Annotated in this window: 102 protein-coding genes, 2 tRNA genes and 1 pseudogene (1 of these 105 running past the window's edge); 55 read left to right on the plus strand and 50 right to left on the minus strand. The window is 56.2% G+C overall.

The genetic code is table 11. The annotated features are described in order from the left end of the window. Both HALA3H3_RS13130 and HALA3H3_RS13135 read right to left on the minus strand, forming a co-directional pair. A partial coding sequence (locus tag HALA3H3_RS13130) for an IS1380 family transposase (RefSeq protein WP_053856984.1) occupies positions 1–906 on the minus strand: 906 nt, incomplete at its 3' end. A 131-nt stretch (positions 907–1037) separates the two neighbouring features. Next, entirely contained in the window at positions 1038–2063 is a 1026-nt protein-coding gene (locus HALA3H3_RS13135; RefSeq protein ID WP_022522061.1) for a Fe(3+) ABC transporter substrate-binding protein, read from the minus strand. Positions 2064–2306: 243 nt separating this feature from the next. On the opposite strand from HALA3H3_RS13135, the gene HALA3H3_RS13140 reads away from it, so the two are divergent. Then, a complete protein-coding gene (locus HALA3H3_RS13140; RefSeq protein ID WP_022522062.1) occupies positions 2307–3425 on the plus strand; it encodes an ABC transporter ATP-binding protein in 1119 nt (372 codons plus the stop codon). A gap of 24 nt (positions 3426–3449) precedes the next feature. On the opposite strand, the gene HALA3H3_RS13145 is transcribed toward HALA3H3_RS13140, so the two are convergent. The 4 genes from HALA3H3_RS13145 to dctP all read right to left on the minus strand — a co-directional run bounded on the left by HALA3H3_RS13145 (position 3450) and on the right by dctP (position 8352). Then, positions 3450–5135 (minus strand): ABC transporter permease, encoded by a 1686-nt coding sequence (locus HALA3H3_RS13145; RefSeq protein ID WP_022522063.1) that lies wholly within the window; start codon positions 5133–5135, stop codon positions 3450–3452. Between the two features lie 210 nt (positions 5136–5345). Continuing rightward, positions 5346–6683, minus strand: coding sequence for a TRAP transporter large permease (locus HALA3H3_RS13150; protein ID WP_009288578.1), 1338 nt, complete (start codon positions 6681–6683; stop codon positions 5346–5348). Next, positions 6680–7183: a TRAP transporter small permease subunit gene (locus tag HALA3H3_RS13155; protein WP_022522064.1), complete on the minus strand. Its 504-nt coding sequence runs from the start codon at positions 7181–7183 to the stop codon at positions 6680–6682. Before HALA3H3_RS13155 ends, HALA3H3_RS13150 begins: the two co-directional genes overlap by 4 nt. Before the next feature lie 65 nt (positions 7184–7248). After that, on the minus strand, positions 7249–8352 hold the full coding sequence (gene dctP, locus HALA3H3_RS13160) for a TRAP transporter substrate-binding protein DctP (protein WP_009288576.1): 1104 nt from the start codon (positions 8350–8352) through the stop codon (positions 7249–7251). 436 nt (positions 8353–8788) lie between these two features. On the opposite strand from dctP, the gene HALA3H3_RS13165 reads away from it, so the two are divergent. Both HALA3H3_RS13165 and HALA3H3_RS13170 read left to right on the plus strand, forming a co-directional pair. Next, positions 8789–10876: a tRNA(Met) cytidine acetyltransferase TmcA gene (locus HALA3H3_RS13165; protein ID WP_053857191.1), complete on the plus strand. Its 2088-nt coding sequence runs from the start codon at positions 8789–8791 to the stop codon at positions 10874–10876. A 27-nt stretch (positions 10877–10903) separates the two neighbouring features. Then, positions 10904–12370, plus strand: coding sequence for an aminoacyl-histidine dipeptidase (locus HALA3H3_RS13170; RefSeq protein ID WP_022522066.1), 1467 nt, complete (start codon positions 10904–10906; stop codon positions 12368–12370). Positions 12371–12439: 69 nt separating this feature from the next. Here HALA3H3_RS13170 and HALA3H3_RS13175 read toward each other — a convergent pair whose 3' ends face one another. Next, the gene (locus tag HALA3H3_RS13175; protein WP_022522067.1) at positions 12440–12916 is read right to left on the minus strand and encodes a Dps family protein; all 477 of its coding nucleotides are present in this window, start codon (positions 12914–12916) and stop codon (positions 12440–12442) included. A gap of 233 nt (positions 12917–13149) precedes the next feature. Then, the gene (locus tag HALA3H3_RS13180) at positions 13150–14283 is read right to left on the minus strand and encodes a glycerate kinase (protein WP_022522068.1); all 1134 of its coding nucleotides are present in this window, start codon (positions 14281–14283) and stop codon (positions 13150–13152) included. A gap of 140 nt (positions 14284–14423) precedes the next feature. Here HALA3H3_RS13180 and HALA3H3_RS13185 point away from each other — a divergent pair, with 140 nt between their 5' ends. The 4 genes from HALA3H3_RS13185 to HALA3H3_RS13200 all read left to right on the plus strand — a co-directional run bounded on the left by HALA3H3_RS13185 (position 14424) and on the right by HALA3H3_RS13200 (position 17125). Beyond that, on the plus strand, positions 14424–14984 hold the full coding sequence (locus HALA3H3_RS13185) for a hypothetical protein (protein ID WP_022522069.1): 561 nt from the start codon (positions 14424–14426) through the stop codon (positions 14982–14984). Beyond that, the gene (locus HALA3H3_RS13190; protein WP_022522070.1) at positions 14981–15340 is read left to right on the plus strand and encodes a hypothetical protein; all 360 of its coding nucleotides are present in this window, start codon (positions 14981–14983) and stop codon (positions 15338–15340) included. Before HALA3H3_RS13185 ends, HALA3H3_RS13190 begins: the two co-directional genes overlap by 4 nt. After that, a complete protein-coding gene (locus tag HALA3H3_RS13195; RefSeq protein WP_022522071.1) occupies positions 15337–15996 on the plus strand; it encodes a DUF1007 family protein in 660 nt (219 codons plus the stop codon). Before HALA3H3_RS13190 ends, HALA3H3_RS13195 begins: the two co-directional genes overlap by 4 nt. Positions 15997–16075: 79 nt before the next feature. Beyond that, complete coding sequence (locus HALA3H3_RS13200) at positions 16076–17125, plus strand: nickel/cobalt transporter (protein ID WP_022522072.1); 1050 nt, start codon at positions 16076–16078, stop codon at positions 17123–17125. A gap of 7 nt (positions 17126–17132) precedes the next feature. On the opposite strand, the gene HALA3H3_RS13205 is transcribed toward HALA3H3_RS13200, so the two are convergent. Continuing rightward, positions 17133–17552, minus strand: coding sequence for an HIT domain-containing protein (locus HALA3H3_RS13205; protein WP_022522073.1), 420 nt, complete (start codon positions 17550–17552; stop codon positions 17133–17135). 174 nt (positions 17553–17726) lie between these two features. On the opposite strand from HALA3H3_RS13205, the gene HALA3H3_RS13210 reads away from it, so the two are divergent. Together HALA3H3_RS13210 and HALA3H3_RS13215 are read left to right on the plus strand one after the other, a co-directional pair. After that, a complete protein-coding gene (locus tag HALA3H3_RS13210) occupies positions 17727–17858 on the plus strand; it encodes an entericidin A/B family lipoprotein (protein WP_053856985.1) in 132 nt (43 codons plus the stop codon). A gap of 99 nt (positions 17859–17957) precedes the next feature. Next, positions 17958–18329 (plus strand): I78 family peptidase inhibitor, encoded by a 372-nt coding sequence (locus tag HALA3H3_RS13215; RefSeq protein ID WP_022522074.1) that lies wholly within the window; start codon positions 17958–17960, stop codon positions 18327–18329. Positions 18330–18336: 7 nt separating this feature from the next. Here HALA3H3_RS13215 and HALA3H3_RS13220 read toward each other — a convergent pair whose 3' ends face one another. Beyond that, positions 18337–18942, minus strand: coding sequence for a LysE family translocator (locus HALA3H3_RS13220; protein ID WP_022522075.1), 606 nt, complete (start codon positions 18940–18942; stop codon positions 18337–18339). A gap of 97 nt (positions 18943–19039) precedes the next feature. Here HALA3H3_RS13220 and HALA3H3_RS13225 point away from each other — a divergent pair, with 97 nt between their 5' ends. Continuing rightward, positions 19040–20434, plus strand: coding sequence for an aminotransferase-like domain-containing protein (locus tag HALA3H3_RS13225; protein ID WP_009287462.1), 1395 nt, complete (start codon positions 19040–19042; stop codon positions 20432–20434). Position 20435: 1 nt separating this feature from the next. Here HALA3H3_RS13225 and HALA3H3_RS13230 read toward each other — a convergent pair whose 3' ends face one another. The 7 genes from HALA3H3_RS13230 to HALA3H3_RS13260 all read right to left on the minus strand — a co-directional run bounded on the left by HALA3H3_RS13230 (position 20436) and on the right by HALA3H3_RS13260 (position 27701). Beyond that, the gene (locus tag HALA3H3_RS13230; RefSeq protein ID WP_009287461.1) at positions 20436–21440 is read right to left on the minus strand and encodes a hypothetical protein; all 1005 of its coding nucleotides are present in this window, start codon (positions 21438–21440) and stop codon (positions 20436–20438) included. A 23-nt stretch (positions 21441–21463) separates the two neighbouring features. Beyond that, the gene (locus HALA3H3_RS13235) at positions 21464–21991 is read right to left on the minus strand and encodes an acyl-CoA thioesterase (RefSeq protein ID WP_009287460.1); all 528 of its coding nucleotides are present in this window, start codon (positions 21989–21991) and stop codon (positions 21464–21466) included. A gap of 91 nt (positions 21992–22082) precedes the next feature. Then, positions 22083–23393 carry a short-chain fatty acid transporter gene (locus HALA3H3_RS13240; protein ID WP_022522076.1) on the minus strand — a complete coding sequence of 437 codons (1311 nt, stop codon included), beginning with the start codon at positions 23391–23393 and terminating at the stop codon, positions 22083–22085. A 158-nt stretch (positions 23394–23551) separates the two neighbouring features. Further along, entirely contained in the window at positions 23552–24850 is a 1299-nt protein-coding gene (locus HALA3H3_RS13245; RefSeq protein ID WP_022522077.1) for an MATE family efflux transporter, read from the minus strand. Positions 24851–24855: 5 nt separating this feature from the next. Then, positions 24856–25104, minus strand: a complete 249-nt coding sequence (locus tag HALA3H3_RS13250; RefSeq protein ID WP_008957577.1) for a YfhL family 4Fe-4S dicluster ferredoxin — start codon at positions 25102–25104, stop codon at positions 24856–24858. A 222-nt stretch (positions 25105–25326) separates the two neighbouring features. Further along, a complete protein-coding gene (gene coaD, locus HALA3H3_RS13255; RefSeq protein ID WP_022522078.1) occupies positions 25327–25821 on the minus strand; it encodes a pantetheine-phosphate adenylyltransferase in 495 nt (164 codons plus the stop codon). Next, a complete protein-coding gene (locus tag HALA3H3_RS13260) occupies positions 25818–27701 on the minus strand; it encodes a beta-ketoacyl synthase (RefSeq protein ID WP_053857192.1) in 1884 nt (627 codons plus the stop codon). Before HALA3H3_RS13260 ends, coaD begins: the two co-directional genes overlap by 4 nt. Positions 27702–27922: 221 nt before the next feature. On the opposite strand from HALA3H3_RS13260, the gene trmB reads away from it, so the two are divergent. Genes trmB through HALA3H3_RS13290 form a run of 6 tightly spaced genes read left to right on the plus strand, consistent with a single transcriptional unit; the run spans position 27923 to position 34777 of the window. Next, complete coding sequence (gene trmB / locus HALA3H3_RS13265; RefSeq protein ID WP_022522080.1) at positions 27923–28588, plus strand: tRNA (guanine(46)-N(7))-methyltransferase TrmB; 666 nt, start codon at positions 27923–27925, stop codon at positions 28586–28588. Beyond that, entirely contained in the window at positions 28585–28914 is a 330-nt protein-coding gene (locus HALA3H3_RS13270; RefSeq protein WP_022522081.1) for a DMT family transporter, read from the plus strand. Before trmB ends, HALA3H3_RS13270 begins: the two co-directional genes overlap by 4 nt. Before the next feature lie 9 nt (positions 28915–28923). Then, positions 28924–30399 carry a D-alanyl-D-alanine carboxypeptidase/D-alanyl-D-alanine endopeptidase gene (dacB, locus tag HALA3H3_RS13275; RefSeq protein ID WP_022522082.1) on the plus strand — a complete coding sequence of 492 codons (1476 nt, stop codon included), beginning with the start codon at positions 28924–28926 and terminating at the stop codon, positions 30397–30399. 34 nt (positions 30400–30433) lie between these two features. After that, positions 30434–30805 (plus strand): diacylglycerol kinase, encoded by a 372-nt coding sequence (locus tag HALA3H3_RS13280; protein WP_022522083.1) that lies wholly within the window; start codon positions 30434–30436, stop codon positions 30803–30805. 49 nt (positions 30806–30854) lie between these two features. After that, positions 30855–33827: a bifunctional [glutamate--ammonia ligase]-adenylyl-L-tyrosine phosphorylase/[glutamate--ammonia-ligase] adenylyltransferase gene (gene glnE, locus HALA3H3_RS13285; protein WP_009287455.1), complete on the plus strand. Its 2973-nt coding sequence runs from the start codon at positions 30855–30857 to the stop codon at positions 33825–33827. Positions 33828–33883: 56 nt separating this feature from the next. Beyond that, a complete protein-coding gene (locus tag HALA3H3_RS13290) occupies positions 33884–34777 on the plus strand; it encodes an AEC family transporter (RefSeq protein WP_022522084.1) in 894 nt (297 codons plus the stop codon). 47 nt (positions 34778–34824) lie between these two features. On the opposite strand, the gene HALA3H3_RS13295 is transcribed toward HALA3H3_RS13290, so the two are convergent. Beyond that, the gene (locus HALA3H3_RS13295; protein WP_022522085.1) at positions 34825–35208 is read right to left on the minus strand and encodes a hypothetical protein; all 384 of its coding nucleotides are present in this window, start codon (positions 35206–35208) and stop codon (positions 34825–34827) included. Between the two features lie 186 nt (positions 35209–35394). Here HALA3H3_RS13295 and HALA3H3_RS13300 point away from each other — a divergent pair, with 186 nt between their 5' ends. After that, on the plus strand, positions 35395–37020 hold the full coding sequence (locus HALA3H3_RS13300; RefSeq protein ID WP_009287453.1) for a BCCT family transporter: 1626 nt from the start codon (positions 35395–35397) through the stop codon (positions 37018–37020). Between the two features lie 278 nt (positions 37021–37298). On the opposite strand, the gene HALA3H3_RS13305 is transcribed toward HALA3H3_RS13300, so the two are convergent. Genes HALA3H3_RS13305 through HALA3H3_RS13315 form a run of 3 tightly spaced genes read right to left on the minus strand, consistent with a single transcriptional unit; the run spans position 37299 to position 40033 of the window. Continuing rightward, on the minus strand, positions 37299–38591 hold the full coding sequence (locus HALA3H3_RS13305) for a GGDEF domain-containing protein (RefSeq protein WP_022522087.1): 1293 nt from the start codon (positions 38589–38591) through the stop codon (positions 37299–37301). Beyond that, positions 38588–39301, minus strand: a complete 714-nt coding sequence (locus HALA3H3_RS13310) for a substrate-binding periplasmic protein (protein WP_022522088.1) — start codon at positions 39299–39301, stop codon at positions 38588–38590. The genes HALA3H3_RS13305 and HALA3H3_RS13310 overlap by 4 nt, the downstream gene beginning before the upstream one ends. 6 nt (positions 39302–39307) lie before the next feature. Continuing rightward, positions 39308–40033, minus strand: coding sequence for a substrate-binding periplasmic protein (locus tag HALA3H3_RS13315; protein ID WP_223828111.1), 726 nt, complete (start codon positions 40031–40033; stop codon positions 39308–39310). Between the two features lie 200 nt (positions 40034–40233). On the opposite strand from HALA3H3_RS13315, the gene HALA3H3_RS13320 reads away from it, so the two are divergent. The 3 genes from HALA3H3_RS13320 (at position 40234) to HALA3H3_RS13330 (ending at position 42413) form a co-directional block, all read left to right on the plus strand. Continuing rightward, a complete protein-coding gene (locus HALA3H3_RS13320) occupies positions 40234–41625 on the plus strand; it encodes an MFS transporter (protein WP_022522090.1) in 1392 nt (463 codons plus the stop codon). A gap of 8 nt (positions 41626–41633) precedes the next feature. After that, positions 41634–42161 carry a retropepsin-like aspartic protease family protein gene (locus HALA3H3_RS13325; RefSeq protein ID WP_022522091.1) on the plus strand — a complete coding sequence of 176 codons (528 nt, stop codon included), beginning with the start codon at positions 41634–41636 and terminating at the stop codon, positions 42159–42161. Between the two features lie 72 nt (positions 42162–42233). Further along, positions 42234–42413 (plus strand): PLDc N-terminal domain-containing protein, encoded by a 180-nt coding sequence (locus HALA3H3_RS13330; RefSeq protein ID WP_022522092.1) that lies wholly within the window; start codon positions 42234–42236, stop codon positions 42411–42413. A 162-nt stretch (positions 42414–42575) separates the two neighbouring features. Here HALA3H3_RS13330 and HALA3H3_RS27125 read toward each other — a convergent pair whose 3' ends face one another. Beyond that, the gene (locus tag HALA3H3_RS27125) at positions 42576–42716 is read right to left on the minus strand and encodes a hypothetical protein (RefSeq protein WP_162836279.1); all 141 of its coding nucleotides are present in this window, start codon (positions 42714–42716) and stop codon (positions 42576–42578) included. A 230-nt stretch (positions 42717–42946) separates the two neighbouring features. Here HALA3H3_RS27125 and HALA3H3_RS13335 point away from each other — a divergent pair, with 230 nt between their 5' ends. Then, positions 42947–43705: a response regulator gene (locus tag HALA3H3_RS13335; RefSeq protein ID WP_007113866.1), complete on the plus strand. Its 759-nt coding sequence runs from the start codon at positions 42947–42949 to the stop codon at positions 43703–43705. A 20-nt stretch (positions 43706–43725) separates the two neighbouring features. Beyond that, positions 43726–45321 carry an ATP-binding protein gene (locus tag HALA3H3_RS13340; RefSeq protein WP_022522093.1) on the plus strand — a complete coding sequence of 532 codons (1596 nt, stop codon included), beginning with the start codon at positions 43726–43728 and terminating at the stop codon, positions 45319–45321. Here the strand turns inward: HALA3H3_RS13340 and HALA3H3_RS13345 are convergent. After that, the gene (locus HALA3H3_RS13345; RefSeq protein WP_022522094.1) at positions 45284–46222 is read right to left on the minus strand and encodes a LysR family transcriptional regulator; all 939 of its coding nucleotides are present in this window, start codon (positions 46220–46222) and stop codon (positions 45284–45286) included. The two genes, HALA3H3_RS13340 and HALA3H3_RS13345, sit on opposite strands and share 38 nt — an antisense overlap. Positions 46223–46337: 115 nt before the next feature. On the opposite strand from HALA3H3_RS13345, the gene metE reads away from it, so the two are divergent. Next, positions 46338–48638 (plus strand): 5-methyltetrahydropteroyltriglutamate--homocysteine S-methyltransferase, encoded by a 2301-nt coding sequence (gene metE, locus HALA3H3_RS13350; protein WP_022522095.1) that lies wholly within the window; start codon positions 46338–46340, stop codon positions 48636–48638. A 64-nt stretch (positions 48639–48702) separates the two neighbouring features. Here the strand turns inward: metE and ppk1 are convergent, their stop codons facing one another. Together ppk1 and hemB are read right to left on the minus strand one after the other, a co-directional pair. Beyond that, positions 48703–50892 carry a polyphosphate kinase 1 gene (ppk1, locus tag HALA3H3_RS13355; RefSeq protein ID WP_022522096.1) on the minus strand — a complete coding sequence of 730 codons (2190 nt, stop codon included), beginning with the start codon at positions 50890–50892 and terminating at the stop codon, positions 48703–48705. Between the two features lie 107 nt (positions 50893–50999). Next, positions 51000–52010, minus strand: a complete 1011-nt coding sequence (hemB, locus tag HALA3H3_RS13360) for a porphobilinogen synthase (RefSeq protein ID WP_022522097.1) — start codon at positions 52008–52010, stop codon at positions 51000–51002. A gap of 200 nt (positions 52011–52210) precedes the next feature. Here hemB and elbB point away from each other — a divergent pair, with 200 nt between their 5' ends. Continuing rightward, on the plus strand, positions 52211–52870 hold the full coding sequence (gene elbB / locus HALA3H3_RS13365) for an isoprenoid biosynthesis glyoxalase ElbB (RefSeq protein WP_009287444.1): 660 nt from the start codon (positions 52211–52213) through the stop codon (positions 52868–52870). Between the two features lie 81 nt (positions 52871–52951). Here the strand turns inward: elbB and tatC are convergent, their stop codons facing one another. From tatC to HALA3H3_RS13430, 13 genes are all read right to left on the minus strand, one after another. Beyond that, the gene (gene tatC / locus HALA3H3_RS13370; protein WP_009287443.1) at positions 52952–53743 is read right to left on the minus strand and encodes a twin-arginine translocase subunit TatC; all 792 of its coding nucleotides are present in this window, start codon (positions 53741–53743) and stop codon (positions 52952–52954) included. Next, positions 53740–54234 (minus strand): Sec-independent protein translocase protein TatB, encoded by a 495-nt coding sequence (gene tatB / locus HALA3H3_RS13375; protein WP_022522098.1) that lies wholly within the window; start codon positions 54232–54234, stop codon positions 53740–53742. Before tatB ends, tatC begins: the two co-directional genes overlap by 4 nt. 3 nt (positions 54235–54237) lie before the next feature. Beyond that, on the minus strand, positions 54238–54516 hold the full coding sequence (gene tatA, locus HALA3H3_RS13380; RefSeq protein WP_022522099.1) for a Sec-independent protein translocase subunit TatA: 279 nt from the start codon (positions 54514–54516) through the stop codon (positions 54238–54240). Between the two features lie 173 nt (positions 54517–54689). Further along, a complete protein-coding gene (locus HALA3H3_RS13385) occupies positions 54690–55064 on the minus strand; it encodes a phosphoribosyl-ATP diphosphatase (RefSeq protein ID WP_022522100.1) in 375 nt (124 codons plus the stop codon). Between the two features lie 31 nt (positions 55065–55095). Continuing rightward, positions 55096–56718 (minus strand): ubiquinone biosynthesis regulatory protein kinase UbiB, encoded by a 1623-nt coding sequence (gene ubiB / locus HALA3H3_RS13390; RefSeq protein WP_022522101.1) that lies wholly within the window; start codon positions 56716–56718, stop codon positions 55096–55098. Then, positions 56715–57371, minus strand: a complete 657-nt coding sequence (locus tag HALA3H3_RS13395; RefSeq protein ID WP_022522102.1) for a ubiquinone biosynthesis accessory factor UbiJ — start codon at positions 57369–57371, stop codon at positions 56715–56717. The genes ubiB and HALA3H3_RS13395 overlap by 4 nt, the downstream gene beginning before the upstream one ends. A 94-nt stretch (positions 57372–57465) precedes the next feature. Then, positions 57466–58221 (minus strand): bifunctional demethylmenaquinone methyltransferase/2-methoxy-6-polyprenyl-1,4-benzoquinol methylase UbiE, encoded by a 756-nt coding sequence (ubiE, locus tag HALA3H3_RS13400; RefSeq protein ID WP_022522103.1) that lies wholly within the window; start codon positions 58219–58221, stop codon positions 57466–57468. Between the two features lie 149 nt (positions 58222–58370). After that, positions 58371–58754: a gamma-butyrobetaine hydroxylase family protein gene (locus HALA3H3_RS13405; protein ID WP_022522104.1), complete on the minus strand. Its 384-nt coding sequence runs from the start codon at positions 58752–58754 to the stop codon at positions 58371–58373. A gap of 112 nt (positions 58755–58866) precedes the next feature. Further along, positions 58867–60189, minus strand: coding sequence for an ATP-dependent protease ATPase subunit HslU (gene hslU, locus HALA3H3_RS13410; RefSeq protein ID WP_009287441.1), 1323 nt, complete (start codon positions 60187–60189; stop codon positions 58867–58869). A 51-nt stretch (positions 60190–60240) separates the two neighbouring features. Next, positions 60241–60774 carry an ATP-dependent protease subunit HslV gene (gene hslV / locus HALA3H3_RS13415; protein ID WP_007113850.1) on the minus strand — a complete coding sequence of 178 codons (534 nt, stop codon included), beginning with the start codon at positions 60772–60774 and terminating at the stop codon, positions 60241–60243. 138 nt (positions 60775–60912) lie between these two features. After that, positions 60913–61647 carry an SPOR domain-containing protein gene (locus tag HALA3H3_RS13420; protein WP_022522105.1) on the minus strand — a complete coding sequence of 245 codons (735 nt, stop codon included), beginning with the start codon at positions 61645–61647 and terminating at the stop codon, positions 60913–60915. Between the two features lie 3 nt (positions 61648–61650). Beyond that, complete coding sequence (gene argS, locus HALA3H3_RS13425) at positions 61651–63336, minus strand: arginine--tRNA ligase (protein WP_009287439.1); 1686 nt, start codon at positions 63334–63336, stop codon at positions 61651–61653. A gap of 134 nt (positions 63337–63470) precedes the next feature. After that, complete coding sequence (locus HALA3H3_RS13430; protein ID WP_053856988.1) at positions 63471–65669, minus strand: primosomal protein N'; 2199 nt, start codon at positions 65667–65669, stop codon at positions 63471–63473. 268 nt (positions 65670–65937) lie between these two features. On the opposite strand from HALA3H3_RS13430, the gene rpmE reads away from it, so the two are divergent. Together rpmE and HALA3H3_RS13440 are read left to right on the plus strand one after the other, a co-directional pair. Continuing rightward, complete coding sequence (gene rpmE, locus HALA3H3_RS26150) at positions 65938–66153, plus strand: 50S ribosomal protein L31 (protein ID WP_081742600.1); 216 nt, start codon at positions 65938–65940, stop codon at positions 66151–66153. Positions 66154–66509: 356 nt separating this feature from the next. Then, a complete protein-coding gene (locus HALA3H3_RS13440) occupies positions 66510–67781 on the plus strand; it encodes a malic enzyme-like NAD(P)-binding protein (RefSeq protein ID WP_022522107.1) in 1272 nt (423 codons plus the stop codon). A gap of 71 nt (positions 67782–67852) precedes the next feature. Here the strand turns inward: HALA3H3_RS13440 and HALA3H3_RS13445 are convergent, their stop codons facing one another. Continuing rightward, positions 67853–68671: an acyl-CoA thioesterase gene (locus tag HALA3H3_RS13445; protein ID WP_022522108.1), complete on the minus strand. Its 819-nt coding sequence runs from the start codon at positions 68669–68671 to the stop codon at positions 67853–67855. A 113-nt stretch (positions 68672–68784) separates the two neighbouring features. Between HALA3H3_RS13445 and tadA the strand changes: the two genes are divergently transcribed. Continuing rightward, the gene (gene tadA, locus HALA3H3_RS13450; RefSeq protein WP_022522109.1) at positions 68785–69255 is read left to right on the plus strand and encodes a tRNA adenosine(34) deaminase TadA; all 471 of its coding nucleotides are present in this window, start codon (positions 68785–68787) and stop codon (positions 69253–69255) included. A 10-nt stretch (positions 69256–69265) separates the two neighbouring features. On the opposite strand, the gene mltF is transcribed toward tadA, so the two are convergent. Continuing rightward, the gene (gene mltF / locus HALA3H3_RS13455; RefSeq protein ID WP_009287436.1) at positions 69266–70729 is read right to left on the minus strand and encodes a membrane-bound lytic murein transglycosylase MltF; all 1464 of its coding nucleotides are present in this window, start codon (positions 70727–70729) and stop codon (positions 69266–69268) included. A 208-nt stretch (positions 70730–70937) separates the two neighbouring features. Here mltF and purL point away from each other — a divergent pair, with 208 nt between their 5' ends. Beyond that, positions 70938–74888 (plus strand): phosphoribosylformylglycinamidine synthase, encoded by a 3951-nt coding sequence (gene purL / locus HALA3H3_RS13460; RefSeq protein ID WP_009287435.1) that lies wholly within the window; start codon positions 70938–70940, stop codon positions 74886–74888. Between the two features lie 98 nt (positions 74889–74986). Here the strand turns inward: purL and HALA3H3_RS13465 are convergent, their stop codons facing one another. After that, positions 74987–75226, minus strand: coding sequence for a hypothetical protein (locus HALA3H3_RS13465; RefSeq protein ID WP_022522110.1), 240 nt, complete (start codon positions 75224–75226; stop codon positions 74987–74989). A 115-nt stretch (positions 75227–75341) separates the two neighbouring features. Here HALA3H3_RS13465 and HALA3H3_RS13470 point away from each other — a divergent pair, with 115 nt between their 5' ends. From HALA3H3_RS13470 to nadA, 7 genes are all read left to right on the plus strand, one after another. After that, positions 75342–77132, plus strand: coding sequence for a DEAD/DEAH box helicase (locus tag HALA3H3_RS13470; RefSeq protein WP_022522111.1), 1791 nt, complete (start codon positions 75342–75344; stop codon positions 77130–77132). Between the two features lie 100 nt (positions 77133–77232). Beyond that, positions 77233–78183, plus strand: coding sequence for a segregation and condensation protein A (locus HALA3H3_RS13475; protein WP_009287433.1), 951 nt, complete (start codon positions 77233–77235; stop codon positions 78181–78183). After that, the gene (scpB, locus tag HALA3H3_RS13480; protein ID WP_009287432.1) at positions 78180–79031 is read left to right on the plus strand and encodes an SMC-Scp complex subunit ScpB; all 852 of its coding nucleotides are present in this window, start codon (positions 78180–78182) and stop codon (positions 79029–79031) included. Before HALA3H3_RS13475 ends, scpB begins: the two co-directional genes overlap by 4 nt. Further along, complete coding sequence (gene rluB / locus HALA3H3_RS13485) at positions 79018–79893, plus strand: 23S rRNA pseudouridine(2605) synthase RluB (RefSeq protein ID WP_009287431.1); 876 nt, start codon at positions 79018–79020, stop codon at positions 79891–79893. The genes scpB and rluB overlap by 14 nt, the downstream gene beginning before the upstream one ends. A gap of 182 nt (positions 79894–80075) precedes the next feature. Further along, positions 80076–80151 (plus strand) — tRNA-Lys (locus tag HALA3H3_RS13490). 100 nt (positions 80152–80251) lie between these two features. After that, positions 80252–80327: transfer RNA gene (locus HALA3H3_RS13495), tRNA-Lys, on the plus strand. A 267-nt stretch (positions 80328–80594) separates the two neighbouring features. After that, positions 80595–81623, plus strand: a complete 1029-nt coding sequence (nadA, locus tag HALA3H3_RS13500) for a quinolinate synthase NadA (protein ID WP_022522112.1) — start codon at positions 80595–80597, stop codon at positions 81621–81623. A gap of 110 nt (positions 81624–81733) precedes the next feature. Here the strand turns inward: nadA and HALA3H3_RS13505 are convergent, their stop codons facing one another. Beyond that, the gene (locus HALA3H3_RS13505; protein ID WP_022522113.1) at positions 81734–83197 is read right to left on the minus strand and encodes a M48 family metalloprotease; all 1464 of its coding nucleotides are present in this window, start codon (positions 83195–83197) and stop codon (positions 81734–81736) included. A 176-nt stretch (positions 83198–83373) separates the two neighbouring features. Between HALA3H3_RS13505 and HALA3H3_RS13510 the strand changes: the two genes are divergently transcribed. Both HALA3H3_RS13510 and HALA3H3_RS13515 read left to right on the plus strand, forming a co-directional pair. Then, positions 83374–83637 carry a sulfurtransferase TusA family protein gene (locus tag HALA3H3_RS13510; RefSeq protein ID WP_022522114.1) on the plus strand — a complete coding sequence of 88 codons (264 nt, stop codon included), beginning with the start codon at positions 83374–83376 and terminating at the stop codon, positions 83635–83637. Then, positions 83634–84743, plus strand: a complete 1110-nt coding sequence (locus HALA3H3_RS13515) for an AI-2E family transporter (protein WP_022522115.1) — start codon at positions 83634–83636, stop codon at positions 84741–84743. Before HALA3H3_RS13510 ends, HALA3H3_RS13515 begins: the two co-directional genes overlap by 4 nt. 87 nt (positions 84744–84830) lie before the next feature. Here HALA3H3_RS13515 and HALA3H3_RS13520 read toward each other — a convergent pair whose 3' ends face one another. Then, complete coding sequence (locus tag HALA3H3_RS13520; protein ID WP_022522116.1) at positions 84831–85307, minus strand: peroxiredoxin; 477 nt, start codon at positions 85305–85307, stop codon at positions 84831–84833. Between the two features lie 270 nt (positions 85308–85577). Here HALA3H3_RS13520 and dapA point away from each other — a divergent pair, with 270 nt between their 5' ends. From dapA to purC, 3 genes are all read left to right on the plus strand, one after another. Further along, the gene (gene dapA / locus HALA3H3_RS13525; protein ID WP_022522117.1) at positions 85578–86462 is read left to right on the plus strand and encodes a 4-hydroxy-tetrahydrodipicolinate synthase; all 885 of its coding nucleotides are present in this window, start codon (positions 85578–85580) and stop codon (positions 86460–86462) included. A gap of 77 nt (positions 86463–86539) precedes the next feature. After that, positions 86540–87523, plus strand: a complete 984-nt coding sequence (gene bamC, locus HALA3H3_RS13530; protein WP_022522118.1) for an outer membrane protein assembly factor BamC — start codon at positions 86540–86542, stop codon at positions 87521–87523. 32 nt (positions 87524–87555) lie between these two features. Further along, positions 87556–88272: a phosphoribosylaminoimidazolesuccinocarboxamide synthase gene (gene purC, locus HALA3H3_RS13535; RefSeq protein WP_022522119.1), complete on the plus strand. Its 717-nt coding sequence runs from the start codon at positions 87556–87558 to the stop codon at positions 88270–88272. A gap of 15 nt (positions 88273–88287) precedes the next feature. Here purC and tsaA read toward each other — a convergent pair whose 3' ends face one another. Next, positions 88288–89025, minus strand: coding sequence for a tRNA (N6-threonylcarbamoyladenosine(37)-N6)-methyltransferase TrmO (gene tsaA / locus HALA3H3_RS13540; RefSeq protein WP_022522120.1), 738 nt, complete (start codon positions 89023–89025; stop codon positions 88288–88290). A gap of 140 nt (positions 89026–89165) precedes the next feature. On the opposite strand from tsaA, the gene HALA3H3_RS13545 reads away from it, so the two are divergent. After that, the gene (locus HALA3H3_RS13545) at positions 89166–89690 is read left to right on the plus strand and encodes a GNAT family N-acetyltransferase (RefSeq protein WP_022522121.1); all 525 of its coding nucleotides are present in this window, start codon (positions 89166–89168) and stop codon (positions 89688–89690) included. 3 nt (positions 89691–89693) lie between these two features. Here HALA3H3_RS13545 and nadC read toward each other — a convergent pair whose 3' ends face one another. Further along, positions 89694–90548 (minus strand): carboxylating nicotinate-nucleotide diphosphorylase, encoded by an 855-nt coding sequence (gene nadC, locus HALA3H3_RS13550; RefSeq protein ID WP_022522122.1) that lies wholly within the window; start codon positions 90546–90548, stop codon positions 89694–89696. Between the two features lie 112 nt (positions 90549–90660). On the opposite strand from nadC, the gene ampD reads away from it, so the two are divergent. From ampD to HALA3H3_RS13585, 7 genes are all read left to right on the plus strand, one after another. After that, on the plus strand, positions 90661–91242 hold the full coding sequence (gene ampD, locus HALA3H3_RS13555) for a 1,6-anhydro-N-acetylmuramyl-L-alanine amidase AmpD (protein ID WP_022522123.1): 582 nt from the start codon (positions 90661–90663) through the stop codon (positions 91240–91242). A gap of 405 nt (positions 91243–91647) precedes the next feature. After that, positions 91648–94320, plus strand: a complete 2673-nt coding sequence (gene aceE, locus HALA3H3_RS13560; protein WP_022522124.1) for a pyruvate dehydrogenase (acetyl-transferring), homodimeric type — start codon at positions 91648–91650, stop codon at positions 94318–94320. 58 nt (positions 94321–94378) lie between these two features. Then, the gene (gene aceF, locus HALA3H3_RS13565; protein ID WP_022522125.1) at positions 94379–96412 is read left to right on the plus strand and encodes a pyruvate dehydrogenase complex dihydrolipoyllysine-residue acetyltransferase; all 2034 of its coding nucleotides are present in this window, start codon (positions 94379–94381) and stop codon (positions 96410–96412) included. Positions 96413–96858: 446 nt separating this feature from the next. Beyond that, a complete protein-coding gene (gene adk / locus HALA3H3_RS13570) occupies positions 96859–97512 on the plus strand; it encodes an adenylate kinase (RefSeq protein ID WP_022522126.1) in 654 nt (217 codons plus the stop codon). Between the two features lie 133 nt (positions 97513–97645). Then, complete coding sequence (tsaB, locus tag HALA3H3_RS13575; RefSeq protein ID WP_022522127.1) at positions 97646–98344, plus strand: tRNA (adenosine(37)-N6)-threonylcarbamoyltransferase complex dimerization subunit type 1 TsaB; 699 nt, start codon at positions 97646–97648, stop codon at positions 98342–98344. Beyond that, entirely contained in the window at positions 98341–99060 is a 720-nt protein-coding gene (locus tag HALA3H3_RS13580) for a class I SAM-dependent methyltransferase (RefSeq protein WP_022522128.1), read from the plus strand. The genes tsaB and HALA3H3_RS13580 overlap by 4 nt, the downstream gene beginning before the upstream one ends. Before the next feature lie 40 nt (positions 99061–99100). Continuing rightward, positions 99101–100222 (plus strand): phospholipase D-like domain-containing protein, encoded by a 1122-nt coding sequence (locus HALA3H3_RS13585; protein WP_022522129.1) that lies wholly within the window; start codon positions 99101–99103, stop codon positions 100220–100222. Between the two features lie 49 nt (positions 100223–100271). Here HALA3H3_RS13585 and HALA3H3_RS13590 read toward each other — a convergent pair whose 3' ends face one another. After that, positions 100272–100931: a YecA/YgfB family protein gene (locus HALA3H3_RS13590; RefSeq protein ID WP_022522130.1), complete on the minus strand. Its 660-nt coding sequence runs from the start codon at positions 100929–100931 to the stop codon at positions 100272–100274. Between the two features lie 63 nt (positions 100932–100994). On the opposite strand from HALA3H3_RS13590, the gene HALA3H3_RS13595 reads away from it, so the two are divergent. The 3 genes from HALA3H3_RS13595 to HALA3H3_RS13605 all read left to right on the plus strand — a co-directional run bounded on the left by HALA3H3_RS13595 (position 100995) and on the right by HALA3H3_RS13605 (position 104619). Continuing rightward, complete coding sequence (locus tag HALA3H3_RS13595; RefSeq protein ID WP_022522131.1) at positions 100995–101543, plus strand: SprT family zinc-dependent metalloprotease; 549 nt, start codon at positions 100995–100997, stop codon at positions 101541–101543. Between the two features lie 194 nt (positions 101544–101737). Continuing rightward, the gene (gene acs / locus HALA3H3_RS13600) at positions 101738–103687 is read left to right on the plus strand and encodes an acetate--CoA ligase (protein ID WP_022522132.1); all 1950 of its coding nucleotides are present in this window, start codon (positions 101738–101740) and stop codon (positions 103685–103687) included. A 269-nt stretch (positions 103688–103956) separates the two neighbouring features. Continuing rightward, entirely contained in the window at positions 103957–104619 is a 663-nt protein-coding gene (locus HALA3H3_RS13605; protein WP_007113812.1) for a response regulator, read from the plus strand. Positions 104620–104657: 38 nt separating this feature from the next. On the opposite strand, the gene HALA3H3_RS13610 is transcribed toward HALA3H3_RS13605, so the two are convergent. From HALA3H3_RS13610 to HALA3H3_RS13625, 4 genes are all read right to left on the minus strand, one after another. Beyond that, entirely contained in the window at positions 104658–108599 is a 3942-nt protein-coding gene (locus tag HALA3H3_RS13610; RefSeq protein ID WP_022522134.1) for a hybrid sensor histidine kinase/response regulator, read from the minus strand. Between the two features lie 106 nt (positions 108600–108705). Continuing rightward, positions 108706–109215: a hypothetical protein gene (locus tag HALA3H3_RS13615; protein WP_022522135.1), complete on the minus strand. Its 510-nt coding sequence runs from the start codon at positions 109213–109215 to the stop codon at positions 108706–108708. Between the two features lie 135 nt (positions 109216–109350). Beyond that, complete coding sequence (locus HALA3H3_RS13620) at positions 109351–111132, minus strand: sodium:solute symporter family protein (protein WP_009287414.1); 1782 nt, start codon at positions 111130–111132, stop codon at positions 109351–109353. Positions 111133–111138: 6 nt separating this feature from the next. Next, positions 111139–111399 carry a DUF4212 domain-containing protein gene (locus HALA3H3_RS13625; protein ID WP_007113808.1) on the minus strand — a complete coding sequence of 87 codons (261 nt, stop codon included), beginning with the start codon at positions 111397–111399 and terminating at the stop codon, positions 111139–111141. A gap of 709 nt (positions 111400–112108) precedes the next feature. Here HALA3H3_RS13625 and HALA3H3_RS13630 point away from each other — a divergent pair. The 4 genes and pseudogenes from HALA3H3_RS13630 to HALA3H3_RS13645 form a co-directional block, all read left to right on the plus strand. Continuing rightward, entirely contained in the window at positions 112109–113956 is a 1848-nt protein-coding gene (locus HALA3H3_RS13630) for a DUF294 nucleotidyltransferase-like domain-containing protein (RefSeq protein ID WP_022522136.1), read from the plus strand. A 5-nt stretch (positions 113957–113961) separates the two neighbouring features. Further along, complete coding sequence (locus HALA3H3_RS13635) at positions 113962–114615, plus strand: 3'-5' exonuclease family protein (protein WP_053857193.1); 654 nt, start codon at positions 113962–113964, stop codon at positions 114613–114615. A gap of 110 nt (positions 114616–114725) precedes the next feature. Continuing rightward, a pseudogene (locus HALA3H3_RS13640) lies at positions 114726–114944 on the plus strand (tRNA 2-thiocytidine(32) synthetase TtcA); the annotation flags it as partial. A 144-nt stretch (positions 114945–115088) separates the two neighbouring features. Then, on the plus strand, positions 115089–115343 hold the 5' end (the start) of the coding sequence (locus HALA3H3_RS13645) for a site-specific integrase (protein ID WP_022522139.1). 1014 nt of this gene lie beyond the right edge of the window; the window shows 255 of its 1269 coding nt (coding positions 1–255); the start codon lies at positions 115089–115091; its stop codon lies off the right edge, out of view.

The raw sequence follows: 115343 nt of genomic DNA on the forward strand, positions 1-115343 counted from the left end.
ACCTTCTTCTAGGCGGGCCACCACCCAGCGTGGGTATTTCCAGGAGCGGGCTTGATACTGGAAGCGGAACGTCCCCGCTACTTTCCCTCCCACCTGCCATTGGGTCTTGCGCACCAGCATCATGGGGACGTCCACTTCCTTGAGCAGCCGGCTGTTCTTTGCGATTCCCACGATGTAGTCGACGTGATGCCGATCGCACCAGTTCAGCATCCGGGGACGACAAAAGTGGCTATCACCTCGTAACACGATGCGCGTATCGGGCCAGTATTGACGGATAAAGCGTACCAGTAAGGCGAGGATCGCCCAGCTATGGCGGCTGTCGCTGCGGTCACTGGTGCGCAGATAGCTCACCAGTAAGTGGCGCCCACAGAAGACATACAGCGGGAAGTAACAGTGGTGATCGTAATAACGGTTAAAGAACTTGCCGGGTTGCTCGCCATGCACGGGGATGTCGGTGCCATCAAAGTCCAGCACGATCTCCTTGGGTGGTTCGTCATGCTGTTCAATGAAGTGATGCCACAGCAACTCATGGGCCTTCACTATTGCTTGCCGATCGGCGTTCTGCTCCACCCGGCACAGCGTTGACTTGCCTGCCAGCGTATCCTCTTCACCGAGCGCTGTCTGGAGGGCCTGATCATAGCGCAGGGCCTCATGGTCGTTGAAATCTTCGTAGCCAGCGGCGACACCGAACACCCGCTGACGAACCAGAGTGTCGAGCTTATGACGAAGCTGTTCCGGTGCGCGGGGATCATGAAGCACGGTGGCCAAGCGGCGTGTCAGGCGATGGTGTTTATCGACTTCACGAAGCAGGAGTAATCCGGCGTCCGACGTGATGTGGCCCCCGGAGAAGTCGGCTTCAATTTGGCGGCGTGAGAGTGGCGAGAAGGTCAGCTTTTCAGGTACCATTTTGGAAGCGGCTGTTGGTGCTTGATGGATTGGTTAGGTTCTTGAAATCATAGCACTTTCAGCCGCTTTCTTTTATACCCTGTGAGAAATCCAGGCTAGCGAGGTTCTTCCTTCAATGCGGGCAGGGGGGCTTAACGCCAGCCGACGCGATCAAAAATGCGGATCGCTTCAGGGTTGTTCTCACCCAGTACGCTGATGTTCACGTCATCCGTTTTGAAGTTGCCCCAGGATTCCAGCACCGGGTCTTTCTTGATGCCGTCAACTACCGGGAACTCATTGTTGCCGGAGGCGAAAATTTCCTGAGCAGTGTCGGAAGACAGGTATTCGAGGAAGCGAATGGCGTTTTCGCGGTTAGGCGCACCTTCCACCACACCGGCTCCGCCAACGTTCACGTGAGTGCCGCGGTCATCCTGGTTGGGGAAAATAATCCCCACTTTGCGAGCCGCTTCACGCTCGGCGTCGTCGTCGGATTTTAGCAGGCGAACATAGTAGTAGTGGTTAGCCACGGCGATGTCACACTCGCCGCTGGCCACGCCCAGAATCTGGTCGGTATCGCCACCTTCCGGATCCCGCGCCATGTTATTGACCACGCCCTGGGCCCACTCTTCAGCACCCTCTTCGCCGTGGTGCTCGATCATTGCGGCCAGCAGCGACTGGTTGTAAATGTTGTTGGAAGAACGAATGCACACCTTGCCTTCAAACTGCGGGTCGGCAAGGTCTTCGTAGCTAGTGATCTGGCTCGGATCGAAGTTTTCACGGTTATAGAAAATAACCCGTGCGCGCTGACTAAAGCCGAACCACAGGCCGTCAGGGTGGCGCATGGCTTCGGGCAGGCGCTCGTTGAGAACGTCCGACTCGACGCTTTGGAAGATGCCTTCATCTTCAGCGCGCCAGAGGCGGCCAGCATCGACGGTGAGCATGATGTCTGCAGGGCTGGCCACACCTTCGCGCTGAATGCGCTCGATCAGTTGATCGGAGTCGCCTTCAAGGATGTTGACTTCGATGCCTGTCTCTTCGGTGAACGCATCGTAGAGGCGCTCGTCAGAGTCGTAGTGGCGTGCGGAGTAAAGGTTGAGCTCGTCTGCCACGACCTGACCGGCAAACGTAGCGCCCACCATCATCGCTGCCATCGGAGCAACAAAGCGTACGGTTTTCATCAAGCACATCCTTATTTATTGAATGATAATAAGTTACATTATTAACATTTTTATTGAAGCGTTTCGTATGCCTTCAGTCAAGAGCAAATGCCTACCCAAAAGGTGGTACGTGCATATCGGGGCAATTAAAAATAGAATGCAAACAACTTTCAAATGTACTGAATCCGCGTTTAGTCTTTTAGAGGTGCGGTTTGCTCACCTGGAAAGTGCTATTCAGACAGTGCTAATTAATAGCGGTGATTTATGACGGCAACTCTAAAGGTAACTGAAAGAAGGGCTGCTGAGGCAGCGCCTGGCTCTTCGGCGTTAACCCTGCGTAATGTACGCCACGCTTATGATGGCCATACGGTTGTAAAAGGGGTGGATTTAAGCGTTGCTCCAGGCGAGGTGGTCTGCCTATTGGGGCCCTCTGGTTGTGGCAAAACAACGCTGCTGCGTATCGCTGCGGGCCTTGAAGTGCTGCAAGAGGGCAGCGTTTCCTTAGAGGATATTTATATTGCAGGCCCGGGCCAGCGTCACGTGCCGCCTGAGAAACGTAATGTCGGGCTGGCGTTTCAAGACTCGGCACTTTTCCCCCACTTAACCGTTTTGGAAAATGTCACCTTTGGACTTAAACATTTAGCTTCTCGCGAGCGTCGGGAGCGGGCGGCCAAACTGCTTGAGCAGTTGGGTATGGCTGCGTATATCGATGTTTACCCGCATATGCTTTCAGGGGGGCAGCAGCAGCGGGTGGCCCTGGCACGGGCGCTGGCGCCATCTCCGCGCTTAATGCTGTTGGATGAACCGTTTTCAAGCCTTGATGCGCGGCTGCGAGACCGAATCCGCGACGATACGCTGCACGTGCTTAAAAAAGTCGGCGCGGCGACGTTGCTGGTGACCCATGACCCCGAAGAGGCCATGTTTATGGCCGATCGCATCGCGCTAATGCGGGATGGCCGGATCGTGCAAACGGGAACGCCGCGAGAGCTTTACTGCTCACCTCAAGACCCTTTTGTCGTGACCTTTTTTGGCGACGTCAATGAACTACAGGGCAAGGTGCATAACGGCGCGGTTAACACGCCCGTGGGGCGGGTGCCGGCCGGTGGGCTAGCGGAAGGCAGCGACGCCCAGGTCATGATTCGCCCTGAGGCGCTGCGTATTGTTGAGCGTGAACTGCCTGCGGATGAGCACCGCCATAGCCATGTGGTAATGGCGAAGCTGCTGGGGCGCACCAGCCTGCTACACCTGTGTGCCCATGGTGGAAACGGCCTTGAGGCCCACCTGCACGCCCGCGTACCTGGGGTGTTTTTACCCGCGGAGGGGCAGCCGGTGGATATCCACCTCGACCTTTCACAGGTATTTGTTTTTCCCCTTGTGGCCTAGCAATTAGTGCTTGGCATTTAGCTTTTACGACTGAGCGCCGGGACGTGAGCGGCGCATGGCCATGCTAAGCAGAATGACCGGCAGGATGCCCACTACCACAATTGCCAATGACGAGGTCGATGCTTCGGCCAATCGCTCGTCAGAGGCGAGATTATGCGCCCGCACGGCCAGGGTGTCGAAGTTGAAGGGGCGCAGAATAATCGTCGCGGGCAGTTCCTTCATGACGTCAACGAAGACCAAAATTCCCGCCGCCAACAGGCTGCTGCGCATCATTGGTGTATGAATATGGCGCAGCGTGCCCCCCGCCGTTTGACCCAGGGTGCGCGAGGCGGCATCCATGCTGGGGGTCACTTTGCCTAAGCTCGCCTCAACGGCATTGAACGAGACAGCTAAAAAGCGCACGACGTAGGCGTATAGCAAAATAAACGCCGACCCACTGAAGACCAGGCCAACGATGTAGCCATAGTGATTATTCAGCCAGGTGTTGAGGGCGTTATCCAACCAGGCAAACGGAATCAGAATACCCACCGCGACTACTGAACCGGGAATCGCGTAGCCCATAGAGGCTACGCGAGAAGCCACCCGCGCAAACGTCGTATCGTGCATGCGTACGCCGTAGCTCAGCACAACGGCCAAGCCCACGGCGATTAGCGCAGCCACTGTTGCCAACCCCAGACTGTTCCAGGCGTAGCCAATAAATCGCGAGCCCCAGAGCGAATCGCCCCCTTGCAGGGCTAGATTGAGCAGAATGCCGCTGGGCAGTAAAAAACCCACCAGCACCGGCACCAAGCAGGCTAGTGTCGCCGCAGCAGCGCGCCAGCCGTGCAGCGCGTACTCGGGCAACTGCTGATAGCGATTGGTGGTGTGGAAGTAGCGGCGCTTACCCCGTGACCAGCGTTCCAGCAGCACTAGCACAATCACGAAGGTGAGCAGGCACGCCGCCAGCTGCGCCGCCGCTACTTGTTCACCCATGCCAAACCAGGTGCGGTAGATGCCGGTGGTAAAGGTATCCACGCCGAAGAACTGAACCGCCCCAAACTCGTTAAGTGTTTCCATCAGAACCAGCGATACCCCACCCACCAGCGCCGGGCGTGCCAACGGTACGGCGATACTGGCAAACAGTTTCCAGGGGCCGCGGCCAAGAGTGCGGCCCACATCCAACACGCAGACCGACTGCTCTAAAAACGAGGCGCGGGCCAGCAGGTAGACATAGGGGTAAAGCACCAGGGTAATCACCGTCGCGGCGCCACCAAGGGAGCGAATATTGGGAAAGTAGTAGTCGCCATACTCCCAGCCAAATGTCTCGCGTAGTAGGCTTTGTAACGGCCCAGCAAATTGGAGAAAGTCGGTGTAAGCGTAGGCGATAACGTAGGTGGGTACTGCTAACGGCAGCAGTAGCGCCCACTCGAATAGCCGCTTGCCGGGAAAGCGGCACATGACCACCAGCCAGGCCGTCCCGGTACCGATGATAAGCGTGCCGAGTCCTACGGTCACAACGAGCCAGAAGGTGTTGTTCAAATAACGGCCAAGTACGGTGCTGGCCAAGTGTTGCCAAACGCCATCGGTGGGCATTGCGATATGGGCAAATACCACCAGCACAGGCAGCGCCACTACGAATGCCACTGCTATCAGGGCAATCGACCAGGGGCTAGCGCGACGGCTAAGTGAAGAGGAGAAGGCGAATAGCCCGCGATAGCTGGATCTGAGCAAGCGAACACTCCTTGCCTTGACTAAAAGCAGTAATAGAAAGCCGGAAAGTAGCGCAGCACACTTAATGCGAAACTCAATACGAAATAGTGACGGGCGTGAATAGTAGCACTGGCGCTGCGCTGCTGCAGCTTTGCAGGCGGGTAGGTGGTGCAAAAAAGCCCGCCGAAGCGGGCCATAATGGTTGGACGTTAAGCTTTAAGTTCAGAGGGCCTAGTAACCGCCCAACAGCATTCTAGGCAGGCCGGTAATCAACCACGGGAAGAACGCCATTAGCGTACAGGCCAGCAGAATCAAGGCGACGAAAGGCACGACCGCTTTGTACAGATCGACGATTTCGACCCCAGGTGGTGCCACGCCTTTTAAGTAGAACAGCGCATAGCCAAAGGGCGGGGTCAGGAACGATGTCTGCAGTACTACCGCCACCATCACCACGAACCAGAGCATATCCACGCCCATGGTTTCGACGATGGGCAGCATGATCGGGAAGCTCAGTAGTACGATGCCGGTCCAATCCAGGAACATGCCCAGGATAAATACCAGGAACAGCATCAGGATCAGTGCCCCAATGGTGCCGCCAGGCATTGCCAGCACAAGGTCGCTAATCACGGTCATGCCGCCACCACGCGAGAACACACCGGTAAAGGCCGTGGCACCGACGAGTACCAGCATGACCATGGTGGTGGTCTTGCCCGCCTCTATCATCGTCCAGAAGCAGGTGCTGATTTTGCGGTCGCCGAAGATCATAAACAGGATAAAGGCGATAAAGACGCCGATAGCGGATGCTTCAGTGGCGGTGGCGACGCCGGTAAATAACGCGCCCAGCACGCCCAGGATCAACGACATGGGGGGAAGCACATACTTGGCCAGCATGATCAGCAGTTGTTTAGTGCTGACTTCGGCGCGTTCTTCGGCTGGTACCTTAGGGCCATAGTGCGGTTTGATGTAGCAGATGATCAGTACGTAGAGTGCATACATGACCCCAAGTAGCAGGCCGGGAATCAGCGCGCCAGCAAACAGTGCGCCCACGGAAACCGGTGAGTAGCTGGCCATCAGAATGAGCATGATGCTGGGCGGAATCAAGATGCCTAAGCAGCCGCTGGCCATAATAACGCCTGCGCTCAGCTCTTTGTTGTAGCCATACTTGAGCATCGGCACCAGAGCAATCATGCCCATTACCGCAATTGAAGCGCCAACAATACCGGTGGTAGCCGCTAGCAGCACCGACACAATGACCACGGTAAGCGCCAAGCCACCGCGCAGGTTGGCCAGCAATAGGCGCATGGCGTCAAACATCTTCTCAGTAACACCAGAGTCGTTTAAGAACCTCGCCATCAATATGAATAGCGGTATCGCGACCAGGACATAGTTATCCATGGCGTTACCGAAAATATTGTTGATCAGGGTGCCGAGAATGCGCTCGCCGGGGCCAAGAAAGGCACCGATAACGGCTACACCGCCTAGCACAAACGCCAACGGGTGGCCCATAAACAGCCCCACCATCAGGCCGCCAAACATCACCAGCGTGAGTACTTCAGGACTTAGGTTCATGCTGATGCCTCCTCACGAAGCTGCATGATGGCACGCAGCACAATGGCAATTGCCTGCAGCAGAATCAGGATAGCGGCGACCACAATCACCCCTTTGATCGGGTAGACCGGGATTGAGACCATGCCATAGGTGGTTTCACTGCGGCTCCAGGCGCGTTCAAAGAAGCTCCAGCCCAGGGTGATCAGCATCCAGATAAAGGGGACAAAGAAAATCAGGTAACCAAGCACTTCAAGCACCGCTTGCTTTTTGCGCGACAGCAGACGTTTTAATATATCGACTTCCACGTGGGCATGATGTTTGAGCCCATAGGCCGCCATTAGCATAAAGTGGGCGCCAAACAGCATTTTGGTCACGTCAAATGCCCAGTCGCTAGGGCGCCCAAACAGAAAACGTGACGCAATGTCATAAAGAACAATCAGGGTAATGATGGCAATCAATGGAGCGATGACACGCCCAAAAGCTTCATTGATGGCATCGATCGCCTTGGCAATCGCATTCATGGAAGATCTCCGCGGTCAGCACAAAAAAACCGCCCTGGCAAACACCAAGGCGGCACAGAAGCGCCTTACAGGCAGGCTTCGATCTCTTCCAGTGAGGGCAGGTTATCCATCACGCGACTCATGTTGAAAGGAGCGGAAACATCGCGCCAGGTTGCGTAGTGCTCAAGGTAGGCAATCATCGACTGGTAGACTTTAGCGTGGTCAGCAGATTCGCAAGCACCGCGCAGAATCACTTCGTTGGTGACTTCCTGAATGCGCGCCAAATCTTCTTCAGAGAACTGATTGATCGTGACGCCTGCGTCGATGAACTTCTGTGTGGCTTCGGTCGACTGGCGCTCAGACCAGGCTAGTGACCATGCCATGGTGGCATCCGCCGCAATACGCAGAGTCTCTTGGGTCTCTTCTGAGAGCGCGTCCCAGGCGTCTTTATTGATCATTACGCCAAATACGCTGGCAGACTGGTGCCAACCGGGGGTTGCCCAGTAGTCAGCCACTTCGGCAAAACCGGCATTGAAATCAACGCCAGGGGTGGAGAATTCACCCGCATCGATAACGCCGCGTTCAATGGCTTGGTAGACTTCACCGCCCGCCAGAGTGACTTGCGAGCCGCCCAGCTCTTCGAGTACGCGGCCCTGGTCGCGGCCCGAAAGGCGCAGACGCTTGCCTTCCAGGTCGGCAATGCTTTCAATCGGGGTGCGGCCCATAAAGCCCGACTCATTGTTGGTAATGCCGTAAGGCAGATAAACCATGTTGAACTGGCCGTAGATCTCTTCGTACAGCTCGCGGCCGCCCCACTGCTGAATCCAGTTAAGGTAATCAACGCCATTAAACAGGCTGGTGGTCGTGGCCAGTGGTGAAAAAGCGGGGTTCAAGCCGGCCCAATAGCCCGGCCAGTCGCCTGCGGCTTCAATGCTGCCCGTTTCGGTGGCGTCAAATACTTCTGTGCCGGGCATCAGCGTACCGCCTGCGCGGAAATTGATCTGTAGCTCTTCTCCCGCCAATTGATTGACCAGTTCCACCCAGTGCTGGTCAATCTTGATCAGGTCAAGGTTTTCCGGCCAGGTGCTGGTCATTGTCCACTCTTCTTGTGCTTGGGCGGTGGTCGTTAAGGCAGCGAAGGCAATACCAGCGGCAAGGCCGGTGAGGGCAAATTTGTTCATTGTTTTCATGATGTATTTCCTGGTTTGGCGCGTGGCGTTATTAGTGTTGGGTACCTGGATGCAGGAAAGTGCAGCGCTGCTGGGTTACGTTTACGTAAACATGGGTTTTAGCGCTGCAGAGCTAAATTAGCACAACAACCCCGCTGCAGTGCAATATCAGTAATGTAAGAGATTTCAGCCGTTGGTTTTTATGGGAAAACCCTGTTGGTTTAATTAAAACAAATAGTTATGTTGTTTTTTCGGCATCGGGATGAGTAGTTGCGTCGCTCAAGAACGTTGAAAGGAGTTAAATTATTCAACCAAAGTTGTAAGCATAAGGTGCTCCATAAGAGGCTTAGCGGCACACTTACACACTTAATAGGGTAACGTGATGGGAAGCAGTCGCGCTGGAGCAGGAAATCATTTGTTAAATATCCATGTGCTAGAAAATAAACCGCAAGCGCGGATGGTGGCGGCGTTGGTTCATCATGCGCAGAGTTTGGCCCGCCGCCGCTGGCGCCAGCTTGTGTGGCTAAGCGGCGATGCCGAGCAGTGCCAATCCCTTGCGCAGGCTTTATGGCAAGCCCACCCCTGGAGTGCGCCGTTATGGGTGGGGAGCGAACACCTTTCGCCACGCAAGGCGCGCACGCGCCTGGGCGCAGAGCACCAATTGGTAGTGCTCGACACCCACAGCACCGGGTTTGATCCCGAAGCCTTGGGGGCGCTGGCGGGAACGCTCACCGCCGGTGGTTTGCTGGTATTGCTCACCCCGCAGCCGTGGGGAGAGTCACCAGATCCAGACTACGCACGTTTTGCTGATCATCCCTGGCACTGGTCAGAGCTGAGCTGCCACTACCTGGCGCGCTTGGCGCGTCAGTTGCAGGCCTCGCCTCAGGTAGTGCGCTGGCGCGCTGACCAGACTCTGTATCTACCTCGACTGCCTGTGCGCAAAGCAGATGAAGCCGCAAGTGGCGATAGCGACTGCCTGACCTCAGACCAAGCCTACGCAGTGACACAGCTGGTTGGCTTAAAGCGCCGCCGCCCGTTGGTAATAACCGCTGATCGTGGGCGCGGCAAAAGCGCCGCGCTGGGCATTGCTTGTGCTCGGCTGCTGACCCACAAAGCCCAACGAGTAGTGCTCACCGCGCCGCGGCTGAGTGCGGTGGAGAGCGTGTTCGAGCGGGTAGCGGCACTCTGCCCGGACGGCCGTCGTGTCGCTACCGGCCACTTTGTGTTGGCCGAGGGCAGCGAACTGATTTTTTTACCCCCGGATGTGCTCACCGAGCAGGTTAACGCTCAGCAGCAGGGCGGTGATGGCAGTTATCTAATGGTCGATGAGGCGGCGGCGATTCCCGCTGCACTGTTGGGCCAGTGGCTCGCGGTCTTTCCGCGTATTGCTTTTGCCACCACGGTGCACGGCTATGAGGGGTCGGGAAGAGGCTTCGCCTTGCGCTTTCGCGCGACCCTTGATCGCCTGACGCCCCAGTGGAAAGCGCTAACGCTTAACGCACCGATCCGCTGGCGCAGCGGCGACCCGTTGGAAGCTCTGGTCAATCAACTGCTGTTGTTAAAAGCACCGCTGCCCAGCGCTCAGACGGATGGCAGCGCAGTGGCAACCAAGGTGATTGATCGAGCTCGCCTCGCCCATCAAGACGCTATGTTGGAGAAGCTGTTTGGGCTGCTGGTACAGTCGCACTACCGCACCTCTCCCAATGACCTGCGCCAACTGCTTGACAGCCCGGGTGCTCAGCTACGCATGATTGAGCAGGCAGGTGAACCTCAAGCGGTGTTGGTCACCCGTGAAGAGGGCGGCTTTGAGGCCACTCTTGCCGACCGGGTCGCCCGCGGTGAACGACGTCCCCAGGGGCATTTGTTGGCGCAATCGTTGGCAACCCATGCCGGTAGCCGTGAGGCATTGACTGCCCGCTGGCGTCGCGTGGTACGTATCGCTACCCACCCCGAGCGGCGACGCCAAGGCTTGGGGCAAGCGTTACTAGGCGAGGATATGGACGCTGCCAAGCAGCAAGGTGCTGCACTTTATGGCGCGACCTTCGGCGCTGAAGCGTCACTGCTGCGCTTTTGGCTGGCGCTGGGTTTTACGCCGGTACGCTTAGGGATTACTCGGGAGACATCCACCGGGGAGTTCGCTGTTATGGTGGCCAAAGCGTTGAATTCAGAGGGCGAGGCGGTGCTTGCTGATCTTAGTGAGCGCTTCCAGACGGCGCTCCCAGCTCTGCTGGCTTTTGAACTCAAGGCGCTACCCGCAGCAGTGCTCGTAGTGCTGCTCGCTCAAATGCCAAGCATGCCACTGAGTGGCCGCGAGTGGCAGGATATCGAGGACGTAGCGACCGCCCATCGCGACCCCGCTCTTGCCCGCTCGGCTCTGCAAGCCTTGGTCCGCGTAGCCAGCCACCGCGCTTTAACTGAGACACAACAGCAGGCACATCAACAATTATCTGCCTGGGCGTTCCAAAATATCGCTCTGGCGGATGCTCATAACGACGCAGTGAAATCCCTGCGCCTCGCTGTCAACAGCCTCATTGAGGTAAAGTAGATTGGTTACCGATAACGAAGAGTCTTTATGAACGCACATCTTGACGCGCTTGAGCCCTCCTTGGTTTGGCGCCACTTTCGAACGCTTTGTAATACGCCGCGCCCCTCTGGGCATGAGGCGGCACTCGTCGCTACCCTCGAAAGCTGGGCTGATGCTCAAGGCTTCGCCCACGACCGGGATACCTTCGGTAATTTACGCCTGCTTAAGCCAGCCTCTCCTGGCTGCGAACAGGCGCCCGGCGTGGTACTCCAGGGCCACCTGGACATGGTTGCCCAGGCCAACAGCGATCATGCTCACGACTTTACCCGCGACCCGATCAGTACCTATGTGGCCGACGGCTGGCTGCACGCCGATGGCACCACTTTGGGCGCGGACAACGGATTGGGCGTGGCGGCGATTCTCGCCGTGCTGGAAGACCCTGGTTTACGCCACGGACCGTTGGAAGCGCTATTCACCTTGGAAGAAGAGACCTCCATGGGCGGCGCTCTGAACCTGGCTGAAAATTGGCTCGAAGGTTCGCTGCTACTCAACCTGGATAGCGAAGATCGGGGGCAGGTCTATATTGGCTGTGCGGGCGGGGCCGACGTTGAAGTCGATGCCCAACTGCCCAGTGCCGCCGCTGGCGACCACGAACGGGTGATCGAAATCGTCTTGACCGGCCTGAAGGGTGGCCACTCCGGCGCGGATATCCATAAGCCGCTGGGTAACGCCAACCGGTTGTTGGTTAGAGTGCTGCGCTCCCTCGAGGCGTTTGATGCGCGCTTGATTAGCTACCAAGGCGGCACCTTGCGCAATGCGATTCCCCGGGAAGCCTTTGCCCAGGTGGCGCTGCCCGCCGATGAAGTGGATGCGGCCATGGTGTCTATCGCCGGGCTGGAAACGATTCTGTTAAGAGAGTTAGGCAGTGGCGACAGCGGCCTTAAAATTAGCGCCCAACGTCTGACTGAGATACCCGACGCGGAGCCGCTAACCTTGGACGCCAGCGTTATGCTGCTGGCCGCGCTTCACGCTGCCCCCTGTGGCGTCGAGCGGATGAGCGCGGATGTGCCAGGCGTAGTGGAAACCTCCAATAACCTGGGCGTGCTAAGCCTGGAAAATGGCCGGTTACATCTCTGCGCACTGGTACGCTCACTCCACGACAGTGCGGTGGTGGCCATGGGGGATCGCTTTCAAGCGCTGTTTGGATTGATCGGCGCACGGGTAAAAGTTGAGAACAGCTACCCAGGTTGGGCGCCGAATCCGAATGGCGAGCTTCTAGCGACCTTTAAAGCCCGCCATGCGGCGCTGCTGGGCCGTGAGCCGGAGGTGAAGGTCATCCACGCGGGGCTTGAGTGCGGTATTCTTGGCAGCAAATACCCGCAGCTGGATATGATCTCCTTTGGGCCACTGATTCGCGGCGCCCACTCACCGGATGAGCGGGTGGAGTTAGCCTCTGTGGAAGAGTTCTGGCCGCTGCTGCGGGCGTTGATCGAGGATCTTGCCGATCAGCGCTGATCGTCCCACGCGAACACAAAAACGGCACCTACGCAGCGAAGGTGCCGTTCTTAGCTCAAAAGATGACGCTTACTTGCTTAAATAGGCGTTGAGCATCCAGATGGTTTTTTCCTGCTCGCGGATGTAGTCACCGGCTTGTGCGGCGGTGCCTTCATCGTCGGCGTCAGAGGCTAGCGACAGCAGTTCACGCTGCAGCTCAATGATTGTTTGGTACCCTTTGAGCACGCCTTTGACGCAGGTGTTACCGTCGTGAACGTCTTTATCTTCCTGAATGCGCGATAGCGTTACGTAGTCGCTGTAAGCGTGTACCGGCTTGTGACCCAGGGTCAGGATGCGCTCGGCAACCTCGTCCACTTTGGTCAGCAGGTCGGTGTAAAACTCTTCAAACTTGGCGTGCAGTTCAAAAAAATCGTTACCACGAACATTCCAGTGGTAGCCGCGCACGTTCATATAGAAAATTTGGTAGTTGGCCAGCAGGTGGTTTAGCTTTTCGGCGAGTTGACTAGCGCTACCTTCGTGTAGGCCAATGCTGTTGGTATCAGTCATATCCTGCTTCCTCTTTATGCCACAGTAGGCGGCGGTTGATGCGTGCTTCCAGAATAGGGTGTCTTTGGGGCGGTGCAAAACAAGTTTTTTGCATCGCTGCCATAGAGCTTGGGCATTAGATCTTTGAAATTAGCGCTTTGTCATTGATGCTTCGACATTAAGCCACTGCCGTTACCCTTTGCTGATTTATTAGATGCTGGCGTTGAGCGCTTTTTTCAAGGTCTACATACATTTCAAGGTCTGTGTACCCACAGCCGAAGCAGGCTTTCACAGCGCGCTTCCAGTAGCTCAGCGGTGCGCGGTAGTGCGTCAGCTAACGTCATGGGGCCATCGGCTAACGCGAAAGCGGCGGTGACGCCTTCATCAAAACAGGCTTGCCAACCATCGCCTAGGCTGCCCGCCAGCACGATAACGGGTTTGTGGAGACGTTTGGCGGCACGGGAAACGCCAATGGGCGTTTTTCCCGCCAGGCTCTGCCCATCCAAACGGCCTTCGCCGGTAATCACTAGATCTGCTTTGGCCAAGAGCATCGCCATGTCGGCCTGCTGCATAATCATCTCAATGCCGGGCTTTAGTGTGGCATTTAAAAAAGCCTTGGCCGCAAACCCCATGCCGCCCGCGGCCCCTGCACCCGGCAGTGTTCGATAATCATCGCCTAATGCATGAGCGCTGATATCGCCGAAGTGACCAAGCGCACGATCCAACTGCTCGACTTCTTCAGGTGATGCACCTTTTTGCGGGCCAAATACCGCGCTGGCACCACGTTCGCCTAGCAGCGGGTTGTCCACATCAACGGCGGCTTCCAGGCTAAACTTGGCTAACCGAGGGTCTAGCCCATCGAGTTCTAAGCTAGCCAATTGGTTAAGCGCCGCGCCGCCGGGGGGAAGCGGTTCGCCGTGTTGATCTAAAAAGCGCGCGCCCAGTGCCTGCAGCATGCCTGCGCCGCCGTCATTGGTGGCGCTGCCGCCAAGCAGCAGCAGCGCTTTTTCTGCACCTTGATCCAGTGCCGCCAGCAGTAGTTCACCCACCCCAAAGGTAGAGGTGTGTAGCGCATTACGCTCGTCGGCCGCTAAGTGCTGTAATCCGCTGGCTTCAGCCAGCTCAATAAACGCGGTACGCTGGTCGCTCAGCCATCCCCAGGCTGCTTGACGAGGGCGGCCCAGGGCATCTTGAACGTTTAGCTGGCGCCGCTCGGCACCAGTAGCGGCGATGAGTGCGTCTAGACTGCCTTCGCCGCCGTCCGCTAAAGGGCAGACTTGAACGTGCGCCTCAGGTGCAGCGCGCTGCACGCCTCGCGCCATGGCAGTTGCGGCGTCTTGGGCGCTTAGTGCATCTTTGAAGCTGTCGGGGCAAAGCAAAACATTCATTAGCACGATCTCCGCAAAACGGTGTCTTCAATACGGTGTCTTCATTACCCTACAATGTCAGTTAAGTATGACCACCTTTGGCGAGCTTAGCGCGCTAGCCTGCGCCAAACCAGCGGCCTCGCCCATTTAGAGGGACTAACATGAAGTCGATACCCATAAGCTTAACCTGTCTGCTGGTACTTGCTGGCTGCCAAGTGGTTCCTGACCGTCTGCCCCAAGCGGAACCAGCGCCAGCGGCTTCGTGCTATTTCCCCGCCACCCATGAGCGGGCGCTGGAAACCAGCGTTGAGGTGCTCACCGAGTGGGGGTTTACCCTGAACTCTACCGATACTTCCCTGGGCTTGATCAGCGCCAGCCGCGAACGGCCACTGCACGGCTATTATGATCCTTACGACGATGCCTACAGCTATGGGCGTGGAATGCGCCTGTTTGGTGGTGTGGGCATAGGCCGCGGTGGTTCCGGTGTCGGTTTTGGCATCGGGGGGATTGGTTATGGCGGTGGCGTGGGCCAGCAGCCGGTGGAGGTGGAGCGTGTATCGCTATTGGTGGACGACACGCATATACGTATATCCCGAGATATTCGCCGCTTCGATCACTGGGGTGATCTGCGTGAATCCTACAGTGCCAGCAACGACGATTTCTGTCAGCGCTTTCAAACCAGTTTTACGCAAACCGTCCCTGCGACTGGGAGGCCGTTATGAGAATGCGCCACTGGTTGTTAATCGGGCTACTGGGTGGATTGGTTGGCTGCGCGACGACAACGCCTTTGGAACCCCGTGAACTGGTTTACGCTACCTCTGCAGAGGAAACCTTCCGCGAAGCCGTGGAATTGATGGTGGAGCAGGGCTATGTGGTACGCCATGCGGATCTGTCGTTGGGGCGCGCCGAGGCATCCCTTGCCCGCTGGCCGGAGTATCGCCTGCAACTGCAGGTAAGCGAAGAGGGCAGGGGCAGCCGCGTTAGTGTGTCGGCGCTGAAGGGAAGTCAGCCCTTGCCGCCCTATTTGCTCGACCCTTGGCTTGTCGCCTTGCAACATAAATTAGGTGTCGCGCCATGAAGTGGGCGGGTACCGCAGTAGCCGTTTGCTTGGGTATGAGTGGCTTTGTGGTCAGCCCCGATGCCCGTGCCCACCCTCACGGCTGGATCGACCTGAGTGTGCGGGTCATCACCGATGATCAGGGCATGGTGAGTGGCCTGCATCAAACCTGGCGGATGGATCCCTTCTACAGCCTGGTCGTTTTTGAAGAACTACAGCAGGTGGAAAACGCCAGTCTAGAGGAGGGGCTGGATCAGCTTGGCAAAGAGATTCGCGATAATCTCGCCGCGCAGCACTATTTAACCGAAGTGAGTATTAATGGTGAACACCAGGCGTTGGGTGAGGTAAGCGAATATACCGCCATGGAGCGGGATGGGCGGCTTACCTTTATGTTTATCCTGCCGCTGGAAGCGCCCCAACCGCTGACAGATGCCATGCTTAGCTACCAAGTGTTTGACCCCACCTACTACATCGAAGTGGTGCACGAGGAGGAAGGTGGCCAGCCACGGGATGATGCACTGATACTTCACGGTGAGCCTGTCTGTGAGTTGTCTATTCTCCCCGCGGATCCCGACCCTGAGTTGGTGATGCAAGCGGCGCTGCTCGATAAAGATGAGAGTGGTGAGCCCGGCTTGGGGCGCTATTTTGCCGAAACCGGTCAAGTTGATTGTCGCTAGGCGCTGTTCGAAAACAGGCAGAGCCGTGCTATTTTATGGCCTTGTTACTTTATAACAGCTTTTTCGGTGGAGCGGTTAAATGTTTTTAACACGGCCCTTTACACGTCAATTAGGGTTAATGCTGGGTCTGCTGCTAGCCGCAGCAGTGCTCATCATCGTTTGGCAAGGCGGGTTTCAGAGCGTGAGCTATCAGCTACTTGGTTGGCAGCGTGATCTGCACCGTTCGCTAACGCTGGCGATTACCGAACTGTCGCGCACCCCCACCATGGCGACCTGGGTGAGCCTGCTAGGCATTAGCTTCGCTTATGGCGTCTTTCATGCCGCCGGGCCGGGGCACGGTAAAGCCGTCTTGGCGACCTACTTAGCCTCCCACGGCGGTGCGGTAAAGCGCGCCTTGGGGCTCTCTTTTGCTGCCTCCTTACTGCAAGGCGTGACCGCCATTGCGCTGGTCGTTGTGCTGGTTTACGGCCTAGGCTGGATAACCCGGCAGGCCATGGGTAGCGTTGCCTGGGTCGAGCAGGCTAGTTTTCTGCTGGTGGCGGCGTTAGGGGCGTGGCTATGCTGGCGGGCCGTCAAGCAGTTGCGGCGAGCCTATCAGCCGGAGCGAGCGGCTCATTCGCACAGCCCAGGCCATGAACATAATCAAGACCATGAACATAATCCAAACCACGAACATAGCCATGGTCATGACCACAGCCACTGTTGCGGTGGTGCTCACCATATTGAACCGCATCAGACGTTAGATTGGCGTACGGCGATGATGACGGTCGGCGCCATTGGTATGCGTCCCTGTAGTGGGGCGGTATTAATGCTGGGGGCAGCCAGCTTGCTGGGTCAGTTTGAGGTGGGGGTAGCATCGGTAGTGGCCATGTCGATCGGCACTGGGATAACCGTATCAGCGCTTGCCCTGGCGAGCATTTTTGCCCGTGGCTGGGCGCAGCGGCGCTTATCCAAGCAGCAGTACAGCCAGCGCAGCGTACAAAAAGCCACCGGCTGGGTGGCCTTGGCCGGTGGTGCGCTGATAGTAGTACTAGGGATTTCGCTTAGTGTTGCGGGCGTCGCACAGCCTGCCAGTGGGCCGCTCCTCAATGAGCCACCTGCTCGTCAAGGCCACCCATTAACGGGGTAAAAGTCGTCTATATATCAAGCCCGTCGATAAGTGCCAGTAACTGATCCCGTAACTGCGCCTGGCCATCCAGGTCGTAGGGTTCGGGGCTGCCATTGCCCCATACCGGTGCCGGCCAGGTCGCATCGCTGTGCCGTCTAAGCACAACGTGTACATGCAGTTGGCTAACCACATTGCCTAGCGAGGCAATATTGATTTTGTCCCCCTTAAGCGCTGTTTTCATTGCTTCACCTAGCTGAGTGGCTTCATACCAAAGCTGTTGTTGGTCATGGGCCGAAAGCTCGAACACCTCGCTGATAGAGATCTGGCGTGGTACTAGAACCACCCAGGGGTAGCGCGCGTCATTCATTAACAGCACGCGGCTAAGCGGCAGGTCTGCGATGGGTAAGGTGTCGGCAGCAAGGCGTTCATCTAGCTCGAATTTGATCAAATCATAGCCTCCAGGCAGCGGTTTAAATAATTATTAGCATAACAGCCGCGAAGTGAAGTAGGGAAAGCGAGCGCGATTGCCAAAACGCTGTTACCCTGAAAAAACTCCCAAGTGGCAAATTACGCTGCCAGTGGAGTTTCCCGATGTTGAATGATTCGTTAAGGAGAACGGAAAATGAAAAAATTATTAGCCATGAGCTTTATGCTGCTGATAACAGCGGGCGTTCTAACGGGTTGCAATACTATTGCTGGCGCTGGCCAGGATGTTGAAGAGGGTGGTCAAGCTGTCCAGGATGCAGCAAGTTAAGGTTGCATGAAAGATGGTAGCATCCCACGAGCTAGGCTAACGCCTGGCCCGTGGGGTTTTATAGCCTATCCCCATAACTTACTTTTTGGAGATTCAAGGATGAAACCCTGTACTTCTTTGGTTAAGTTTGCCGCTGTTAGCGCCTGTGCGCTGCTGTTAACAGCCTGTGTTAATTCGCAAATGCCGATTTCCCCTGCCAACGATGACGTAGACGCAGCGCCACCGCCGCCAACGGTAGGGGCGAATGGCGCCAGTGATGAGTACGCCGCCACCTGTGATTTAGACGCGATTCAATCGGCTATCGGTGAGCCTTTCGATGAGGCTAACGCTGCACAGTTACAAAGCGATAGCGGTGCGCGACAAGTGCGTGTACTTCGCCCTGGTGATATGGCCACCATGGATCACCGCCCGGATCGTTTGAATGTGCATCTTGACGATCAGGATATGATTGAAGATCTGCGCTGTGGCTAACGTTTTGTCACCTTAAAATCAGCACAACGCAGGCGGCGGTCAATAATCCCATGGTGATATTGAACCCCCGCCATGCGCCGTCGCTTTTGATCCACTGCCCAATAGCTGTGCCAAAAGCCGCCCATAAGGCAATGCAGGGCAGAGCCACCATCTCCGCAAAACCTGCCAGTAGCAGCGCATTAAATACCGGTTGGCCGCTTTCGGGTAGAAAACCCGCCATCAGTGCCAGCCCCATTACCCACGCTTTTGGATTGGCGAACTGAAACGCCGCTGCCTGCCAAAACGTGAAGGGTACGCTATGGGTCTGCGCCTTAAGATTGGGCGGCGGGGCGCTGGCAATTTTCCAAGCCAAATAGAGCAAATACGCGCTGCCTATCCAGCGCAGTGCCGTTTGAATCGCCGGGTAGCGTTCAAACAGCACGCCCAAGCCCAGTGCTATACCTGCAAACAACAAAAAGCAGCCGCCTAAAATCCCCCACATATGCGGCAGCGTACGCCTAAAGCCGAAGTTAGCGCCAGAGGCGGTAAGCATAACGTTGTTCGGCCCTGGGGTAAGCGTCATCGACATCATATAGAGCGCGGCCGGACCGAGGATTACCCATTCGCTATTCATTTATTGTATCCATACAATTTGGTGGTAAGGATTGTTTTGTTGCCGCTTTTGCTAGCATAATGGGGTTTAAATTGACGTCAAAGGTTTTATTGTCACCATGACAATGTGGGTGCCTTCGCTAGCTGAATTTTCTGGTTCACGTTACCGCGCTATTGCCAGTGCCATTGAAGCCGCTATCCAGGCGGGAACACTACTGCCAGGGGAGCGATTGCCGCCCCAGCGCCGCTTGGCGGATGCGCTAGGTGTGACCATTGGCACGGTAACCCGGGGGTACGCTGAGGCTGAACGCAATGGCTGGGTGTCGGCACGGGTGGGTAGCGGCACCTATGTGAAGAGCCAAGACCAAAACAATGCTTTTAGCCTGACGTTTCCCGCTGACGAAACGGCCGGTGTGATCGATTTAAGCCTTAGCCTGCCACCGCCCCACCCGTTGCGGCAGACGCTGTTGAGCGAAGCGCTGGTCGCTTTAAGTCAATCCGGGGCAGCATTAGCACGTGGTGTTACTTACCAACAGGCCCAGGGGCGTCATGAGCATCGTGAAGTACTCGCTCGCTGGTTAAATACTTTGGGTATGCCGCTGATGGCCGATGAGCTGCTCATTACCCAGGGTGGGCAGCATGGCCTTAGTTTGGCGCTCAGCACCTTGCTAAGGCCGGGCGAGCTGTTGGCCGCTGATGCCTTGACCTATCCCGGTGCCATCAGCGCTGCGCAGCAGGGGCATCTAAAGTTGGTAGGCATTGGTCAAGACAGTGAAGGGATGCGCATGGATCTGCTTGAGGCGCAGTGTGCCCGGCAGCCACCTAGAGCGATTTATCTAACGCCGGAACAGAACAACCCCACCGGCGCGTGTTTAAGCGAATCGCGCCGCGAGCGACTGGTAACGTTGGCACGGCGCTACGATATCTGGCTGATTGAAGATGGCGTGCAGTATCTACCCGCTGAGCAGCGCGGTACACCCCTTTACAGGCTTGCGCCGGAGCGCACGCTGTTTGTGTTTAGTACCGCTAAAGTGCTGGCGGGTGGGCTACGAATTGGCGTACTGCGTGCGCCTAAAAGCTTGCACGAGCGGTTAGCGACAGGCCTTCGCGCTCAGAGTTGGATGGTGCCACCGCTAATGGTCGATGTGGTTTGCCATTGGATTAATCAGCCCGCGGCGGAAAAATTACTTACCTGGCAAACTCAGGAGCTCGCGGAGCGTCAGCAGTTGGCTGCCGAATGGCTAAAAGATTTTTCCTTAAGCGGGCGTTCGCACAGCAGCAATGTATGGCTTGCGCTGCCAGAGGGGAGCCGGGCCGTAGAGCTGTGTGAACGGCTACTGCAGCGGGGCGTTAAGGTCAGCAGCGCAGAGCCCTTTTGTGTCGGGAGCACGCCAGCGCCCCAAGCGATTCGGCTATGTGTTGGGGCCGCGGCGGATCGCAGTGAACTGATTCAGGCATTGAGTATCGTCGCCGCCTGTTTAACCGAGCGCCCATTAGCCCCTGTCACTTTGTGAATTACTCGTAGCGGTCTTTCCAGCCCTGGTGGCGCACCTGGTCTTTAAGCATTTCGAGGACGTCGTACAGCACCTGCTCGGTGACCCGATTGCTGCCTTCGTCAACCGTCAGCCAGGTGTCGAAGCCGCTGTCGGCGGTGCGCTCCACTAACTGCCTAAACTCATCCGAATGAATGCCTAGCAGCAGCTCATCGACTAGCCGTTGAGCAACGCCGCTGAGTGATGCTTCCATCGCGCTGGTGGCCTGCTGCCCCATGGGCAGGCGGTTAAGGCGCTGAATCTCGGGGCTTTCCCGTAGCGTGCGGCTAACTAAATCACTGATTGCCGCCATAATGGATTGGCGGTTGTGCTGGTAGGCTTTGCCGATAGTGCTCTCCAGCCGCTGAGCGATCTCATGAATCAGCTGAGCTTTGCGGGGCATGATCACACGTTCAATCACGCGCTCGGTCAGCGAATCGCTGGCGCGTATCTGCTGCTGTACATTGCCCAATAGACGCAGGGCGATGCGGTCGGAAAGCTCCTCAAGCAGAATGTCGTAATACTTGGCCACAAATTGATAGATGTACCAGTGGGTAACATCAATAAGGCCGAGGCGATGCAGCCGATTGATTAACGATACAACGCGTAAAATACGCAGTAGTCGGAAGCCCGCGAGGGGAATGCAGCCCAGCACATCGTACCAGTGCACGAAGGGGTAGAAAAACCAGCGGTGGTAGCGCCGCTCGGCAATCGCGATTGACCAGCCCAGCAGTACGTCGGCGATAAAAAAGCTGACAAATACCAGGTCGATGGTGATAAAACGGCTATGAATCACGTCATCGTAGAAGGTGTGAAAACCGGGGGCGAGGTTGGCGATGCCCTGGTTAATAGGGTCAAGCAGAAACAGCGAATCAAACAGCAGTAGCGATAGATTAATCACCACTAGCGTCAGAATAAAAAAATCCCAACCAATATGGGCGTATTCAACCGCTTTAGGCAGGTGTGGATAGCGTTCCCTGGCGGGCATACGAACTCCTTGTCGTTGGGTCTTTAATGGGCCTGGGACTGGTAATGCTGCTGGGTCAGCAGTTCCTCTTTTTCTGCCTGTTTGCGTAATTTTTTGCGCAGTGCCGCCTTTTCAAAACGCAGTTCCTGGAGCGGTGTGGCCAACTTGAGCGGCGGTACGCTAGCGGGTTTACCATCAGCGTCCACTGCTACCATGGTGAGGTAGCAACTGTTGGTATGGCGGATCAGCTTATTACGAATATCTTCAGCCACGACCTTGATGCCCACTTCCATCGACGAGCGACCAACATGATTAACGCTGGCTAGAAAGGTGACCAGCTCACCGACATGAATCGGCTGCTTAAACAACACCTGATCCACTGACAGCGTCACCACATAGTGGCCCGAATAGCGGCTGGCGCAAGCAAAAGCGACTTCATCGAGCTTTTTAAGAATTGCACCACCATGGACTTTGCCGCTGAAATTCGCCATATCGGGCGTCATCAATACGGTCATGGAGAGTTCATGCTGCCCAGGCAGGGCAGCGTTAGCGCTGATTTCGGCGTCTGTCATTCGGTGCTCCTGCTCCTACGTGAGACCAATAACGGCTGCCCGTTACTCATATGCTGGGCAAACGGAGCGACGGGCAGTCATTGGCGGTTGTTTAAAACCATACCAGACCGACGGAAATAATAATGCCGGTGATAAAAAGCTGAATCAGGCAGAAGCCCATAATATCTTTCGCCTTTAGGCCCGCAATGGCGAGCACCGGGAGTGCCCAGAAGGGCTGTAGCAGGTTAGTCCAGGCATCGCCCCAAGCCACCGCCATGGCAACCCGCGGAATATCAGCTCCTAAGGCCTGAGCAGCCGGTAGCATCACCGGTGCCTGAACTGCCCACTGGCCGCCGCCGGAAGGGACGAATAGGTTGACAATACCCGCGCTGATAAACGACCAGAACGGCAGTGTATTGGTGGTGGCAAAGGAGACCAGCCACTCGGACATGCTCTCTGCTAGCCCGGACTGCACCATAATGGCCATGATGCCAGCGTAAAATGGGAATTGTATGACAATCCCTGCGCCGCCTTTAATAGCTTCGTGCAGGCTATTGAGCAGATTACGCGGCGTGCGGTGCAACACAATGGCTAGGAACAGAAACATAAAGTTAACGACGTTAAGGTTTAAGCCACCACCCCTTAGCAGGAAGTGATCAAGCAAGAACAGCAGCCCCGGCACACCGACCAGCAGGGCGAGGGTAAAGCTATTTTCCAGGCGTTCAGCAGGACGAGTAATGCGGCCAACCGGCTCGGGCTCTTCATTCAGAACATTTGGGTCGACATAGACACTATCCTTCTCATCCGGCAGCATCATGCGGTTTACCAGTGGGATGGCAATAAATAGGCAGGCCACAATAGCGAGGTTGAAGAAGGCGAAAATCGTAGAGCCGGTACCAATCACTCCAATTTGATCGGCGGAAAAATGCCCTTCGGTAGCGATGGTTAGCGGTATTGAGCCTGCCAAACCGCCGTGCCACACCACAAAGCCTGAGTAAGCACTGGCCACTAATAGCCGATAGTCAACGCGGATCAGCCGAGCCAGCTCTTTGGCAAATAGCGCGCCGACCACAAGGCCAAACCCCCAGTTAATCCAGCTGGCCGCCAATGAGACCAGCGTCACTAGGATGATTGCACCGCCAGGGGATTTAGCAGTACCGGCTATTTTCTGCAGAATGCGTTTTACTGGCGGTGAGCTTGCCAGCATAAAACCGGTGACCAGCACCAGCAGCATCTGCATAGAGAACGTCAGCAAGCCCCAGAAGCCATCACCCCAGAAGCGCAGTACTGCCAGCGGTGTTTGCCGCTCAATGGCGATTGCGGCGGCCGAGGCAATTAACGTCAGCAATAGTACGAAAATATACGGGTCGGGGAGATAGCGCTCCACCAGCTTTACCGCCGGTTTTGAGATCATTTTAAGCATGGGATGCTCTCTTTATTCATTATTAGGAAGTGGCTAAGCAAGGTCTTGGAAGTGTAACGGCATAGCTAATATACGGGTGAGTACGGAAATTTTCACGTTGAAGCTGCCCGCTTAATCTTACGTTAGCGTAGTTGAGGTTAATTGCGCCTGTTTTAACGCTAATGGTTTAACCGGTAGGGGCGATGGTAGTGAAAATAGTAGTAGACGATCAGCACCGCCGAGCGCACCAGCGTGAACAGCATAAACGCCAGCCAGAGCCCATGATTGCCCAATCCCTGGGTTAACCACCAAATGGGCAGGTAGGCGGCTAGGCCAATAAAGATACTGTTACGCATTTCACGTACCGCAGTGGTGCCAATAAACACCCCATCAAGGAGGTAGCTCCATACCGCAATCAGCGGCATGACGACCATCCAGGGCAAGTACTGCGCCGCAGTTGCACGCACCTCTTCAAGGCCGGTGAGCAGCGCTATGAGCGCATTGCCGCCCAGCGCGAACAGCAGGGCGGCAGCGCCAGCCGTCCATAATGAAAATCGCGCGGCGGCGCGCACAGTGGCGGCAAATTCCTGCCAATCCTGACGGCCATAGGCGCGCCCAATCAGTGATTCGGCAGCGTGGGCAAAGCCGTCCAGGGCGTAGCTGGTGAGCATGATAAATTGTAGCAGCACAGCGTTGGCAGCAAGCACTGTGTCGCCCTGGCGAGCGCCTTGAGCGGTAAAGAACGCCATGGCAAACAGCAGGCCGAGGGTGCGCACAAATAGGTTGGCGTTGACGTTAAACAGGGCTGTGTAAGCTGCGAGTGCCAGCAGACGCTCGCGCAAAAAATGGCCATCCAGTCGGGTTAGCTGGCGAAGCACCAGGTAGCTGCCAAACGCTAGGGCACTGTAGTCAGCGATTACGCTCGCCCAGGCCACGCCGTTGCTGGTCATTCCCAGACCCACCACAAACCATAAATCCAGCACGATATTAACGCTGTTGGTGAGCAGTAGAATCATTAGCGTAACGCGGGAGTTCTGTTGGCCCAAAAACCAGCCCAGAATGGCGTAGTTGGCGAGCACCGCCGGTGCAGACCAGAGGCGTATATGGGCGTACTCGCGGGCTAAATCGGTCGCTACTTCACTACCATCTAAGAGCCATAAACCGAGCGTAATCAGCGGCGAGGCAAACACAATCAGCAGGCTACCAATCACCAGCGCCATGATCAGCGACTGCCCCAGCAGGTTGCGCACGTCTGTATCGCTCTCGCGCCCCATGGCTTGGGCGACTAGCCCCGTAGTACCCATGCGCAAAAAGCCAAACCCCCAATAGAGGAAGCTAAACAGTGTGGCGCCGAGGGTAACGCCGGCTAAGTAGCGGGAGTCGGGCAAGTGCCCGACAACAGCGGTATCCACCAACCCGAGCAGTGGGACGGTGATATTGGAGAGGATGATTGGCCAAGCAAGGGCCCAAATCCGCATTGGGTTTAGGCGGCAGTGATGATGCGGTACTTCTTCATCAACTGTTCTTGGCTTTCGTGGCGTTCAGGGTCAAGTGGAATGCAGTCCACCGGGCAGACCTGTTGGCATTGAGGTTCGTCATAGTGACCCACGCACTCGGTGCATAGGTTAGGGTCAATGACGTAGATCTCCTCACCGGGGGAGATCGCATCATTGGGGCATTCGGGCTCGCAGACGTCGCAGTTAATGCACTCGTCGGTAATCATCAGGGCCATGGGCATACCTCGCAGATGGCATTAACACTCGGGCTTTGCACGAAAACTGCTTGCGCTCGTCCATACGTTGTTAAAAATCGGCTCAAAATACTCATTTACACCCTGTAAACTCCGTTTTTTCGCCGATTTTTGCCTAGTCTGGCCTTCGCTCAGCGACTTTTCGTACAAACCCCTAAGGTATCAATAGCAATACCTGAGTGTTTTACTCAACAATGGCGTTGGTTAGCTAGTGTAGTGGTTACGCAGCGCTTCGGCGACCTGAGGATGCACCAGGGGGGAAATATCGCCGCCAAGCTTGGCAATTTCGCGCACGATGGTTGAAGAGATATACGAATTTTCTACCGCGGGGGTTAAAAACACGCTCTCCAGCTCCGGATTTTGTGCGCGGTTCATATTGGCCAACTGCAGCTCGTACTCAAAGTCAGAGACCGCGCGCAGGCCGCGCAGAATGATTGTCGCACCCTGTTCGTGCATCATGGTTGTGAGCAGGGTCGAGAAGCCGATCACCTCAACGTTGGGCAGCGGCGCGCAGACCGCTTTCACTAAGCTCATGCGCGTTTCCAAGTCGAGGTGGGGGCTTTTGCCAGGGCTTGCCGCCACCGCGATGACCACTTTGTCGAACATCCGTGCGCCGCGCTCGATCAGGTCAAAATGGCCATTGGTGATAGGGTCGAAGGTGCCGGGGTAGACGGCGATATTCAGTTTGCGCGTGGTCATTCCTCGCTCTCCTCGTCCAGGCAGCCAAACGGGTTATCGCTGGTTAAGGAGACGGCGTGGTCGTAACCGGGGATATGAATCCGGTCAGCGTGAATATCCAGCTCTGGGCCCTCCAGCACCGCTTCACCAAACTGATAGCGTGGAGCGTAGTGGCCACGGTCTGCCTGGGCCAAGTAGGCCGCTGCCGCTTCGCGGGTGGTTTCGCGACGGGTTTTCCAGGCGTTCACCGCCGCCGCGCCGTGGCGCTGCGTCAGCAGGCGTTCGGTCACCGCAGGTGAAAGCACCACGCCGGTGGCGTTGTTGCCGCCGAAGCCCTTGGCGTTAATAAAAGCAGCGTCCGCGCGAAAAGTTTGTGCCGTTTGAGAAAAGCGCAGCCGCTCAGCATAGACATCGTCAGCCACCGTATCCAGCGTGGGAATGCCCGGCAGCAAGTCGTGGGCAAAACTACCCAGTGCGCTCGCCAACTGGTCGCCCGCCGCGGAGCCTTGTGAGTGGCCAATAAAGGCTTTAATCGCCACTACGGGCCAGTCGCTAATGCCGTTGGCGCGGGCAATTTCGTCGAACACATGGGATTCGGTAATGCGGTTTTTGGGTGTGCTGGTGCCGTGAGCGTGCAAAAAGCTGCGCTCTTTAAGGGATTTTTCTCCCAGCATATCGCGCACCAACGCAGTCGCTTTGCCGAGGGTGATGTAGTTGCCGATGCCCGGCGCCGAAATCGAGCGCTTGTAGCCATCGGCATTAACGAACACATCAGGCACCGCTCCGAGAATATCCGCGCCGACTTCCAACGCTAGGGCATCGTCCATCAGCAGCACGAACTGGCTGGCTTCCGCCATGGTAAAGCCACAGTTGCGCGCAAACGGACGGCAGGCGCGCTGATAATCGCTGTCGGTGAGCAGCTCCAGAGCATCCAGGGCTTTCAGGCCAGCGTCGTCAGCTAGCGCACCCATGGCCCGGAAACCCTCGATGATTTCCGGGGTGATGGGAGCGTCTGCAGTACCCACCATCACCACACGACGGCGTCCGGCGCGAATGTCATCAATACCCAGGCGCAGGTTATAGAGAAAGCTGGCACAGGCGCCTAACGCTGCGCCTGTGCCACCTACGCTACCCAGTACATAGGCATTCAAAAAGTCGGCGGGCATCTGACCATAGCCCAGAGGCATTTGCTTGGAGGTGGCGCGTTGACCACTCACCAGGCTTTTCAGTAAGCCGCCCCAGCCTTGATCGTCTAGCTGTCCAATGGAGTTCCCGGCGTACACGGCAATATGATCCGGATTTAACTGTTGGCGCAGCGTCTCCCAAGAAAGACCGCTGGCGCCCAGGCAGTCGCTGGCACCAAATACCGCCAGCGATAGCCCGCGGGGGTGGTGCACGCTGCGGTAGAGGTTTGCGGGGTCAAAGCCGCTGGGTAGCTGGGCCGCCGCGCGTACCTTGGGTAACTGCGCGTCGGGAAGCAGTACCTCTAACACCCCTGCAGGTACGCTCACCTCTACCTCGCGGACATCAATGTCGCGCACCTGCCAATCCTCCGGCAGGTGTTCGGGTAACTGGCGGCGGCGCAGGGTAAAGCGTAGCGGCTCGGCCAACTGCATACTGGCTTGCCGGTTTGACGGCATGCCAGGGTCGAGAAAGCGAGGGTCTTCGTTGCGTCGGATCAGGGTGTGGTTCAGCACCTGATCGCGCAGCGACTGCGCTGGAGCCTCTACGGGCTGACCTTGACTATCGTGCCACCCCTCTTCGGAGTGCTCGACTAGACGCATAAGCGCGGCCAAGCCTTCCAGTGTCTGGCGTTGCTGGTCAGCAGGAAGGGCATCAAGCACGGTGCGGCGGAAGGCCTGATGGCCAGAGGTTCTGCCAGCGGGATTGATGCCGCCCATGCCGACAATCACCGGTAAGTGTGACAAGCCGGGTTCCTCGTGGTGCGGTGGTGGTAATAACAATTATCGGCAAAAGTACTCGGTATATGATGCCTAGTACCATGCGCTTAATAAGTACGCTAAGAAGCACGTTATGCGTGATCATAGCACCGGCTGAGCAACGGCGTCATGCCGCAAGCGTTCGAGACTGATAGAATCACGCTTTTCAGCCGAGTAATGGCATGCAGCATACTTCTCGACCAGTGGTTTCTAATCAGCCAGGCCCACATCAGGATCTCGCCCGACGAGTGAGCCGAGCGTTAACGCATCCGCTACGTAAACCAATCGCCGAACACACGCAGCGCAGTTTCGCCCTGGCGGCAGAGTGGTTCGTGGGCCGTCAGGCACCGTTGATACTCGATTCGGGCTGTGGCGTGGGGATATCGACCCGCCAACTGGCGGTGCAGTTCCCTGCCCATGCGGTAATCGGCGTGGATCGCAGCGAGGATCGTTTGGGGCGCGATCACGGCCAGTTGCCTGACAATGCGCTGCTGGTAAGAGCGGATCTGGTCGACTTTTGGCGCTTGGCCTATCAGGCTGGCTGGGCGCCAGAGTATCACTTTCTCCTTTATCCGAACCCTTACCCCAAGGCGGGGCACCTAAAAATGCGCTGGCATGGCCATGCGGTTTTACCCACACTGTTGGCGCTTGGCGGGTGTCTTGAGTTGCGCTCCAACTGGTTCCTCTACGTTGAAGAGTTTGCTTTGGCAGTGGCACAGGTAACCGGCAAACAGGCAGCGGTGACTGAAATTGCGCCTAAAGGGGACTATTTAACCCCTTTCGAAGCTAAGTATGCTCAGAGTGGTCAGGTTCTGTGGCGTTTATGCGTTGAGTTGGAGCGAACATGACGTTTGTCTATTTGGTGTTGGCGATTGTGGCCGAAGTGATCGCCACGAGCGCCTTAAAAGCCTCCATGGGCTTCACGCGCCCGCTACCCAGCGTGGTGGTGGTAGTGGGTTACGGGTTAGCTTTTTATTTGCTCAGCCTGGTGCTGCGCACGCTGCCGGTAGGGGTTGCCTATGCGATTTGGGCAGGCCTGGGTATTGTGCTGGTCACCTTGGTCGGCATAGTGGTATTCGGTGAAAAGCCTGATTTGCCGGCGGTGATAGGAATTAGTTTGATAGTAGCAGGCGTGGTCATGCTGCAAATGTTTTCAAAAATGAATGTGCATTGAGGAGCTGTAATGGGGTGTTTTTTTGCTGTTAAGCGCATGCAGCGCTGGTCGCTGGTGACAGGTGTAGCCACATTGGCGCTGTGTGCCAGCACCAGTCTGTTCGCCGATTTCAATCGCCTGGGCCAACTGCAGAGCAAAGGCTTTTCGATTAGCGCGGAAGCACGCCTTTTGGATGCCGATGCAGGCGCCAATGCGTTGTTGGGCAGCATCACCCCGGATCGACAGCTGTCGCCCGCTTCGGTCACTAAAGCCTACTTGTCGGCGGCGGCGCTAAACCGTTTTGGCCCCCAGCACCGCTTTACCAGCCAACTGGTCAGCTCCGCTAGCATTGAAAATGGGGTGTTACGCGGTGACTTGGTGTTTGAGGGCGGCGGGGACCCGGGCCTAACCACTGAGAACCTTTGGCGCTTGGTGCAGCGTTTGCACTTAGCCGGGGTGCGTGAGGTAGAGGGGGCGTTGGTGGTCAGCCAGTGGCGCTTTGGGTCAGTGGACTGTATTACCACGGACCGCTGTAATGCCCTGACTCGGGTTGCCAATGCCTATAGCGCGCCGCTCTCCTCAGCTGGCGTTAACTTTGGTAGCTGGTGCGTTAATGTCGCACCAGCGACGAACGCGGGTGAGCCCGCCCAAGTGGGGCTATGCGATAGCCAGACGTCGCTGATCACCATTGATAACCAAGTAATCACCCGCCCCGCCAATAGCGGTACTGAGATTAGCGCTGAACGAATTACCGATGAGCGTGGCGACGTGATGCGCTTGACGGGGCAGATCTCCACCAATGCCACTGCACGCGATATCTACCGTGGCGCAGGGGATGCCGCCGAAACAACCGCGCAAGTGCTAATGGGCATGTTGAACCAGGCGGGTATACAGGTGCGCGAAGCGTGGCGCGTTAGCTCGTCTCAGCCGCCTAGCAGCGCCCAGCGTCTGGCGGCGGTGGACAGCCAGCCACTGCAAGAGCTATTGCTGCGCATCATGAACTACTCCAATAACTATATGGCCGATGTGCTGGCGCTGGATCTCGTCGAGACACCCCAGGCACAGCTACGCCAGGCGGGCCAGGCGATTGAAACTTACGCCCACAGCCTGCCCGGGCACGGGCCGTTAACATTGTATAGTGGTAGCGGACTGACCACTGAAAACCGCACATCGGCCCAGGGCGTTAACGTAATGCTGGAGGACATGTTTCGTCAAAGTAGCCTGTTTCCCAGCTTTGTGGCGGCCTTTCAGTCACCCGCTAACGGGGTAATGCGCTTCATTCGGCGAGGTTCCTCCACGTTTCAAAACAATGTCATGATCAAAACCGGCACGCTTAACCAACCTTTTGCAGTACGCGCCGCGGCGGGCTATTTTCGCACTGCGCAAGGGCGCTGGGGGGTGTTTAGTGTCATGGTCAATGGTAACGGCAGTACGCCTTATTTAAGCTGGACTGAAGTGCTGGATCCGTTGTCACAGGATCTAGAAGCAATGATGTTAGCGAATTGAACAAACTCTACGCTCACAAGGTGAGGCGATCTGCATGAAACCTGGGCATACCGGTTTAACACATTTGGTTCACTCCACGCGCTATTCGTGGAAAGGCCTGAAAGCGGCGTTCAGAAACGAGGCGGCTTTCCGTCAAGAGGTCGGCATTACGGTAGTACTGCTGCCGCTTGCCTGGTGGATCGGTGAAGGACCTATCAGTTGGCTACTGCTAGTGGGTAGTCTGTTTTTTGTACTGATAGTGGAGCTGCTTAATAGTGCGATTGAGAACGTGGTGGATCGGATTGGTACCGAGCACCATGAGCTTTCAGGGCGGGCCAAGGATATTGGTTCGGCGGCGGTGATGCTGTCGCTGATCATGGCCGGGCTTACCTGGGGGCTATTGGGCTGGGAAAAATTCTTTAGCTAAGCAGGTAATTGAAAGCGAACGTTTTTGACGCGCTGTCAGCGAGGTAGTTATGCAAGTGAACGACGATTTCTTACCGTTGTCGACGCTGCCAGCGTCGTTACATACCGCCACCCAATCCGCCTGGAAGCGGCTACGCGAGGCGCTTGCTCAAGCCGATAATGTCGCCGAGATGACCAAGCAGGAATTGCCTTCCAGTAATTGGCAAGGGCTTTCGGAGCAGCGTCGCGAGGCGCTTGCTAAAGTATTGACCATCTCGACCTTCGCGCTGGATACCTTGGTTCGCTACCCCCAGTGGTTGGCCGAGTTGGATATTGCCGGTGAGTTGGACGTAAACCCAGGTCGAGATGAGCTGGCTAGCTGGCTGAGTGAGTCACTTGAGAGTGCCGAAGACGAAGAGGCGATGCAGCGGGTAATCCGCCGTTTTCGTCGCAAGCGTATGCTGGGGATTATCTGGCGTGACCTTAACCGTGCCTCTGGCCATAGCATGTGGAGTACCGCCACGGCGGTGTCTGAGCTTGCCGAAATATGCTTGGAAGCGGCATTAACCTGGCTTGAACGTTTTTACGCGCCGCGTTGGGGCTTACCTGCCCCACGTAAAGACGGCACGCCCCAGCGTCTGGTGATTCTGGGTATGGGCAAACTAGGTGCTGGGGAGCTGAACCTCTCTTCCGATATCGATCTGATCTTTGCCTTCCCTGAAAAAGGTGAGACGCAAGGTGGGCGCAAACCGTTAGAGCACCAGGAATACTTTACCAAGCTGGGGCAAAAGCTGATTGCCGCCCTGGATGCCATGACCGCCGATGGCTTCGCCTTCCGTGTCGATATGCGCTTGCGGCCTTTGGGCGACGGCGGGCCGCTGGTGGGCTGTTTTGCCATGCTCTCTAGCTACTACCAGGATCAAGGCCGCGAATGGGAGCGTTACGCCATGCTCAAGGCGCGCCCGGTCGCGGGGGATCTGGACGCGGGCGATGAGCTGTTGGCCGGGCTGCGCCCCTTTGTGTATCGCAAATACCTGGATTTTGGCGCCATTGAGTCGCTGCGTGAACTGAAAGCGATGATCAACCGCGAAGTGAAGCGCAAAGGCATGCAGAGCAATATCAAACTTGGCTCCGGCGGCATTCGTGAGGTTGAGTTCGTCGTGCAGGCGTTCCAACTGATTCGCGGCGGCCGCGATACGGAGCTGCAGGTGACATCGCTAAAAACGGCGCTCAATCGTTTGCCCGAGCTGGGCCTGTTGCCGCAGGAAGTGGTCGATGAGCTGCTGCCTGATTATGCTTTTCTGCGCGATGTCGAACACGCTCTCCAAGCACTGGAAGACCGTCAGACACAGACCTTGCCCAGCGATGATGCTGATCGTGAACGGGTAGCCTTCGCCATGGGGCATGAAGATTGGCCGGGGTTGATAGCCCAGCTTGACGAAGTGCGCGAGCGGGTGCGCCAACACTTTGATGCCGTGATTGCCGACCCCGAAGAGGATGTCGATGAGGCCAACGATGATAGCCAGCTTGGCTTGGCTCAGTGGCGGCTTATTTGGCGCGGCGAGTTAGAAGTGCAGGAGGCCAGCGCGTACCTGGCCGAGGCGGGTTTTAACGAGCCAGAAAAAGCCTTGAAGCGGCTGCATAGCCTTTATCATTCTCGGCAAGTGCAAAGCATGCAGCGGATTGGCTTCGAGCGCTTGGATGCGTTAATGCCGCTGCTGTTGGATGCGGTGGCGGGCAATGAAGCACCGGATACCGCGCTTGAACGGGTACAGCCGCTGATTGAGGCCGTACTGCGGCGTACAGCTTACCTTGCGCTGCTGCGCGAAAACCCCCAGGCGCTCGAACACCTGATGCGCTTGTGCGCCGCGAGCCCCTGGATAGCTGAACAGCTGTCGCGTTATCCCATTCTGCTCGACGAGCTGCTGACGCCAGAAACGCTGTATACCCCCGCCGATAAAGCGCGCCTTGCCGATGAGCTGCGCCAAACGCTGAATCGTTTGCCAGAGGATGATGAAGAGGCCCAGCTAGAGGCATTGCGCGTTTTTAAACACGCTCAAACCCTGCACGTAGCGGCGTCGGATATCGTGGGTACTCGGCATCTAATGAAAGTAAGCGATTACTTAACCTATATCGCCGAAGTCATTCTCGATGCCGTGTTGGCGATGGCGTGGAAGCATATTACCCGCAAGCACGGTGTTCCTGAGGGGCTGAATGCCGGGGAAGCGGCTTTTCTGATCGTTGGTTACGGCAAACTGGGCGGCATTGAGCTGGGCTACAGCTCCGATTTAGATCTTGTTTTCCTTCACGATAGCGATGGTCAGGGCACAACTGATGGTCCACGACCCATTGATACGCCAGTGTTTTTTACCCGTCTGGGACAGCGTATTATTCACCTGCTCACCGCGGTAACGCCCACCGGCACGCTGTATGAAGTGGATATGCGCCTGCGGCCTTCGGGTAATTCAGGACTATTGGTGACATCGCTTAAAGCCTTTGCCGAGTATCAGCGTCAGAATGCCTGGACCTGGGAGCACCAGGCATTGGTGCGCGCCCGGGTGGTGGCGGGTAGCGATTCGCTGGCCGAGAAATTCAGTCAGTTACGGGGCGATATTCTAGGTGGTGAGCGAGATAAAGCTGCACTGCGCGAAGAGGTGGTCAAGATGCGTCAGAAAATGCGCGACCATCTGGGCAGTAAAACCACCAGCAATACCTTTAACGTCAAACACGATGCGGGCGGTATGGTGGATATCGAGTTTCTCTGCCAATACGCGGTGTTAGCGCTTGCTCACCAAACGCCTGCGTTACTTACCTACAGCGATAATATCCGCATTCTAGAGAGCCTGACCGAGAGTGGGCACTTACCAGCTGAAGAGGCAGAGCGTCTTCGCGAGGCTTATCTGGCTTATCGCAGCGCTACGCACCGAGCGGCGCTCACCGGTCAGAAAGCACTCAGCGATGGTGAGGAATTCCGTGCGCATCGCGATATAGTCACCGCGCTCTGGCAGCGCTTTCTTGAACCTTCCACCGCCGATAACCGCTAGTCAGACGGTAACCAGGACGCAACAGTGATAACAAGGAATAGGGCTGGGCGGTCCGTATGATTGGACATATTCTGGCCACGCTATTGCCAGTATTTTTAATCGCTGGCTGTGGCGCAGCCTATGGGCGCTACCGTACACCGGATATTCGCAGTCTCAATACCCTCAACATGGAGCTGTTCGTTCCGCTATTGGTGTTCGCCGTGCTGGCTGACCGGCAAGCGCCGTTAGCTGAGTACGCCTGGCTGGCCACGGCAGCGATAGCAGTAGTGCTGGGGTCGGGGCTTGTACTTTGGCCGCTGGCAAAGTGGCTAAAGCTGGATAGCAAAATCTTCCTTCCGCCGATGATGTTCAACAATGCGGGCAATATGGGCGTACCGCTGCTGGTGTTGGCATTTGGTGCTGAGGCGCTTCCTGCGGCGGTGGTGGTGTTTATCGTTGAAATGCTGCTGCACTTTTCGGTGGGGCTTTACATGCTTAACCCGCGCACTTCGCTATGGCGAATGCTGCGCATGCCAATTGTACTCGCGAGTCTGGCGGGTTTAGCGGTGAATATCAGTGGCCTGCCGCTGCCTGGCTGGCTGCTGGAGGCGATGCATATGCTAGGCGGGGTATGTATTCCGCTAATGCTGTTTGCGTTAGGGGTGCGGCTCTTGGAGATCGACTTTAGCGATTGGCGTATGGGGATACTGGGGGCGGTGCTGTGTCCGATTTCCGGATTAGTAATTGCTTTGCCGTTGATGTGGCTACTGCCACTAAATGCGCTTCAGGCGGCGGTGCTGCTGGTATTTGCGGCACTGCCGCCTGCGGTGTTGAATTACTTGGTCGCAGAGCAGTATAAGCTGGCGCCACAAAAAGTGGCTTCGCTGGTGCTGATTGGTAACCTGGGCAGTCTGGTCGTTATGCCGCTGACCTTGGCCGCGGCATTTACCTGGGTTTACGCGCCGCTGTAACAAAGTATACGGCACTAGGTGGCGCGAAAAAGTGACTAACGGGTTAATTAACGATCATCTTTAACTTCATAGCTGCCTTCCAAGACATCCTGATGACCAGGACGGTTTTGCGCAGACGTATGCGGGGAAGCATGTCCGTGAGAATGCCCTTGAGAATATCCCCCACCTATATCCTGTGCCTGCTGGGCGCGCATCTGCTCCATACGCTTTTTCATTTTATGGCGCATAAACGGCATCATTGCCCAGCCAATCAGCAAGAAAAACAGGCCGAGTACCACGCCGACTATCATTAACGCGCCAAACGCCAGCCACGTGAGCAGCAGCTTCAAGCTGCCCGCCACTCCGGTGGGTTGAGTTTGCGCAGCACGGGCGCGCCATTGGTTAGCCGCTTGCCATGCAGCGTTGCGTTGGTCGCGATTCATCTGTGGCATGAGAGCCTCCATCGGTTATTCGCACCCATTGGAACACAGTAGCTCTAGCAAGTTCACTGCTTGGCCACAGTGCGATTAGATTTTTCAACTGTTACCATTAAGCTGTACAAGGCAAGTTTAGTTGTACAAGCATGCGCTTAATACGCAGTGCTTACCTAAACAGAGCTCATTTAACAGGACGGTTATATGGCTAATCATGGAGGCAAGTCGGTATTCATCGCATCGGTGGTGATTATTTTTGGCTTGGTAGTTGTTGGGGCGTCATTTCCTGAAGGATTTGCAAACGTTGCAGAGGGCGCACTGACTACTGTTACCGGGCTATTCGGGTGGTTTTATCTATTTTCGGTTTTTGGTTTTGTCATTTTTCTGTTTGGTCTGGCGCTAAGCAAGTATGGCAAGGTGCGCTTAGGCCCCCAGGACAGTCGACCCAACTATACATTCTTTTCGTGGATCAGCATGCTGCTGGCCGCAGGCTTTGGTGTCGGACTGGTCTTCTATGGCATGGCGGAACCCATGTTTCACTTCATTGAGCCGCCCTATGGCGACAGAACCGCCGAAACCGAAGCGGCCGCCCGCTACGCTATTCAATACAGCTACTTTAACTGGGGGATACACCAGTGGGCAGCTTTCTCGATTGTCGGTTTGATCATTGCCTATTTTCAGTTCCGAAAAGGGCAGGCAGGACTGGTGTCGTCCGTACTGTCATCGATAACGGCTAAGAATCCTAAAATTCGTCCTTACGCTTCCTGGCTGGATGTATTTGCCGTGGTCGCCACCGTAATGGGGGTGGCTACCTCGTTAGGGTTAGGCGTGCTGCAGATGAATGGCGGTTTAAACGCTGTGTTTGGCCTGCCGGAGAACGGTTTCTGGCAGTTTGTGATTCTTTTCGTGATGTTCTGCGCCTATATGGCTTCCACCTGGTCGGGTTTGGATAAAGGCATTAAACGCCTCTCTAACCTTAATATGATTTTATGTATCGGGTTGATGCTGTATGTGCTGTTCACTGGCCCCACCGTGGCGATATTAGAGACCATCACGGTGGGGATTGGCGATTATCTGCAGAATTTTATCGGCATGAGCCTGCGCATTTCTCCCTATGGTGATAATGAGTGGGCAAGCAACTGGACGATTTTCTATTGGGCCTGGGTGATTGCCTGGTCGCCGTTTGTAGGTACCTTTATTGCCCGGGTATCACGGGGGCGTACCATCAAAGAGTATGTGTTTGGGGTGCTGTTCGTACCGCCGCTGCTGGCCTGTTTATGGATTGGCGTATTCGGTGGCGCGGCGCTGCACATGGAGTTGAACGGTACCGATATCGGTCTTGCTGCCGCAACCCAGGATAATATAACCGTCGCACTATTCGAGATGTTTGAGTTGATGCCCTTTACCGGCGTGCTGTCGGTCGTTGCGATGCTGCTGATCTTTATTTTCCTGGTCACCTCCGCTGACTCGGCCTCGTATATCGTGGCGCAAATGACCGATAATGGTTCGATCAATCCGCCGCTCTATAAGCGCGTCATTTGGGGTGTGCTGATCGCCGCTATTTGCCTGACGTTAATTGCCTCAGGTGGCTTAACGGGGCTGCAATCGGCTTCGGTGCTGTCGGCACTGCCGTTCACCTTTATCTTGTATATGATGGTGTTCGTATTAGTTCAGGAACTACGCGCCGACCGCAAGGCGATGCTAACGCAGCTTTATCGCCGCCATGGCGAAACGCCGGTGGGTGCGGACGCCTTTGAAGCCGAGCTGTTAGGTGAAGAAGAGCGCTTGCGCCGTGCACCGAGTGTGGTCAATCGGCGCATTAATAGTTAGCATCAGTTATCAGCACTAATAAAAAGTAACCAAGCCTTTGATTGCGGGGCAAGGTAGTTGGGGAGCAGCGACACATGAAGCGAAAATGCTGATGGCGCGGCAAGGGCGCCATGGAGCGACACGACGGCAGGCTAAAGGAGTTGCTTTCGATCGCTGGCTAGATAGGGTAGTCACAGTAGCGGTGCTAACGGCGATGATCATTGGTCTGGCTGCTGTGGCCGCTCACTGGCTGCTTTAAAGTACCAGCTCTGTGCAACATGTGTGCTTAACGCCCGGCTTTATGCCGGGCGTTTGCGTGTTTCGACCCGGTTTCGGCCCAGCCGTTTGGCGTGGTAAAGGTGCTGATCGGCACGCTCAATCAGCGCTTCAGCACTAATTGATAAGCCGGGCGACATGCTGGCAACACCCATGCTAACGGTAAGCTCTGAATGGGTGCTTGAAAAAGCATGAGGAATGGCCAGTGACAGCACTGCTTCGCGCAAGCAGTTGGCAACACCCACAGCGTCGTCATGATCCTGACCTGGCAGTACACAGACAAATTCTTCGCCGCCGTAGCGGGCGAGTAAATCCCTGGCGGGGGCAATGCACTGATTGAGCGCTTTTGCTACGGCGCGCAGGGTGTCGTCGCCCATGGCGTGCCCATAATGATCGTTAAATTCCTTAAAGTTATCGATATCGATAAAAATCACCGATAGCGGCTGCTGGGTTTGCTGCGCCAAGTGCCAGTGTTGTTGATAAAACTCATCGAAGTGGCGTCGGTTCGCCACGCCCGTCAAGCCATCCATATTAGAGAGATGATGGAGCTGGTCGCGCTGCTCCAAGCCTTGCTGAAACGCGTTTAACAAATGATCCAAACTATCCACCAGATGCCCTAACTCATCATGCTGATGTCCTCGCAACATTGGCTTGGGCCACTGGCCGGGACGATTGGGATCGGTTTGGGCAATAGCTGCGTGTACCTTGAGCAATGGGCGAGTAATAAATAGATGAAAAAAAGCGATCACCACTAGGCTTAAAATAAACGCCTCTAAAATACTCACCCCGACCACCGTGTAAATACGCGCGAGGAACTGCTGGGTTAAGTAGCCTTCTGCCAGCATCAGCTCAATCTCGCCGACGACCGCTTCCGGCATGTCGCTGCCCATGTAGTAGGCGAGGTCGGTTTGGTGGTGCAGTATATCGCCAAATAAATATTGGCTGAGCCACGTCGAATCAGCCTGTTTTGGCCTCTCAAATTCAGCCAGAGCGCGCCCAAAATCGTCACGAATCGACACCCATGCGACCTCGTCAGCATTAAATAGCCCATAGGCGATTTGGTGGGCGAGGTCGGGGTTAAGCTGGAAAGCGGCCTCTGCTGCGGCGCCGTTAACGACCGCCAACTGTTGAGTAATGCGTTGCTCGGTTTCCTGGCGCATATTGGTAGCGTGGCTGAGAAGTTCAATACTTCCTGCTACACCACTAATCAGCATAGCAATGAGCAGGGTGAGTAGCGCTTGCTTAGTGGTCAGGCTGCCTTTTTTAGGCGCGACGCCAGTGGTCAACATAGGAAAGCGAGGGCGGGGGCTTATCACTGGCTCTCCCCCTGCAGGGCATCCAGCTGGGCTTGCAGTCGCTCCAGCAGTGCTTTCGAAACGTTGAGGTGGCAGGCGAGATAAAGCGGTGCGCGATAAAAAGTAAATAAATGCGCTAGCGCGATGTCCTGTTCATGTGCCATAAATTCACCGGTTGCTTTGCCTGTCACAATCACATCTAGTAGCCCCGCCTTTAAACGCGCGATATTTTCTCGCTCCGAAGGAGCAAGTAGCACATTAATGCCGCTATCAGCGACGTAATCGCCTATGGCATCTTCCCTAAAACTGCCCACTCGCCAAGCGTTCAGCCCGGAAAGTGAATCAACATTGAGCCCACGCTCGGCTAAACTGAACGCTGCCCATTCATTGTCGACCAGTGGCCCCACCCAGTGAAACAGCGCTTCACGCTCAAGGGTGCGGGTGGTGGAGTAGACGCAATGGTTCTCCCTTAAGCGTGCTTCGGTGTAAGCGCGTGCCCAAGGCAGCAGCCGAAAATTAGCCTCTATGTCAGCTTGGCGAAGCGCATCACGTAGCAGTCGCGTCGCACTACCGATTATTTGCCCTTGGTCGTCCGAATAATTGAACGGTGGATACTCTTCGGTATTGATCGTCAGCGGCATCGCATGAAGTGGCAGACTGCAGCTACCGATAACGGTGATCAGGGCAACGCCCATGCAGTATTGCCATCGGCGAGTTAGGTCGTTAGCCATCGTCAACTACCTCTCGACTCGTCCCGCTTGCACCCTGTTTAAGGCCTGCTGCATCAGCGCTACCAAACGTGGATCCGTGGCTTTGTTGATGGCAAAGTATAGCGAAGATTCGCTGAGGGTGTGTGTGGGGGTTAAAATATCTTTAGGATAACCTTCTGACTCCGCTATCCAGCCAGCCACATTCTGACTGTAAGCCCATAGGTCAACTCGCCCGCGGGTTAGCATATTGAGTGCGCTTCGGTTATCAATAGCGGATACGAGTAAGTGCTCAGGATAGCCAGCTTCCAACAGTGCCTGGGCACCGATATCTTCCCGAATGACCGCTACGGTCAGGCCGCGATCAATCGCTTGAGCCAAAGAATCAACCACAATCGGTGCGTCGCGGTGGGCTAGCAGTACGACCCGGTCTTGAGCAATCGGCCCCACCCAGTGGAAATTGACCTCTCTTGAGGGCGTACGCGTAGTGGAAAATAGCACCGTATTAGGTTGGCTGCGCGCCAGCTCATAGCCGCGAATCCAAGGGTAGTGACGGACGTCATTACGGCTTAATGGTGTTTCTGTCGCTGCAAAAATAGCCTCCAACAAATCAATCGATATCCCGGTTAATTGCTGATTATCGATATAGTTATAGGGCGGGTACTCTTCAGTAATAAAGGTTAATGCCGCCAAGGTGTCGGGCTCATCAGCCTGTCCGCTTGCGACGATTGCCAGCCAGAGGCATAGCGTGGCCATCAACCTGGTTAAGGGTTGTCGGTACACTGGCCGTAGAGATGGCTGGGCTAATCCCATCGCAGTTCTATCCGTATTACTGATCAATCAATCAAACTTAGAGCAACGCTGGTCGGCTGTCATCTCTAATCTGCCAACGCAAGCCGTGGCGCCTTGGCGGTTCTATCTGCTAGCCTTACGGCTTCCCCTGTGAGAGAAAACTAATGCTGCCTGCTAACACTGCTAAGGCGACGGATGGCTACGCATCGCGTCGAGAAATTTTCGGCTGGGCGATGTTTGATTTTGCCAACCAGGCCTACACGCTTTTGATTATTACCGTGGTATTTGGCGAACTTTTCACCACAGTCATTGTGGGGGATCGGGGCGATAATTTCCGGTTGGCCAACTTTTTGTGGAGCCTGGCCTTGGCGATTAGTTATCTAATGGTGGTGATTACCGCGCCGTTGTGCGGAGCGGTGATGGATTACCGAGCGGAGAAAAAACGCTTTCTGCTGATTAGTTATCTCGCCACCGTGGTCACTACGGGCATGCTCTACTTCGTTGAGCCGGGCTATGTCGTTATCGGCTTGTTATTGATCGTGCTGTCTAACTACGCGTACTCCATGGGGGAGTCATTTATTGCTGCATTTTTACCTGAACTTGGGCCGCCGCAGTCGCTGGGCAAAATTTCTGGCTTTGGCTGGGCGCTCGGCTACATCGGTGGACTGTTTGCGGCAGGTTTTACCCTGGTGGTGCTAGGCGAGGCCAGCGCGGAAAACTTTGAGCGCATACGCTGGGTGGGGCCCTTTGCGGCCGGCTTTTTTCTGATTACCGCTATTCCTACGTTTTTATGGCTAAAAGAGCGAGGCACCCCTCAGCCCCGTGGCGTCTCTTATCGGCATATTGCCCTGAACCGCGTCACCACCACCCTTCACGAGCTGCGCTATTTTAAAGATCTGACGGTGTTTTTGATTTCACTGCTGTTCTCGATGGCTGGCGTCTACATCATCATCGCGTTCGCCTTTATTTATGGCGCTCAAGTGATCGGTTGGGATGAAAGCGTACGCAATATCATGTTTATTATTGTCCAAGTGACCGCTGCAGCGGGGGCTCTGGGGTTTGGCTGGATACAGGATCAGCTAGGTGCCAAGCGAACGTACCAAATGACCCTGGCGCTATGGGTGCTGGCGATTATTGCTATCTGGGCAACGCCGGAGATGACGCAGTGGGTAAACGGGCAGTTTGACCTGCAGTGGCAGGCACAGTACGTATTTTTGATAGTCGGCTGCCTGGCGGGGCTTAGCCTGGGTTCCAGCCAATCTGCCAGCAGGGCTCTGGTGGGGCTATTTTCACCCTTGGAGAAATCAGCCGAGTTCTTCGGCTTCTGGGGGCTGGCGAATAAGTTGGCAGGGGTGTTGGGGATCGTCATGCTGGGGGTGTTGCAGACGCTGGTTGGTTTGCAAGCGTCTATTCTATTATGTGTTGCCCTGTTCGTTATCGCGATGCTGATTTGCGCCAGGGTCAACGAGCGCCGTGGTCGGGAGGCGGCGCTTGCCTGGGAAGCCAACAGCTATAGCAACACTAATAACGCTAACGAGGCATCCTTACCTCAGTGAGGTGGAGCATGGCAACGCACCTGGCAGGTCAAACAGCGCAACGCGGTGGTATCGTTATGATGCTGCTGTTTTGGGTGCTGCTAATGGCGGTGGGCACTTGGTGGATTCACGGTGGTCTCGAAGAGATGATGCGCCCGAACGCGAATATTGTGCATACGCTACCTGCAGGTGAGCCGGTTACCTTAAAACGTAACCGGGCAGGGCACTTTGAAGCGCCGGGACGCATCAACGGCACGCCGGTGACCTTTTTGCTCGATACTGGCGCCACCTATGTCGCCATACCGGTCGATTTGGCTAGCGAGTTAGGCCTAAAACCGGGACGCCGCGCTTGGTTCAATACCGCCAATGGTCGAGTTGAAGGTACTTTAACCGAACTCGATGAGGTTTCTCTGGGCGGTCTAAAAGTGCAGAATGTGCAGGGGTCTATCAGCCCCGGCATGGAGCGTGACACCGTTCTACTCGGCATGAGCTTTTTAAATTTATTGTCGATTGAAATACAGTCGGGTGAGATGGTGTTGAGCCTTCCCGAGCAGTGAGTTCGGCTTGTGAATGTGCCACTGATATGATTGTCTAAATTAATACGAGTGCCAACATGCTAAGGAGTTGCTATGGGCATTGAAGTAGGTGGTTTATTAGGGCTAATTTGGCTCATCATTGTGATCTGGGCCATTGTGAAAGTAGCCAAAAGCGGCGCGGGTGGTCTTGCTAAGCTGATATGGATCCTGGTGCTGCTGTTTTTCCCGTTAGTCGGCTTAATTGCATGGTTTCTGTTTGGGCCCAAAGGGTAGCCGCTGAAAAGCAAAGTTGTTGAAAAGCCCGCCTCGTGCAATTGCGTCAAAATGTGTAGTCGAAAAAAGTAGTTGTAAAAAAGTAGCTAAGTAAAAAAAGGCAGGCCACTGGTGGTCTGCCTTTTTAAGTATGCTTTAGCAATAGATGTACTTAACCAAACATTACTCAATGGTGTCGTTTTCTTCCCCTGGCGGCGCCTTGTAATGCCCTGGGATTTTTAACTTCTCCCCATTGGGCAGGTCGCGCACTTGGGCTGGAACGTAAACACGCTTAATGACACTTTTCGTTTTGCTACTTCCCATGGCAGGTTCCTCCTGTCAAATTGTCGACAGTTCGCGCCTTAACAGTAGCTTCCGCAGGTGCGAGAATCAAGTATCGGGCCTTGTCTACCGATCAATGCGCATGATTGTAACGACAGAAGCGGGTGTTTTGATAGTTTTGAGTTATCCTGAGTGCCAATCATAGGGCGCCTGCGTTGGTATTGGGTGAGCGGGTGAAAAAATAAACAGCCTAAGCGGAGTGCATAAAGAGGATGGTAGATCATTTGGAACAGCAATTTCAGGCGCTTGAGTCGCAAGAGTCTGTAATGCCTGACTATCCTGATCAAGATCATGTCCTGATCATTGAGGATGACCAGCGTTTAGCCGAGCTGACCCGTGATTACTTGGAAGCGAACGGCTTCCAAGTAACGCTGGAAGCTGACGGTGCGAAAGGGGTCGACCGTATTTTAACCCTACAGCCCGATCTGGTGATTTTAGACTTAATGCTGCCGGGGGAGGACGGCCTGGCGATTTGTCGTCGTGTTAGACCCAATTTTGCCGGCCCGATCATGATGCTGACCGCTCGCACCGATGATCTTGATCAGGTCTTGGGGCTCGAAATGGGCGCCGACGACTACGTGCCGAAGCCGGTTCAACCGCGGGTGCTATTGGCGCGTATGCGCGCGCTGCTGCGCCGTGCCGACGGGCCGGCACCAGACGGCGAAATGCGGCTGCGTTTTGAAAACCTGGAGATCGATAACGCCACTCGTGAAGCCTGGCTTTCAGGCGAGCGAATTGACTTAACCAGCGCTGAGTTTGACCTACTTTGGTTACTGGGCCGTAACGCTGGCCGAGTACTCACCCGCGAAGAGATATTCAGCGACTTACGGGGCATTAAGTACGACGGCCAAGACCGCTCGATTGATGTACGCGTATCGCGCATTCGACCCAAAATTGGCGATGATCCGAATCAGCCTCACCGGATCAAAACCGTGCGCAGCAAAGGTTATCTTTTCGTCAAAGACAGTTGATCATTCAGAGGGATGGCATCATGCGGCGGGTGCTCAGTAACGGCTCGTTTTTACGCTTCTATTTGCTGTTGGGCATCGCGCTATTAGTGGTTTTTGTGATCGCCTTAGCGGGGCGCTCCTTTATCGAACAGGTGCGCCGTGAAGACTATCGAGAGCAGCTCGCCGCGCTGCCTATGTCGTTGATGACGCAACAGCTCGCCGACGCACCGGTTGAACAGCGAAATGCTCTGCTTGAGCGTTTTTCGGAACAGCTCGATTTACAGCTGACCCTGCAGCCTATCAGCGATGCGGATTTGGGATTTTTCGAACGGTCACGCCTGGAGCAGGGCAAAATACTGGTCGCTGAAAGCCCCTGGCTACTGCAACAGCGTTTGCCCGGCGACACCTGGCTGCTGCAAGCACGACTCGATGACTGGAGTGAGCACCAGTGGCATGGCAGCATTGAGTTGCTTGGTGGGTGGCTCGCGGCAGCGTCCGCGGCAGAGCGTGATGGCCGCATTGCCCAATTGCGTCCAGGGAGTTGGCCGTTGCAGCTTTTGCCTTCGTTGCCTGCGGGACTAACGGCGGCGCAGCAGGCTCAACTGGCCAGGGGCAACGTCATCACCCAACTCGTTTCTGATAAGCTTTCAATTACGCTGCTCTATCAGTTGCCAGGCGAGTCACAATGGCTGCAAGCGGGGCCTATTTCCCGCGGCGACACCTTACCGCTGAATTTGCACTTACCCCTTTTGATGGGGCTGATGATCGTTCTCAGCCTGATTATTTATTTGATTATGCGCAGTATCGAAGCCCGCATGGCGCGGCTGGAGCTGGCTGCCACGCGGATTGCCAGTGGCCGCCTGGAAACCCGGGTAAAGGTAGAGAGCGGCGACTTTTTAGGCCGCTTGGGGATGGCTTTTAATGGCATGGCCAATCAGGTGCAGAGCCTGCTGCGCGGTCAACAGGAGATGATTCGGGCGGTTTCCCACGAGCTGCGCACCCCGGTCGCGCGTATTCGCTTTGCCGTGCAGATGGTCGAGGATATGACCGACCAACCCGCCATTCGCCGCCAGCTTCAGGGGATCGATGCGGACATTGCCGAGCTCGATGAGTTAGTTGATGAAATTCTCACCTATGCACGACTGGGTGGAGAAACGGTTAATGGCGCTGAGCTTGAAACGGCGCTGGTAGAGTGTCGGGCCATGGCGGAACGGGTGATTGATACGCTGTCGCCGCTGCATAGGGGCTTAGCGTTGGCGCTTGCGCCTGGTCCTGAAATCGAGCTGCTGGCGGAGCCGCGCTATCTTCAGCGTGCGGTGCAGAATTTAGTCGGCAACGCCTGCCGCCATGCCAAGTCCCAGGTGATGATTCACCTCTGGGATGAGCCCAATCTGGTGCGTATTGACGTTGAAGACGACGGCCCCGGCATTCCGCCGGAAGCGCGGGCGGATATTTTCAAGCCGTTTGCCCGTCTGGACGACAGCCGCGCTCGCAGCTCTGGCGGCTACGGGTTAGGGCTTTCGATTGTGCAGAAAATCATGGCCGGGCACGGTGGTAGCGTGACCATCGATACCAGTCCCACTTTGGGCGGCGCGCGCTTTACGCTGCTGGTTCCGCGTCGCGATCCGCAGGCTTGACCCCGGATAGCACTGCAAAGGAGGTCTCCCGCGCAGTGCGTAAAAAATCCTGCATCCATGGCGCTTCGCGGGTCTCTTCGCGAATCGCCGCATACAGTGTGCTCCATACCCCATGCTCGCCTAGCTTCACCGCGCTAACGTAATCGCGCTCTAAATACTCGGTGAGTGCCCAGTTGGGCAGTGCACACACGCCACGCCCGCTGGCCACCAGCTGCATCATCATAATCGTCAATTCGGCGGTACGAATCTCCTGAGGACGCACGTTCGCCGGTTGCAAAAACTGGGTGAAAATATCCAATCGCGACTGCTCAACGGGGTAGGTAATCAACGTTTCCTCAGCCAGTGCCTGGGGCTCTATAAACCCCCGGCCAGCAAAAGGGTGCTGGCGGGCGACGGCCAGTAACCCTTCATAGCGAAACAGCGGGGCGTAGTGAATGCCCTCAAGGGGCTGGGGGTCAGCGGTGATCACCAGATCCAGCTGCTCTCGGGCAAGCGCCGGAAGCGGGTCGAAGTGGTGTCCACTGGGAATGTCGATTTCCACTTCCGGCCAGTGATCGCGAAAATAGTCCACTGTGGGCATTAGCCACTGAAAGCAGCTGTGGCACTCAATGGCCATATGCAAACGCCCCTGCTCGGTGCCTGCCAGGCGCGCCAAATCACGCTCCGCCTTGCGTACTTCAGGCAGTACCTGGTCGGCTAGGGCGAGCAGCCGCAGCCCCGCGCGGGTGAATTCCACCGGACGGGTTTTGCGCACAAAAAGCGCGCTGTCCACGCGGCTCTCAAGATCTTTAAGCTGGTGCGAAAGCGCCGATTGGGTCAAATGCACGCGATCGGCAGCATCGACCAGAGAGCCGGTTTCGCGCAGAGCCAGCAGCGTGCGTAGGTGTCGTAACTCAATCATGTAGTGGCTCAATCATCGTGAGTGTTTTTCATCTTTACTATTAGAAACTTTAGTTTGATTCACTAATGCGTGGTGCCCAGACTGTGTGAATTATTTCACGTTGGTAGGGTTCATCATGACAGTTTCTCATATTCTCGGCTATCCCCGCATCGGCGCTCAGCGCGAGCTAAAAAAAGCCACTGAAGCATACTGGAAAGGCGAGTGTACGCGTAGCGAGCTGGAAAACACCGGTCGCGAGCTGCGTTTGCGCCACTGGCAGGCACAGCATCATGATGTGGGTTTGGATTTCGTTAGCGTGGGCGATTTCGCATTTTACGACCAAGTGTTGAATGTTTCAGTGGCGCTGGGGGCGGTGCCTGCCCGCTTTAACGCCAATAATGAAGTGGCAGGTGGCGATATCGATCTCGACACCACCTTTCGTATGGCCCGCGGTAGAGCCCCCAGCGGTGAGCCCGCCGCAGCCTGTGAAATGACCAAATACTTCGATACCAACTACCACTACCTCGTCCCCGAACTGCACGAAGGGCAAACCTTTACTCTGGCATCCAACCGGCTGTTTGACGAAGTGGATGAAGCGTTACGTGCGGGTTTTACCCCGAAAGTAACGCTGACGGGGCCGCTGACTTGGCTATGGCTTGGCAAAACCAAGGGCGGTGATTTTGACCGCCTGACGCTGCTCGACAGCGTACTCGACGTGTATGGCGAAATATTAGCGCGGCTTGCCACCCAAGGCATTGAGTGGGTGCAACTGGATGAGCCTGCGCTGGTGCAGGATCTGCCGCTGGCATGGCAGCAGGCCTATGAGCGTGCCTATCATCGCCTTCAGTCTGCGCCGCTAAAACTATTGCTAGCCACTTACTTCGGCGGCTTGGGCGATAACCTATCGTTGGCGACCCGTTTGCCCGTGGCAGGGTTGCACATTGATGCCGTGCGCGCCCCGCAGCAGGTGGAAAGCGTTATAGATCGCCTTGGCCCCCATCAGGTGCTATCGGTGGGGTTTGTCGATGGTCGCAATATCTGGCGGGCCGATTTGGCTGCCTTGCGAGAACGCCTGCTGCCGTTGAAAGTGCGCCTGGGGCAGCGGCTTTGGTTGGCACCCAGCTGCTCGCTGCTGCATGTGCCGGTGGATTTGGCCCAGGAGACGGAGCTTGGTGATGAGCTGATCAGCTGGCTGGCTTTCGCGCGGCAGAAACTTGACGAGGTGGTCACCTTGGCGCGCTTGATCGATAACCGCGCCACGCCTGCCGATGAGCAGCGACTGGATCAGGCCACACGGGCGCTGGATGCCCGGCGTGAATCAACGCGTATTCACCAAGCTGAGGTCAGTGAGCGTTTGGCGGCGGTTCGCCCCGCCGATAGCCAGCGCCGGGCGCCTTATGGTGTGCGTTCTGAGGCTCAGCGTCGCGCGCTTAAGCTGCCGCTATTCCCCACCACGACGATTGGTTCTTTCCCGCAAACCGATGCGATTCGTGCCGCCCGGCGCGCTTTTAAGGCTGGTGAGCTGGCGTTGGCCGACTACGAAGCCCGTATGCAGGTTGAAATTGCCTACGCCGTTGAACGCCAGCAGGCGCTGGGGATCGATGTGCCAGTGCATGGCGAAGCCGAACGTAACGATATGGTGGAGTACTTTGGCGAGCAGTTGGAAGGCTTTGCGTTTACCCGTTTTGGCTGGGTACAAAGTTACGGTTCACGCTGCGTGAAGCCGCCGGTGATCTTCGGTGACGTATCGCGCCCCGCCCCGATGACGGTGCGCTGGAGCGAGTACGCCCAAACTCTGACCGATAAGCCCATGAAGGGCATGTTGACAGGGCCGGTGACGATTCTACAGTGGTCGTTTGTGCGTGATGACCAGCCGCGGGAAACCACCTGCCGCCAGATTGCCTTGGCGCTGCGCGATGAGGTGTTGGATCTGGAAAAAGCCGGGATCAACATTATTCAAATCGATGAGCCAGCGCTACGCGAAGGGTTACCGCTGCGCCAAGATGAGTGGCAATCATACCTTGATTGGGCGGTAGAGAGCTTCCAGCTAAGCGCTGCAGGTGTGGCCAACACCACCCAGATTCATACCCATATGTGCTACTCGGAATTCAACGACATCATTGGCGCGATTGCAGCACTTGATGCCGATGTCATCACCATCGAAACGTCGCGTTCGGATATGCACCTGCTGGATGCCTTCCAGGACTTCGCTTATCCCAATGAAATCGGCCCAGGGGTTTACGATATCCACACCCCCAATATTCCCGAGGTGAGCTGGATGGTCGATTTGATGGAGAAAGCCCTGGAAAAAATCCCCGTCGAACGGCTGTGGGTGAACCCGGACTGCGGCTTAAAAACCCGTGGTTGGACGGAAGTAGAGCCAGCGCTGGCCAATATGGTGGAAGCAGCTAAGGTGTTACGTCAACGCTATGCGTAAACGGGTAGAGGGCAGAATCCCTCCCGCTGCCCTAAGCAGCGGGGGAGTGCTGACTTTTCGATGCCTAGCTTTTTGATGCATAGGCGTAGAGCAGGGTTTCCTGGGCACTAATGGCATCGCTGTCGCCCGGATTCTGGAGTAGGTAGCTGCCGTCGGTCTGGAGCAGCCAGCTCTGGCAGTTATCCACCAGGTAGGTCTCCAGGTCTTTGCGTACCCGGGTGGCGAGCTTCTTATCCAGCAGCGGGAAGCACGTCTCCACACGGTGGAACATATTGCGCGCCATAAAGTCCGCGCTTGAGCACCAGGTCTCCGACTTGCCATCATTGTGGAAGTGGAACACCCGAGTATGCTCCAGCAGACGACCAATAATCGAGCGCACGCGAATGTTGTCGGAAACGCCCGGTACTCCTGGCTTCAAACAGCACATACCGCGAATAATCAAATCGCACTCTACCCCCGCCTGTGAGGCCCGGTAGAGCGCTTTGATAAGCTTGGGCTCGGTTAACGAGTTGCACTTAATAATGATGTGCCCGCGCTTACCCTTACGCGCTATCTGCGCTTCCCGATCGATCATTGCCACCAACCGTTCATGCAGCGTAAATGGCGCGTGCAACAGCGTGTCGATTTTGCGTGCGCGGCCCATTCCAGACAACTGTTGGAACACTTTATGAACATCGGCACACAACGCTTTGTTGGCAGTCAGCAGGCTGTAGTCGGTATATAGCTTGGCGGTTTTAGAGTGATAGTTACCGGTGCCCAGGTGCGCGTAGTAGCAAAGTTCACCTTTTTCGCGACGAACGATGTGCAGCATTTTGGCGTGGGTTTTGTACGCCATAATGCCGTAGACAACGATTGCCCCCGCTTCTTGCAAGCGTGAAGCCAGCTGTAGGTTGTCGGCCTCATCAAAGCGCGCGCGCAGTTCAATGACCACAGTGACTTCTTTGCCTTGGCTGGCCGCTTCCACCAGTGCGTTAACAATGGCCGAGTCTGCGCCGGTACGGTAAAGGGTCTGCTTCACTGCCAGTACATTTGGATCCCGGGCGGCTTCGCGCAGCAGGTCTTCAATCGGCGTAAACGACTGGAAAGGGTGATGGAGTAGAATGTCGTTCTTGGCGATGGCTTCAAACAGGCTACCCGCTTTGAGCGCTTTGGGAATGCTGGGGGTAAACGGCCGATAGAGTAGTTCGGGGCGATCCACGTCCCCCAGTACCGACATCATACGGGTTAAATTAACCGGCCCTTTGACGCGATATAAGTCGTCACTTTCCAGTTCAAACTGGCGCAGTAAAAAGTTGGTCAAGTCATCAGGGCAACTGTCGGCAACTTCCAGGCGCACACCGCTGCCGTAGCGGCGTGCCAGCAGCTCACCGCGCAGCGCAGAGGCGAGATCCGAAACCTCCTCTGGGTCAACGCTCATATCCGCGTTGCGGGTCAGCCGGAATTGATAGCAGCCGCGTACGCTCATGCCAGGAAACAGCTCCTCGGCATGGGCATGAATCATCGAAGAGAGGAAAACATATTCCGAGAATCCCTCCTCGCAGAGCTCCTTGGGCAGTGCCATCAGACGCGGTAGCGAGCGCGGCGCGGGAAGAATCGCCATCCCCCCGGCGCGACCAAACGCATCTTTGCCTTCCAGCTCAACGATAAAGTTGAGGCTTTTATTCACTAACCGCGGGAAGGGGTGCGAGGGATCGAGCCCAATTGGGCTAATGACCGGCATAATTTCATTATCGAAAAACGCCTTAACCCAGGCTTTCTGCTCATCAGTCCACTGATCGCGGCGACGAAAACGCAGCCCATGGGTTTCCAGCGCGGGTAACAAAGTGTCGTTGAGTATCTGATACTGGCGGTCAATCTGCGCATGAGCAAGCTGCGAGATCTCCGCCAACACTGCTTTGGGCAGGCGGCCATCGGCGGCGGTGGTGTCGTCGCCCAGGGCAATTTGATGCTTCAAACCCGCCACCCGAATCTCGAAAAACTCATCCATGTTGGAGGAAAAGATCAGCAGGAACATTAACCGGTTGAGCAGTGGGTGGGCATCATCTAGCGCCTGCTCCAACACGCGGATATTGAACTGTAGATGCGATAGCTCGCGGTTGAAGTAGAGCTGGGTATCGTCAAGGTCGGTTTCAGGCTGTGTTTCACGTGCCTGGACGCCAGTCGGGGTGCGGTTGATCCGTAACGGCGTATCGCCGTCGCTGCTGGTGTGATCGGTAGACGACAGTGGTAAGGAATCTGAAGCTTGCTCGTCCATAGTGGATCTCCCCGCGTTGATAGCTCGAAGGTATCATAGCCTGATACTTGTATATCAGTGCAGTATGCGGGGAGAAGATGACAAAAAGGTGTCACCAGGTTGTCATCTTAGCGTTGCTGAAGTAACCGCGCTGCATCTAGGGCGAAGTAGGTCAGAATGCCATCTGCGCCTGCCCGTTTGAAACACATCAACGACTCCAGTATTACCGGCTCCGCTTCTAACCAGCCGTTGTCGAAGGCCGCGCGGTGCATGGCGTACTCGCCGCTGACTTGGTAGGCGAAGGTGGGTACCTGTAGTTCGCTTTTTACCCGCCGCACGATATCTAGGTAGGGCATGCCGGGCTTGACCATCACCATGTCGGCGCCCTCGGCGATATCCATGGCCACTTCGTGGAGCGCTTCATCGCTGTTAGCGGGATCCATTTGATAGGTGCGCTTGTCCGCTTTGCCCAAGTTAGCAGCCGAACCGACCGCATCGCGAAAAGGCCCGTAGTAGTGCGAGGCGTACTTGGCGCTGTAGGCCATAATACGCACATTATGTAAATGTTCCTGCTCCAACACCTGGCGAATCGCACCAATCCGGCCATCCATCATATCGGAAGGGGCGACCACATCGGCCCCCGCTTCGGCATGGGAGAGCGCCTGCTTGAGCAGGGTATCCACTGTGCGGTCATTCTGGACATAGCCGTGTTCGTCAAGAATGCCGTCTTGACCGTGGCTGGTATAAGGATCCAGCGCCACGTCCGTGATAATGCCTAATTCGGGTAGCGCTTCTTTAAGGGCACGCACGCTGCGCTGAACTAAACCGCTAGCGCTATAGGCCTCTTCAGCAAACTCACTCTTGTGCTCGGAGCCAACCACAGGAAAGAGTGCCAGTGCTGGAATGCCCAGTTCATACGCTTCGCGAGCTTGCTCGATCAGCAGATCAATAGACAGCCGTTCAACGCCGGGCATGGAGGCGACGGCTTCGCGCTGATTGATACCTTCCAACACAAAAACGGGCAGAATCAGGTCGGATGGACTCAGGCTGTTTTCCTGCATCAATCGGCGTGAGAAATCGTCGCGGCGCATACGGCGCATGCGCGTGGCGGGAAAGTGGCGGGCAGTGGGTGTACTCAAGAGGGCTCTCCATTAGAGGTCGTAAAAATCAGTGATCGTGAACATTAAGGATCGCAAATCAACATGCCCGAAGGCCTGGAATCAGTATATCAGCCATGCCCTGCGGCGAAAGCCGTCTTGTGGCGACACGGCAGACTGACTAAAGTGAGCGACAGCTTTGCTGTATTGCGTTCGGCAGACCCTGGGATAAGGAGATAGGCATGACCAAACAGGTGGCAGTGATTTTAGCTGGCTGCGGCGTTTACGATGGCTCGGAAATATATGAGACCACGCTAACCCTGCTGCGCTTGGATCAGTTGGGCATTGGATACCGCTGTTTTGCCCCCGATATTGAGCAGCACCATGTGGTTAACCACCTCACCCAAGAAGTAGTGGAGGGCGAGCAGCGTAACGTGTTGCTGGAGTCCGCTCGCTTGGCGCGAGGGGAGATCAGCCCACTGAGTGAATTAGTGGCTAATGATTTTGACGCAGTGATTGTGCCCGGTGGTTTTGGCGTTGCCAAGAACCTTTCGGACTTTGCCAGTGCCAGCGACAATATGCAGGTGTTAGAAGCGCTAAAAGAGGCGCTGACGGGCTTTCACCAAGAGGCCAAGCCGATTGGTTTGATGTGTATTTCCCCCGTACTTGTGCCACGCCTATTGGATGAGGGCATTGCGGTAACGGTGGGCAATGACCCGGCGGTTTCCGGGGCGATAAGCGCCATGGGTGGGCTACACCGCACCTGTAGCGTAGAAGATATCGTGGTGGATTTTGAGCACCGGGTGGTCACCACACCCGCTTATATGCTGGCAACGCGGATCAGCGAAGCCGCAACTGGTATTTTTAAACTGGTGGATCGCATTGCAGAAATGATGGATTAAGCTCGCCACTGTGCTGATACAAAAGCCGCCGCCATTGATCATGGCGGCGGCTTTTAAATATCTGGACGTTGATCCCAGTGCTTAGAGGTCTGCTTCTTGCTCTTCGGCAGTCTCTTTCTCCTCTTTGCGCTTGCGCACCAGGCGACCAAACAACAGCCCGACTTCATAAAGCAGATACATCGGTACCGCCAGTAGGCTCTGTGAAATCACATCCGGGGGCGTTAGCAGCATGCCGACAACAAAGCAGCCTAGTAGGATATACGGGCGCTTTTTAGACAGACTTTCCACCGACGTAGCGCCAGATAAGATAAGCAAAAAGGTCGCAATAGGAATCTCAAACGCTACACCGAAGGCAAAGAACAGCTTAAGAACGAAGTTCAGATATTGGTTAATGTCGGTCATCACGGCGACGTTTTCCGGCCCGGTTTGGGTGAAAAACTCAAACAGCAGCGGAAAAACAACGTAATAGGCAAACGCCGCGCCGCCGTAGAAAAGCGCAATGCTCGAAACCAGAATCGGAATCGCCAGCGCTTTCTCATTGTCGTAAAGCCCCGGGGCGATAAACGCCCAGGCTTGGTGTAGCACAAACGGAATAGCGATAAATACCGCGACTACCAGAGTGAGTTTGAACGGCGCTAAGAATGGCGAAGCGACTTCCGTAGCGATCATCTGCGAGCCTTCGGGCAGCAGCGCCATCAACGGCTCGGCAACAAAGGTGTAGATATCATTGGCAAAGGAGTAGAGGCCCAAAAAGACCACCAGGATAACGATCACGGCGCGCATTAGTCGTGAGCGCAGCTCGATCAGGTGCTCAATCAGGGGGGCTTGGCTCTGCTCTTCCCGCGGCTCCTTTGAATCGCCAGACATGCTCATTGGTGATTACGATCCTTATTAAGTGCAGCCGACTCAGGGTTAGGCGTTTCAGGTTCGGCCTCGCGGGTGGGCGCAGTCGAGGCAGATGATGACGGAGGTGTTTCTTCACGCACCGTTTCCTCTCGCACCGTTTGCAGGGCGTCATCCAATCGAGAGCTGGCCTGGGCAACGCGCTGCTCAGTGTCACTCTTATCAGTGTCGCTCTGCTGCGCTGGTGCAGCGTCTGACGGGCTATCGGCAATGCTCTCTACGTCCAGCTTCGCTTTCTTCAAGCTGTCATCGAGCTTCTTTTGCTGTTCATTGAGCTTTTGGCGCAGCTCTTCTGCTTCCAGTTGGGCGCTGATTTCACGCTGCATACCGGATACCGTACGCTTGATTTTACCAATCCACATGCCCGTCGTACGGGCGGCGCGGGGCAGCCGCTCCGGGCCAAGCACCAACAGCCCGACGACGCCAATCAGCATCAGTTCAAGAAAGCCGATATCCAGCATGGTTTATTTGCGCTCTTCGTTGCGGTCGTGGGCGGCCTGTTTCTCTTCGGCTTGAACGTCGTAAGTGTTGCCCGGCTCTTCATGGCTCACTTTGGCATGGGGTTGGTCGGCGTCCTCTTTGTCCGCCTCTTTATTTTTCTCCTCGTCGTGCATGGCTTTCTTGAAGCCCTTGACCGCCCCGCCTAGGTCGGTGCCCACGTTACGCAGTTTTTTGGTGCCGAAAACCAGAATGATGATGCCCAGCACAATCAGCAACTGCCAAATACTAATACCACCTAACATATGCGTGTCCTCTTGCGAGCAGGTTAACTATCGATTGAGTGCTATCTATTTTAGTGAGTGCTACCTATTTTAGCGCTATCTCTTTTGCCACTGAGCCAATGAATACGAGCCCTATGGCTAGGAGCAGTACTACAGTACGCGCGTTACCACTATGCGACAGCCCTATGTGGCAACTATGGCTGGCGGGCGGCTTTTTCCTCGTGTCCGGAAATGCCGAAACGCCGTGCCAGTTCGTCTAAAACGGCCTGATGATCCATCCCCAGGTGTGACAGCATCACCAGGCTATGAAACCACAGGTCGGCGGTTTCAGAAATCAATGCTTGGCGTTCAGCCTCGCTACCATGCTCGGCATCTTTTGCCGCAAGCACTGTTTCTGTTGCTTCCTCGCCTACCTTTTCGAGTATCTTGTTCAAACCCTTATGATGCAAGGAGGCAACATAAGATTCTTCTGCCGCTGCATGGCGTCGCTGCTTTAGCACCTCATTGAGCGTATCCAGCACATCAGTATGGGTAGTCGAATTGTTAGGCGATAATGCGTTGCTGTCCATGGGAATCCTCGTAAACGTTTAGTGCGTCACTCTATTGCCATACCAGCAGCAGTAGGCCAATGGCGGCGGCCGCTAGTATCGGCCACTCCTGAAGTGCAATCCAACCGCTTAATGGCTGCCACGCCAGTGCCAGCGCCAGCAGAATCAAGCCAAGCCGAAGGCGGTAGAGGCGTTTGCCCTGGCGCGCCATCTGCACCCGCATGTCGTTGATCGATTCGACTTGCTGGTGGCGCTGGCGATGCTCGTGCTCCATACGGCTTAGCGCCTGGTGAGCCAGTACGGGCAGCTCGGGCAACTGGTGCGAAAGCTCCGGCGCCTGGCGCTTCAGCGACTCCCATAAACCGCTGACCCCGGCACGCTCTTTCATCCACTGCTCTAAATAGGGCTTGGCGGTACTCCACAGATCTAGATCCGGATAGAGTTGGCGCCCCAGGCCTTCAATATTGAGCAGCGTTTTCTGCAACAGTACCAACTGCGGCTGTACTTCCATATTAAAGCGCCGCGCGGTTTGAAACAGCCCCAATAGCACCTGGCCGAAGGAGATATCTTTCAACGGCTTCTCTAAAATGGGCTCACAAACGGTGCGAATCGCCGCTGCGAATTCGTTAGCGCGGGTGTTTTCGCCCACCCAGCCGGATTCGATGTGCAGCGCAGCGACTTCATAATAGTCCTGGTGGAAAAACGCCAGTAGGTTACGCGCTAAGTAGTCCTGATCTTCCCGGGTCAGGCTGCCGACGATGCCGCAATCGATGGCAATGTATTGGGGATCTTCGGGGTTGTCACAGTTGACGAAAATATTGCCTGGGTGCATATCCGCGTGAAAGAAGTTGTCACGGAATACCTGAGTAAAGAACAGCTCGACGCCGCGCTCTGCAAGCTTCTTCAAATTAGTGCCACGAGCAATCAGGGTATCTAAATCGGCGACCGGAATACCGCGAATGCGCTCTTGCACCATCACATGGCGGCGGGTGAAGGGCCAGTAGATGGTGGGCACAAACAGCAGCGGTGAGTCTTTGAAGTTGCGCTTGAGCTGCGAGGTGTTGGCGGCCTCTTTGTAGAGATCCAGCTCGTCAAACAGCGTGGCTTCGTAGTCGCGAATGACTTCCACCGGACGCAGGCGACGCGCCTCGGGGATTTTGGAGAATAGCTTGGCGACTTGGTACATCAGCGCCATATCCTGACGCATCACGCGATCAATGCCGGGGCGAATGATTTTCACCACCACGTCTTCATCGCCGTGCAGTCTTGCCGCGTGCACCTGGGCAATCGACGCCGAGGCCAATGGCACTCGGTCAAACTCAGCAAAGGCCTCTTCCAGCGACATTTCCAGCGCTTTCTCGACCCGGTCGGCGGCTTGATCACCGGGAAAGGGCGGCACCTGATCCTGCAGGCGTTTCAGCTCATCGGCGATATCCGCTGGCAGCAGGTCGCGACGGGTCGAGAGCATTTGGCCGAATTTAATAAAAATCGGCCCCAGTGCTTCCAGCGACAAGCGCAGACGTTCGCCCCGCGAGCGCTTGCCAACGGGGATCAAACGTAGCGGAGAAAACCATAGCAGCGCCCGGAGCCACCAGGGCAGCCGCTCTAGCGGCAGCAGTGTGTCAAGCCGGTGGCGGCTGATCACCCAGCTTATCCGCAGCAGGCGCAGGCTCATGGGCGCGACTCCTGTGGCGCAAGCTGTAGCTGTTCTAGACGTCGCTGTAAGCGGTTTAGTCGCGCTTCCAGGCGATCGGTCGCCACCTCTAACTCGGTCAGATGCTCGCGCAGTAGGCTACGCTGCTGCCGCCCTGGCAGCAGGCGTGCCTCTTCAAAGACATATTCAGAAACATCCTGCATCAGCTCGTCTTTGGCACGCAGCCCCCAGCGGGCAGCGCGGCGCAGTCCCTCGGCCAGGGAGTGGGCGGGCATATCGCCCAGCCAGCGGGCCAGCTCGCTCTCCCAGTCGATGTCCAGGTCGAAGAGCAGGTCTCGAGTGGCTTCAAGCAGATGGATACGCCCGCGCACCGCCAGCTTGCCGTCAAACATAAGGCGTTCAATCGAGGCGCCGCTGATCCACTCGGAAAACGTTTCCGGGGTGAGCTCTACCACTGCGTCTACGTCGGTTTCATCAACGTCATCGCCGCGCATCAGGTCGAGCCCGGCGTGATGGTAGTGAATGACCAGTGCTAAATGGGGCTGCTCAAGGCGCACCAGTAGACGGCTGCCCGCCAGTGCCGCTAGCCGTTCAGGGGCAGCAGGGTCGCAGGCGAGCAGGGCGTTGAGCGTGCGTTCACAACCGGCCAGCAGCAGGGTCGGGGTTACCAGCATGCTGACCTCTTGGTAGATAGCGTCATCGGCCGCAGGGACGTTGTCTGGCTTTTGGACGTCATGCTGTTTTGCAATGTCGCACTGCTTTGAAATGTCATAACTTAATGCCGCGGTGCAGCGCAACGATACCACCGGTCAGGTTGGTGTACTCAACCCGCTCAAGTCCCGCCTCTTCCATCATGGCTTTAAGCGTTTCCTGATCTGGGTGCATGCGAATCGACTCCGCCAGATAGCGGTAGCTGTCGCCGTCCCCCGCCACCAGTTCACCCATTTTGGGCAGCAGGCGGAAAGAGTACTCATCGTAGGCCTTGGAGAGCAGCGGGTTATTGGGCTTGGAGAACTCCAGCACCAAAAGGCGACCACCGGGCTTGAGCACACGGGCCATGGAGCGCAACGCGGCGTCTTTGTCGGTGACGTTACGTAAACCAAAGGCAATGGTGATGCAGTCGAAGCTGTTGTCGGGAAACGGCAGACTTTCGGCATTGGCTTGAACATACTCGACGTTGCCGCCTACGCCGCTATCCATCAGTTTGTCGCGGCCCACTTTGAGCATGGAGGCGTTGATGTCGGCAAGTACGACTTTGCCCCGGGGGCCAACCAAACGGGAGAACTTAAGCGTTAAATCCCCTGTGCCGCCCGCGATATCCAGCACGTGGTGACCAGGCCGCACACCTGCGCGTTCAATGGTAAGACGCTTCCAGACTCGGTGGATGCCCATAGACATCAGGTCGTTCATCACATCGTAGCGGGCAGCCACGGAGTGGAAAACATCGGCCACTCGTGAAGCTTTTTCATCAACTGGGACTTCCTGAAAACCAAAGTCAGTGGTGCGTTTTTCTGTGGGGCTCATTGGGCAGTAGCTCCCGAATTCGAGGCGATGGCAAATCGACCTTAGGTCTTTTGACCCTGAGATCGACGCGATTAAAAGTTAACGCCATTGTAGCCTTGTCCACCCTGGCTTGTCTGCCTGGCTTCTTGTATAGGATATGAGTCAGGTAGTCACAGTTGCTTGAATTGAATGCTGGCGGGCTCTCGCGAGACACCGGCCTCTTTTAAACGCTGCAAGTAGTTGTTCCAGTAGGCTTCTTGGTGGGTCGCGAGGTCATACAGGTAGTTCCAGCTAAACAGCCCGCTGTCATGGCCATCATCGAAGTGCAGTTTCAGTGCATAGTTGCCCGCCTGAGTAATATTTTGCAGGCCGACATCTTTTTTACCCACTTGCAGTACCGCGGTGTCGCCGCCGTGGCCACGCACTTCGGCGGAAGGCGAATAGACGCGTAAAAACTCAACCGGGAGGTGAAAACTCTCCCCATTGGCGTAGCCAAGCTCCAGCTTGCGGGCCTGTTTATGGTAGTGAACCCTAGTGGGGGTGGGCGCATTCATGATGAAACCTCATCGCTAAGTGTCCATGGCTTATGAACATAGCAGCAAGCCCGCAAAGAGCGGGCTTGCTGTTGCTGACGGTACCAATGCAGATAATAACAGCAGACGCAGCTTACAAAATATACCGCGACAGGTCTTCGTCGACCGCCAGTTCGCCAAGCTGAGCATTGACATAGTCGCCGTCAATTACCAGCGGGCTCTCCATATCGCCGCCTCGGAAAGAGGCTTCTTCCAATAGCCGCTCCATCACTGTGTGTAGGCGGCGGGCGCCGATATTTTCAGTGCCTTCGTTGACCTGCCAGGAGATCTGAGCGATGCGCTCGATACCGTCGGGAGTAAACTCTACGTCCAGCCCTTCGGTGGCCAGCAGCGCTTGGTACTGCTTGGTCAGCGAGGCGGAGGGCTCGGTGAGAATGCGCTTAAAGTCGTTGGGCGTTAGCGCGTCAAGCTCAACCCGGATCGGCAAGCGGCCCTGTAGTTCAGGGATCAGATCCGATGGGCGCGACAGGTGGAAAGCACCGGAGGCGATAAACAGGATGTGATCGGTTTTAACCATGCCGTACTTGGTCGAGACGGTGGAACCCTCTATCAGCGGCAGCAGATCTCGTTGGACGCCCTCACGGGAGACTTCGCCACCGCTGGACTGGCCGCTACCCTTGGCGACTTTATCGATCTCATCCAGGAATACGATGCCGTGTTGCTCGACCGAGTAGACCGCGCGGGATTTGATCTCTTCCTCGTTGACCAGCTTGCCCGCTTCTTCATCGCGCAGCAGTACCAGCGCCTCTTTGACTGTTACGCGGCGGTTTTCACGCTTCTGCTGGCCCATGTTGGAGAACATGCTCTGCAGCTGGCTGGTCATCTCTTCCATACCTGGTGGCGTCATGATATCGATGCCTTGGCCCTGGGAAGAGATTTCGATATCGATCTCTTTATCGTCCAACTGCCCTTCGCGAAGCTTCTTGCGGAAGGTCTGGCGGGTGCCACTGTCTTCCCGCGGCTTGTCTTCCTGGCCACGGGGCGGCGGCAGAAGGGCGTCTAGCACGCGGTCTTCTGCAGCATCTTCGGCGCGGTGGCTAACTTCTTCTTTGGCCTGTTCGCGCACCATCTTGATCGCCGCTTCCATTAAGTCGCGGATAATCGACTCTACATCACGGCCTACATAACCAACTTCAGTAAACTTGGTCGCCTCGACTTTAATAAACGGCGCTTTAGCCAGTTTGGCCAGGCGGCGGGCAATCTCGGTTTTACCCACACCGGTGGGGCCGATCATCAAAATATTTTTAGGGGTGACTTCTGGGCGCAGGTCGTCATCGAGCTGCATACGGCGCCAGCGGTTACGCAAAGCAATTGCCACGGCGCGTTTGGCATCCTGCTGGCCAATAATGTACTGGTCTAGAGCGTGAACAATTTCGCGGGGTGTCATCTGAGTCATATAAGTAACCTTAGTGTGCAGTGAGCGGCGCTTGGGGATCGCGTGAGTTGATTAGCGATCGTCAATCGACAGCTCTTCGAGGGTCACGTGGTGGTTGGTGAATACACAGATATCACCAGCGATCGAAAGCGACTTCTCGGTGATTTCACGCGCCGACAGCTCGGTATTTTCCAGTAGCGCCCGGGCGCTGGCTTGGGCGAAGTTGCCGCCAGAGCCAATGGCAATAATGCCGCGCTCGGGTTCGACTACATCACCGTTACCGGTAATGATCAGCGAGGCGCTGTGGTCCGCAACGGCGAGCAGAGCTTCCAGGCGGCGCAGTGCCCGGTCAGTGCGCCAATCTTTGGCAAGCTCAACCGCTGCCTTGGTCAAATGGCCTTGGTACTTTTCCAACTGCGCTTCAAAGCGCTCAAACAGCGTGAACGCATCTGCCGTGCCACCCGCAAACCCGGCCAGTACCTTACCGCGGTAGAGGCGGCGTACTTTGCTGGCGTTACCTTTCATTACGGTATTGCCCAGCGATACTTGGCCGTCGCCAGCGAGGGCGACCTGATTACCACGACGAACGGAGACAATAGTGGTCATGGAGATAACTCCTTGGGGGAGGCGAGCTCCCGATGACTGGCAGGCCACTCAATAAGCGACCATTGTTTAAGCGTTCACAACAAAATGCGGGCGGCTGATAAAAAATCAACCGCCCGCAGGGTAATCCAGGAGGGATTATTAGTTTTGCAGTTGGATAAGCAGGGGCTCGATACCTTGGGTGTTCATTAAATCCTGGGCCCGGTTCAACTCACGGGTGTCCTCGTAAGGCCCCACTTGTACCCGGTGCCAGGTATTGCCATCCGCCTTTACTTCGCTGATTTCCGCCAGCAGGCTTAAATTGCGCAGTCGGCCACGCAGCTGTTCGGCGTCGCTGGCTTCACGAAACGAGGCCGCCTGAAGCATATAGCGCCCTGGGGTATTGGTGGCCGCTTCATTCTCCTGAGCCGCCGATACCTGATCTTCAGGTCGGGTGTTGGCGGCAATCACCTGGGCGATGGGGTCGTCGCCTGCAGCGCCAGAGGCCGCAGCACTATCGGCTGTCGGTTCGGGAGCCTCCGGGCGCACAACGCTTGAAGGCAGAGAGACGCCGGGGGCAATGACCTCGGTTTCCGGCAGCAGGGTATAAAATTCAAACGTCGGCATCGACGGTTCAGCGGCTTCCTCGGTTTCCCGAGCGGCGGCGCGCTCTTCGCTACCCGAGGGCTTGGGCAGTACCGTGGCTTGAGGCGCTTCGTTCTGCTCTTGCCAGGGGGCGGTGCCGTGCTGGTGCTGAGCCAAAAAGAAGCCCGCCGCCATACCGGCAAGACCCCACAGCCAGCCGGGTAGGCGGAAGCCGCCGCCTGAGCTGCGTTTGGACTTGCGCTGCGATGTGGCTCCGCGGCGGGGGGCGGGCTTTTTGCGCGGGCTAGCCATTGCTTACATCTCCTCTGGGGCGCTAACCCCCATTAAGTCAAGCCCGTTGCGCAGCACTTGACGGGTGGCGAGGCCTAGTGCCAGGCGCGTATTGCGCAGGGTGTCGTCTTCGACCATTACTTTGACGGCGTTGTAGCAGGTGTGGAAGTCGCCGGAAAGGTCGAGCAAATACTGGGCAACCTGCTGTGGCTCGCGGTTTCTGGCGGCGGTTTCCACTACTTCAGGGAAGCGCGCTAGCCGGTTAAGTACGGCTTTCTCCTGGTCGCTGTCCAGCAGCGCTAGGTTGGCCAGTGCCAAGGCGTGATCAAACGGCTGGTCGGCATCCTGGGCTTTGCGCAGCATGCTGCAGACCCGGGCGTGGGCGTACTGGATGTAGTAGACCGGGTTGTCATTCGACTGGGAGCGGGCCAGGTCGATATCAAAGGTGAGCTGCGAGTCGGCGCGGCGGGCGGCGAGGAAGAAGCGCGTGGCGTCGCGGCCCACTTCGTCGATCAAGTCGCGCACAGTGACATAGCTGCCGGCGCGCTTGGAGAGTTTTACCTCAACGCCTGAGCGGGTAACCATGACCATCTGGTGGAGCACGTAGTCGGGCCAGCCTTTGGGAATGCCTACTTCCAGTGCCTGTAAACCGGCGCGTACGCGGGTGACGGTGGAGTGGTGGTCGGCCCCCTGCTCGTTGATCACGGTTTTGAAACCGCGCTGCCACTTGTCCAGGTGGTAGGCCACATCAGGCAGGAAGTAGGTGTAGCCACCCTCGCGTTTGCGCATTACGCGGTCTTTGTCATCACCGAAGTCGGTGGTGCGTAGCCACATGGCACCATCTTCTTCATAGGTGTGGCCTGCGCTCACCAGTTTTTCAACAGTGGCGTCCACCTTGCCATCTTCATAGAGTGAGGACTCTAGGAAATAGACGTCAAACTCCACACCGAAGGCTTTTAGATCCAGATCCTGTTCGCGACGCAGCCACGCCACGGCAAACTCTTGAATGGCGTCTAAATCATCCGGGTCTTTTTTGGCAGTGACTTCGCGGTCATCGGCACTGACCGTTTTGCCTGCCAGGTAGTCGTTGGCCACATCGACGATATACTCGCCGCGATAGCCGTCTTCCGGCCAGCTATCGTCGTCAGGGCCTAAGCCTTTCACCCGCGCTTGTACCGAACGCGCCAAGTTGGCGATCTGGGCGCCAGCGTCGTTGTAGTAGAACTCGCGGGTGACATCAAAACCGGTGGCTTCGAGAAGGCGGCATAGGCAGTCGCCAATCGCTGCGCCCCGACCGTGACCTACGTGCAGCGGGCCGGTGGGGTTGGCGGAAACGAACTCGACCTGCACTTTCTCGCCTTTGCCGACCATGCTGCGGCCAAAGGTGTCGCCGCAGTCGAGTACCTGGGCAACGATTTGCGCTGCGGCATCGGCGGCGGCGAAAAAGTTGATAAAGCCGGGGCCCGCAATCTCGGTTTTTTGGATAGCGTCGCTTTCGGGTAGCGCTGCAACCAGCGCGTTGGCTAATTCACGCGGATTTTTGCCTGCCGGCTTGGCTAACATCAGCGCCAAGTTGGTGGCGTAATCGCCGTGGGCCTTGTCTTTGGTAGGATCCACTTTGATGGTGGGCTGAAGGTCGTTTGGCAGCACGCCTTGGTGCTTGAGCGCGGTGATCGCGCCTTCGAGCAGAGAAACTATCGTATCTTTCATGTGGGTATCCGGTTACGTCTGTGGCGGCGTGTGCTAACGCGCAGCAGTAAAGGTGCGTCGGCAAAGCGGCTATTATCGGCAATTGAGCCGCAGTTTCAAAGGCGTGTTGCTAAACAAGTGCCAAGAGATAAGCGCTAAGCGAGGGTTTGTGGGTCGATATCAATCGACCAGCGTACCTTGCGGGCCTCTCGATTGGCTTCAAGCCACTGCACCAGCCAGCTAACGGCCGGGTGTAGTTGGCTGCGTTTATCGGCTGCCAGCATAACGTGTAAATGGTAGCGGTTCTGGCGTCTTTCCATCGGCGCGGGCACAGGCCCCAGGCAGCGGGTGGCTACGCCGGTCTCTTTTAACCATTGGCGCAGGGCTTGAGCGGCCTGTTGCGCCATGGCCAAAGCGGCCTCCTCTTTGGGGCTTTCGATGCGTAGCAGTGCCATAAAACAGAACGGGGGCAGCTGGGAAATGCGCCTTTCTTCCAACATATTGCGCGCAAGGGCCCCGTAGCCATGTTCAGCCAATTGGCCCAAGTGTGGGTCGTCGGGGTGGAGGGTTTGCACCAGCACTCGGCCTGGGTGGGCGGCGCGACCGGCACGGCCCGCTACTTGTTCAAGTAGTTGGGCGCTGTGCTCCAGAGCGCGAAAATCAGCGGCGTAGAGGCCGCCGTCGGCATTGACGACCACGACAAGTGTGACGTGGGGTAGGTGGTGCCCTTTGGCGAGCATCTGAGTACCGACCAACACGCAGGGTTCGCCGCGCTGAATCTCTTTTAGTACCTGTTCAAAACTGTCCCTGCGCCTAGTACTGTCGCGATCGATGCGGTGGATAGTGGTTTTCGGGAACAGCGTTTGCAGCGTTTCTTCAGTGCGTTCTGTGCCGCTACCCAAGGCGCGCAGGTCGCCGCTGCCACACTCGGGGCAGGCGTCCGGCAGGGCGCGGCGGCTATCGCAGTGGTGGCAAGCCAGTAGGGGGGGCTGGCGGTGTAGCGTCATGCGCGCATCGCACTGGTGGCAATCGGCCATCCAGCCGCAGGCGTGGCAGGCAAGTGTTGGTGCAAAGCCGCGCCGGTTGATAAAAATCAGCACCTGCTTGCCAGTGCTCAAGGTGCTTTTAATCGCTTTGATGGCACCGGGCAGCAGGCCGCCCTGGCGGCGCTGGTGGCGTAGATCAATCAGCTCCAGCTTGGCTGGCGGGTGCTGGCTGGGGCGCTGGGTCAGGCGTAGGTGGCGGTAGGTGCCGCTAAGCGCTTGGTGCAGACTCTCCAGGGAGGGTGTGGCACTGCCCATCAGCAGCGGGATTTTATGGTAGTGGGCCCGAGCCACGGCTAAGTCGCGGGCGTGGTAGCGCAAACCGTCGTGCTGCTTGTAGGAGCCGTCGTGCTCTTCATCGACAATAATCGCGCCGGGGTTGGCCAGCGGGGTGAAAATCGCCGAGCGGGTACCGATGATAATGAGCGCCCGGCCGCTGGCGGCGGCTTCCCACACATCTAGCCGTTCGGGGTCGGTGAGGCCTGAATGCAGCGCCACCACGGGTACCCGAAAGCGGCTTCTAAAGCGGGCGAGTGTCTGTGGGGTTAAGCCAATTTCCGGTACCAGTACCAGCGACTGTTTCCCCTTGGCGGCGACGGCTTCAATAAGCTGCAGGTAGACTTCTGTTTTGCCGCTGCCGGTGACACCCTCGAGTAAGCAGGGGTGATAGCCATCGAGTTTTTCATGCAGTGTGGCTAGCGCCGTCGCCTGTTCACGGTTAAGCGGCAGGGCCGGTGTTGCCAGTAAGTTGCCGCTGGGTGGCGTTGGGGCAGTGAGGATGTGTTCCTGGCTGGATGCGAGGCCTTTCTTCTCCAGCGCTAATAGCTGGTCGCGGGCAAAGCCGTGGGCGCTAACCGCACGGCCAGGCAACCCATGAGGGTGTTGGCGCAGCAGCGCATGCAGCTCGGCTTGCTTGGGCGCTCGGCTGAGTATTTCTTCTGCGCCTTCGCCTTGGGCAAGCCAGAGAGTCTGGGTGCGCCCAGCCATGGGGTGCCCCTGGCGTAGCCGTGCAGGCATGGCGTGGTGCAGGGTGTCGCCTAGGCTGTGCTGATAATAACGGGCGGCAAAACGGCATAGCCATAGCCAATCCTCCGGCAACGGGGCATCATCCAGCGCTTCGCTGATGCTACGCAGTTGGCTGCGCGGAAGGTCGCTGTGGTCAGCCAATTCGACGACCACGCCGACGACTTCGCGGCGCCCAAAGGGCACTCGCACTCGCAGCCCCGGCTGCCAGCCGCAGGGAGGCGTTTCCCTGGAAGGCAGGTAGTCGAACAGGCGGCGCAGCGGCGAAGGCAGCGCTACCTTGAGCACTTGATCGAGTGCTTGGGAAGATCTTTGGGACGGTCTTTGAGACTGCCCTTGAGAATATGCCTGCGAAGAAAAAGAGTCAGCCAATTGGCCTCCGGCGTTAGTTTTGCTAGAATATGCGACCGCTCTGAATCCTAACGATCTTTATCGATCTATTTGTAAAGACCTATCGTAACGACAGAGCGGCTAACCGGTTAGTCGTTTTTTCCAAACCCGTATGCGGTACCTGGCACGAGATCAGGTGGCGGCATATAGCTTCGTGAGGCTCGAAATGAGACAAGGTATTCACCCGAATTACAACACGGTCACCGCCAGCTGTTCTTGCGGCGCCACTTTCCAGGTAGGTACGACCTCTGGTCAGGACTTCTCCTTGGATGTGTGCTCTAACTGCCACCCGTTCTACACTGGTAAGCAGAAGCAAGCGACCACTGGTGGCCGCGTAGAGCGTTTCAACAAGCGTTTCGGCGCTGCTGTTAAGCGCGGCTAATCCCAGTCGGATAGCCATATCGCCAGCATGCCTGTTCATATCAGGCTATTCCTATAAGGCTATGCTCGCGCAAAACCCACGCCTCGGCGTGGGTTTTTTGTGAGCTGGATATGCTTGCTGCATGAATTTTATGTGAAAAAAATTTCCATAAATTCTGTTATGCAGCAATAAGTAAAGCATTATGAGTAAAGCCTGTTTGCATAAGTTTCTGCAAATAGTGGCTAAAAGTGACGAATGTGAAGATAAAATTCGGTTAAACGAGCGTTTTGTCGTAAGTTGACGGCGCGCTTGAGGCGCTATGGTTTTTTCTATATTCTGAAACGACTTATCTACTTTATGTTAACTGGACTCTGACCATGACGGATGCAAATAAGCAGGCTGCTTTGGATTATCACGCGAAACCGATTCCCGGTAAGCTTTCGGTGGAGTTGACCAAACCCACCGCGACAGCACGGGATTTGGCACTGGCGTATAGTCCAGGCGTGGCTGAGCCAGTACTTGAAATTGCCCGGGATGCGGAAAATGCCTACCGCTATACCGGCAAGGGCAATCTGGTCGCCGTGATTACCGATGGCAGCGCTATTCTGGGTTTGGGTAATCTGGGCCCGCTGGCGAGCAAGCCAGTGATGGAAGGCAAGGGCGTGCTGTTTAAGTGCTTTGCAGGCATCAATTCGGTGGATATCGAAGTGGATGCGGAAAGCCCCCAGGCGTTTATCGATACCGTCGCGCGCATTGCCGATACCTGGGGCGGGATTAACCTTGAAGACATCAAGGCGCCGGAGTGTTTTGAAATTGAGAAAGCACTGGTTGAGCGCTGCAGCATCCCGGTCTTCCACGATGACCAGCACGGCACCGCAATTGTGACAGCGGCCGGTATGCTTAATGCCTTGGATATCGCGGGCAAAAAAATTGAGAACGTCAAGATCGTTTGCATGGGCGCAGGGGCGGCGGCGATTGCCTGCATGCGGTTGCTGGTCTCCTGTGGTGCGAGTAAAGAGAACTTGGTAATGCTGGATCGGCGTGGCGTTATTCATACTGATCGCGAAGGTATCAACGAATATAAGGCTGAATTCGCCCGTGATACCGAGATGCGCACCTTGGACGATGCCATCGACAATGCTGACGTCTTTATCGGCCTGTCAGGCCCGGGGCTGCTGTCCGCTGATCAGGTGAAGAAAATGGCGCCAGATCCGGTGATTTTTGCCTGCACCAATCCGGATCCGGAGATCCATCCTGACGTTGCCCGGGAAGCGCGCCCGGATGTGATCATGGCCACCGGCCGTTCGGACTTCCCGAACCAGGTCAACAACGTGCTGGGCTTCCCGTTTATCTTCCGCGGCGCTTTGGATGTTCGCGCCACGCGCATTAATGAAGAGATGAAGCTGGCCGCGGTGCATGCCTTGAAAGACTTGGCCCGCGAGCCGGTTCCTCAGGAAGTGCTGGACGCCTACGAGCGCACCGAGATGAGTTTTGGCCGCGAGTACATCATTCCCACGCCGGTCGATATTCGCCTGCTGGCGCGGGTTTCCTCGGCGGTGGCGCAAGCTGCGGTTGATTCTGGTGTCGCCCGTAAGCCTTTCCCGGCGCACTACCCGCTGCAGTCAATTAATGATGTTTATGGCGGCTAAGGCACTGCGCCCTGGTTAGTCGATTTACGCCCGCTGCTTAGCGGGCGTAAATGTTTTGAGAGATTATTTATTTAGCTTTGAGAATAGCGTGTTAACCCTTCCTGAGCGGTGGAGGCCACTAAGCGGCCATCGCGGCTGTAAATATGCCCCCGCGCCAGCCCGCGAGCGCCGCCTGTCCAGGGTGAGTCGATGACGTATAACAGCCAATCGTCAAGGCGGGTGTCCTGGTGGAGCCACAGGGCATGGTCAAGGCTGGCAATGCGTAGCTTGGGGTCTCGGTACTCAATGCCATGGGGAATCAGGCTGGTGGTCAGCAGATTGAAGTCAGAGGCGTAAGAGAGCAAGTGGCGGTGCAACGCCGGGTCGTCTGGCAGCGTGCCGGAAAGACGAAACCATAAGCATTGGCCAGCAGGTGTACCGTTGTCGGGGTTGCCGGGTAGATGCACAAACTCAATCGGGTGACCGGGAAAGCGGTCATGCTTGGCCTCGCCGTTCTCGATTAACGCTTCGGGTGTCGGCACATCCGGCATGGTGCGCTGATGGCTAAAGCTCGCCTCAGCGCTTTGAAAGGAGGCGCTGCAGAAGAAGATTGGCCGGCCTTTTTGAATGGCAGTGACACGACGGGTCGTGAAGCTGCCGCCATCGCGGATGGTATCCACTTGGTAGACAACGGGGCGATGTGGGTCACCAGGACGCAGAAAGTAGCCGTGCTGAGAGTGCGGGCGGCGCTCAATGGGCACTGTGCGCGCAGCGGCTGCAAGCGCTTGGCCGAGTACCTGACCACCATAGAGCTGAGGAAAGCCTAGATCCTGACTCTGGCCACGATATAGCGTCTCTTCCAGCGTTTCTAGCTCCAGTAACGCTACCAGTTTGTTCAGCGCGTCTGTCATTCTCGGTATCCTTGCGGCTGTCTCAATCGAATGCTGTCGATGAAAGTGAGTTGCTACGACGGGGGACAACCCTTTCATACGATCGTTTAGCTACCTTAGCGGAGTTTACGTTTATGCGCAGCGATGAATTTTACATGCACCGGGCGCTTGACCAAGCACACTTGGCCGCTGCGGCAGGTGAGGTGCCCGTGGGGGCGGTTGTCGTCGATGCGCAGGGGGAGATCATAGGCGCTGGCTGCAACGCCCCGGTAGCCAGTTGCGACCCCAGCGGCCATGCGGAAGTTCGTGCGCTGCGCGAGGCGGGGCAGCAGCAGGGGAACTATCGGCTTGAGGGCTGCACGCTGTTTGTCACCTTAGAGCCGTGCATGATGTGCGCAGGGGCGATGATACATGCTCGCCTAGCCCGTTTGGTTTACGGTGCTGCTGAGCCTCGGGCTGGCATGGTTGAATCAAAGGCTAACCTACTGGCGCAGCCGTGGTTCAACCATCAGGTCGCGGTGACTGGCGGTGTATTAGCAGCACCCTCGCAAAAATTACTGAAGCGTTTTTTCACCGCGCGACGCGATCAACTTAGCCAGAAATAGTTAAGAAGTGTTAATCAAGCGGCGGCACAAGTTCGAACAATAGCAGTGGATCATCGTTGACTGACGTTTGTTCTAGTTGGAAAAACTGCTGGCGGCTACGTTCAACATACTCAATCATTTCGTAGTAGCGACGGATATTGCGTACGTATATTACTGGCTCGCCACCACGGGCGTAGCCATGCCGCGTTTGGCTGTGCCATTCACGCTGCTGTAGCAGGGGCAGTGCGGCGCGTACATCCGTCCAGCTGTCGGGGTCACCGCCTCGCATCTCGGCAATCTTACGGGCGTCGTATAAATGCCCTAGCCCCACATTATAGGCAGCCATGGCCATAAAAAGCCGGTCATCACCGGTAATGCTTTCCGGTAGGCGGTCTTTGATGCTGCGCAAATAACGGGCACCGCCATCAATGCTTTGGGCCGGGTCGGTGCGGTCGCTGATGCCCATCTCGCTGGCAGTGGGGTTGGTTAGCATCATTAAACCACGCACCCCGGTCGGCGAGACCGCATCTGGATCCCAGTGCGACTCCTGGTAGCCCACGGCCGCGAGTAGCTTCCAATCAAAACCTGTTTCCTGGGCGGATTGCTGGAATAATTCAGTATAGCGAGGCAGGCGTGCATCCAGATGGTCAAGAAAGGTGCGGGTACCGACATACTCCAAGTAGTCGTCATGACCGAAGTAGCGGCTGACTAGCTGATCTAGCGTGCCGCTCTCCTGCAGGTCTTGGAGGAAGCGATTAGCAGCTTCGAGTAACCCCAAACCGCGACCGCTGGGCACTGCCCATGCCATGGAGAGCGGGTCGCCGAGGATAAAGCCACGCTCAACGTTGGGGAAAAACAGCCGGTTTAACCGAAATTGATGCTCAAAAATAACCGCTGCGTCCAGGGTGCCGTTTTCAACCCGGGCCAGCAGTTCGGCGACCTCCAACTCATGGGACTCTTTCCAGCTTAGGGTGGGGTGGCGTTTCTGGAGATCGCGCAGTGCTTCGCTGGTACCCGCTTCGCTAAGCGTACCAAGCTCCAGGCCTACAAGGTCGCTTGGTTCACTAATACCATTAAGCCCGCGCCGGTATACTACCAGCGGCTGCATCTTGATAATCGGACGGGTGTAGTAAACACCAGAGGGATTAGGCAGCAGGGGTAGCGCTGCCGCGCCCAGGTCGCCGCTCTCACGTACCGCCGGCAGCACGCTTTCAGGGTGATGGCGGGCGTTAAGGTTAAGACTCACCCCTAGATAGTCGGCAAAGCGGTGCATTAGCTCGTACTCAAAGCCGGTAGGGCCCTGGCGACCTTGGTAATAAGTGGTGGGTGTATTACGGGTGTGAACGGTAATAAAATCTTTTGCAGTGATCTGAGTCAGATGCTCGCCGGGAGGAACCAGGGAGAGGGTGGGCACCAGAGTCAGAAGCGTAATCGCTATTAGCGCATAATAAGCGCTGGCACGGGCTACAAAATGTCGGCAAATCAACGTCAGCATGGCGTCTTGTCGGCATGAAACAAGCTGCCACGATACCCAGCCAGGGGCAGGCTGTCACCTTGTTGATTTCGTGTGACGGCTGGTTTCCAGTATCATAGGCGTTTTCCGGTACCACATTATCTGTGTTTTCCGGCACCATAAAAGCACGGCCGCCTAGCGGCCCGGTGATTTCCCTGCTCGAATTTCCCTGCTCTAGAGGCTTCAGGATATGCTCGAACTGCGAGGCGCGCCCGCCCTTTCTGCCTTCCGTCATGCTCGGCTGTTAACGGTGCTGCGTGAACGTGTTCCCGAGGTGGAAGCGCTGTCTGCCCACTATGTTCATTTTATCGATGTTCACTCCCATGAGCGCCGCGAGGAACTGGATGACGCTGCCCGCGAACGTTTGGTGCAGTTACTTGATTACGGTACTCACTCGAGCGTAGAGGTTCCTGAGCGCGCCCAGCGCTTTTTGGTGGTGCCGCGCCTAGGCACCCAGTCGCCCTGGTCATCCAAGGCGACTGATATCGCCCACAACTGCGGCTTGCGCCAAATTAGCCGCATCGAGCGCGGCATCGATTACCGGGTCAGCTTCACCGCGATGCCGGACGAAGAGAGTTTGAGCGCGCTGGCGGCACTGCTACACGACCGTATGACCGAAACCGTGCTAGCCGATGCCTCGGACGCCGCTAAGCTGTTTGCTCAACACGACCCGGCACCGCTGGGCAGTGTGGATATTCTTGAGGGTGGCCGGGATGCGTTGGCAACGGCCAACCAGGCGCTGGGGCTGGCGCTGGCAGAAGATGAAATCGACTATCTTGTCGATGCTTTCAATGAGTTGGGGCGTAACCCCAGCGACGTTGAGCTGATGATGTTTGCTCAGGCCAACTCTGAGCACTGCCGTCACAAAATCTTCAACGCCGATTGGATGATCGACGGCGAGCTGCAGAGCCACTCGCTGTTTAAGATGATCAAGAATACCTTTGCGTCGTCGCCGGACAATGTTCTCTCGGCTTACAGCGACAATGCCGCTGTGATCAAGGGCAGTCAGGCTGGGCGCTTCTTTGCCACGCCGCTGACAGGCGTTGACGACGAGCGCGCACTCTACGCCACTCATCAGGAACCCATTCATATCCTGATGAAGGTAGAGACCCATAACCACCCCACAGCGATTGCCCCTTTCCCAGGCGCGGCGACCGGCTCCGGTGGAGAAATCCGTGACGAAGGTGCTACCGGCATTGGGGGCAAGCCCAAAGCGGGTCTTTCAGGTTTTACGGTTTCCAACCTGCGCATTCCAGAATTCGTACAGCCCTGGGAAGCCTTTGATTACGGCAAGCCAGGGCGTATGGAGTCGGCGCTCAATATTATGCTCGAGGGCCCCATTGGGGGCGCCGCGTTCAACAATGAATTTGGCCGCCCCAATCTAACCGGCTATTTCCGCACCTACGAGCAGGAGTCACTTAACGACGGCGGTATCGAGCGGCGCGGTTTCCATAAGCCGATTATGCTCGCCGGTGGTTATGGCAATATCCGTGCCCACCATGTTCAGAAGGGTGATATCCCTGTCGGCGGCAAGCTGATTGTGATGGGTGGCCCGGCGATGTTGATTGGCCTGGGCGGCGGTGCAGCCTCCAGCATGGCCTCCGGCACTTCCAGTGCCGATTTGGATTTCGCTTCGGTGCAGCGTGAAAACCCTGAGATTGAGCGCCGTGCTCAAGAGGTGATCGACCGCTGCTGGGCGCTGGGGGATCACAACCCGATTCGCTTTATCCACGATGTTGGCGCGGGTGGGCTCTCCAATGCGTTGCCCGAGCTAGTAAAAGATGGCAACCGTGGTGGTCGTTTTGATCTGCGCGCGGTGCCCAACGCCGAGCCGGGTATGAGCCCGCTGGAGATTTGGTGTAATGAGGCCCAGGAGCGTTACGTGCTTGCGGTTGCACCAGAGGATTTGGATACATTTGATGCCCTGTGCAAGCGCGAGCGCTGCCCCTATGCGGTAGTCGGCGAAGCCTTGGAAGAGCACCATCTTGAAGTGCGCGACGGCCATTTTGAGAGTAAGCCGGTTGACCTACCGATGAGCGTGCTATTCGGCAAAGCACCCAAGATGCAGCGCGAATTTGAGCGTCGCAATCCGGAGCTCTCCGGCATGATGCTGGATAATCTTGACCTGCGCGAAGCACTTGATCGCGTACTGCGCTTACCTACCGTGGCCTCCAAAAGCTTCCTGATCACCATTGGTGACCGCTCTATCACCGGCCAGGTGGCTCGCGACCAAATGGTTGGCCCCTGGCAAGTGCCGGTAGCCGATGTAGCGGTGACCACGGCAAGCTTTGATACCCACACCGGTGAAGCCATGGCCATGGGGGAACGTCCCCCGGTAGCCTTGATCAACCCTGCTGCTAGCGCTCGCTTAGCGGTGGCCGAAGCGATTACCAATTTGGCGGCAGCACCGATTGCCAAACTGAGCGATATCAAGCTCTCCGCTAACTGGATGAGCGCGGCGGATCACCCAGGTGAAAATCAGGCGCTTTACGATGCGGTTTATGCGGTAGGTATGGAAATGTGTCCGGCGCTGGGCATTGCGATTCCGGTGGGCAAAGATTCGATGTCGATGCGTACCGCTTGGCAGGATGAGAACGAGCAGGGCGAATACGAAGAGAAGAGCGTGACGTCGCCCCTTTCACTAGTGGTGACCGGTTTTGCTCCGGTGACCAACGCCCTGGCGACGCTCACGCCGCAGATCAACCTGGATCAAGACGAGTCGGATTTGATTTTGGTCGACCTGGGCAACGGTCAGAATCGGTTGGGCGGCTCCGCTTTGGCGCAGGTGTATGGCCAGGTGGGCAATGACTGCCCCGATGTGGACGACCCGGAAGATATCAAAGCGTTCTTCGAAGTCATTCAAGGCCTGAACCGCGACGGCAAGCTGCTGGCGTATCACGATCGTAGCGATGGTGGTCTGCTGGTCACGCTGCTGGAAATGGCCTTTGCTGCCCACGCCGGGCTTGAGATCAAGCTCGACTGGATGATCGACGAGCCAGTGGAGGCGTTGAACGCGCTGTTCTCGGAAGAGCTGGGTGCCGTGATTCAGGTCAATCGTGAACACACTGAAGAAGTGCTGGCGCAGTTTGCCGTGGCGGGTATCGAAACCTGTGGCGTCATCGCCCGCCCGCGTTACGATGACCAGGTGCGCGTCACGCTGTTTGAAGAGCCTTTGCTGGAAACCACTCGTCAGCTTACCCAGCGTACCTGGACAGAAACCAGTTACCGTATGCAGGCGCTGCGCGACAACCCCGAATGCGCCAAGAACGAATACGACAATCTGCTCGATGGCCGCGACCCGGGGCTATCTGCCACGCCCACCTTTGATATTAATGAAGATATCAGCGCGCCTTATGTCAACACAGCTAAGCCTGCCATGGCGGTGCTGCGTGAACAGGGCGTCAATGGCCAGGTAGAAATGGCCTGGGCTTTCGATAAGGCCGGGTTTGAGGCGGTGGATGTGCATATGAGCGACATCCTGGCGGGGCGTGTTTCGCTGGAAGAGTTCAAAGGGCTTGTGGCCTGCGGTGGCTTCTCCTACGGCGACGTGCTTGGTGCTGGCGGTGGCTGGGCCAAGTCGGTGCTGTTTAATGAGCGCGCCCAGGAGCAGTTTGCGGCGTTCTTCGCCCGCGACGATAGTTTCTCGCTGGGCGTATGTAACGGTTGCCAAATGCTCTCGCAGTTGAAATCGCTGATTCCTGGCGCTGAAAACTGGCCGACCTTTGTGCGCAATGAGTCCGAGCAATTTGAGGCCCGCGTTTCCATGGTGCGGGTTGAAAAGAGCCCCTCGATTCTGCTCGCCGGTATGGAGGGCTCAAAACTGCCCATCGCCGTTGCTCATGGTGAAGGGCAGGCGGAGTTCCGAGACAGCGCTCATCTGCGCAGCATGCAATCGAGCAACCAAATTGCTCTGCGCTATATCGATAACTACGGCCAGGCGACCACGCGCTACCCGGCAAATCCCAACGGCTCACCGGCGGGCATTACCGGTCTGACCACGCCGGATGGCCGGGTGACCATTATGATGCCCCACCCTGAGCGCGTTGCTCGGGCGGTTACCAACTCCTGGCGCCCGGCAGAGTGGACTGAAGATGGCGCCTGGCTGCGACTATTCCGCAACGCTCGGGTTTGGCTCAACTGATTCCAGTAATGCTCCAGATAGTGCGTTGGGCATAGCGCCCATGTTAACGGCGGATTTTTTTCCGCCGTTAACAGTTACGCGAGTCGTGACAACAGTTATTAAGAGTGCCGCTCGGGAGCGCTAGCCGGTGTTTTATCAGCCCCTTCGGGTGGCAATCCTAGTTTGGCCTCCAGCGTTTCAAGCTCTAACCGGTAGCGCTCAACGAGGTATTCGAAGCGCCCAAAATCATGTCCGCAATCCATGCAGAACACATGGGCTTTACCACGCCGCGTGGCGGGAAGGCGTTTTAAACGACTGCCGCATTCCGGGCACTCTGGGCTGAAATGGTTGGTTGTCATTGCTCACCTCACTAGTATCTTCTCGCTGATAAACGTTGCGATTTCTGGGATTATTTAAACCATCACTACTACGACGCGACGAAAGTCGTAATAGTTCAATAGCGGGCTAATTAATTTGTCGATACCTAGCTCCTCACTAGCTAACTCACCAACGCCCCAGCTTCGCCCCTATCAGCAGGAAGCGGTCAAGCGCGTGGTGGGCCATTTCCGAGCCTCAAGCGAGCCTGCGCTGGTGGTGCTGCCCACGGGCAGTGGTAAATCCCTGGTGATAGCTGAGCTAGCGCGCTTGGCCCGTGGGCGGGTATTGGTGCTGGCCCATGTGCGTGAGCTGGTGGAGCAGAACCATGCCAAGTACCAGGCTTATGGGCTTGAGGCGGATATTTTTAGCGCCGGTTTAAAGCGCAAAGAGGCGAGTCGCCAAGTGGTATTTGGCTCGGTGCAGTCGGTGGTGCGTAACCTGGAGAGCTTTAACGACGCTAATTTTACCTTGCTGGTCATCGACGAGAGCCATCGTGTATCACTCAACGAAGACGCTAGCTATCGTCAGGTGATTGAGCACCTGCGCCAGCACAATCCACAGCTTAAAATACTCGGCCTCACCGCGACGCCGTACCGTTTGGGGCAGGGGTTTATTTATTACCGCCACCATCACGGCATGGTGCGGGGCAGTGAAGAGAGTTTTTTTCGTGACTGCGTCTTCGAGCAGCCGCTGCGTCTGATGGTGAAGCAGGGCTATCTGGCTGCGCCCAAGCGCCTGGATATGGCGATTGAGGGCTATGACTTCTCCGCACTCAAACCCTCTTCAAACGGTCTGTTCCAAGAGGAAGAGCTGAATCGCGTGGTGGCGGGCAGTCGAGCGACGCCGGGCATTATCGGGCAAATCGTCGAACGTGCGGTTGATCGCCAGGGCGTGATGATTTTTGCCGCCACCGTGGCCCACGCTGAAGAAATTATCGGTTATTTACCTCGAGCAGAGGCGGCTTTAATTACCGGTGCAACACCTTCCCAAGAGCGCACTGCGCTGATCGATGCTTTTAAAGCGCGGAAACTAAAATACCTGGTGAACGTCGCGGTGCTGACCACCGGTTTCGATGCTCCCCACGTGGATTTGATCGCTATTTTGCGGCCTACCGAATCGGTGAGCCTCTACCAGCAGATGGTGGGCAGAGGGCTGCGCCTGTCGCCGGGCAAGAGCGACTGCCTGATTCTGGATTATGCCGGCAACCCCTGGGATATCTTCGCGCCGGAAGTGGGGAAGCCGAAGCCCGATAGTGACAGCGAACCGGTTCAGATAGAGTGCCCCGACTGCGGTCATGCCAATCTTTACTGGGGTAAGCGCGACGGTGATTTAGTGATTGAGCACTTTGGCCGCCGCTGTCAGGGGCTAATTGAAGATGATGAAGGAAAGCGGCGCCAGTGTGAGTTTCGGTTCCGTTTTAAAGTTTGCGAGGAGTGTGGCGCCGAGAATGATATTGCCGCCCGCCGCTGCCACGGCTGCGAAAAACTACTGGTGGACGCGGATGATAAACTCAAGGACGCCCTAAAGCTGAAAGACGCCAAGGTATTGCGGGTAAGCGGTATGCAGCTGGAAGCGACCACTAACGGCCGTGGCCTGCCGCGCTTAAAAGTCACCTATCATGACGAAGATGGCACCCATCTTTCCGAGTGGTACGCGCTGGAAACCCCCGCTCAACGGCGCGCTTTTTATGCCGCCTTTCTGCGCTACCATCTGCGCGCACCGGGAGGTAAATGGCAGCCGCTAAGCGCCGAGGACGTCGTCGCCGAACAGCGCCGCCTACGCCACCCGGATTTTGTCGTAGGCCGCAAAGTGGGGCGCCATTTCCAAATCAGTGACAAGCTGTTTGACTATACTGGCCGCTACCGCAAAGCGGTGGAGGCGGGGTAGTACGCTTGTGCTTACTCTCTAATAGAGCAACGCGAATGCTAACGACTTTGCTAAACTGTTCGCTTGTGCCGATTTCCATTTTCCAAGAGAGCCGACCCGCGTGAGCGAGACGCCAAGCGTTACTGTTGATTTAGCAAGCCCTGATTCCGAACCCACCGAGCCAGTGGCAGCTTCGCTTGGGCGTCTGTTTAATGAGCCGATTACGCAAATGCCGGAGGATTTGTATATTCCCCCGGAAGCACTGCGTGTCTTTTTAGAGACCTTTGAAGGCCCGCTGGATCTGCTGCTCTATCTGATTCGCCGCCAAAACCTGGATATTCTGACCATCAACGTGGCGACCATCACCCACCAGTACATCGAGTACGTGGAGCTGATGAAGGCCATGGAGATCGAGCTGGCGGGGGAATACCTGTTGATGGCCGCTATGCTGGCTGAGATCAAGTCGCGCACCTTGTTGCCCCGCCCGCCGAAGGCTGAGGGCGATGACGAGGAGGATCCCCGCGCTGAGCTTATCCGCCGTCTGCAAGAGTACGAACGCCTTAAAGAGGCAGCAGAGACGCTGGACACATTACCGCGTATGGGGCGTGACTGGTTCAGCGTGCAGGCGGGCTTACCGCCACTGGAATCCCGTGTGATTCACCCCGAGGTGGAATTGGATGAATTGCTCAGCGCGCTCTCCGATATCCTCAAGCGTGCCGAGCTGGTGCAGGCCCACCAGATCAGCCGCGAGGTTCTCTCTACCCGCGAGCGCATGCTCAAGATCATGGAGCAGCTAAGTTACGACGACGCCCATCAGCGCTATACCCCCTTTGAAGCGCTATTTACTTTAGAGGAGGGGCGCGCAGGCGTGGTGGTCACGTTTATGGCGATTCTTGAGCTGGCCAAAGAAGCCATGATTGAAATTGTCCAAAATGCGCCGCTGTCGCCAATTCACGTGCGCGCGCGACGCGCTGCCCTTGCTGACGGCGAGGAGAGCGCTTTTGATGAGGGCGAGATAGAAGATGATGCCTATGGCGAGTCCGCTTTTGAACCTGACGAGGAGACGCCATGAGTAACACCGTCACCGCGTTAGATGACATTGTTTTAGATGATATTGTTGAAGCCGCACTGCTGGCCGCTGGCGAACCCTTGCCCCTTGAGCGGTTGGAGACACTCTTTCTTGAGGGCGAATGCCCCCCGCGCAAAGAGCTTCGTGACGTCCTGGAACGTTTGCAGCAGCGACATTCTGGCGGTGCACTGGAGCTCCTGGAAACGGTCTCAGGCTACCAACTGCGCATTCGTCCGCGGCTTTCCCAGTGGGTGTCGCGGTTATGGGATGAACGCCCCCAGCGCTACTCGCGGGCGCTGCTGGAGACACTGGCATTAATTGCCTATCGGCAGCCGGTTACTCGTGGGGACATTGAGGAAGTGCGCGGTGTCAGCGTGAGTAGTTCCATTATGCGCACCTTGGCTGAGCGCGGCTGGATTCGGGTGGTCGGTCATCGTGATGTGCCTGGCCGACCAGCGGTATACGCCACCACACGCAGCTTTTTAGACGATTTTGGGTTAAAAACCCTCGATGCATTGCCGCCCATGCACACCCTGGCAAGCTGGGATGAAAACGAGATATCTGAAGAACCGGGGATGACGATGGATACTGACATTCAGGAAGAAAATGGCCCCGGTACAGACCATGAAGCACTGGACGAAACGATCAAAACGGTGCAGGATGCGCCACCTCAGAAAGAACAGATAACCTCGGCTGAGATAGCCGACACGCACGCCGAGACGGCGTTAACCCAGCCGCTGAGTTTTGCCGACCTACAGGCTCGGCTCGCGGCACGTGCCAAGCGCCAACAAGATGAGCGCGAAAGCACGGAGACTACCGATGTGAGGTCAGACGACCATGAGTCAGAGTAATAACACCACGCCCCCCACCAGCGAAAAGCTGCAAAAAGTCTTGGCCCGTGCAGGCCTTGGCTCGCGTCGTGAGATGGAAACGGCGATTTCCGCCGGCCGTGTTAAAGTGAATAGCCAGGTGGCTAAGCTGGGCGACCGCGTTGAAGCGCGGGATAAAGTCAGTTTTGATGACCGTCCGGTGGCATTGCGCCCAGAAGAAGAAGTGCCACGCCGGGTGATTATGTATAACAAGCCGGAAGGCGAGCTATGCACCCGTAAGGATCCAGAAGGTCGCCGCACGGTGTTTGACCGCTTGCCGCGCCTGAAAGGCGAACGTTGGATTGCGATCGGTCGCCTGGATATCAACACCAGTGGTTTGCTGCTGTTCACTACCGACGGTGAGCTGGCCAACCGTTTGATGCACCCCTCTACCCAGGTGGAGCGCGAGTACGCGGTTCGCGTGATGGGTGAAGTGAAGCGCGAGCATATCCTGGCCATGGTCGATGGGGTCATGCTTGAAGATGGCCCGGCGCGCTTTACCGATGTTCAGGAGTTTGGTGGCGAAGGCATCAACACCTGGTTCCACGTGGTGATTCTCGAAGGGCGCAACCGTGAAGTGCGTCGTCTTTGGGAATCCCAGGCGCTGACGGTTAGTCGTCTTAAACGCGTGCGCTACGGCAATATCTTCCTCGATAAGCGGGCGAAAGCCGGCGAATGGGTCGAACTTACCCAGGATGAGGTGGATGACTTAGCCACGCTGGCTAACTTGGAAACACGTAAAGTGCCCGCGTTGACACCGGATGAGAAGAATCGCTGGAACCGCGATAAGCACAAGCGTAAGCCGGTACAGGCACTGCGCAAACCGAAAAGCAAGGCTCGCTAAGCGCGGCTTGCAGAGCCCGTTGAACCTCTTGGTGCTCAGTCGTTAGCGGTTAGGCTGATAAGCGTGCCTGTCAGCATTGAGTGACGCCAGCGGGCACGCAAATGGTTCATTATTGTAGAGTGAAAGCGAAAAAACGCTTGCTATCAATAAGGTGTAAGCGTAGGATATGCATCCGTTCAGGCGGGTCGTTAGCTCAGTTGGTAGAGCAGTTGACTTTTAATCAATTGGTCGCAGGTTCGAATCCTGCACGACCCACCATTCAAACGACTGATCAGTTTGAATAAAGTCAGTTTGAATGCAGTGGTGAACGTTTAAAGTATGTGTAGTAACGCTGGAAAGTGATCAGCACAGCAAGTTTGGGTCGTTAGCTCAGTTGGTAGAGCAGTTGACTTTTAATCAATTGGTCGCAGGTTCGAATCCTGCACGACCCACCAAATTCAACGCCCCTGGCAGTTTAGCTGCCAGGGGCGTTTTGCTATGTGTCTAGAAAGAACTCTATGTGTGACAATCTGTTTGCAGTCAAACGCTATTTCCCGCCAAAATGGTTTAGAATAAATCTGTCTAGAATAGATTTTAAGCGATGGCCATCGCGAGAGACGCAGCGGCTCATCGCTCCAACGAGCGGTGCATGTGCAAGACGCACTGCGCCGTAGCCCAGTGTTTAACAGGGGGATTCCCTGTTCGTCACAGTGGTAGACACAATGACTATTATGACTACTCAAGCGAAGCTTGAGGCCCCGCTACCCACAGCCTACTGCCCGACCCGCATTCCGGCGGAAGATCAGGCACGGGTTGAAGAGATCAAACGACTGTTGAAGGCCCATAACGCCGTTTTGGTCGCACACTACTACACCGATGATGCCATTCAGCAACTGGCGGAAGAGACCGGTGGCTGTGTCGCTGACTCGCTGGAGATGGCACGCTTTGGTGCTCGCCACGAAGCCACCACGCTGGTCGTCGCCGGTGTCCGCTTTATGGGCGAAACCGCCAAGATCCTTTCGCCTGAAAAACGCGTGCTGATGCCCACCTTGGAAGCCACCTGCTCGCTGGATATTGGCTGCCCCGTCGATGAGTTCAGCGCCTTCTGTGATGCCCATCCTGACCGCACCGTAGTGGTGTATGCCAACACCTCTGCAGCCGTTAAGGCGCGGGCAGACTGGGTGGTGACTTCGTCGATTGCAGTCGAGGTGATTGAGCACCTGCAGGCCAAAGGCGAGAAAATTCTCTGGGCGCCCGATAAGCATTTGGGCGGCTATATCCAGAACAAAACCGGCGCCGATATGCTGATGTGGGACGGCGCCTGTATCGTTCATGAAGAGTTTAAGGCCAAGGGCGTTGAAGATCTGAAGCGCATCTATCCAGATGCCGCAGTACTGGTGCATCCCGAATCGCCTGAGCCAGTAGTGAAGCTGGCGGACGTGGCAGGCTCCACCTCGCAGTTGATCAAGGCCGCGAAAGAGCTGCCCAACGATAAGCTGATCGTGGCAACTGATCGTGGCATCTTCTTCAAGATGCAGCAGGCAGTGCCGGATAAAACGCTGTTTGAAGCGCCGACGGCAGGCAACGGCGCCACTTGTCGTAGCTGTGCACACTGCCCCTGGATGGCCATGAACGCGCTGGATAATCTAGCCGGTGCGTTGCGTGAGGGAAGTGGAGAAATTCAGGTGGATGAAGCGCTGCGTCTGCAGGCTTTAAAGCCCCTTGAGCGCATGCTTAACTTCAATGCTTAGCGAGAAAAGATTAACCGAATGTCATTGCGGACAAAGTGAAGCAATCTCAGGGTGACTGCCACTGCTGGTTAAGATTGCCGCGTCGCTGCGCTCCTCGCAATGACACAGGTTTAGTTAAAATCATCCAGCGCTTCGCGATACTCAATGAAGTCCTCGCGGCGCTGCTCGATTCTTGCCAGCGCCTGCTGATCATTTTCCCGCTCAGCGGCATCCCGAGCGATAGAAAGTTGGCGAATGCCGCGATCGACGCGGCCGGTCAGTTGAAGATACTCTGCGCGGGCTAAGTGCCCCCAGCTATCATGCCCACTGCGCCCGGCGGCTTCGGCCAGCAGGTTAAAGACCTGCGGGTTTTCCAGGTTTTGGGAAGTGATGTCGCGCAGCAGGTCATAGGCCGCCTGCGGGTCGCGCTGCAGCTGTGCTTCGGCCAAGATCAGTTGGGCAGGTAGGTAGTTGGGCATAAAACGTAGCAATTGCTGACTGCGCTGAATGGCCTGATCGTAGCGGCCAGCTTCCAGGGCGACGCTAGCCGAAGAGGCGGGCAGCATGGCAAAGTCGGGATGCTCGTTGGCAAGCCTATCCAGTTGCTCCAGGGCGCTATCGGTTTGGCCGTTGCGAGCATCGATCAGTGCCGCTAAGTAGTCCTGAGCGGCTTGTTCGGCGCCTTCCTGAGCAAGGCGCGAAGCAGCTTGCTGCGGCGTATTAGTGTAAATGCTTAGCAGCGCCCGGGCGCGCATCATGTCGTAGAGGGTGTCGCTGGTATATGCATCGGCAACATTGAGCTGGGCAGCGCGGGCTTGTGCGGCGCTTAAACGATTGTCGGTGACCGGGTGGGTCAGCAGGAACTCGGGTGGGGTATCGCCCTGAAGGCGCGCCATACGCTGCATGGCTGAGAACATGCGCACCATTGCCTCGGGGTCATAGCCTGCATCGGCCATGGCCTGAAGGCCGATGTTATCGGCTTCCTGTTCAAACAGCCGTGAGTAGCTGAGCTGATCCTGGATCAGCGCCGCCTGTGAGCCCATGGCGGCCGCCATTCCAGCGTCGCCGCCGCCACTGGCGGCAATCAGCATACCCGCCAGCATGGCTGCCATGGCGGGCAGTTGGGTCTGAGCCGCGCGGGCACTGCCTCGGGCATAGTGGCGTTGAGAGAGGTGGCCCAGTTCGTGAGCTAGCACCGAGACAAAAGCGCCTTCATCTTCGGCAAACGCGAAAAGTCCTGAATTGATCCCTACTACGCCGCCAGGGACGGCAAAGGCGTTCAATGAAGCGTTATCGACCATGACGGTGATCGTGCGCAGACCGTTAATATCACTATGCGGGGCCAGCCGGGCAATCAGGCTTTGCAAATAATCATTGGTTATGGGGTCTTGCCACTGGGGGGCTTGGGCACGAAACTGGCGCAACCAGGCGCGGCCCAAGCGGTACTCTTCGTTGCTGACAGAGGTAGACGCCGCCCCTAAGCTCGGCAAGCCGTAATCGCTGGAGGCAATGCTTGGTGGGCTAAACAGTAGGCTGCCACAGGCACAAGCAAACGCACATATCCAGCCTGGGTAAGCGATACGAAGGGTTGGCATGGCATCCTCATAAATAATGAATAAGTACAGTGGTCAGAGTATGGCATTGGTGAAGAGTGTGACATTGATAAACACAGGGAAGTGCCGTTAAATCGACTGCCTAGTGAAATCAATCGCTAAAAAGATAGTTTATGTAACAATGCCGTGAGTATGTAGGTCATTTTGAGGGAGTGTATATGTCTGAGCAATCCGAGGGCTTTCAACCCGACACGGTGCTTGACGCTTGCGGGCTGCATTGCCCGCTGCCTTTGCTGAAGGCTAAGCAGGCCTTGGCAGGTTTGGCGGCTGGTCAGTTACTGGAAGTGCGTTCCACCGATGCGGGTTCGTGGCGTGATATGGCGTCGTTTACCGACCAAAGTGCACATACGCTGGAAGGTCGTGAGCAGCGCGACGAGGTGTATGTTTATTGGATTAGAAAAGCTGGGGATGCGCACTCATGACCCTGCGCACGATTTTAAAAAGCTGGGTTGAACGCTATTTCTCGGATGAGGAGGCGCTCATCCTGCTGATAGTGCTGGTGGCGGGCTTTGCCGCGATTATCTGGTTTGGACGCATGCTGGCGCCGTTTTTTACTGCACTGGTGATTGCGTTTCTTTTGCAAGGCGTAGTGAGTGCGTTTACCCGGCGAGGGGTACCGCACCTACTAGCGGTCATCCTGGTCTTTTTGGCCTTTATCAGCGTGCTGCTCACTCTGGCGTTTATTCTGATGCCGTTGATCTGGAATCAGCTAGTGGGGCTGGTGCAAGAGACACCGCGGATGTTCGCCAGTGGCCAGGGCTGGTTGGATGAACTGCAGGCGCGCTACCCGAATATTATTACGCCGGATCAGATGCAAAGCTGGATAGGCGTGGCGAGCCGTGAGATTAGCCAGCTAGGCCAGCGCGCCTTAACGCTTTCGCTGGCTTCGCTCGGCAATATTATGTCGCTGATTATCTACCTGGTACTGGTGCCGATTCTGGTGTTCTTTATGCTCAAGGATCGCGACGTGTTGGTCGGTTTTATGCTTTCGCTGCTGCCCCAAAAGCGTACGCTGCTATCGCGTATTTGGCGCGAAATGGACGATCAGATTGCCAACTATATCCGCGGCAAATTTATTGAAATCATCATCGTTGGCACCGTGGCGTTCTTTACCTTTGCGTTCTTTGGCTTACCGTATACAGCGCTGCTAGCGGTGTTGGTCGGCCTTTCGGTGTTAGTGCCTTATATCGGTGCTGCTGTGGCTACACTACCGGTCGCCGCGGTAGCGGGGTTCTATTTTGGTCTTAGTGAAGATTTTGTCTATGTGCTGGTGGCTTATGGCGTGATTCAAGCCCTGGATGGCAACGTATTGGCACCGGTATTGTTCTCTGAGACCAATAATATTCATCCGGTTTCGATTATTGTGGCGGTACTGTTCTTCGGTGGGATTTGGGGCTTCTGGGGGATCTTCTTTGCGATTCCCTTGGCAACACTGCTCAAGGCATTGATTTACGCCTGGCCACGTAGCATGCATGAGCGGGAGGAGCGTCGGAGTATACCAGCCACGGCTAGCCAGGAAGCCGAATAGCGCTCACCCACTGCCCGCGCAAGAGGTCACTACGGGCAGTGGGCTGAACTGAAATTGAGCCCTGGTTGAGATAGAGCTCTGGTTGAGTTAGTTGGAAGCGTTCAGCTTTTCAGCCGCAGCAAGTACTTCTTCCGCGTGGCCAGGTACTTTAACGCCGCGCCATTCGTTGGCTAGCTTGCCCTCCTTATCAATCAGGAAGGTGCTGCGTTCGATGCCCAGGTGCTCCTTGCCGTACATTTTCTTGAGCTTGATAACATCAAATAGCGTGCAGATGTTTTCGTCCTTATCTGAAATAAGGTCGAAATTAAAATCCTGTTTGGCCTTAAAATTCTCCTGGGCGCGCAAGCCATCTCGAGAAACACCAAGAATGACCGTATTAGCGGCATCGAAGGCGGGTTTGCGGTCACGGAAGTCACCGCCCTCGGTGGTGCAGCCAGGTGTACTGGCTTTGGGATAAAAGTATATGACCACTTGTTTGCCACGCATTTCCGACAGTGTCACGGTGGTATCACCCGTGGCAGTGGCGGAGAAGTCAGCAACGGGTTGACCAATTTCAACAGGCATAAGGCATCCTTTTAAGGGTGGGTGTTAATATTGCTTGTTACGCGTGATTACACGTAAGCCAGCGGCCGTTGTCAAAGCTCAAAACAGGGTGACGACAAACTCACACCGCTTTACGCTGTACAGGCTCGAATCGCCTGAGTACCATTTGGCCTCTGTGCGGTGTCGGCGCTTGATGCAAAATAGCGTGATCGCGCTCGGTTTTGAAAAAAACTCTCGTATTCAAAAACACAGATAGTTGATATCACAATTTGGCTGGTGAGGAATAAACGGATGATCACAGGCAGCATCGTCGCCCTGGCGACGCCTATGAAGGTCAATGGCGACATCGACTGGGAGGCGCTTCGTCGTCTGGTGAACTTCCATCTCGAAAATGGCACCGATGCCATTGTCGCCGCTGGCACCACGGGCGAACCGACTACCATGTCGTTTGCGGAGCACTTTGACGTGATTCGCAGCGTGGTGGAAGAGGTCAATGGCCGTATACCGGTCATAGCCGGTACCGGCTCGAACAACACCACCGAAGCAGTGGAGTTGACCCGCTACGCGAAAGAGGTGGGTGCAGATTACTGTCTGACGGTGGCTCCCTACTACAACAAGCCTACTCAGGAAGGCCTGTTTCAGCACTTCAAGGCCACAGCCGAGGCCAGCGACCTGCCGGTTATTCTTTACAATGTGCCCGGTCGCACCTGCTCGGATATCTACAACGAGACCGTATTACGCCTGGCCGAAGTCGATAATATTATCGGTTTAAAAGACGCCACGGGGAACCTGGAGCGTGCGGAAGATCTAATCACTCGCCTGAAGGGCAGTGGTTTTATGCTCTACTCCGGTGATGATGCGACCGCCTGCGACTTTATGTTGATGGGTGGTCATGGGGATATCTCCGTCACCGCCAACGTTGCCCCCCGGGCGATGCATGAGCTTTGCTCGGCAGCGGTGGCCGGCGACTCCGATAAGGCGCATCAGATTAATACGCTTTTGATGCCGCTGCATACCAACCTGGGTATAGAGTCGAACCCTATTCCAGTGAAGTGGGCGCTGAACCGTATGGGGTACGCGGATGCGGGTATTCGCTTACCGCTAACCTGGCTGTCGGAAAAGTACCACGCCACGGTTAGCGAAGCGCTGCAGTTGGCGGGTGTCGTAGAGGAGTAGTCCGACGCAATACCCTTTGCTACCCAGCTCGCTTACCGTTGAGCTGGGTACCCGAATTGTTGACTTAAGGTGGCTTGATGAGCTCTGTGCTTGAAATACGTGCGCTTAAATGGGTTCCGCTGGCACTCGCAGCGGCTGTCGCGCTCTCTGGTTGTGCGCGGGATGGTTTTTACCACGACCGTAATTTGGACTACACCGAGGCCGCTCCGGCGCCGCCTTTGGTGCTGCCAGAGACCCGCAACACCCAGCGCTATCGCGATGCGCTGCCGGTTCCTCAAGCCGCCACCCAAGGTGCACGGCTTGACGAAGCAGCAGAGATTCGCCCGCCACAGTCATTGGCGATTGGCAGTGGGATGGAACCTGAGTATGTCGAGCGTCGCGAAGTGGGCGATCAAACCTGGCTAGTAGTGGCCGCCGACACCGGTACGGTCTGGCCGCAGTTGGAAGAGTTTGTACGTAGTCGTCAGTTGGAGGTGCAGCAGAGCAGTGCTTCTCAGGGCGTTATCGTCACGCCCCAGGCGGAAATTCGCCTGCAAAGTGCACTACGCGCAGGCAGTAGCGAAGTTCGCTGCGAACGCGGCGGGCAAACCATGGCGAGCTGCCTCGATGCGTTAGAGAGCCATTTAAGCGCGCGCAGTGCATCTGCCAGTGTCTCTTCTTCCTGGACCGCTCAGCGCCTCACCGGTGAGCAAACGCTGCAAATCCGCCAGCAGGACGACGAGTGGGAAGTGGTGATCCCGCAGCCGGTCGATCGGGTATGGGCAGAGTTGAACCACTATCTTGAGCTGGATTTTGCTCAGGAAGGTCAGCGTGATTTGCTGGCCGTCGACCCTGCCAGTCATGAGTTTATGGTTGAGTACATGACTGAAACCGAGCGCAACCGCAACCCGTTGCAAATCGTCTTCAGCCCGGATGTGCGCAAAATGTCCCAGCAGATTCGTCTTGCCCTGCAGCCTAACGGCGACCAGACGATTCTGCGTGCCATCAATGCCAGCGAGCGGGCATTCAGCGCCGATGATCAGCGCGAGCTGCTTGAGCGTGTCTCCGGCTATTTACGTTAATTTGTTGATCCTTGACCCCTTACGGAGCCCCCATGGAAAAGCGCCAAGAACTCTACGCCGGTAAGGCGAAATCTGTGTACACCACCGACGATCCGGATTTGTTGGTGCTCAATTTTCGTGATGACACCAGCGCCTTCGATGGCAAAAAAGTCGAGTCGCTGGCCCGCAAGGGAATGGTCAATAACATCTTTAACGCCTTCATTATGGAGCGGCTGCAGGAAGCGGGCATCCCCACCCACTTTGAAAAACAGCTCTCCAACACTGAGAGTCTGGTCAAAAAGATGCAGATGATCCCGGTGGAGTGTGTGGTGCGCAATATCGCCGCGGGTGGGTTGGTAAAACGTCTCGGCGTTGAAGAGGGAATTGCACTGACGCCACCCACCTTCGAGTTGTTTCTGAAGAACGACGAGAAGGGCGACCCGATGATCAATGAGTCGCTGGCGGAGACTTTCGGTTGGGCAACGCCTGAGCAGTTAGCCAAGATGAAGGTGCTGACCTTCAAGGTTAACCATATCCTCAAAGCGCTGTTTGCTGAGGGCGATATGCTACTGGTGGATTACAAACTTGAGTTTGGTGTATTCAAAGGCGAGGTGGTGCTGGGGGATGAGTTTTCTCCGGATGGTTGCCGTCTTTGGGACGCCAACACCCGTGAGAAGCTCGATAAAGACCGCTTCCGTCAGGGGTTGGGCGGTGTGATTGAGGCGTATGAGGAAGTTGGCCGCCGTTTGGGCATTACCTTTCCTGCTTAAGCCGGCGCGTCAGATTTATTGCTCGGCGTAAGGTTCGATAGCCATCACCTCCAAGGTGGTGGCTTCGCCATTTTGGCGAGGGCAAAACTTAACGTCCACGTCGCGCAGGCGTACGCCGTAAAGACGCTCAGAATCCCTGTCCTTTTGCTTATAGGCGGGCCTGGGATCCTGGCTGAGTACCTGCTCAATTAATGCCAGCAGTGTGGCGCTGTCCTGGCGCTGAGCAAGCGTATCCAGTGCCGCTGGATGAAAGGTGACGTCCATGAGTGGCGGTGTTTCAGGGGCGAAACCGGCCAGTGCGTTAGGCTCGGATTCGGCCCAGGGCAGGTAGGGTTTGATATCAATCACCGGGGTGCCGCTGACTAAATCGCAGCCCTGGAGCTGTAGCGTAACGCCGTGCTGGGTGTCGATACCGACTAATCTCACCAGTGAGAGCCCCAGGCGGTTAGGGCGGTGGGTGCTGCGACTGGCAAAAACCCCCACCTTTTTATTGCCCCCCAGGCGTGGCGGCCTTACCAGCGGCGACCAGCGCTCGGGGCTTTGATGAAAAATAAAGCTCAGCCACAGGTGGCTGAAGTCTTCCAAACCGCGCACCGCGAGTGGGTCGTTGTAGGGCGCAGTGAGTACAAGCCGGGCATCGGCCGCGGGGGCGAGCCCCGGCTGGCGGGGAATACCGAATTTATCGGGGTAGTCGCTAACCACATGACCAATGGGCGTCAGCGTAAAGTGCTCGCTGTTAGGGGCATCGTCCATCACACTGCCTTCTGCTGGGGTTGATTCGCGTAGAATTGATCCAAGTAGTATAAAGCAGGCCAATGGCTTAAGCGTGACCAAATGGGGCGTGATCGAATGTGTCTTGATCAAATGATAGCTGAACAGCTCAGAGGTGACGCATGACCAATACCGAGGAGCAGCAAGCGCCAACCAGTACGCGAATAACCTATCGCGCGGCGCTAGCACGGGATGCCGCCGACCAAGCGGAAGTGTTTTATCACGCTGTTATGCAGGGAGCGGCCACGCATTACACGCTGGATGAGCGGCGTGCGTGGGCCAATGCGTTGCCCCGCGAAGGCAGTGCATGGGGAGTGCGCCAAGCGCTCTACACAACCCTAGTGGCTACCTGTGATGGTCGCTGCGTGGGGTTCCTGGAGTTGGATTTAGTCGCTGGGCGGGTTGAAACACTCTACGTATGGCCCTCATTAGCCGGTCGCGGTATCGGTACCACGCTGCTGGTACATGCCGAACGGCTGCTGCTTGAGCAGGGAAAGGGGCAAATCGAGATAGAGGCGAGTTCAATGCTCTATGAGCGCCTGCTGCGCCGTGGTTGGAAAAACCACGGCGAGGAGTGGGTCGAGCGAAGCGGGGAGCGACTGCTGCGTTATAAACTTTCCAAATCGCTTAATGCTGTCGAAACCTAATCATCAAACGCTATAGCTGCGGGTAATGCGCATGGAAAGATCGATCGAGGCGATGTCCTTGGTCAGTGCGCCGCTCGATATACAGTCAACACCGGTATCGGCAATTGCCCGCAGGGTGGCAGCATCCACATTGCCTGAAGCTTCCAGGGTGGCTCGGCCGCCGTTAATTTCCACGGCAACGTGCAGGTCTTCGATGGCGAAATTGTCGAGCATGACAATATCAGCTCCCGCGGCCAATGCCTGATCCAGCTCTTCAAAGGTTTCTACCTCGACTTCCACGGGCAGGTCGTTGGCTAACTTGCGCGCTTGCGCAACCGCCGATTGAATGCCTCCACAGGCGGCAATATGGTTCTCTTTGATCAAAAACGCGTCCCATAGGCCAATGCGGTGGTTGTGGCCGCCGCCGCAGGTGACCGCATATTTCTGCGCCAAGCGCATGCCGGGCAGCGTTTTACGCGTATCAAGCAGGCGAACGCCGGTGTCTTCAATCAGGTCGACATATGCGCGGGTGGCGGTGGCGGTGGCAGACAGCGTTTGCAATACGTTAAGCGCCGCCCGCTCGCCGGTAAGCAGGGCACGGGCGGGGCCCTCCAGGGTTAAGAAACACTGTTCAGCCTCTAGCTTATCGCCGTCAGCGGCGTGCCAGGTCAGGCTTACCCGACTATCCAGGCGGCGAAACAGCTCATCTACCCAGGGTGCGCCACACAGCACTGCGGTTTCACGGGTAATTACGTCGGCGCAGGCCCACTGGTGTTCAGGGATCAATTGCGCGGTAATATCACCCGGGCCAACGTCTTCTGACAGCAAGCGGGCGGCGCTGGCGCGGATTTCTTCAGCAAGAGCGGATTGATAATGCATGGCCGTGGATTCCCTGAACGTCGTCTTCGATGACGGGCATTGTAGTGAAAAACAGCGGTGAAGGTGAAAGAGAACAGAGAAAGAAAGCGCTAACGTAAAGGAGCCCTTGCCAGTGGAAAATAAACAACCCCTTGACGGGTGGTGGGAAAGCGCGCGTAAAGTCGTTTCACCGAACTGTGACCCTCGGCCCACCGGTGAGGTGTCGTTGCTAGTGATTCATGCGATCAGTCTTCCGCCTGGTCAGTTTAGTGGTAATGCTATTGAAGCGCTATTTACCAATCAATTGGCGGTAGACGAACATCCATTTTTCGCCGAAATTGCCCACTTAAGAGTCTCCGCACACCTGCTTATCCGTCGCGATGGTGAGTGCGTGCAGTTTGTTGATACAGATCAGCGTGCTTGGCATGCTGGGCGCTCCAACTGGTGGGATGCTCGCCAGCTAAGCTGGCGAAAGGCGCTCAACGATTTCTCGGTGGGGATTGAACTTGAAGGGGATGACGTTACCCCCTATCGCAAAGCACAGTATGACACTCTGGTGGAAGCAGTGGTGTGGCTAATGGCGCGCAACCCTCAGCTAGATAGCAGTCGTATTACCAGCCATGCCCATGTGGCGCCGCTGCGCAAAACGGATCCTGGTCCGGCGTTTGATTGGGCGTATTTCCAGCAACTGCTGACATCGCGTGTTGAGCGTTAGCGGTTCGATTACGTTTTTCCCTGTGTGCTAAGTATTTCACTAATAACGCAATAAAACGGTAGTTTAATTACATCGGATGACTATTTGGTCGCAATGGCAAATGCTCTATGAATTGCTTATGTTGCAGTGCAATAGTTTGTTTTCGATAGGCTTTTCCGCTGCGACGGAATTGGCAGCGTGGCGACTTTGAGGTATCTTCGCCTATACAAAAGGCTAACTTCTAAGAGAATTGTGTAGCTTTACTACATCAATAGTTACGTAGCTTGTTGAATGTAGAGCTAAAACCCCTATCCGGCGTTTAATCACCGGCTGAATGTTGGCGCGTGGTGTAGTGCCACGCCGCCGCCCCAGGCCCTTCAGGGTAGCGGGGATTTTTGTCATTTATCGTCATTCGGAGAGACCTCTATGAGTCTGGAGACAAGAGAAGATCTCGATCCGATCGAAACCACGGAATGGATTGATTCCCTGGAATCGGTATTGGATCGTGAGGGCGAAGATCGTGCCCGCTACCTGATGACCCGCCTGGCGGATCGCCTGCGCCGGGACGGCATGAAGGTGCCCTTCTCGGTGACGACCCCGCACCGTAATACGATCCCGGTTCACCGCGAAGCACCGATGCCTGGCGACCTGTTCATGGAGCGGCGTATCCGCTCCTTGATCCGTTACAACGCCATTGCTCAGGTGATTCGTAATAACCGCGCCAAGCCGGGCCTGGGTGGCCACATTGCCAGTTTTATGTCCTCGGCTACCCTGTATGACGTGGGCTTTAACCACTTCTTCCGCGCGCCTCAGGGCGATTTTGCCGGTGACCTGATTTATATTCAGGGCCACGTAGCACCGGGCATCTACGCACGTTCCTATTTGGAAGGGCGTCTATCGGAAGAGCAGATGGACAGGTTCCGCCAGGAAGTCGATGGCGATGGCCTCTCGTCCTACCCGCACCCGTGGTTAATGCCGGACTACTGGCAGTTCCCCACGGTCTCCATGGGGCTTGGCCCGATTCAGGCTATCTATCAAGCGCACGTGATGAAGTACCTGCATCACCGTGAGCTGAAGGATATGTATGACCGCAAGATCTGGTGCTTCATGGGCGACGGCGAGTGTGACGAGCCGGAATCCCTGGGCGCCATTTCACTGGCCGGTCGCGAAAACCTCGACAACCTGATCTTCGTCATCAACTGTAACCTGCAGCGCCTTGACGGCCCTGTACGCGGCAACTCGCGGGTGATGGACGAATTCGAAGGCGTCTTCCGTGGCGCTGGCTGGAACGTGATCAAGGTCGTCTGGGGGCGTCACTGGGATCCGCTGTTCGAGAAGGATAAGAAAGGCATCCTTCAGAAACGCATGGACGAAGCGGTCGACGGCGAGTACCAGAACTACAAAGCCAACGGCGGCGCTTACACCCGTGAGCACTTCTTTGGCAAATATCCAGAAACCGAGGCGATGGTCAACGACCTCTCCGACGAAGATATCTGGAAGCTCAACCGCGGTGGCCACGATCCGTTCAAGGTTTACGCGGCGTATAACGAGGCGGTTAACACCTCCAACGGCAAGCCCACGGTCATCCTGGCGCACACCGTTAAAGGTTACGGTATGGGTAGCGGCGATGGCGAAGCGGCCAACGAAGCGCACCAGGTCAAGAGCATGGAGTATGAAGCGCTCAAGACCTTCCGCGATCGCTTCGGTATTCCGTTAACCGACGAGCAGCTCAAAGACGTGCCGTACTACAAGCCGGAAGACGACTCTCCCGAGCTCAAGTACATGCACCTGCAGCGCGAGCGTCTGGGCGGCTACCTACCCAGCCGTCAAAGCGACTTCGAGGCCCTGGAAATCCCCAGCCTCGAAGACAAGACCTTTGCCTCGCAAATGGGCGGCTCGAAAGGGCGTGAAGTCTCGACCACCATGGCGTTTGTGCGGGTGCTTAACGGCCTGGTCAAAGATAAGACGCTGGGCAAGAAGGTGGTGCCGATTATCCCTGACGAAGCGCGTACCTTCGGTATGGAAGGCATGTTCCGTCAGTTGGGTATCTACACCTCGGAAGGTCAGAAGTACGAGCCAGTGGATAAAGGCCAGATCATGTTCTACCGCGAGGATCAGAAAGGTCAGATTCTCGAAGAGGGCATTACCGAAGCAGGCGCCATGTCGGCCTGGATCGCCGCGGCGACCTCCTACAGCAACAACAACGTCACGCTGCTGCCGTTCTACATCTACTACTCGATGTTTGGCTTCCAGCGTATCGGCGATCTGGCCTGGGCGGCGGGTGACCTGCAAGCCCGTGGCTTTATGGTCGGCGGCACCGCCGGGCGCACCACGCTCAACGGCGAAGGCCTGCAGCACCAGGATGGCCACAGCCTGATTCAGGCCTCCACCATCCCCAACTGCCGCAGCTACGACCCGACCTATGCCCATGAAGTCGCCGTGATTCTGCAGGATGGTCTGAAGCGCATGTTCACCGACAAGGAGAACTGCTTCTACTACCTGACGGTGATGAACGAGAACTACGAGCACCCGGCGCTGGAAAACGTGCCCGCCGACGATATCGTTAAAGGCATGTACCTACTGCGCGAAACCAAGGGTGACAAGGGCCGCGTTCAGCTGCTGGGCTCGGGCACCATTCTGCGCGAAGTGGAAGCTGCCGCTGAGTTGCTTGAGAACGATTGGGGCATCGGCGCCGACATCTGGAGCGTGACCAGCTTTAACGAGCTGCGTCGTGAAGCGCTGCTGCTGGATCGTGAAGCCTTCCTGAACCCAGACGCCGAGGCCAACAAGCCTCACGTCACCCAGTGCCTGGAAGGGCGCGACGGCCCGGTGATCGCCTCGACCGACTACATGAAGCTGTATGCCGATCAAGTGCGTGCCTGGGTACCGGGTGACTACACTGTACTGGGTACCGATGGCTTTGGCCGTTCAGACACCCGCGAGAAGCTGCGCTACTTCTTCGAAGTAGATCGCTACTTCGTGACCGTGGCGGCGCTACGTGCGCTGGCTGAGCGTGGCGAGATTGATCGCAAGCAGGTTGGTGAAGCGCTTAAGAAGTACGGCATTGATGCCCATAAGCCTAACCCGCTGACTAGCTAAACCGCTGACCGGTGGGCGGTGGCCCACCGGCTCGATCCGATTTGGAAGGAGCGCGACCTTGAGTAGCGAAATCATCAAAGTTCCCGATATCGGTGGCGATACCGATGTCGAAATCATCGAGATTGCGGTGTCAGAAGGCGACGTCATTGAAGCGGAAGACACCCTAATCACGCTGGAATCCGACAAAGCCAGCATGGACGTACCGGCCCCGAAAGGCGGCAAGGTACTCCAAGTGCTGGTCAAAGAAGGCGATAGCGTCTCGGAAGGTGACGATATCGTTGAGCTGGAAGTCGAAGGTGGCGGCGACGAGAAACAAGAGAGCTCGTCTGACAGCCAGCCTGAAGAGGCCCCAGCCAAGCAAGAGAAACCCAAAGAGCCGTCTCAAGAGCAGAAGCCCGCGGCTAAAAAGTCAGCCGGCGGTAAGCAGACGGTGGATATCAAAGTGCCTGATCTCGGCGGCTCGGACAGCGTCGAAATTATCGAAGTCGCGGTCAGCGAAGGCGATGAGGTTGAGGCCGAAGACACCTTGATCACGTTGGAGTCTGACAAAGCCTCCATGGACGTGCCCAGCCCCCACAGCGGTAAGATCGTCAGTTTTACCGTGAAAGAGGGCGACACCGTCTCGGAAGGCGATGTGATCGGCCAGATGGAGATCGTCGGTGAAGGTGGCGACAACGAAGACGCATCGGAAGAGAGCTCTTCTCCAGAACCGTCCTCTAGCCAAGCCAGTAGCGAGCCGGAAGAAACGGCTGAAGATGATCAGGAAGAGGCCGCCAGTGGCGAGCCGGAGCGCAAAGAGATTCGCGTACCGGATCTTTCTGGCTCCTCTGACGTGCCGATTATCGAGATTGGCGTAGCGGCGGGTGACGAAGTCAATGAAGAAGACCCGTTGATCACCCTAGAGTCTGATAAAGCCTCTATGGACGTGCCCAGCCCCTACAAAGGCAAGCTTCTTGAGCTGACCGTTAAAGAGGGCGACACCGTCTCTGAAGGCGATGTGATCGGCTATATGGAAGTGGCGGGTGCCAAAAAAGCGGCACCGAAAAAGGCCGCACCAGAAAAAGCCTCGCAGAGCAGTGACAGCAAGGACAGCGCTAAACCGTCTGAATCTCCGGCCGGTACCCCCAGCCCGGAAGCACAGATGGCTGCCCATAAGCCCCGGGATGGCAAGCTGGTGCATGCCGGCCCTGCGGTACGCATGCTGGCTCGTGAACTAGGCGTCGACTTGGGACTCGTTAAACCCAGCGGCCCGAAAGATCGCGTGCTCAAAGAGGACGTACAGTCCTACGTGAAGCAGGCGATTGCCAATCAGGGTAAAGCCCAGCCAGGTGCGGCAGCCGCGGCTACTGGCGGCGCGGGTATTCCGCCCATTCCGGAAGTCGACTTCAGCCAGTTTGGTGAAGTGGAAGAGAAGCCGATGGGGCGTCTGCTCAAGATGGGCGCGACCAACCTGCATCGTAGCTGGCTCAATGTGCCCCACGTTACGCAATTCGACGAAGCGGACATCACCGAGCTGGAAGCTTTCCGCAAGGCGATGAAAGCGGAAGCGGAAGCCCAGGGCGCCAAGCTAACGCCGCTGCCGTTTATGGTCAAAGCCTGCGCCTTTGCGCTACGTAAATTCCCGCAGTTTAACGTCAGCCTGAAGGGTGACGGTGAAACCCTGGTATGGAAGAACTACGTCCATATCGGTATTGCCGTGGATACGCCCGATGGCTTGATGGTGCCTGTGGTACGCAACGCCGATAACAAATCCTTGATCGAGATTGCCAAGGAGATGGCGGAGCTAGGCAAGAAAGCCCAGACCAAAAAGCTCAAGCGCGACGAGATGACCGGTGGCTGCTTCACCATTTCGAGCCTCGGTTCGATTGGTGGCACGGCGTTTACACCGATCGTTAACGCGCCGGAAGTGGCCATTCTGGGCGTGTCCAAAGCACAGATGAAGCCGGTTTGGGATGGCAGCGCCTTCCAGCCGCGCCTGATGATGCCGCTGTCGCTCTCCTACGATCACCGTGCGATCAACGGCGCCGACGCGGCACGCTTTACCGCCTTCCTGGCCGATGTGCTCACCGACATTCGTCGCTTACTGCTGTAATTGGTAGCGATGTGCTTTCACAAGCGGCGCCCCTAGGGGCGCCGCTTGTGTTTACTAGGAGCCTCTGATTAACGTAATGAGCGAAGACCAGGCAAGGCAAAAATCAACGAAAAAAGGATCGGATTCGCGCGCGAATTTACGGGGTGTAAATGAGCATTTTGATCGGACTCGCGCACGAGGCGATTTTTAACGCCGTATGGTCGAGCGCAATAGTTAATCAGAGGTTTCCTAAACGTAAATGCTGCCTAAACCTCTAGCAGGGCGACCAAAGTGGTAGATTTAGGGCATTTGGCTGTTTTAATTTAAAAAAATTGAAACAAAAGCGGGTTTCTCAGGCTTTTGGGGAGTTGTGTCGCTTGAGAGGCGCGGTTATTGTCAGTTAACAGAATTCACATACTCATTTTTCGAACTCTTTTTTCATACCAAGAACTTCAAGGAGCAGTGCCATGCGTTTAATCCTGTTGGGTGCCCCCGGCGCGGGGAAGGGGACTCAAGCTCAGTTTATTTGTGAGCAATTTAAGATTCCTCAGATTTCCACCGGGGATATGCTGCGCACGGCCATTAAAGATGGCACAGAGCTGGGCTTGAAAGTAAAAGAGATCATGAACAGTGGTGGCCTGGTGTCTGATGACATCATCATTGACTTGGTCAAAGAGCGCATCAGTCAGCCCGACTGCGAGAACGGCTTTCTGTTCGATGGTTTCCCGCGCACGATCCCCCAGGCCGACGCCATGAAAGAGGGCGGCGTTAAGCTGGATCACGTGGTGGAAATTGCCGTACCCGATGAAGAGATCGTTAGTCGCTTGGCGGGACGCCGTGTGCATCAGGCATCGGGTCGGGTTTATCACGTTGAGCACAATCCGCCCAAAGAACCAGGCAAAGATGATGTGACCGGTGAAACGCTTATTCAGCGTGAAGACGACCAAGAGTCCACGGTGCGTAATCGCCTATCCGTTTACCACGATCAAACGGCCCCTCTGGTCGATTACTATCAGCAGTGGGCCGAGCAGGATCCCCAGAGCGCGCCCCAGTACCACCGCATTGAAGGTGTTGGCAGTGTGACGGATATTACCCGCCAGGTTAAAGAAGCCCTTAGCTGATAAGGGCCCTCAGTTGATAATAACCCTTAGCTGATTTTACGCCTTTGCCGATGGCCCGCTTAATGCGGGTCATCGTCGTATTAGCGTGACAAAGGTATAATGCCGCAACCTTTCTTTCGAGTGGCCACTTGCTATGCCGTTACATCTGCTTGCCCTGGACGCCTCTTCAAGCGCCTGTTCTGCAGCCTTACTGCGCCAGGGCGATTCGGGCACTGAGTGCCTGGCGCGCTTCGAGATGACGCCTCGCGCCCATACCCGTCGGTTGTTACCTATGGTGGACGAAGTGCTTGCCGAAGCGCAGGTAACCCCTTCCCAGCTTGATGCCGTAGCGTTTGGCCGAGGGCCGGGTTCGTTTACCGGACTGCGTATCGCGGCGGGGGCAGCCCAGGGGTTGGCGTTTGGTTTGGATTGCCCGTTGCTGGGGGTGTCTACTTTGGAGGCGCTGGCCCTTCAGGCCCATCGTCGCTATCACCTCCGCCACGTGGTGACTGCCTTAGATGCCCGCATGGGCGAGGTATACGCCGCGACGTGGCACTGCCTTAAAGATACCATCACACCGATGAGCGCCGAGGCGGTGCTGGCCCCTGAAGCACTTCGCCTGCCAGGCGACGAAACCGACTGGGTAGGTGTAGGCAGCGGCTTTACGCTGTGGGAGCGCTTCACTGTCGATGTACAGCTCAGCATGCCCCAACATTTGGATGATTTAGAGCCCCGCGCCGAAGAGATGGCGTGGCTGGCGGCGCGTGATTTTGCCGCTGGGTTGGGGCAGGCCGCGCACTTGGTTCAGCCGGTTTATCTGCGCAACGACGTTGCCTGGAAAAAGCCCGCATGAGCGATGTTGAGGCCGATGTTGAGAGCATCGTTCTGCCTGACGGCCTGCGCTTGGTGCAGGGCGATGAGGGGTTGGCGCTGGTCGGTGATGAAAAACGCTACGGCAAGCCGCTCAGCGTTGATTTTGTGGCGGGCAAAGCGGCCCATCGGCGCCGCTTTGGTGGTGGGCGTGGTCAGCTGGTCGCAAAGGCCTGTGGGCTTTCCAAGGGCGTGACGCCCTGCATCGTTGATGCTACGGCAGGGTTGGGGCGGGATGCGTTTGTATTGGCCAGCCTAGGTGCCCAGGTGTTGTTAATTGAGCGGGTTGCAGCGATTGCAGCGCTGCTGGAGGATGGCCTGAAACGTGCCTCCAGGCATAGCGATACAGTGGATATTGTTGCCCGCATGACACTGCGTCATGGGGATGCGGCTCAATCCCTGGCTGAATTGGTTGCCAGTGCTCACTTTTCACCGCAGGTGATACACCTGGATCCAATGTTTCCCCATCGTGAGAAATCAGCGTTGGTGAAAAAAGAGATGCGTCTGTTCCGCGAGTTGGCTGGTGATGATAACGATGCCCCGCGATTACTAGAAGCGGCGTTGGATGTGGCCACTCATCGCGTGGTGGTTAAGCGCCCCCGTAAGGCGCCGCCTATTGCGGGGCCAGTGCCGCAACATACCCTTGAGGGTAAAACCAGCCGCTACGATCTGTATGTACATCGCTCATTAGCACGGTAGCTCGTTAGTGTACTTATCAGTGGCTAAGCAAGGAGCACCCATGCAGAACGCGTGGCGAGAAGGTAATCGATTTACGCTGCTGCCGGAGGCCTCACGCTTTCTGCCCGCTATGTTTGAAGCGGTGCATAATGCGCGGCACTATGTGCTGGTAGAGCTCTACTTGATGGAATCAGGGGAGCTTGCAGATCAAGTCATTGAGGTATTGACTGATGCAGCGCAGCGCGGTGTTCGCGTCTGTTTACTGCTGGATGGCTATGGCTCGATGGGTCTCTCCGGGAGTGATCGCCAGCGCCTGAAGCAGGGCGATGTTCAGCTGCGCTTTTTTAACCCCATCGGTTTCCACTCTTTAGCGCTGAACCTGAGCCGTGACCATCGCAAAATAATGGTTATTGACGGCGAGCTGGCGTTCACCGGTGGCTTTGGCGCGGTGGATGAGTTTTTGAATGCCTGGTACGAAATTGCCCTGCGTATTGAAGGGCCGGTGGTGGCCGATTGGGAACTGCTGTTTCGGCGCCTATGGCATTCGCGGCTGACCCGCGTCGAGAAGGGCGATAGACGCGTGGCGGCTCTCCCAGAGCGTCGTGAGCCTCAGGCGCTTGCCAATGGCGTGCCTGGGCGGGCGATGTCGGCGCGTGGCTATCGTTATCAAGCGATTCGCCACTCATTGCATTATCGGGTCAGCCAGGTAAATGAACGACTCTGGTTATGCACACCCTATTTTGTGCCCACCTTTGCCCTGCGTCGGCGTTTGGTTCGGGCGGCTCGCAGAGGGATAGACGTACGCTTACTGCTACCGGGGGCAAAGCATGATCATCCCAGCGTTCGCTTTGCCGGTCAGCGCTTTTATCACACCATGCTCAAGGCTGGGGTGCGCATTTTTGAGTTTCAGCCGACCTTTATCCACGCCAAATTTGTGCTCGCCGATGAGTGGGTGAGCATTGGTTCGTGTAACTTTGACCACTGGAATCTGCACTGGAACCTAGAGGCAAACCAGGAAGCAATGGATCCGAAGCTCGCGGCGGACGTGCGCGAACTGTTCGAGCGAAACTTTGCCGCCAGCCAGGAGGTAGACGCCGCGGCCTGGGCGGCGCGCCCCTGGAGGCAGCGCGCCCGTGAGTGGATCTATGGCGTGCTGGATGCCGTTGTAACGCGACTTAAATAAGAGTAACGCGACTTAAATAGTGTCTACGCTAACTACTTAGCCTAAGCACCTAGCGCTTTTTACCTTTTGCAGGCGTTTTTTTACGCGGTTTGGGTTTGGGCGTTTCCGGTGGCACGCGGTAATGCAGGTAAAGATCCAAAACCAGTTCCGGCAACTGCACTACCAGCGACTCCTGGCGTTCTTGATCTTTAGCCAGCTCGGCCAAGTCCGGCTCATCGTCGAACAGCCCGGAGAGCAGCATAAACGGCAGCAGCAGGGCGGCTGCGGCCTCTTCATCGTCCTGGAACCAAGCGCTCTCGTCGCTGAAGACGCCTTCCATAAAGCCCGCACACCAGTCGCCTATGGGGGTTTCCTCGGCGGGTTCTCCTCCCAACGTTAGTTCAAACGGCAGTTCCGGTAAGCCGCCTTGCTCGAGTACCGCCACCGCGTTGTCGCGTAACAGTGTGAGCAGGGTAATAATCTCATCACGCTCGGCGTCATCGGCGTAGCGAGGCTCACCCTGAAACAGCTCAGTCAGCCACTGGGTCGCCGGTACTTCGCTGGGTGCCACGGCAAGGGCCACTAAAAAGCCATGGGTGGAAATAAGATCCAGGGCGTCTTCATCGACTTGATCCGAGTCAAGGAAGTCGTCCAATCTATCCAACTGCTCATCCTCGAGCAGTGGCTGCGGTGGCGTGTTCGTTTCAGGCGTATCGCTGCGCTCTGCCATGAGTAAAGCCTCGTTAATACAAACGTTCATCAATGGTTACCTATAACGGCTAGTTTATCACTAATGAAGACGTCACCACTGCCTCCTTGGCCTGCCACTGAATTGGCGGCTATGTCGGAAACAGAGTTGCATCAGGCCGCGCGAGTTCGCGTCGAACAAGCGTGGCAGCGCTGCTGTGAAGTGTGCCCAGCGCTGCCAGCCCCAAATGTGTGGTTTAACCTGCGCGGCGCTTCGGCTGGCCAGGCGCACCTTGGCCACGGCGGGTTACGCTTGAACCCGGTGTTACTGAGAGAGAACCGCACGGCGTTTTTTGATGAGGTGATTCCCCACGAAATGGCTCACTGGCTGGTGTTTCATTTGGACAACGGCCCGCGTTTAAAACCCCACGGCCGCGAGTGGAAAACGGTCATGCGCGACCTTTTTGGTTTAGTTCCCAGTGTTACCCATCGGTTTGATATTAAGCAGGCGCAGTCCGCACCTTATCGTTACCAGTGTGATTGCCGGTTTCATCAATTTACCCCGCGACGTCATGCTTTAGTGGTAAACGGGCGCCGTTACCGCTGCCGACACTGCGCTAAGACGTTGGTCTACAGGCCGGAAGTCGTCTCATGATTTGTTTATAAATCTTTGTTTTTTAAATAAAAAATGATAATACCAATGTCTAAAGGGAAGCCCGCGCGAGGAGGTTTATGCTAGGGGAACATTAATGGCAGTCGATACTCCACATAATGGCTAATGAGCCCCATAAATAAGCGTATCGACTACAGTTTCTTAGAGAGTGCATTTTCACGGACAGAGGCAATTTTATGAGCGATCAACAGAACGTCTATCCGGTGCGCGACGATTTCGCCGCCAATGCCTGGGCCGATAAAGCCAAATATGAGGCCATGTATCAGCAGTCGATAGACGACCCGGAAGGCTTCTGGGCTGAGCAAGCCAAACGCCTCGACTGGATTAAAGCGCCCAGCAAAATCAAAAACACCTCCTTTGCGCGTGACAATGTTGATATTCGTTGGTTTGAGGATGGCCTGCTTAACGTCAGCGCCAACTGCCTTGACCGCCATCTGGATAAGCGCGGTGATCAGACAGCGATCATTTGGGAAGGCGACAACCCCGATGAGTCCAAACACATTACTTATCGCGAACTCTATGCACGCACGAACCAGCTAGCCAACGCGCTGAAAGAGCTGGGTATCGGTAAAGGCGATACCGTTACGCTGTATATGCCGATGATTCCCGAAGCCGCCATGGCTATGCTGGCCTGTTCGCGCATCGGGGCCGTTCACTCGGTTGTCTTTGGTGGCTTCTCGCCGGACGCCGTTGCCCAGCGGGTTATTGGCGCCGACTCCAGGCTGGTGATTACCGCTGATGAGTCGGTGCGCGGTGGTAAGCACGTACCGCTGAAAGAGAACGTGGACGCCGCGCTGACCCGTGACGGCACTGATGTGTGCAAAAACGTCCTGGTGGTGAAGCGCACCGGCGGTGAGATCGAGTGGAAAGAGGGTCGCGATGTCTGGTTTGACGAGCTGGTCGACAAGCAGTCCAACGAGTGTGAACCGGAAGCCATGGGCGCCGAAGACCCGCTATTCATTCTCTACACCTCGGGTTCTACCGGTGCGCCTAAAGGCTTGAAGCACACCACCGGCGGCTACCTGACCTACGCCGCCATGACTCACCAGTACGTGTTCGACTATCAAGAGGGTGAGATTTACTGGTGTACTGCGGACGTTGGCTGGGTCACCGGGCATAGCTATATTGTTTATGGCCCCTTGGCGAACGGTGCGACCACCTTAATGTTTGAAGGTGTTCCCAGCTATCCGACCCATGGTCGGCTGGGCGATATCGTTGATAAGCACAACGTTAATATTCTCTATACTGCGCCCACCGCGGTACGTGCATTGATGGCCCATGGCGATAACGTCATGGATTCGAGCAAACGCGATAGTCTGCGTCTGCTGGGCTCCGTGGGCGAGCCGATTAACCCGGAAGCCTGGGAGTGGTTCTACCGCGTTATCGGCAACGAAAAATGCCCGATTGTGGATACTTGGTGGCAAACCGAAACCGGCGGCATCATGATTGCGCCGCTGCCGGGCGCTACGCCGCTTAAACCGGGTTCTGCGACGGTTCCTTTCTTTGGTGTGAAGCCCGCTCTGGTGGATAACGAAGGTAATATCCTGGAAGGTGCCACTGAAGGTAATCTGGTGCTTCTTGACGCTTGGCCGGGGCAGGCGCGCTCTATTTGGGGTGATCACGAACGCTATACTCAGACCTACTTCTCGACCTACGACGGTATGTACTTCACGGGTGACGGCTGTCGCCGCGATGAGGATGGCTACTACTGGATCACCGGGCGTGTGGACGACGTGCTGAACGTGTCGGGTCACCGCATGGGCACCGCCGAGATAGAGTCCTCTCTGGTAGCGCACAGCGCCGTTGCAGAAGCAGCCGTTGTTGGTTTCCCGCACGATATTAAGGGACAAGGCATCTATATCTATGTCACCCTGAGTGACGGTATCGAGGCGACAGACGAACTCAAAAAAGAGCTGACCCAGTGGGTGCGCAAAGATATTGGCCCGATTGCTTCGCCGGATGTCATCCAGTGGGCGCCAGGCTTGCCGAAAACCCGCTCGGGTAAAATCATGCGCCGTATCCTGCGCAAGATTGCCGCTAACGAGTGTGATGGCTTGGGCGATACCAGTACACTGGCGGATCCGTCGGTGGTCGATGAGCTGATTGAGCATCGCGTCAATCAATAATGGCGACATCGATCTAAGCTGTTTAGCCGCCCCCAGCCCTTGATAAAACCGTGCCGACCCGAGTAGGTCGGCACGACTGTGTTTGTAGATACGAGTTTATAGATATGCGTTTATAGATACGCATTTCACTTGTATGAACTATCTATTATAAATTGTGCATGTGATGCTTGGGCATGATGAAGCCCATGGGGTACCATGCTTCACAACCGTAAGAGCCTAGCGTCGCGGCGGCAGACAACCCCGCTGCTCGAGGAACCGGAGGAATATCCATGGCAGTAGCTCATAAGTTTATCGTCGCTGACGATCACCCGCTGTTTCGTGCAGCGCTGACCCAAGCGTTACGCCAGTTGGCCCCCCAGGCGGAAATTGTCGAAGCGGACACCATGGAAGCCACCACTGACGTGGTGAATCGCCACCCAGATGCCGATTTGATTCTGCTGGATCTGCATATGCCGGGAGCCCATGGCTTCTCTGGTTTAATCCAACTGCGTGGTCAAATGCCTGATATCCCCGTTGCGGTAGTGTCTGGTAGTGATGAACCCTACGTGGTTCGTCGTGCTATTGACTACGGCGCGTCGGGTTTTATCCCTAAATCATCGTCTCTACAACTAATTGCTGAAGCCGTCGGCGAAATTCTGCAGGGCGAGGTGTGGTTACCTGAGGCGTTGGCCAACGTACTGGAAGAGACCAGCGAAGAGGAGTCGCGTTTTGCCGAGGCGATTGCTTCGCTAACGCCCCAGCAATTCCGCGTCTTGAATATGCTCACCGAAGGCCTGCTGAATAAACAGATCGCTTATGAACTGAGCGTCTCTGAAGCCACGATCAAAGCCCACGTGACTGCGATTCTACGCAAGCTGGGCGTACACTCACGTACCCAGGCGGTTATCGCGGCTCAGAAGCTTGAAGTCGAGCCGCCGAAAGTCGTTTCCTAAGCAAGTAGCAAACAACGACTGTGTTAACCGCGGCGCGCTTAGCGCGCCGCACGATTGGCCTGCAGCGTGCGCGTCAGAAGCGCCCGCAGCGCCGCCGGTTTAACGGGCTTCAGCAGTAGTTGATAGCCCGCCCGCTTGATCTCTTCAGCCACCGCTTCGGTACGGTCAGCGGTAATCACAATCCCCGGTACTGCCCCCTCAAAACGCTCGCTGAGCGCTTCTAGCGCCATTAAGCCGGTGACTTCGTTATCCAAGTGGTAGTCCGCCAGAATAGCGTCAGGGTCGCCATCCATATTGCGTAGGATCGATTTGGCCCCGCCGATACTGGTGGCGGTAAACACCTCGCAGCCCCAGCCGCTAAGCATGGCGGTCATGCCTTCCAGAATCAGCGTCTCGTTATCGATGCATACAATCCGCGTACTGCTCAGCTTATGGCTGCCGCGCCGCGCATGCGGCTCAAGCTCGGTGCTGGTTGACTCGTGGGCGGTGACAATCGGTACGCTGACTGAGAAAACCGCGCCTTTGCCTACCGTCGAGCGTACCTTGATAGGATGATCCAGCACCCGGCTCATACGGTCGGCAATGGAGAGCCCTAGCCCCAGCCCTTTCTCGCTCTCTTTGTGGCGGGAGACCTGATCCAATCGGCGGAATTCCTGAAAAATTTCGCTCAATTTAGACTCGGGAATGCCGGGGCCGCTGTCCCACACTTCAATAGAGAGCCAGCCATTTTGGCGACGGCAGCCCAACAGCACGCGCCCCTCTTGAGTGTAGCGAATCGCATTGGATAAGAAGTTTTGCACGATACGGCGCAGCATTTGAGGATCTGAGTCGACCCAAAGCTGGGTAGGCACGACTTCTAAGTCCAGCCCGCGATCGTCCGCCATCACCTCAAATTCGGCGCGTAACGGGCGGAAGATATCCGCTAGGGCAAAGTGACTGCGGCGGGGCGTTAGGGCGCCTGCGTCCAGCTTGGAGATATCCAGCAGGGTGCTTAGCAGTTCCTCGGCGGCCTGTAGTGAGTTATCGATATGGCCAACGATGCGCTGGGTGTCGGTAGTGGTCACGTTTTGCATCAGCGCGGAAGTAAATAGCCGTGCCGCGTTAAGTGGCTGCAGTAAGTCGTGGCTGGCCGCGGCCAAAAAGCGCGTTTTAGACGCGTTGGCATCTTCCGCGAGCTGCTTAGCCTGGCGCAGGGCGAGCTCCGCCTCGGCGCGTACCCGGTTCTCCTGGCGCAACGCCGCGTTGGCTTCAGAGAGCGCCTGGGTGCGTTCGCGTACGCGCTCCTCCAGAGTTTCGTTGGTCTCTTTAAGGGCAATTTCGGCCTGACGGCGCTCGGTAATGTCCTGATAGAGTGCAAAGAAGCCCAGGATCGCCTGGCTGTCACCAAAGTGCGGCGTGTAAGTGACCAGCATATAGCGCATGGCCTCGTTGACCCGCAGCGAGACTTCAAAGCTAACCCGCTCACCGTTTAGCGCGCGGTTCACCCAAGGGGTGCGCTCCTCTGCCTGCTTGACCGGCAATACGTCTTCAAAGCGGCGACCAATCACCGCATTGCGGTCAATATTGAACGCCTGCTCATAGGCGCGGTTGGTAAACAGATAGCGGCACTCTTTATCGAAGTAAGCAATCAGTGCGGGCACGTTATCGGTGTAGATACGGATATTGTTTTCCGAGCGAATCAGCGCCTCTTCGATACGCTTCTGCTGGGTAATATCCTGGTAGGTATACACAAAGCCGCCGCCGGGCATCGGGTTGCCCTGCACCTCCAGCACGCTGCCATCCTGGCGGTAGCGCACGTAGCGGTGGGGTTGGCCTTCGCGAATATTGTCGAGCAACAGTTGCACATGTTCTTCCGGGTCACCTGGGCCGTATTCGCCGTTGTGGGCGTTGTAGCGAAAGATGCGGTCAATGGGTGCGCCAACGCGAATCAGGTGATCAGGGAAGCGGAAGAGCTCCAGATAGCGCTGGTTCCACACCACCAGGCGCAGGTTCTGGTCGACCACGCTGATGCCCTGGTTAATATTTTCAATGGTGGCCTGGAGCAGTGCTCGGTTGAATTCCAGCACTTGGGAGGCTTCATCGACAATCGAAATCACATCCGAGATACCGATGCCGCGCCCTTGAAGCGCTGAGTTAACCACGATGCGCGCCGAGGAAGCGCCAAGCACTGAAGCCAGAAAGCGTTCAGTGAACTGAATAATATCGATTGAGGCGCGAGTGCCGTCGTCCAGCGGTTTACCCACCCGGCGGGCGTAGTCTTCAAAGGCGCGATCGACCTGGCCCGCGCCTAGAAAACGTTCACACAGGACTTTTAAATCGCCCACGGTGGTCGCCCCGGTCCAGGGGCGGTTGACCGAGGTCTGGCGTGTTTCCACGCTATCCACGAACAGTGAGGCCTGAATACGCTCGACCACTCGCTGTGAGGTAACTTGGGAAACGAAAATGTAGCAGAACAGGTTTACCCCGAGTGACAGCATCACTCCGTGGGTAAAGCTGTCACCTAAGTTGAGGCCGAATAGCGTCGTGGGCGATAGCCAATTGAGCCCCAACGGGCCGCCGTCAAGCCAGCCAGTCGGCAGTACACCAGCATTGATCATCGCGGGCATAAGCAGGCTATAGGCCCAGATGGCGAAGCCCGCATTCATACCGACAATCACCCCAAGCCGGTTGCCGCGCTTCCAGTAGAGGCCGCCAATCAGCGCTGGGGCAAATTGCGAGGCAGCGGCAAACGAGAGCATGCCAATCGAGGCCAGCGAGGTAAATTCGGCAATCAGCTGGTAGAAGCCGTAGGCCATGGCCAGTACGGCAACAATGGTTAAACGCCGCGCACGTAGCACCAAGCGCCCATAATCCCGTGCCTTGGTATCAAACCAGCGCAGCCGGAACAGCGCAGGGATAACGATTTCGTTGGAGATCATGATCGACACGGCCACGGCGGCGACAATTACCATGCCCGTGGCCGCCGAGAAACCGCCGATAAAGGTGAGTAGCGTTAACCATTGGTGGCCCGAGGCCATGGATAGAGCCAGTACGTAGGTATCGGGCTCTACGCCGCTTTCGGAAAACAGCAGCAGACCAGCGGCGGCTAAGGGCACCACAAAAAAGGCAATGGCCAACAGGTAAAGTGGAAACAGCCAGCGCGCTTTCGTGGCGTCGTCAGGGTGAATGTTTTCCACCACTGCCACATGGAACTGGCGGGGAAGACACAGAATCGCCAGCATCGCGAGCAGCGTTTGGGCCCAGAAACTTTGGCCAAAATCCTGGTTGGCCAGCTGGCGCTGGAGTTCGAGCTGGCTTTCGGCATGCCCCATCAGCTCACCCAGGCCATCAAACATACCCCAGGTAACAAAGGCGCCAAGCACCACGAAGGCGAGCAGCTTGACCAGCGATTCGAATGCCACGGCGTGGATTAAGCCTTCGTGGTGTTCGGTGGCATCGGTGTGGCGGGTGCCGAATAGAATCGCGAAAATTGCCATCACAATGGCCACATAGAAGGCCGTGTCGCCAAACAACGGCGTATGGGTCACATCGGTGGCATCGGTAAGAACGCTAAAAGTAGTGGAAACTGCTTTTAGCTGCAGGGCAATGTAGGGCAGGGTACCGACCAGGGCAACCAGACTGGCAAAGGCGGCCAGCGACTGGGTTTTGCCGTAACGGGAGGCAATAAAATCGGCAATCGAGGTGACGTTTTGATGTTTGGCAACGCGGATCATTTTGGCCAGCACCGGCCAGAAGAGTAAAAACGTTAAAATCGGTCCGACGAAGATGCTCGCAAACGACCATCCCGCGGTGGCTGCCTGGCCAACCGCGCCGTAAAACGTCCACGAGGTGCAGTAAATGGCCAGTGCCAAGCTATAGATGATCGGACGCCGACGGGTGGCGCCGTGGGTACGCGCGCGGCGATCACCGTACCAAGCGATACCGAATAGAACGGCAATGTAGAGTAACGAAACCGCTACCAGTAGCCCGCCGTGAAACATGCCTTTCTCCCCGCCAGAGTGTTTAACGTGCGCCAGTCAAAAGGCTTCATTCTAGGCGAAACAACGGGTCGTGTACGACCGTTTGTACCACGGGCTGTTTATTTGTCTAGGCGCATACGTTGTTGAGTAGCGGTGATGTTTCGCGCAGCGTGCGTATCTCTTCGAGGATAGGGTCGCGGGAGTCTTTATCCAGGGGCACTAGCTCACGGCTCTCGCAGTTGAGTAGATAGGGCTGGGTGATCAAAATATCGGTGTGATGGCGCTCAAACTGATAAAGGATAAATTCCGCTAAACGGGTGTCATCCTGCTCGGTAATACGGATGTTCTCGCTATCCACCATGCTGAATTTGGTGATCATCGGAATGGCAAAAGTCCATGGGCGCCATACCGCCGTGCTGCTTTCGGTTGAAATGACCGTGGCGGTCTCGGGCAGTTGTGCCTGCTTGTGGTCAAACCAGCTGTACTCCACCTGAACTTGATAACCCAGCATACCCAGTCCGCCACACACCGGGACTATCCATTTGGGTAAACGTTTGCCGCTCAAATTGCGCAGTATCAGGCCAATCCCGGCTGCCGCAAGGCCTGCAAAAACGGCGGCGATCAAGTGCCAAATCATAATTTATCCTTTCAAAAAGCCGTCTATAAAAGCTATCTATAAAAGCCATCGGGCCTCCCTAAGGAAGCCCGATGATGAGGTCGATTCCAAAGCGTTATCGCCGTATGGCGATAACGCATCAGGAAGGAGTATGACTTAGTGGTCTATCGCCATGCCAGCACCTTTCGGATAGCGAACGCTTTCCACCAGATCCTGAATTTCCTGCGGCGGTGCAGCTGTCACTCTGGAAACCGCAAAGGCAACGGCGAAGTTGATCATCGCGCCTACGGCACCGAAGGAGAGCGGCGAGATGCCAAAGATCCAGTTATCCGGCGTGTTTGCCAGCATATTGGTATCCGGCACGAAGAACCAGCCCAGGTAGGTAAAGATGTAAAGCAGGGTGCAAATCAAGCCCGCCAGCATACCGGCGACCGCGCCTGAGCTGTTCATCCGCGTGGAGAAGATACCCATCATCAGCGCGGGGAACAGTGATGCACCGGCGATACCAAAGGCTAATGCCACCGTTTGTGCTGCAAACCCCGGCGGATTAAGCCCCAGGTAAGTGGCCAACAGGATGGCACCACCCATGGAGATTCGCGCTGCCAACATCTCGCCTTTCTCGGTGATCTTGGGATTGATCATGGTCTTGATCAAGTCGTGGCTGATCGCCGACGAGATCGCCAGCAGCAAGCCTGCAGCTGTCGAGAGTGCTGCGGCGATACCACCCGCTGCAATCAAACCAATAACCCAGCCGGGAAGATTGGCAATTTCCGGGTTGGCGAGTACCAGTATGTCATTATTGACGGTTAGCTCGTTGCCTTCCCAGCCACGATCAGAGTAGTCGGCAGCATCATTATACATTTGGATACGGCCGTCATTGTTGAGATCGTTGAAGGTGATAAGGCCTGTTTCTTCCCATGTACGAACCCAATCAGGGCGTTCTTCGTACAGAATCGGGTTTTGCGCAGCCTCTTCGTAGTTTTCAACCTGCCCCGCCATCTCTGGGTACACGGTGGTCGCCAGATTCAGACGTGCCATTGAACCGACCGCAGGAGCCGTGAGGTAAAGCAGGGCAATGAACACCAGCGCCCAGCCAGCAGACCAGCGAGCATCGGCTACTTTCGGGACGGTGAAGAAGCGAATGATAACGTGGGGTAGACCGGCAGTACCGACCATCAGCGACAGGGTAAACAGCACCATGTTGAGTTTGTTGTCCACATCGGCGGTGTAGTCGCGGAAGCCAAGTGCGCTAACCACGTCATCCAATTTAGCCAGCAGCGGAATGCCGGATTCAGTATGCGTGCTGAACATACCGAACATCGGAATCGGGTTGCCGGTTAGTTGGAAGGCAATAAACACCGCAGGAATGGTGTAAGCGATGATTAGAACGATGTACTGGGCTACCTGGGTATAGGTAATGCCTTTCATACCACCAAATACGGCGTAGAGGAAAACGATCAGCGCGGCTAACCAAATACCCCAGGTGTTGCTGACTTCAAGGAAGCGAGAGAACGCTACGCCCGCACCGGTCATTTGACCGATAACGTAGGTAACCGACGCCACAATCAAGCAGACGATAGCCACTAAGCGAGCGGTGTTGCTGTAGAAGCGGTCGCCGATAAAGTCAGGCACGGTGAACTTACCAAACTTACGCAGGTAAGGTGCTAGCAGCATCGCGAGGATAACGTAGCCACCAGTCCAGCCCATCAGGAAAGTAGAGTTGGCGTAGCCGCCTGAGGCTAGCAGGCCCGCCATGGAAATGAACGATGCAGCTGACATCCAGTCCGCTGCGGTGGCCATGCCATTGGTGATCGGGTGAACCCCGCCCCCCGCGACATAGAAGTCTTTCGTTGAGCCGGCGCGCGCCCAAATCGCAATGCCTATATACAAGGCAAAAGAGGCGCCGACGAACAGTAAGTTAATTGCAAACTGGCTCATACCGGCTTACTCCCCAAGGCCAAATTTTTGATCGAGCTTGTTCATCTTCCAGGCATAGAAGAAGATCAGCACGATAAACGTTAGGATTGAGCCCTGTTGTGCAAACCAGAAGCCAAGATCGGTACCGCCAACCGGAATACCGGCGAGCAGCGGGCGAAAAAGGATAGCGCATCCGTAAGAAACAAATGCCCAAACAGCCAGGCATCCGAAAATTAAGCGGACGTTTGCTTTCCAGTATTCAGCAGCGTTGGTTTTGTCATCTGCCATTGTGTTGCTCTCCACTTGTGATTTTTAAGGTTGGGAAAGTTCACGAGGAATAGCGTGTGACCCATCAGGGCAATCGCACGTCTAAAGCCACCCTATCGATAGGAGTGGTGAGTCAGCTTCTGTTAGCACATCACCTTATTATTCGATATGAAATGTCGAGTTAGTTAGTGACGTGCGATTACCCTGCATGACTCATTGTTAATACTGGGCAATAAACGTCAAAAAATAAATCCCAGACTTTGGTATCAATAAACGACGAATTGGCTTTTGGTAAGATGCATGTTATTGAAAATACGAGTTTTTAGAGGCTGTTTAAGCGAATTTTTTAGGCGTTTGAAGAGCTATAGGACGATAGTCTAGTGAGCAAATAAAAGCAGTTATTGGCTACTTTAAATACATGTCCTGGGTTTTGCCGGAAGCACGGTTAGTAAGTGTCGATACTTTGGTCGTGTATCAAAAGTCGCTTCGACTTTAGCGTGATAGCTAAAGGTATAACAAGGTTATACTTGCTACTTGGGAAGTGAATCCTTTATACCCGTACAGCCACCTTCATATAATAATCGATAACATTTTTTTTGAAGCGCTGGTGTGGGCCAATTTATGTGGGCCAGTATCGAGTCACGACGTTTATTTATTTTTGCTTATGTCTGCTAGCGCGCCTTAAGACACAACCCGGTTAGTCGCAGCCCGTTTAATGAGGTTATACCCCATGGTCGATGTGGATCTATCCCAACTGCCGTTTACGCTCCTTGACGATGAGGGGCGTGACCACATTCGTCGTGGCATTGACCTGGCCTATTTTGATCGTGACGAAATCATTTTAGAGACTGGCCAAGCGGGTGAGTTCGTTTATCTGATCCATAAAGGCGAAGTGGCGGAAATCGATCCTACATTGCCCTCATCTACCGCGCGTATTGGTCACTACACGGCAGGGGACCTGTTTGGCGCGATCAGTATTCTCAACGGTAAAAGCCGCTACCGCTTTAAGGCTGAACAGGAGTGCCTGTGTTACCTAATGCCTAAAGCACTGTTTCAGCAGCTGTGTCGCCACTATCCTGATTTCAGCAGTTTTTTTCGCCAATCGCTGACCCATAAGGCGCGCCTGATGACCGAAAAGCGCGCCGAAGGTGGCGTCACCATGGCAGGCTTTATGCTGGCCAAGGTAAGCGAGTGCATGCGTGCGCCACTGCTGATGGCAGCGACGACCGATATCGCTAGCGCTGTAAAACAGCTCAACGAAAGTCACGCCGACAGCCTGCTGGTGTCGACCCAGGACGACACCCTCGGCATGGTGACCAAAACCGATCTGCTCAACGCCTTAGTGCTAAAGGGCAGCGCGGTAACATCATCGGTGGATAAGATCGCCCATTTTAACTTGGTGACCGTCGCACCGGATCAGTACTTATTTGAAGTATTGGTGCTGATGACCCGCCATAAAGTGGCGCGGGTGGTAGTGATGGAGCAAAACGTCTTGAAAGGCGTTGTAGAGCTCACCGACGTGCTTAGCTACTTCTCAAGCCGCAGCTATGTGGTGAGCCTGCAGATCGAGCAGGCGACCAACTTAGAGGCGCTTTCGGCTGCCAGTCAGCGCACCCCGGAGCTGGTCAAAGCGCTGATGGCCCAGGGCGTTAAGCTGCGCTTTGCGATGGATCTGCTTGCGGCACTAAACGGCCGTATTATTAGCAAGGCCTGGGAGTTCACTGTCGATAAGCGCTATCACGAGCAGAGCTGCATGATGGTGATGGGCAGCGAAGGGCGCGGTGAGCAGATTCTAAAAACGGATCAGGATAACGGCTTGATTCTTGCCGATGAAACCCAGTGGCCTGATCTTGCCAGCCATATGCAAACGCTCACCGATACCCTGATTCAGCTTGGTTACCCGCCGTGCCCCGGCAACATTATGGTGTCTAACCCCGAGTGGGTGGCCACGGTATCCCAATGGAAAGGTAATATTGCCAAGTGGGCCAGGGAGCGTGATGGCGATAGCCTGATGAAGCTGGCCATTATGCTCGATGCTCATGGCGTGGCGGGCAACCCGAGCTTGCTTGAGAGCGTGCGCGATGAGCTGTTTGAACGCTGCTCGGGCGATGAGCTGCTGCTTTCCTATTTTGCCCGCACGGCGCTGCGCTTTTCGACGCCGCTGACGCTGTTTGGTTCGCTGAAAAAGCCTCAGCACGGTATCGATATCAAGAAAGGCGGTATTTTCCCTATCGTGCACGGTGTCCGCACCATGGCGCTTGAGCGGCGCATCAAAGCCACCTCGACGTTTGATCGCTTGGATGCCCTGGCTACTGACGGGCGGTTGGATCGCCGTTTTGCCGATGACCTGGGCGAAGCGTTGGCGCTCTTTTCTGAGCTGCGCCTCAAGCAGCAGCTAAGTACGCTGGAAACTTCTGCGGATGCGAAAGAAACTAACGCCCAAAGCAGCAGACGCGCTAACCGTGTCGTGGTGCAGAACCTCTCTTCCCTGGAGCGCGACCTACTGCGCGAAGCGATGCATATTGTCAAAGACTTTAAGCAGCGGCTTTCCCACCGTTACCATTTGGAGTATTCGTGAGCGGAATGCGGCTGTTAGATCGACATGTGACGCTATTTAGCGGCTCGCTGCGCACCTTGTTAAGGCGTGAAAGTGACCGGCGTCGTTGTGCAGACTCCCCCTATGCCTGGCTGTTTCAGCCCTATATGGGCGAAGAGCTGGTGGCGCTCGCCTGCACCGCAACGCCCACGCAATCATCACCTGTGATCAGCGTGGCGGCAGTGGTGCTGAGCCATCAGCAGGTGCATACCAGTCGTGCTTTTGTGATCACCCTTGGTAGCGCAAAGCAGCCCGAGAGCGCAACGCTGCGCCGTCATCACTTGCTGTGCGAGGCGGGGGAGATACTGCCACCAAACAGTGATAACTTGAGCGCGCTAGTAGAATTTATCGGCAATCGGCCCATCGTTGGCTGGCAGTTAGAGAAGCGCATTGGAGCATTGAATGCACTGCTCAGTAAGCGGCTGAATTTTGCCCTGCCCAACGCCCAGGTCGATGTGGCAAAACTGCATCAGCGCCAACTGCGCCGTTTGCACCCGGAGGTCGAAGCGCCCAGCAGCTTCGCCCAGGCGTTGGCGTGCTGGCAAGTACCCATCACGGGCATGCAGAGTGTGCTTGGAGAGGCCACCGCCAGCGCACTGCTGTATATGCGCCTGCAGCGTATTATGGCGCAGGCTGCTTAGGGAGGAGCGACGAGTAGTTGGGTCAAGGCGAAGAGTGTTGTTAGAATAGCGCCCAATTATTTCTTTGTAGCGCCTCTTCTCTTCACCATACCCTCGGCAGTGCTTATACCATGCAATCTCTTGATCACTTTGATCCTGCTCACCTTGATACGGTTGGAGCCACCCCAGCTGACGCTGAGCACGACCAGCCTGAGCTGGCTGATGCGAAGCAGAAGCGTGAATTTAACAAGCTGCAAAAGCGTCTGCGCCGAGAAGTGGGCAATGCGATTATTGATTACCAAATGATCAATGAAGGTGATCGCGTAATGGTCTGCCTCTCCGGCGGAAAATTATAGGCCATATATTTTTTGTAAAGTTAGTTCCTGCCTCTTCATCTCCCAAAAGCCCGTTTTTCGGCCTTTCTCAAGAGTTTTTATTGACAAAGACTTGTCTGAGTAATAGATTTTTGTAATCTGCTTATAGGATTACATATTTTGTCAAGGATTAGGCTTAAAAAATATCTTTATGGTGGCATCCAATTCGTATCAATTGTAGACGAGAACGATTGTCCTTTAGACGTCTATGCGGCAGCTTACATAAATAGCGTATTATCTCGAAAGGCGTTTAATACAACTGTGAGATACTCAAACGAACTATTGTTTGCGCTTTGTTATTTCACTAACCGCTCGATAGATCTGACCGCCCGAGTAGCAAACGGCAGGTTAGTTTCATACCCAGAGTATTTAAGT

Source organism: Halomonas sp. A3H3 (assembly GCF_000982975.1).
Classification (GTDB): domain Bacteria; phylum Pseudomonadota; class Gammaproteobacteria; order Pseudomonadales; family Halomonadaceae; genus Vreelandella; species Vreelandella titanicae.

Bases quoted from the DNA above. Each gene is read 5' to 3' on its own strand.
- HALA3H3_RS13135 (WP_022522061.1), bottom strand. From the start codon at position 2,063: ATGAAAACCGTACGCTTTGTTGCTCCGATGGCAGCGATGATGGTGGGC.
- HALA3H3_RS13140 (WP_022522062.1), top strand. From the start codon at position 2,307: ATGACGGCAACTCTAAAGGTAACTGAAAGAAGGGCTGCTGAGGCAGCG.
- HALA3H3_RS13150 (WP_009288578.1), bottom strand. From the start codon at position 6,683: ATGAACCTAAGTCCTGAAGTACTCACGCTGGTGATGTTTGGCGGCCTG.
- HALA3H3_RS13155 (WP_022522064.1), bottom strand. From the start codon at position 7,183: ATGAATGCGATTGCCAAGGCGATCGATGCCATCAATGAAGCTTTTGGG.
- dctP (WP_009288576.1), bottom strand. From the start codon at position 8,352: ATGAAAACAATGAACAAATTTGCCCTCACCGGCCTTGCCGCTGGTATT.
- HALA3H3_RS13165 (WP_053857191.1), top strand. From the start codon at position 8,789: ATGGTGGCGGCGTTGGTTCATCATGCGCAGAGTTTGGCCCGCCGCCGC.
- HALA3H3_RS13170 (WP_022522066.1), top strand. From the start codon at position 10,904: ATGAACGCACATCTTGACGCGCTTGAGCCCTCCTTGGTTTGGCGCCAC.
- HALA3H3_RS13175 (WP_022522067.1), bottom strand. From the start codon at position 12,916: ATGACTGATACCAACAGCATTGGCCTACACGAAGGTAGCGCTAGTCAA.
- HALA3H3_RS13180 (WP_022522068.1), bottom strand. From the start codon at position 14,283: ATGAATGTTTTGCTTTGCCCCGACAGCTTCAAAGATGCACTAAGCGCC.
- HALA3H3_RS13185 (WP_022522069.1), top strand. From the start codon at position 14,424: ATGAAGTCGATACCCATAAGCTTAACCTGTCTGCTGGTACTTGCTGGC.
- HALA3H3_RS13190 (WP_022522070.1), top strand. From the start codon at position 14,981: ATGAGAATGCGCCACTGGTTGTTAATCGGGCTACTGGGTGGATTGGTT.
- HALA3H3_RS13195 (WP_022522071.1), top strand. From the start codon at position 15,337: ATGAAGTGGGCGGGTACCGCAGTAGCCGTTTGCTTGGGTATGAGTGGC.
- HALA3H3_RS13200 (WP_022522072.1), top strand. From the start codon at position 16,076: ATGTTTTTAACACGGCCCTTTACACGTCAATTAGGGTTAATGCTGGGT.
- HALA3H3_RS13210 (WP_053856985.1), top strand. From the start codon at position 17,727: ATGAAAAAATTATTAGCCATGAGCTTTATGCTGCTGATAACAGCGGGC.
- HALA3H3_RS13215 (WP_022522074.1), top strand. From the start codon at position 17,958: ATGAAACCCTGTACTTCTTTGGTTAAGTTTGCCGCTGTTAGCGCCTGT.
- HALA3H3_RS13220 (WP_022522075.1), bottom strand. From the start codon at position 18,942: ATGAATAGCGAATGGGTAATCCTCGGTCCGGCCGCGCTCTATATGATG.
- HALA3H3_RS13225 (WP_009287462.1), top strand. From the start codon at position 19,040: ATGACAATGTGGGTGCCTTCGCTAGCTGAATTTTCTGGTTCACGTTAC.
- HALA3H3_RS13230 (WP_009287461.1), bottom strand. From the start codon at position 21,440: ATGCCCGCCAGGGAACGCTATCCACACCTGCCTAAAGCGGTTGAATAC.
- HALA3H3_RS13235 (WP_009287460.1), bottom strand. From the start codon at position 21,991: ATGACAGACGCCGAAATCAGCGCTAACGCTGCCCTGCCTGGGCAGCAT.
- HALA3H3_RS13240 (WP_022522076.1), bottom strand. From the start codon at position 23,393: ATGCTTAAAATGATCTCAAAACCGGCGGTAAAGCTGGTGGAGCGCTAT.
- HALA3H3_RS13245 (WP_022522077.1), bottom strand. From the start codon at position 24,850: ATGCGGATTTGGGCCCTTGCTTGGCCAATCATCCTCTCCAATATCACC.
- HALA3H3_RS13250 (WP_008957577.1), bottom strand. From the start codon at position 25,104: ATGGCCCTGATGATTACCGACGAGTGCATTAACTGCGACGTCTGCGAG.
- coaD (WP_022522078.1), bottom strand. From the start codon at position 25,821: ATGACCACGCGCAAACTGAATATCGCCGTCTACCCCGGCACCTTCGAC.
- HALA3H3_RS13260 (WP_053857192.1), bottom strand. From the start codon at position 27,701: ATGGGCGGCATCAATCCCGCTGGCAGAACCTCTGGCCATCAGGCCTTC.
- trmB (WP_022522080.1), top strand. From the start codon at position 27,923: ATGCAGCATACTTCTCGACCAGTGGTTTCTAATCAGCCAGGCCCACAT.
- HALA3H3_RS13270 (WP_022522081.1), top strand. From the start codon at position 28,585: ATGACGTTTGTCTATTTGGTGTTGGCGATTGTGGCCGAAGTGATCGCC.
- dacB (WP_022522082.1), top strand. From the start codon at position 28,924: ATGGGGTGTTTTTTTGCTGTTAAGCGCATGCAGCGCTGGTCGCTGGTG.
- HALA3H3_RS13280 (WP_022522083.1), top strand. From the start codon at position 30,434: ATGAAACCTGGGCATACCGGTTTAACACATTTGGTTCACTCCACGCGC.
- glnE (WP_009287455.1), top strand. From the start codon at position 30,855: ATGCAAGTGAACGACGATTTCTTACCGTTGTCGACGCTGCCAGCGTCG.
- HALA3H3_RS13290 (WP_022522084.1), top strand. From the start codon at position 33,884: ATGATTGGACATATTCTGGCCACGCTATTGCCAGTATTTTTAATCGCT.
- HALA3H3_RS13295 (WP_022522085.1), bottom strand. From the start codon at position 35,208: ATGCCACAGATGAATCGCGACCAACGCAACGCTGCATGGCAAGCGGCT.
- HALA3H3_RS13300 (WP_009287453.1), top strand. From the start codon at position 35,395: ATGGCTAATCATGGAGGCAAGTCGGTATTCATCGCATCGGTGGTGATT.
- HALA3H3_RS13310 (WP_022522088.1), bottom strand. From the start codon at position 39,301: ATGGCTAACGACCTAACTCGCCGATGGCAATACTGCATGGGCGTTGCC.
- HALA3H3_RS13315 (WP_223828111.1), bottom strand. From the start codon at position 40,033: ATGGCCACGCTATGCCTCTGGCTGGCAATCGTCGCAAGCGGACAGGCT.
- HALA3H3_RS13320 (WP_022522090.1), top strand. From the start codon at position 40,234: ATGCTGCCTGCTAACACTGCTAAGGCGACGGATGGCTACGCATCGCGT.
- HALA3H3_RS13325 (WP_022522091.1), top strand. From the start codon at position 41,634: ATGGCAACGCACCTGGCAGGTCAAACAGCGCAACGCGGTGGTATCGTT.
- HALA3H3_RS13330 (WP_022522092.1), top strand. From the start codon at position 42,234: ATGGGCATTGAAGTAGGTGGTTTATTAGGGCTAATTTGGCTCATCATT.
- HALA3H3_RS27125 (WP_162836279.1), bottom strand. From the start codon at position 42,716: ATGGGAAGTAGCAAAACGAAAAGTGTCATTAAGCGTGTTTACGTTCCA.
- HALA3H3_RS13335 (WP_007113866.1), top strand. From the start codon at position 42,947: ATGGTAGATCATTTGGAACAGCAATTTCAGGCGCTTGAGTCGCAAGAG.
- HALA3H3_RS13340 (WP_022522093.1), top strand. From the start codon at position 43,726: ATGCGGCGGGTGCTCAGTAACGGCTCGTTTTTACGCTTCTATTTGCTG.
- HALA3H3_RS13345 (WP_022522094.1), bottom strand. From the start codon at position 46,222: ATGATTGAGTTACGACACCTACGCACGCTGCTGGCTCTGCGCGAAACC.
- metE (WP_022522095.1), top strand. From the start codon at position 46,338: ATGACAGTTTCTCATATTCTCGGCTATCCCCGCATCGGCGCTCAGCGC.
- ppk1 (WP_022522096.1), bottom strand. From the start codon at position 50,892: ATGGACGAGCAAGCTTCAGATTCCTTACCACTGTCGTCTACCGATCAC.
- elbB (WP_009287444.1), top strand. From the start codon at position 52,211: ATGACCAAACAGGTGGCAGTGATTTTAGCTGGCTGCGGCGTTTACGAT.
- tatC (WP_009287443.1), bottom strand. From the start codon at position 53,743: ATGAGCATGTCTGGCGATTCAAAGGAGCCGCGGGAAGAGCAGAGCCAA.
- tatB (WP_022522098.1), bottom strand. From the start codon at position 54,234: ATGCTGGATATCGGCTTTCTTGAACTGATGCTGATTGGCGTCGTCGGG.
- tatA (WP_022522099.1), bottom strand. From the start codon at position 54,516: ATGTTAGGTGGTATTAGTATTTGGCAGTTGCTGATTGTGCTGGGCATC.
- HALA3H3_RS13385 (WP_022522100.1), bottom strand. From the start codon at position 55,064: ATGGACAGCAACGCATTATCGCCTAACAATTCGACTACCCATACTGAT.
- ubiB (WP_022522101.1), bottom strand. From the start codon at position 56,718: ATGAGCCTGCGCCTGCTGCGGATAAGCTGGGTGATCAGCCGCCACCGG.
- HALA3H3_RS13395 (WP_022522102.1), bottom strand. From the start codon at position 57,371: ATGCTGGTAACCCCGACCCTGCTGCTGGCCGGTTGTGAACGCACGCTC.
- ubiE (WP_022522103.1), bottom strand. From the start codon at position 58,221: ATGAGCCCCACAGAAAAACGCACCACTGACTTTGGTTTTCAGGAAGTC.
- HALA3H3_RS13405 (WP_022522104.1), bottom strand. From the start codon at position 58,754: ATGAATGCGCCCACCCCCACTAGGGTTCACTACCATAAACAGGCCCGC.
- hslU (WP_009287441.1), bottom strand. From the start codon at position 60,189: ATGACTCAGATGACACCCCGCGAAATTGTTCACGCTCTAGACCAGTAC.
- hslV (WP_007113850.1), bottom strand. From the start codon at position 60,774: ATGACCACTATTGTCTCCGTTCGTCGTGGTAATCAGGTCGCCCTCGCT.
- HALA3H3_RS13420 (WP_022522105.1), bottom strand. From the start codon at position 61,647: ATGGCTAGCCCGCGCAAAAAGCCCGCCCCCCGCCGCGGAGCCACATCG.
- argS (WP_009287439.1), bottom strand. From the start codon at position 63,336: ATGAAAGATACGATAGTTTCTCTGCTCGAAGGCGCGATCACCGCGCTC.
- rpmE (WP_081742600.1), top strand. From the start codon at position 65,938: ATGAGACAAGGTATTCACCCGAATTACAACACGGTCACCGCCAGCTGT.
- HALA3H3_RS13440 (WP_022522107.1), top strand. From the start codon at position 66,510: ATGACGGATGCAAATAAGCAGGCTGCTTTGGATTATCACGCGAAACCG.
- HALA3H3_RS13445 (WP_022522108.1), bottom strand. From the start codon at position 68,671: ATGACAGACGCGCTGAACAAACTGGTAGCGTTACTGGAGCTAGAAACG.
- tadA (WP_022522109.1), top strand. From the start codon at position 68,785: ATGCGCAGCGATGAATTTTACATGCACCGGGCGCTTGACCAAGCACAC.
- mltF (WP_009287436.1), bottom strand. From the start codon at position 70,729: ATGCTGACGTTGATTTGCCGACATTTTGTAGCCCGTGCCAGCGCTTAT.
- purL (WP_009287435.1), top strand. From the start codon at position 70,938: ATGCTCGAACTGCGAGGCGCGCCCGCCCTTTCTGCCTTCCGTCATGCT.
- HALA3H3_RS13465 (WP_022522110.1), bottom strand. From the start codon at position 75,226: ATGACAACCAACCATTTCAGCCCAGAGTGCCCGGAATGCGGCAGTCGT.
- scpB (WP_009287432.1), top strand. From the start codon at position 78,180: ATGAGTAACACCGTCACCGCGTTAGATGACATTGTTTTAGATGATATT.
- rluB (WP_009287431.1), top strand. From the start codon at position 79,018: ATGAGTCAGAGTAATAACACCACGCCCCCCACCAGCGAAAAGCTGCAA.
- nadA (WP_022522112.1), top strand. From the start codon at position 80,595: ATGACTATTATGACTACTCAAGCGAAGCTTGAGGCCCCGCTACCCACA.
- HALA3H3_RS13505 (WP_022522113.1), bottom strand. From the start codon at position 83,197: ATGCCAACCCTTCGTATCGCTTACCCAGGCTGGATATGTGCGTTTGCT.
- HALA3H3_RS13510 (WP_022522114.1), top strand. From the start codon at position 83,374: ATGTCTGAGCAATCCGAGGGCTTTCAACCCGACACGGTGCTTGACGCT.
- HALA3H3_RS13515 (WP_022522115.1), top strand. From the start codon at position 83,634: ATGACCCTGCGCACGATTTTAAAAAGCTGGGTTGAACGCTATTTCTCG.
- HALA3H3_RS13520 (WP_022522116.1), bottom strand. From the start codon at position 85,307: ATGCCTGTTGAAATTGGTCAACCCGTTGCTGACTTCTCCGCCACTGCC.
- dapA (WP_022522117.1), top strand. From the start codon at position 85,578: ATGATCACAGGCAGCATCGTCGCCCTGGCGACGCCTATGAAGGTCAAT.
- bamC (WP_022522118.1), top strand. From the start codon at position 86,540: ATGAGCTCTGTGCTTGAAATACGTGCGCTTAAATGGGTTCCGCTGGCA.
- purC (WP_022522119.1), top strand. From the start codon at position 87,556: ATGGAAAAGCGCCAAGAACTCTACGCCGGTAAGGCGAAATCTGTGTAC.
- tsaA (WP_022522120.1), bottom strand. From the start codon at position 89,025: ATGGACGATGCCCCTAACAGCGAGCACTTTACGCTGACGCCCATTGGT.
- HALA3H3_RS13545 (WP_022522121.1), top strand. From the start codon at position 89,166: ATGACCAATACCGAGGAGCAGCAAGCGCCAACCAGTACGCGAATAACC.
- nadC (WP_022522122.1), bottom strand. From the start codon at position 90,548: ATGCATTATCAATCCGCTCTTGCTGAAGAAATCCGCGCCAGCGCCGCC.
- aceE (WP_022522124.1), top strand. From the start codon at position 91,648: ATGAGTCTGGAGACAAGAGAAGATCTCGATCCGATCGAAACCACGGAA.
- adk (WP_022522126.1), top strand. From the start codon at position 96,859: ATGCGTTTAATCCTGTTGGGTGCCCCCGGCGCGGGGAAGGGGACTCAA.
- tsaB (WP_022522127.1), top strand. From the start codon at position 97,646: ATGCCGTTACATCTGCTTGCCCTGGACGCCTCTTCAAGCGCCTGTTCT.
- HALA3H3_RS13580 (WP_022522128.1), top strand. From the start codon at position 98,341: ATGAGCGATGTTGAGGCCGATGTTGAGAGCATCGTTCTGCCTGACGGC.
- HALA3H3_RS13585 (WP_022522129.1), top strand. From the start codon at position 99,101: ATGCAGAACGCGTGGCGAGAAGGTAATCGATTTACGCTGCTGCCGGAG.
- HALA3H3_RS13590 (WP_022522130.1), bottom strand. From the start codon at position 100,931: ATGGCAGAGCGCAGCGATACGCCTGAAACGAACACGCCACCGCAGCCA.
- HALA3H3_RS13595 (WP_022522131.1), top strand. From the start codon at position 100,995: ATGAAGACGTCACCACTGCCTCCTTGGCCTGCCACTGAATTGGCGGCT.
- acs (WP_022522132.1), top strand. From the start codon at position 101,738: ATGAGCGATCAACAGAACGTCTATCCGGTGCGCGACGATTTCGCCGCC.
- HALA3H3_RS13605 (WP_007113812.1), top strand. From the start codon at position 103,957: ATGGCAGTAGCTCATAAGTTTATCGTCGCTGACGATCACCCGCTGTTT.
- HALA3H3_RS13610 (WP_022522134.1), bottom strand. From the start codon at position 108,599: ATGTTTCACGGCGGGCTACTGGTAGCGGTTTCGTTACTCTACATTGCC.
- HALA3H3_RS13615 (WP_022522135.1), bottom strand. From the start codon at position 109,215: ATGATTTGGCACTTGATCGCCGCCGTTTTTGCAGGCCTTGCGGCAGCC.
- HALA3H3_RS13620 (WP_009287414.1), bottom strand. From the start codon at position 111,132: ATGAGCCAGTTTGCAATTAACTTACTGTTCGTCGGCGCCTCTTTTGCC.
- HALA3H3_RS13625 (WP_007113808.1), bottom strand. From the start codon at position 111,399: ATGGCAGATGACAAAACCAACGCTGCTGAATACTGGAAAGCAAACGTC.
- HALA3H3_RS13630 (WP_022522136.1), top strand. From the start codon at position 112,109: ATGGTCGATGTGGATCTATCCCAACTGCCGTTTACGCTCCTTGACGAT.
- HALA3H3_RS13635 (WP_053857193.1), top strand. From the start codon at position 113,962: ATGCGGCTGTTAGATCGACATGTGACGCTATTTAGCGGCTCGCTGCGC.